A 115,343-nucleotide genomic window follows, 5' to 3' on the forward strand; every position below is an offset into this window, starting at 1 on the left:
TTGGAATATTAATATTTGCAATTATTAATCTTTTGATCATTGGCATTACATTAATTGTTAGAACAATTCATTTTCAGCAATCATATCAAGATGCTTCAGTTTTTTTATTAAAAACTGTTTATTTAGATAACTTTTTAAGACAAAATCCTTTACTGCTTGCCACTCTTACTTTAGTGGGTTATTTAGCTTTATCTCGTGGTTTGCGAGATGCAATATTAGGAGCGATCAAAACTGCCATTGGCGTGTTTTTGCTCACAATTGGCGCTGGAAGCCTGATCGAACTTGCCAAACCTGTTTTTCAAGCCATCAGTGGCATCAAATCAGGGGGTATTGTTCCACTTGATCCTTATTTTGGTTGAACAAGTGCATCCAATTTTTTGCAAAAATCTTTTGGCGCTGGTAACAACTTTTTAACACTTGCATCCTTTGTTTTCCTAGTTGGTTTTGTTATTAATTTAATTATGGTAGCTGCTAAAAAATACACCAATGTAAACTCAATTATGATCACCGCTCATGTGATGCTGCAACAAGCGAGTGTGCTCACAGCGCTATTTTATGTAATTTTGTTTTGACAAACACCACTTGTAAATGGTGAAATTGCTTTGAGTGCCCAAATTGGACTTGTGGCAATTTCGGGTTTATTTTTGGGCCTTTACTGAAGTGTGGGCTCAACCGCCACACTAAAAATTACCAATGAAATTAGTCAAAATGGTAACTTTTCTGTGGGTCACCAACAAATGCTGTCCTTACTTCTTGCCTATAAGTTAGGGAGATTTTTTGGCCAAAAAAATAATAAAGTCGAGAATCGCAAGTTGCCAGCTTATCTCAAAATTTTTGAAGACAATATTTTTACGCAAAGCCTAATTATTTTTATTTTATTTACAATTTTATTTATAATAATTATTACCTATTATGGCCCAAGTCAAAGTTTGGATGCCAATTTTGCAGGTTTTAATGCCAACTCTGAAGTTGCTCACATTAAAGCAATTGCACAAGCTTGAAATAAAACATTTTTAGGAGCTAACTTTGTCTTTGTGATTTTAGGAGGGGCGCTCAAAATAGTGGCAGCCTTACTTGCCATCATCACTGGTGTGCGAATGTTTGTCACTGAATTACAACAATCTTTTCACGGCATTTCAGAAAAAATTATTCCAGGAGCAGTTGTGGCTGTCGATATTGCAGCTGTTTATGGTTTTTCTATCAATGCCGTTACTTATGGTTTTGTCTCTGGAGCCCTTGGCCAATTTTTAGCTGTGTTATTAAGTATCGGTTTGGCTGCTATTCCGGGCAACAACTATTCACTAGTGGCAGTGCCATTATTTATTACCTTGTTTTTCAACTCAGGAGCACAAGGCCTTTATGCCAATGCCACAGGTGGACAAAAAGCAGCCATTTTTGTGCCAATGCTAATAGGTTTTTTTGAAATTATTGTTATTTCTTTTGCACTCAAACTTGTCGAAAACATCCACGGAGTCGGCATTCCTTTGCATCAAAGTCCAGTAGCAACTGGTTTTTTAGGTATGGGTGATTGGAATCTGTTTTTTGGACTTGTTTTAATTATTAGTCAATTCCATCCAAGTGCAGCTTGAGTAGCAATAACTTTTGCTATTTTAGCCCTAATTATTTTAGCTCAAATTATTGATTCAACAACCCAAAACAAGCCAACTTGACTTCAAAAAGTGCTTAAAATAAAGGTTAAAATAATTTAATTACTTTTTTTATAAAAAATTTAAATTTATATTATAATTACAACAACTTTAAATTAGAAAACAATTACAAATTAAAAAAATAAGAAAGGAAATTATGTCATTAAAAATTGTTGCAGCTTGCGGTAATGGTATGGGCACTAGCATGATTATTAAACTCAAGGTTGAAAAATTAATGAAAGAATTAAACATTGATGCTTCTGTTGAAGCGCTCTCAATGGGTCAATCTAAAAGTTTAACTAATTCTGTTGATATAATTATTGCATCTAGTCATCTAACAAGCGAATTTGTCACAAATCAAAAGGCTAAAATTGTGGGCGTCGTTAATTTGATGGATGAAAATGAAATCAAAAGTGCTCTCAACCCTGTTTTAGCCAAGTTAAATGTAAATTAAATTGTGTTTTAGTATGGAAAAAAAGAAAAATTTTTTAGATTATTTAAAAGAATTAGATAGTATATTAGTTCATCAAGAGGCTTCAAATTGAAGAGAAGCTATTCGTATTTCATGCGAACCTCTAATTAAACAAAATATTGTTGAATCCAAGTATTATGATTCAATCATTTCCAATGTTAGAAGAAATGGTCCTTATTTTGTTCTAAAAGATAATTTTGCAATGCCACATGCAAGTTCTAGAAATAGAGTCAAAGCCGTTGGTTTTTCTCTTGTTACTTTCAAATCTCCTGTTTATTTTGAAGGTGATGATAGACCAGTTCGACTATTTTTAACAATTGCATCAACAAGTGCAAAAGAACATGTAACTTTAATGCTTCCGCAAATAGTTGAAGTTTTTAGTAGTCAAGAAAATATTACAAAAATTATTGCTGCTAAAAACAAAGAAGAAATTATTGCTATCATTGAAAGTACAAAATTTGCAACTCAAACATTCAAAGATTATCTTTAAAATTATTAAAAATCATAAGTAAGATTAGTTAAATTACTTTTTTAAACAAAAAAAATATTGCCGAGTGTTTTCTTCCTTCTGATCGGCAATATTTTTTTATTAATTATAATAATTCAATTAAATAAAAAGCAACTATATTAAACAAAATTGCTATATATGTGCTACAATTTTAGTTTATTCTATAAACAAAATTAAAGGAGAATTATGGCAGAAATTATTAAATATAAATACAAAAATTGAGAGTTTTCAAAAATTGATACACCTTTTGAATTGTTAAATGAATTTGTGCGCACTCATACCAATGTCAAAAATCCAAAAGGTGAAATTCTAAACAGAGTTACTGAAAGAATTCCTTTACGTAATTCTGCTTTTGGAGACACTCTTTTTGTTGCCAAAATTATTAAAAACAATCAAAAAACTCAATTAGTGCGGCAAATTTTAGCTTTTGCAAACAAAAATTTGCCTAAAAAAGATATTGCCTTACTCAACCAAATTAGCAAAGGTAATGGAACTCGTGCTTTAGTGCGTAATTTTATGAATATGCTACTAAAGCAATTTATTAAACAAACACCTGACAAAATTCACTCAAGCTACATTTATCAAGATGGCGTTTTAATAACTAATCACGCTGTTTATGACTACATTCTTTTCGAACCTTTTAGCCAAATTCTTAAACCATTTTTTTCAGATTCTCAAATTATTGTTGAACTAGGTAGACTTGTAAAATTAATGAACTACTTGATTGAAACAGGAAAACCAGATGAAGAAGAATATGTGCCAGAACCAGAACCTGAAATTGAAGTTCAACCAACTCCTGAACCAGCACCAGCTCCTAAATTAGAACCTACACGTTCATTTGATCCACTGCCTTTTTCAGGAATTTCAGCTTCAAGCGGAGTTGCAATTTCACATATTTTAAAATTAGATGAAGCTAAAATTGATGTTAAAGACACTAAAATCTCAGATATTGCAGCTGAAATTAAAATTTTTCAAGATGCTGTGAAAAAAACTGTAGTTCAAATCGAACAAATCAAAGATAAAGCTAAACGTTTAAAAGCACAAGAGTTAGAAATTTTAGACGCTCACATTTCAATTGCTACCGATCCAGCGCTTGAAGAAGATACTATCAAAATGATTAAGCAAAATTACAATGCAGCTTATGCTCTAAAAGAAACTGCTAGACAAAACATTGCTGTTTTGCTTGATACTAAAGATGAATATTTAATGGCACGAGCTGTAGATATTCAAGATGTCACTACTCGAATTTTAAAAAATATCTTAAACATTAATATTTTAGATCTTTCAGCCATTGACAAAGATGTTGTACTTGTTGCCCATGACTTAACTCCATCAGATACTGCTCAACTTAATGAGCATGTGCGTGGTTTTGTGACTAAAATTGGTTCAAGAACTTCCCACTCAGCCATTATGGCTCGTAGTTTGGGAATTCCAGCCATAGTTGGAGTTGGTAGTGAAGTTGATGAAATGTACACAGGCGATGAAATTGTTTTCAATGGTGATACAGGTCTAGGAATTGCCCGTCCAACTGAGGCGCAAAAAGCTGATTTTGCAAATCAACTGGCCCAATACGAACAAGAACAAGCTAAATTAGATGAGTTTTTAAATAAACCAGCAATGACTAAAGATGGCCACAAAGTAATAGTGGCTGCCAATGTTGGTTCAGTTGAAGACACTTATGGTGCACTAAAGGCTAATGCTGATGAAATTGGTTTAGTACGTAGTGAGTTTTTATATATGGATGCTTCAAACTGACCAACCGAAGAAGAACAGTTTCAAAATTATAAGAAAATTTTAGAACTAATGAATGGTAAAAAAGTTGTTGTTCGCACTTTAGATATCGGTGGCGACAAAACTTTAAAATACTTTGAATTTCACAAAGAATTAAACCCATTTTTAGGTTACCGGGCAATTAGATTGTCACTTGACAAAACTGATATTTTCCAAACTCAACTCAGAGCACTTATTCGTGCTTCACAATATGGAAACCTAGCAATTATGTTTCCAATGATTGCCACTGTGGATGAGTTTTTAAAAGCTAAAGCAATTTTTAACACTGTTTACAAAGAAGTTAGAGCAGTCAATGACAAAATTGCGCCTCGTGAGGCAATCAAATTAGGAATTATGGTAGAAATTCCAGTAACTGCTATTATGGCATCCCAGTTTGCCCACCATGTTGACTTTTTCTCAATTGGAACCAATGACTTAATCCAATACTCAATGGCTGCAGATCGAATGAATGAAAAAGTTTCTTATCTTTACCAACCACTCAATCCAGGGATTTTAAAACTCATTAAAATGACTATCGACGCTGCTCACAAGCATGGTAAACTAGTTGGAATGTGCGGCGAAATGGCGGGTGATATTCATGCTGTACCAATTTTAATAGGTTTAGGCCTTGATGAATTTTCAATGTCAGCTGGAAGTATCAACAAAGTTAAAAAACTCATTTCAACACTAGAGTACAAACAACTTATTAATATTGCACAAAAAACAACTTTATTTGAAACTGAAGATCAAGTAATAAGTTATTTAGAACACCTAGGTTTGATTTTACCTAACTAAATATATTTATTAAAATAATAGATATTTTTTTTTTTTAAAAAAAAAAAAAAATAGGAAATTTTTCAATTTTTTTTCAAAATAGTTTATAATATTATTTGAATCTATGTTAGTAAACGTGAGAATTCGTTTATTAATTTAACTAAACTAACCAGAGCAATTTGGTTAGTTTTTTTATTATTTATAATGTATCTCAAAACTTGGTCAGATTTAAGGTTTTGGAAAATACTTGCAAAATAAAAATAAAAATAAAATTTATAAATTTTATAAAAAAGTTTATAATAATATAGAATTAAATAATTCATTAAATTCAAAATTATAGTCTTTTAAAACTAATCAAAATTCAATTAGTTTTGTTTGTTGATTGTTCTAAAATAAAAAAATTAAAAAAAAATTATTAAAAAAATAAAAATGTGCTATAATTTGATATTTGCTTTTGTAGAAATAATTAAATTTTAAATACAAAAGTTAAAAAAAACTTTTTTACTCAAAAAATGAAAAAAAGTGTTAAAATATCTTAAATCATAAAAGTAGTATTTATAGCTCGAGTGGCGAAATGGTAGACGCAAGGGACTTAAAATCCCTTGGGAGTATTCCCGTGCTGGTTCAAGTCCAGTCTCGAGCACCAAGTGCGCCCTTAGCTCAGCAGGTAGAGCAAATGACTTTTAATCATTGGGTCAGAGGTTCAAATCCTCTAGGGCGTACCATTTCATTAAGTGACCAACTTTTATGATTTTTTTATTATTTACAGGTTTTGGGAAAGGAAAGTTATGGTTAAAAGAATTGCTGTTTTGACCTCAGGCGGTGACTCACCAGGAATGAACAGTGCTATAGCTGCGATTTTAAAAACAGCAGCTAGATATAATGTTAAAGTTTTGCCTATTGAGCAAGGTTATAGTGGAATTTTTTCAAGTGAATTTGTACGCTATACAACTCATTGGCCTTACAACTTTGATAGTCAAGGTGGAACTATTTTAGGTTCAACTCGATACCCCGAATTTGCAAAAGAAGAAGTTCAGGTAATTGCCAAAGGTATTTTAGAAGAAGAAAATGTTGATGCACTAATTGTTATTGGTGGTGATGGGACATACAAAGGTGGTTATGAACTTCATAGACTAGGTCTAAAAGTAATGGCTCTACCTGGAACTATTGACAACGACATTGCCCACACAGACTATACCATTGGATTTGACACTGCTCTTAACACAATTGTTGAATCAATTGATAAATTAAGAGACACAGCAGCTTCACATAAACGTTGCTTTATAGTGGAGGTTATGGGTCGCCATTGTCAAGATCTAGCTTATTATTCAGCGCTTGCAACAGGTTCTGAAATCATCATTACTAACACATTTGTGCCTACCAAAGAAGAAATAGCATCTGAAGTTGCTAAACAATTTGCCAAAGGTAAAAAAAGTGTTGTTATCACAGTTAGTGAAAATGTTTTAGAAAATCTTAAGGAACTAGCACAATTTATTGAGAAAAAAACTAGAATTACTACTCGCGAAATTGTTTTAGGTCATTTACAACGTGGTGGAAGACCTTCTGCTTTTGATAGAATCCTAGCAGCACAAATGGGTATTAAAGCTGTCGAAGCGCTAATTGATGGGAATTCTGGACTAGCCGTAGGATTCAAAGATGGTAAAATCAACTTTACTCCACTTGAAGATGTTTTTGATACAAAAATCACAGATAATGCTAAAATAATTAAACAGCTTAGCAAAATTAATCAATCATAAAAGGAGACCAATGCGTAAAATTCGTCGTGAACAAATGGCAAAAAGAAGAGAATTACGTCGTTTAAAAACTTCTAAACTTGCCAAAAAATTAAATGCTAAAAAACTAGCAGCTCAATAATTTTAAAAACCACTATTACGAATTAGTGGTTTTTTGTTTACTAATAATAATTTATAATTATCTTAGGCACAAAATTATGAACAAATTTTTTAAATTTTTAATTGTAATATTTTCACTTGCTGGTTTAGGAGTTGCTGGTTATTTTGTTTATGACAAAGTTGTTGTAAAGTATTTTGCAACACCAGAGCAACCAAAAAACTCAAAACCCAAAGTTGAACCAAAACCTGTTGAAGTTGATAAGCCAAAAAGTCAACCACCTACAAAAACTGAAACTAAGCAAGAAGATCAAGAAAACAAAAAGACTTTAAGTAAATTCACACCAATTACAAAATTTGATTTAGATAGAGCAGCATCTATGAAAGCTGATTTACCTAAAAATCATTTAAGTTTTAAACTTGATTTTGGTAATAATTTTGTTGGCAAAGAAAATGATAAGTATTATTTAGGCAAATCTAATGATGGTCTTTATGTTTATAATTTAAATGAGCCTAATATTGAAAATCATATTTTGGCCGATAAACAAACTAAAGATAAAATTCTAAATCAAGAATTTAATATTTTTGACAAAAAGAATCGCCCATTTATTTATAATTTGGATCAAATTGGTGTCTATACTCAAAAAATTAATAGTGTTGATTTAAGAAATGAGAATATTTTTAAAAGAAATATTCGCATAGCAAATGGGACAGCAACTATTTTAGATGCAAGTGCTGAGAAAACTTTACTAATTACTAACAAACATGTTTTAAAAACTGGAATCAAAGATGATAATAAGCAAGTTAATTTTTGAAATATTCCACAAAGTGACATTTTTAAATGATATGACAATGGCAAAATTCATACTATAGAATATGACGATTTAGGAATTTTATTTTATGTCAAACAAACAATTGAAAAAAACTTGTCTGAGATCAAAAATCATGATTTAAAAGCTGAAAACAAAGATGTTCAAACTGAAAATCAGATTAATTTTTTAAAAAATTTTTTAAATCCTTATTTTGAGGTTGAAACAAAATTTGATAACAAAAACGTAGATGTTGCTTTATTTTATTTTAAACATAAAAAATTTATTGAAGATATTAAAAATTTAGCAGATTTTTTTAGCAAGTCACCAGAGATGAACCAAGCTACTATTAAATTTAGCAATCAAGATGTAATTGATAAAATAAAAGATAAATTTTTAAGTAATTATCAAAATTTTATTAGTTTTTGAAAGAGTGTGGCACAAGCCAAATCAGTTGTTATCTCAGATAAGTTATGAAAAATAGGAGATAGTGACTATGACAAAATGGTTTCATTATTTTGACCTAAAGGAACACCCATTAAAAACATTTTTAAAGGAGTCTATGCTTCTACAATTCAAGCTAATACTAAATCGGTTGCTTTATTTTTTTACACAACTAATGGTCCAGGAGCAAGTGGAAGTGGAGTTTTCAATGCCAAAGGTGAATTGCAGTTTTTAAACGCATTTGGACTTTTAGCTGGTAAAAAAACATCCCCACCTGTTAAAGACAATATTGTAAGCAAACCAGGTAAATCTAAAAAAACTGAAGCTGATGATGAAGTTGAATTTTACGATAATTTAAACACTTATATTGCAATTTCTGGTGGGGTTCCTTTTGTAACTGAAAAATATAATTTGAAAAAAGAAATAGAAAAATTTTATCCTAGTAAGCAATTGAAATTAAATCAAAACAATTTAATTTCCAACATCACAACTAACACACCAATTACTGTTCAAACTAATTAGTAAACCAACATTCAAGTGAAAATAAAAACCCCTTTTATATAAAAGGGGTTTAGTTTCATACCGGCGCACCAGTTGCTAGAATTATTATGAGAAAGGGCTATCATATGCCAGGTATTTAAATAATATCATTTATTTAATGATTATTTAAAATCTCATAATATCTTTATGAAATCAAGATTATTATACCTTAAATTTTTGAAAAAGCAAAGCAAAAAATATTATTTTTGTTTTTGTGAATATAAATTAAATTCAAGTTATGTTAATATTTTGTAATCTTTTCAATACTAATTAACTAAATTTATTTGGTTTATAGCCGGTTTATAGTATAATGACTATAGTGAATTCATAATAATATTTGTTTGTTACAAAGTAGTTGTGATAATAATTAAATAATACCTAGGAGTTTTTATGATGGTGCCTAAAACATTTGCCCCTTATATGCCAAAAAATGTTATTACATTTAACATTTATGAACAACCCATAGGTATACATCCTGTTGTTGTTTGATACAATGGTGATGAGGATATGTATTATTATGTCAAAGCAAGAACTAAAAAAGATAATATTGCAGTGTCAAATAAAAACCCAAAATTTAATTCTGAAATTTTAATTCCTGCTGGTGCAACTTTAAAAAACTATTTGTTTAAAAAAGATAGTTACCTAGATTGCTCACAAATTTTTAAAATAGACAAAGATCAATTTTTAGAAGCTTATGGAAGTGATAAATTTCCAAAAGCATGAGAATTGCCTTTTAACTATTCTATGGATATTCTTAACAAAATTGAAGAAAATTTAAAAAGCAACCACATTTCCTTGATGGAAATTAGTGTAGATGGTTATGATAAAAATGATAATCCTATTATCAAACCAGAATTATTATATGCTAGCCAATCAAGTTGAGAGCAAGAAAGCAATTGATACAACAATTTAATTGATAAAGATCAAAAAAGAATGGCTGATAAATCAAAGGATGCTTATTATAAAAAAAACAAACAAATAAATGAGCTTAACATTGTTGAAAGTGCTTTGAAAGAAACTAAAGATAGTTTAGTGCAATATCGAATTTTGGACCATATTTATCAATTTATTCAAGATTATAAATTACTTGATAAAGAACTTACAATGGTAGAAATTAAAAAAGAGGTAGAAAAAAATATCATCAATGATGCACAGTTCAACAATTTTAAACTCAAGGATGCCCATATTTGAGCCAGTTTAGCAACACCTTGAGAGCAACCTGGTAATAATTTAACTTTTGAGCAAGAATATAAAATAAATTCAAGCAAATTAAAAAATAACCAACTAAAATACTTTTTTAAACACGTAACTAATGAGCAACTTGTTGCTTTAAAAGAGGCTTATAAGCAAAATAAGCTTTATGATTGAGTGTTAGCTGGCCACTTTAATCAAGAATATCATCACTATTTTGAGCAATGCCTTGAAAATCTTAATTGAAGTTCAAATGAATGTGCGGCTGAATTTATAAAATATAGATATTGCATTGATGACATTTCCATAATTGACAACGAGATAAAAAATAGAATTTAGTTAGTTGTTTATAAAAATAAACAACTATAAAATTAAAGAGTAAAAATTTGCTTTAATTTTTACTCTTTTTGTTTATTTTTGTAAGTTAATTTTTGGTTTTCTAAATTCTATTTTTGCAATCAATTAATGCTATAATTACATAGACAAATAATAAAATAAAGGAGTCTTATGGAAACTAAAACAATTGCTCGTTTGCGGGCTTTAGCCCTTGATATGATAAATGGTGCTGGAAATGGTCACATCGGGATGGCCCTTGGAGCAACTGAAATTTTTTATACTTTAGTTGCTAAAGAATTGAATTTTTCTCAAATTCAAACAGGTCAACCTAAATGAATCAATCGAGATCGATTTGTGCTTTCAGCAGGCCACGGTTCTGCTGGAATTTATAGTGTTTATCGTTTTTTAGGCTTGCTTTCAGATGATGATATTAGAAAGCACAAACAATTTGGTTCAAAAACACCTTCTCATCCAGAAATTGACAAATTTGACTATGTTGATGCTTCAACAGGCCCACTTGGCCAGGGGCTTGCAATGGCAGTTGGGATGGCTTATGCTGCTAAATTTGTAGCAAACAAATTTAACAAAACTGACTTGCAAATCATTGATCATTACGTTTATGCTCTTTGTGGCGACGGTGATTTTCAAGAAGGTGTTGGTTTGGAGTCACTTGCTTTTGCCGGAACCAACAAGCTTAAAAATTTAATTGTTATCCATGACTACAATGATGTTCAAATTGATTCAAGAAGTTCACTTGTCAACAACGTTGATTTTGCAAAGTATTTTGAATCCATAGGCTTTAAACCCCTTATTTTAAAAGGCAACAATGTTGCCGAAATTTCAAAAGCAATTGCTGAAGCAAAATTGGCAGATTCACCAGTTTATATTCAAGTGCCAACAATAATTGCTTACGGAACTGCAGTGGCCAACAAGCCAGCAGGTCATCATGGATTTTTAAATACCCAGCAAAGTATTGAGTACAAAACTAACTTGGGACTTGAAAATACAACTCCATTTTTTGTAGAGCCAGAATTTTTAGAAGAAGGTCAAAAAATGATGGCTCAAAAACAAGAGAATTACAAAAAATGAGTTGCTAAATTAGAAACTTACAAACAAAATTACCCAGCTGATTTCATTAAATTTGAGCAACTCATTTCTGGCCAAATTAATTATGAAATTGGCGAAATTAATTTCGCCAATTCTAATGTTGCAACCAGAAATTATGTTGGTCAAATTTTCGCCAACCTAGATAAGTATGATTTTTTAGTTGGTGGAAGTGCTGATTTAGTTGCAGCCACTAGAGTGAAATTAGCGCCTGAGAAAAATATTGTCTATGGAATTCGTGAGTTTGCCATGACAGCCATTAATAATGGAATTATGCTTTATAGTAAAGCCTTTCGAGCAGTTAGTTCAACCTTTTTAACTTTTGCAGATTATGCCAAATCTGCTATTAGAATGGCTGCACTTATGAAATTGCCAGCCTTATTTGTTTATAGTCACGATTCTTATCAAGTTGGCGGTGATGGTCCAACTCATCAACCTGTTGACCAGGTTGGGATGCTCCGGCTAGTTCCTAATTTACATGTAATTCGTCCTTGTGACGAGTCTGAAATGCTAGCTGCATTTCAGTTTGCTCTTGCAAAATTAGAAGAGCCAAGTGCCATTATTACAACTCGCCAAGACATTAAGTCATTTAATTTAGCGCCAGCTGATTTTCAGCCAGCTTATTTAATTTCTGAGCACCAAAACTTTGACATTAGTTTGCTAGCTTCTGGTTCAGAAGTGCAATTAGCAGTTGAAATTGCACAAAAACTCTATGAATCACAAGGAGTTTTAGCCAATGTAATTTCAGTACCTTACTTGCAAGGACTTGTAGATAATCACGATTTAATTGCTAAGCTCAAAATTAATCAAAAACCAGCTTTTGCCATTGAAGCCACAAATGATTCACTTTGGTACAAATTAGCTCGCTTCACTCGTTTTGAAGCTCACCTTGCTGCTAATTTTGGTGAAAGTGCTCCAGGAGATGTTGTTTATGAGCACCAAGGCTTTTTAGCAACAAGTCTTATTGTCAAAATAAATGAATTTTTAAAAAAAATGCCTACTAAATAGGTATTTTTTATGTAAAAAAAAAAAAAATTATAATTAAATAGCAATTTTGAAGGTTAGGGTTGTTTTGTATGATTTTAAAATTAACTAAAAAAACTAAAATTATTGTTGGACTAGTGGGTGCCATAGTGGCATTACCTTCTTTTTTTGCTATTTCACAATCATCTAATAATTTTGAAATTGGATCTACCCCTAATGTTTATTATTCATCTTTGGCACCTTCAATTATTTTGAAAAACAAACCAAATGACAATGGTTTTTCAAGTCCAGTTTCTAATTCGAAGTTTATCAAACCACCCGTTGTTAAAAAACCACCAGTGATAATTAAAACTGATCAAACTAAAGAACCGAAAAAGAAAGAAATCAAAAAAGAAGAGCCACCCAAAGTTATCAAACCACCCAAAAAAGAAATTAAAATTATTAAAAATGTGGAGGTAAGCCCACCACCTCCTAAAGCTAAAGTTGAAGATAAACCGATAACTGAACCAGATCCTACAGTTACAGAGGTTAAAAGTCAAATAAAACCCAAAGTTGTTGAAGCACCAGTGATTACACCAACTCCCCAACCGCAAATTAAAGTGATTTCACAACCCAAAGTTAGTACAGCACCTATTGTTGCAGATGTGGTTCCAAAAATTACAACTAGTTTAAGTTTACCATCTTCTGTGGCTAAAGGTGACATTGATAGACTCAAAGATTTGGCAGAGTCTCGTCGAACAAAGGCGGTAGAAGTTGCAACTAGACGAGCTGAAGAGCAATTAAAATATCTAAATGATTATGTTGATGGAATGGAAAAATCTTACAAAGAAACTATTGAAAAGTTGAAAAACCAGCAACAAAGTGAATCTTCTATTGAACAATACAATCAAGCTTATCAAAGCGAGAAAAAACCATGAGAAGATGACATCAAAAAAGAAGAAGACAAACTTGATAAATTAAAAAATTTTGATGTCAATTCGTTTACACCAGAAGAAATTATTTATTTAAAACAAGGCAGACTTCCATCACAAGAATCACCTTTTGATTGAGAATGAACTAACCCATCAAATGATCCTATAGTTAGGCAAGGTATTGCACAAAATGGTGAACGAGTATTAAAAATACCTGGCTATCAAGATAGAACTCCAGATGAAATTAATAGAGGTATTTTTAAAGGTTGAACTAAAAAAGATATTAGTGATGAAGTGAAAACTCAAGGTATTACTGGCATTGATGGGACAAATATATCTGTCCAAGAGTACTCTAAATATATTCTTTTTGACAAAAAAATAGTTCGCCAAATTACTTTGAATGCTAGTGATAAAGCTTCTTTTGATTCTTTTGCCTCACTTCTTAAAACCGAAGGTGACAAACTTAACCTTGGCATAGTGACTATTAAAAACATTGGTGAATCAAATACACAAGACATTAGTGAAATTATAAAAGCCTTACCAAAAAGCATCGAAGGTCTTAATTTGTATGTTGATGATCCAAGCTCACTCAAAGGTCTTAGTGCTTTGCAAAATCATCATCTTAAAGAATTGGTTTTGTACACAAACAATACTAAAATTTATGCTACAGACCCAAAATGAGAAATTAATCCAAATGCTCTTAAAAATGTAGATTCAGTTAGTTTTGATTACTTTGATGCTCAAGATCCTGATTTATATAGACAACCAAATGAAAAAATTCCTTCATCAATAATTTTTAATACATTGCGTTGAGACAAAAGTGATGATATCACAAAAGTTAATGAAGGACTTAAAGTAGTTTTCGATAGCAAAGCTTATCAAAAAATTTTTTGAGGAAAAACATTAAAAAAAGGTGATTATCCTGATAATCTTGATTTTTCAGATTCAACTAGTATAAAAACTCTTAAAGATATTGACTTTGCAAGTTTAGATAAAGATTTTGATGATCGTATCAAAACCTGAAAATATGAAGTTGATCCAAGTATAAGTTATAAAAAACCAAATCCAATTACATTTAATAATGTTACATTTGGAGCTACTGAAAAAAATGGGCATAATGTTTATGAAGCAAAAATTAGTGATTTTCATGAAGCTCAATTTACAACTCGACTAGCTGACAAAGATGATAAAGAACCAACTATAAATATTAAAGATGCAAATGGCCAAGTACTTAAGGATATTTCATTTTATTTAGATGGAAATGCTAGTCAAATTCAAGATGATGTAAAAGATGAGTTAGAAAAATTTGTCTCAGCAGCAAATAATGATGAGACAAAAACTTTTAACAAAATTGTAGTAAGCAGTCAAGAAGTCAAAGAAAAATTAGGTTCTTCTATTTCAGGAGTGCCGATTGAAGTCGCAACTAGCACTGCTTCAAATTAAAAATAAGAAAAATTAATTTGAAAATAATTTCAAGAAAATATCTATTTCTTGTCTAACAATACTTTGAATGTATTGTTCCATAAAATAATTATGAATATTATGCCTTTCTAATTAATTAAATAGATAAAATTTAAAACAATTTTAAATATCAAACTAATACTAGTAAAACTAGACTTAAATCATTTGACTTAAAACTAATAATCTAGGATATTAAATTTTGAAAGAACTATTTGGTTTGGTTGGTTTAATGTTTGTTTTGTTGTTTTGATTTACTTTAAAAACATTTTTTAAAGCAATCATTTGCGTTTGTAGTTAGTTTGACCTACCTTGAAATTTTGCAATTTGAAAGCAGTCATTTTGTGTTTAAAAGTTGTTGGATTTTTAATGATAACACATTTTTATTTTTTGCCAAGAAAAAAACTCTTTTTTTTATTTTTGGTAATTCACGTGTAACTATATTACTTTTTTAATTTTTGAAAGTTGTTATAAAAATTAAAAAAATAATTTAAATATTTTTATTTTTTACTTTTTTATATTATAATTTTGCTTGTTTTAAAAGAATATAGGCTATGAAAAATTATATTTCTAATTTTTTTGCATAGCTTTTTTTATTTTATACTTAATTAAATAAATAGTTTTATAAAAGGAATTTTAATGGCTAAAAATAAACAAAATTCACAAAACAAAAAAATTGACCAAGTAATTAGCAAAAACAACCGTGTTAAAAAAATAATTGCAGCCAGTGGAGCACTAACTGCAGCATCTGTAGCTATTGCCCCTTATTTGATGAAAATTCTTAAAACCCAAGATATTTTTATCAATAATTTTGTGGCAAGTAATGTTACAGGAAACACTGCAAATTTCACCTTTAATTTACAAGGTGAAAATAAAAAAATTGATGCAATAGTTAAAAAAACTGACTTAGAACTATTATTTTTTGACCAAAATAATGTTTTAATTGGCAAAACACCAGTTAGATATGACCAAGATAGTGACAAGTTTCGTGCTTTTTATGATCGCTTTGATGCTGGTTCACTATATAGTATGCAATTGATTGCACCAAATTATGGTCGTTATAACTTTATTTTTAACAATAATTCAGCTAATTACTTTTCAACTACTAGCCAAGTTGAAAACATTGATTATGTAAGTAAGTTAGATAAAAGTGATGTTGTTTTAACAATCAATGACAGCCAAGACTTACTTGCTAATAACACTAATGTCTTTGTTAAGTATAACTTAGAAGGTAGTTCACAAATGCTTGAAGCTCAAGCTAAGGTTGAGTCAAAAATGGTTAATGGACTGCCAGATCCTAAAATCAAATATGCTACTTTTGCACTTTCTAACTTGCATCGTGGTGTACGTTACCAAATTAATCAAATTTATTACCAAGATGGTAATAAAGACTTTAATTTAACTAGTTCACCTAGTGTAATTAAAGAATTTAGTACTCAAGTGCCAACTGGATCACTTGCCAACCTTGTGCAAAAAACCATTGGTCGTCGTCAAGCAGGACTTGATTTAGCATTTACTAGTGAAGATCCTGACTTAGCTGGTAAAAATGTGGTTGTTGAATATTACTACCAAAACAATGCAGGAAGCTATAGTTTTGGACGCAGTCAAAGTCTTACCATTGGTGGTAAAGCTGGTGATTACCACATTGATGGATTACAATTATCTAAATTAGCGGGTGGACAAAAGTTCTTTGTTTCTCGTATTATCGGTAGTGATGATAGTGTTGACATTAATGTCAAACCTAACTTTAGTTTTGCCTCAGCACCCGAGATTTCCAAAATTAGAACAGCCACCCAAAACGATGGTTATACTCGTTTTGATGTAACTTTCCAAGATAATGGGCTATTGCTCAATGGTCAAAATGTTCAAATTGACTTTAAGTCATTAAGAGACCAAAGTAACCACAGTGTTACAGGAACTGTTGTTGGTAACAAATTTGTCGGTTTTGCTGACAACTTACCTCGTTTTAGCAAATTTTTAATTACAAATGCTCGTGCTGTTAGCAAAGCACAACTATTTAGTGAAGATGGACAAGACACACTTGTAAGTTTAGATGACAAACCAATCTTTTTCGGTGATAATGTTACCGAGCAACAACGTGAGTTTACCACTAGTGTCGGTTATGCTGAAGCTGATAAAGTTTCAATTGATCAAATAAGTGAAACTAGTGCTCAAGTAACTGTTGAATATGACAGTGTTGATAATTATTTACTCAATCAACAAGCAACCTTGTTCTATACTGTGCAAGGGGCATCTAATGTTTTAAAATCAAACATTGCCTCTATTGTTGCAGCTGACAATGGAAGAGTTAAAGTTACTTGAAATTTAGTCAACTTACAATCTGGAGCAAAATATAACCTAAGTTCCATCACTTTTTCAAAAGTAGATGGCAGTGGTTATGGTGATTTTGCTTCAGTGTTTGCCAAAAACATTACTGGTCAAGATCTTGAGTTTGCTACCAAACCAGCCCTTTCTAACATCTTCTCTGCCGAACAAGCTGGCAGCAAAGTGAGTCTGACTATGTTGCTTCAAAATGCAACCAATCACTTCACTAGTGCTAATATTTACTACCGTGAATACAATCCTAATGGACAAGATACTAAAGTAGGTGAGTGACAAAGTAGTGACGAAAAAATTGAAGCTCAAGTCTTTAATGACATTAGTATCAAAGGTCTTACAAAAGATGCTTTAGCCAAAGGTAAAAACTACATTATCACCAAAGTAGAAATGATTGGTGATGATGGTTATAAATCATCACTTGGTTCAAATGATATTTTGCCAGTATCTCGTAACATTGACTTGCCAGATAGAATCTTTAGTGTCTCAGCACCAATTACTGTTACTTCTGTGCAACAAGTTAGTGACACTGTTAATTCAGCAAAAATTAGAGTTAATTTTGATATTCCATCAGTTAATATCATTGGCAATGATCCAATTACCATCACTTATTATCGGGCAGGGACAAACGAGATTTTAACAAAAACAGGCGCAATAACTAGTGGTAACTATGCTGATTTTCAATTAGATGATTTAGCAATAGGTTCTAAATACTATTTAAACTCAGTTAAAATTAAAAAGACTTTAGTTAATGATCGTGTTGTTGGAACTATTTATAAAAATGTTGCAGCATTGTATGCTGATGCAGTCAATGTTGAACAAAGATCATTTTATACAACAAGTGGAGTTTCCAAAGTTGTTTATGACAACAGTCGTGAAGGAGCAGTTTATGCTGACTTTTATCTAGCAGATGCTCGTGGTGACTATAAAGGGGCAACAGCTAAGCTTAAGTATGATTTGATTAAAAAAGACCAAGCATTATACCAAGAACAAGAAGCCAATAAAGCAAAAGCAACCACAATGGCAGATACAGCTGTTAATGGAGTTTCACAAAGTAGTGGCGCAAAAAGACGTACTAGAAGGGCAACATCTCCTATTCAAGCAAATATTGAATCTGGAACATTCAAAGTCCTTGGAAGCCGTATTCGTGTTGATTTGACAAATCTTGTTAAAAAAGGTGAGTATGAGATTAACACAAACTCACTTGAGTTAATATCTGCTCCAGATGCTAGAGAGAAAGATAATTCAACCAAACATGGACAACAACGTCTACAAGGCAATGATTTAAAAATCCCTTTCAAACCACAATTATTAGATAGTGCTGAAAACAACACTTTTGACACAGTTCCAAAAACTGCAACTATAACTTCAATTTCTCAAAGTCAAGTTAAAGACAAAGGTGCTACATTTAGCATTGACTTTGCTGCTCCTGATTCATATCTCTATGATGGAACTCGTATTAAAGCTAAACTTCAAAAAGTTGGCGAAGATACTCCTCCAGTTGAAGTTGAAGGAACTGTTACAACTAAAAATGGTAAACAACAAGTTGACTTTGATGCAAACCAATTACTTCAAGGTTCTCGTTATCAACTTGCATCTTTCCATCGTGTAGATCATCCTAAAGAAGAAATTGAAATAGTAAATGGTGACTCAGTAACCTTTACTTCTCAGTTTGTTGATACTCAAGCTGCTGTTAAAGCTATTAATTATACAAATGTTGGTGAAACCAAAGCTAGAATTAATCTTGAGCTTGCAGACCAAGGTCAACAAGTTGGAGATAATGCTGTAGTTAAAATTAAATTAAAATATCAACACTATGATCCACAAACTAATCAACAACATTTTGTAGACAAAGAATTAACCACTCAAACTTCATCTATTAGCAACATCTATAGTTTTAATTTAGATGGGCTTGATAAGGCAACTAACTATCAAATTGAATCTATTAGTTTTGAAAAACCAGCAGCTCAAGGGCAACAAGCGGCAAATCCAATTGATCTTCATGACTTAGAAGCAACCAAAACACAATTAACAAGTGAAAAACATTTTGAAACTCAAGGTAAAAATGTTACAGTTAATGCAATTGCTGTAACAGGTATTCAACCTAATTCAGCTCAACTTGCACTAACTTTTGCTGATTCAGATCGTATTTTATTGCGTGAAAAACAAAATACACAACAAAAAGTACAAATTACATATAAAAACTTAAACTTAGATGAAGTTCGTACAGAAACTGTTGATATGACTGTTGATAATGTTGGTAAAACAGGTAATGTAGCATTAAGTAATCTTGTTGACGGATCTCAATACCAAATTACTAAAGTATCATTAGTTGGTAATGATGATATTAAATTTGGATTTGATGATTCAACTGGTTCACAAGCTGGTATTGACAAACAGTTTTTCAAAACTACTCCAACATATAAAATTGCACATGCCAAATCATTAACAGAACGTAGTGGTCAAATTGATATTGAACTCAATGACAAAGCAGGACAATTGGATGGATTACCATTAGAAGTTTCTTATCAAAAATTAGATGATAATGGTCGTTTAGAAGGGGCAACACAAAAAACAACCGTTACAGTTAATGGTGCAAAAGCTGTTGTTGATTTATCTAATTTAGATCGGGCAGCAACATATGTTGTTACAGGAATTAAATACAAAGAATCTGCTACAGGTGCTGCAAACTTTATTGATTTACAAAAATATCCTGCAACCGCTGGTGATAACAATAAAGTAAAACTTCATTTAATTGCTCAATCAACAACTATTGAAAATGTTTCTTATACAAGTGGTAATACAAATGCATCTGCAACCATTAATTTTGCAGCTAGTGATGCCAAATTCTTAGAAGGTCGTAAGTTTGAAGTTGAATTAGAATCATTAAATAGTGGAAATAGTGAAAAAGTCAAAGTAGAAGGAACTGTGACTCGTGGACAACACAGTATAACAATTAATGTACCTACTTTAAAAAATGCAACCTACTACAACATTGTCAAAGTTACAGATATTACAGATATTCCAGAAAATGAAAAATCTACTAAACAAAAGCTAACTACAATTAACTTTACTGTAGCTGCAAGAAAAAAAGCATATTTAGCAACCAAACCAGAAATCACTAACATTAGTGTTAGTTCAATTTCTGAGAGAAAATATGCTATTAGCATGCTAGTTAGCGATCCGCTTCGTTCAAATACACAACCAATTGATGGTACAAAATTTGAGTCACTTAATGGACGTCAAGTTGTAATTAAATATAAAGAAACAAGTGGAGCAGGTGTTGCTACTGGACAACAAGACCAAACCATTGAAGGAACCATTCAAAATGGGCAGATTTATGTTGAAATTGACAACTTAACCAAAGGTGCAACTTATAAAATTGAATCAGTTGAGTTTAAAACTGGTGAAAATGCTAAGATTGCAAATGCAGATAATTTATGATCAACTTTAAACCAACTTTGAATTGAAGACAATGTTAATTTTGCAACTCCAAAACAATCAAGTTCACAAGTTGCTAAAACCAATTTAAACTTCACAGTTACACCAATTAGTGCAACTGTTACTGAAATAGAGCAAGAAACTTATAGTCCAACAGATGTAAAAGTTAAAATTAAATTTGCAAATGCTGAAGATAAATTTTTAACAAGTGAAAATAAAACCTTCCAACTTTCATACCAAGGAATTGGTGGTGCAACTCAAACAACAAGTCTTACAAAAGGTGCCGATGGTTCATATGAAGCAACAATTACTGGTGGACTATCATATGGTTCTCTATATAACATTGTTGGTATAACAGATAACACCGGTTCTACTAGGGATGGTAGATTACAAACTATTAATTATGATACACAAGCACTTGTAAATCGTAAATTTGCAACTCAACCAGAAATTTCATCTTTTTCTGCTTTTCCTGTTCAAGGAGAGGATACAAAACAAAAAATTAGAATTGATTTTAAAGATCAAGGTGGTTTATTAACTGATGGTCAATATATATTACACTTTATAGATACTAATAATATTGATCAAGTGGATCAAAGCAATTCTATTAATCAAAAAATAGGTAATGTAACTGTATCTAATGGAGTTGCTACAGGTGAATTGAGTGATCTTGCAAGATATGGTATTTATAAAATTGTTAAGATAACTCCGGTTCCTCCAACTAGACGAGCCAGAAGCACAACATCACCAAAATTCACTGAAATTCCTTTAGCAGCAACATTCACCACTGATCAACAAAAACAATTTACTAACTGACCACAAAGTCTTGAAATTACAAATATTGTTGCAGATCCTAATAAAACAAATAATAAAAGTAGTTTAGACATCACTGTATCAATGGATAAATCATATAGAAGATACTTAAAAGCATTCGGAACATCACAACAAGTTAATCTTGTTTTAGAAACACCTAATGGTAGAACTATTCAACAAGGTTTGCCTAGTTTCAAAAGTCTTAATACTGCAAATGTAAACACTGCAACTGCAAATCAAGACCCTACTATATCTTATCACTGAGGTGATTTTAATGGACAAATAGGTGATAGAACTAAATTCCAAATTAAAAATCTTGATTTCTTACAAGATACACATAAATTACCAGTTGTGTTCAAATATGACACTTCAAAACCAGATGGTTTTAAATATAGTGATTTATTCTTTACTAGTGCGCCTCTTATTGATTCAATTACAGCAAAACCACTTGGTGAAACTCAAGGACAATTTATTGTTAATATCCAAGATGAATTTGGAAGTTTTTCTGGTAAAACCTTACAAATTACTTATGGAACACTAGGTGCAGATGGACAAATTACTAATGAACATGCATCCAAATCTACACTATTTGTTTCAACTCAAACATCATCAGAAAATTCTAAATTATCAACAGGTAAAAGAAAATTATCCCAAGCTATTTTTACTATTGATGGCTTAACTAAATTTACAGATTATAAAATTAAATCTATAAAAGTTGTTGATGAAAAAACTCATAATGAAACTCTTGGAAATAAAAATGATGCAACAACTGGAGCTGCTGAGTTAGCATTGCAAAGTGGTAATCAAAACCGAAGTTTAACAAACCCAACTTTAAAAACATTAGCTTCTTCTTTTGCAGTAACAAACATTGAACAAGTTAATAGTGCAAGTTTAAGTAAGGATAGTGCTACTGTTAAAGTTTTCTTTGATAATAATGTTGATGGTTGATTAAATGCACAACACCAAGCTCTTTACTTACGTTATAAATCACGCAAAGATGGACAAGTTAGTGTATCCAGAGCAGTAGCAACTCCAACTCAAACCGGAAATTATTTTGAATATAGTTTAAATAATTTAGAAGCTGGTACTAAATATGAAATATTAAGTTTGTCTAAAACTAATAATATTAATGACAATGATATAACTGTAACACTACCAACAGGTAGTGGTGATAACAAAACCTTTGAAACTTTACCAACTATTAAAGGTGTTTCATACACAACACATCCAGATCAAAATAAAGTTAATATTAAACTTCAGTTAGAAAATACTGCTGGAATTGATTTGCTTGCAAATACTGGTTCACATAATTTAAACATTAGAGTTGCTGAAATTGATAATGCTGGGCATGCAACTAATGTTCAAGTACCTTTAAATGGTTTAACTGTGATAGGAGAAAATAACCACAAAACTATTAGTTTTGATTTAGCAACAGGAACTAATATTTATGCTGGTAACTTTTATAAAATTGAATCAGTTACTTTAAATAGTACTAATTTAGAGTTTTCTCAAGGTGTGACTGACGATGATAAAACCTTTGATACTGGAATTAGTCAAACTACTGTTTCAAACATAACTTCAAGTAGTCCAACTCATAATTCTGGAGTATTTAAAATTAAATTTAATGATAAAGATAAGTTTTTAGTAGGAAATTATCAAGCTAAAATTAAATATGGAACTCCAGATAATTCACCTATTAGTGATTTAGCAACACAAACTATAGACATTAATCAAAATAACTTCACTAGTGGTGTTGATTTTACTCTCAATAACCTAGTTGCGGGACAAAAATATGAAGTTAAAGAAGTATATGTTGAACGTATTGCTAACAAAAATTATTTACATGGTATTTTCTTACCAGAAAAATTAAATGTTAATCAGTTTAGCACTTCTGACAACATCGCAAAAGGTAATATTCCTATTGCAGCTCAACTTTTAACTGATGTTGATATTGAGTCAATTACTACAGTTTCACTTACTGAACAAACAGCTAAAATAGCAGTTAATTTTAGAAATGATGATCAAACATTACAAAATATGTTAAAAACTCATAAGCTAAAATTAACTTACAAGCTTTGAGATGCTGGTAATGCTAATTTTGTATCTTATAAAGGATATCAAGATTTTAAAACAATTCATGATACACAGGTTGTTGAGGTTGATGATTTAGCAATTGCTCAAAGTGGTAAAAAATCTAATAATATTGCAGAATTTACTATTCAACAAGCATTTAAAGGTGCAAAATATTATGTAGACAAAGTAGAATTTATACCAAAACAAGGTAGTGGTGCTCCAAAAACTATTGCTTTTGAATCCCCATTATCAGCGATAGAAGCTCGTTCATTTGGAATTAAAGCAAGCACTGCTGAAATTGCAAATGTTACATCACATTTTACTGAATCAACTAATACATCAGCTAGAGTAACAATAGATTTTGCTCAAAATGATGTTTTCCTAGTGGGTAAAAAAGTAGCACTTGAGTATTATGATGAACAACATCCGGGAACTAAATATTATAGTCAATCTATATTAACTAGTCAATCAGCTTCTTCAACTGGTAATTTACACAATAATGTTTCTGCAAATTTTTTAATTGAAGGTCTTAATCCAGGTTCATCATATAAAGTTGTTACAGCTGTTGTTGGTGATGAATCTATTCAAATTAATTTAAATAATAGTTTAAATGCTAATGGTGGAAATTCAATTAAATTCCAAACCGCTACTCAAATTAACACTATTTCTGTTACTAGTATAAATGACACATCAGCAAATATTACTTTGAATGTTGCCAATACTTTAACTAATCCTAATTTACAATATACAGATACAGATGAGGTTCAAGTAACATTTCAACCAATAAAAATTATTACTGAACAAACCCCTGGTTCTGCCGGAGAAGTTACAGTAAATGGTCAATTCCAAGGTAATGGAACTAGAATTGTTATTAATAATAGTCAATTCACGACTCATCAATTACAACAATACACAGAGTACTACATTAAAGCTGTTAGAATTACACCAAGAGGTGCGCATGCTCAGGAGAAAAATTCTAATATTTATTTTAACAAGAGTCTTGAGACTACTGGTCTTTTAAATACCACTCGTTATTTCTCAACAACAGGTACTAATATTTATTTAGATACAACTTATAATACCAGTGGCTTTACTGCAGGTTATAAAGCTGAAGCTGTTACAACAACATCAGCAAAAGTTACTTTTAGAGTTAATGAAGTAGGAAAAGCAATTGCGAAAGGTAAAACTTTTGTCTTAAAGATAAAAAATGGAGATGACAGTGGTGCTGAAGAACAAACCAATTATTCAGCTTCTGTTGATCCGCATGGTGATTTAAGCTTTTTAGTAGATACTAATAATTCAAATGGATTATTAGATGTTGGTAAAAAGTATAAAGTTATGGAAGTAACCGAACTTCAAAGTAGTAGTAGTAGTAGTAGTAGTGTATCTGGGGTTGCAAACAAACTTTTTGCAACAAAATATAAAGATGAAACTGTTGATAGTGTAACAATCGATTCACCAAATGGAAATGGTCAATGGAATAGAAACCCTTATAGTTATGAAATACCATTTAAACTTAATTTAGTAGATCCAAACATTGTCGGAACTGCTACAGAGAGACAAGGACAACAATTAACAATTCGTTATAATGATGGTGGAACAACCAAACAAGAGCACACTCTTACAGCTAATTGAGATGAAGCGAGTCAAAGTTATAAATTGCCTGTTACTGATGTAAGAGATTTAATTGGAAAAGAATTAACATTATCTGTTGCTAATTTCAAACAAAAAGAAAATCCATTATCTCAAACACTTGATAAAACAGAAACACTAGATAAATTAACTAGTGGTTATGAAATTAAAACTTCATTGGATTCTAACTTTCTAATAGAAGGTGCTGTAAGCACTGATGTTTCTATACCAGATTTAATTGGACTTACATTAGCGGTTTATGATCCAACACATGCTATTAGACAAACGCCTCTAATTTCATCGGCAACTTCATTAAATAACAATAGATTCCTTATGATTCCTTATGATGAAAATATTGTTAAAGTACCTACTGATTTAAATGTTATATCAACTACTAACAGTCAAAATGGTCGTACTGTAAATTCTTGAGAATACTTTTTCAACCCACCTGGAGGTGGAGGATCACTACAAAATGGCGCTTCAGGTTGAGCGCATAGTCAGCAAAATAATAATTGACAAAATTCAATAGACCAAGGTGAAGGTAGAGCTAATTCATCAAGAGGTGCAGGAAATGTTTTTGACATGAGAGGGCCTATTGCTAATAATTTTTATTTTTTCCATCTTATGACTAATTTTGGTAGTAGATTTGGTGATATAACAAATCAAACTATACAGAAAAAACAAGGAATAACACCTAAATTTTTACGTTTTGATCCTATACCCCAAACTCAATATACACCTTATAAAAAAGATACTTCATTGATTACTATTTATTATGACTATCAACAATTTTTTGATACATTTCCAAGTTCATCATTTGTTGAAATGGACTTAACTAAATTTAAAATTTTTGGTCAAACACCTTTTGTTAAAAAGTCATACACTATACCAACGGGTAACAAATATGATACACAAGTTTCTAACAATAAATGATTCACTTTCCCACAAAAAACAAAAGATAGATTTGTCGTTAGACAATTGGAGAATGTTGCTCTTAGTGATGCTAATTTTAATAAACTTTTAAGTGGCCAAAGAAATGTAGTTAAAATATGAAAAAATGGTAGTGAGAAAACTTATAATGTTGGATATGAGTCTGATAATGGTACTTTATTTGCTTATGCCAATTTAAAAGTTCAAAATATTTTTGGAGATATTTTAGCTCCATTATATTTACCAAACCCTGAATTTTATAATAATCCTAATTTCGCTCTTTTAGAATCTAAATATGAATTAAAAAGAGATTCTAGTAATAATGATGACCCAGTATTTAGTGTAAGAATATCTGATACTCCATGATATTCATTGCAACAAAAAATTCAAACATACTACCAAGGTCAATCCAAACAAGGTAGTACATATTTTAGCCTTTTTGCTGTATTTTTGGATTATAATGGAAGGATGTATTTTGCAGGGGATAGTAATGGTGGAGCGGTCTATCCATTATCCAATTTTGATAATGATCAAGGAAAATGAATTAATTTTCACCTAAAACCAGCTTTAGATAAATTAGGATATTATAAGGGTAGTCAATATGATAGCAAAAATAATCCTTTAATATTTTTAGGAGTTTGAGGTCGTTTCTCAGATAGTCCAAATACAGATGCTAAACTTAGAACTATTTATTATCGTCCTGATTACTATGCACGAAATAAGGCATTTTTAATCACTCCTTATAAACAATAAAAACATAAATTATTTAAAACTTTAACCATGAAAGCACGAGATTAACTATGAAAAAAAAGATGTCAAAAACTAAAAAACAAATACTAGCTCTTGGAATGTTAGCCCTTGGAGGGTTGAGTCTTGGTAGTTTAACCTTTATTCCTTATTTACTTCGTCATTGATCTACAATTCAGTATGAAATTGTAAATTTTAAATCTGAATTTAACCAAAATGAGAAAAAATTTACATTGGATTTTGAACTTAGTGACTTAGATGCTTATAAGCTTAAATATCAACCACTTGAAGTTAAGCTCTATAGTGATAGTAATGGTAAATCAATGGTTAGTGAGCATCTTGCTCACTACGATGACTTTAGTCGTTCTTGAAAATTAGATGTTGATGCATCTAAATTAACTCCTGGGTCTCGTTATTATATTGGTATTGACTACAAAGAAGGTAAAACCCGTTTTGGGGCTAAAAAAATAGTTGGTTTTTCCAAAAATGTTGCTGACTTTATTAATGTACCAGCAGCAGTTAAATCTATCAATTTTGGTAAAATTGACACTGGAAGCGCTGCTGTTAAAGTTGATTTTTCAGATGATATTAAATCTCTTGAAGGTAAAAAAGTTGCCCTTGAGTACTACTATTTACCTAAGGGACAAAAAGTTGCTGCCAAAGACCAAGTGGTAACCACTTATGTGGATTTAACTACAGTTAAAGAAGGGGCCGCTGACTTTCAATTAAATAATTTGTTGCCAGATGCAGATTATTATGTCTCTGGAGTTAAATTAATTAGTGATGGCCAAACTCCACGTGAGCTCACCAGTGCTGAACAAGAAAATATTCAACTAAGTGAAGGTTCATTTTTTAACACTCAAATTATTAACTTAAAAGTTAATAAAATGAAGGCTAGTGACGAACTTGATTTGGGCAAATTTGTCTTATTAACTTTTGATAAAAGCACCAATCCACAGTTGACAAAAGTTAATAATATGCCAGTGGAAATTAGTTATGTAAATAGAACTAGCAAAGAACATGAAATTAAAGTTATTAGAACCACATTAGTTGATAATGTCATTAGTTTTCACTTAAATAGAGCTAATAATCACTTATTACCTTTGGGTTCTAGTTTTGAGATAGCTCAAATTAAAATTGCTGGAGCAAATGTTGAATTTGACAAAGGTGTAAGCAATGTTTTCTACTCACAAAATGGTATTGTCGCACTTAAAAGTAAAACTAGTGGGACAACTGCAAATGTAGAGACAACCTTTGCCAGTCAAGATGACATTAGTGGTTTGACAGCAAATGTTGATTTATCACCACTTGCTGAACATAAAGTTACAGCCACCATTGTACCACTTGAGAACAATTTATATAAAGCTACTTTTAACATTAGTGGTCTTACCAATAAAACTGTTTATAATATCAATAGTATTTCTCTTGATAAATTACCTGAAAACACTGTTTTTGCAGGTGGTGATTTTGATTACCGGAAATTTAATTTCGAAGAAGGAGTGCAGCGTTCCTTTTTAACTGGAATCAATGATTTATCTGTCTTTATTAAAGCAGCTCCACAAATTGAGACTAACTTAGTAACCTACAGTTTTGGTTTTGGTTCTCAATCTAACTATTTAAATTCTAAACAATTAAGACTAGCATATCACTTAGATGGTGATGGCCACACTTATTATAGCCAAGTAGCAACAGCTGCTGGAAATGCTGTTAATTTTAAATTAAATGAGTTTTTAGCAGGGCGTAAATATCATCTTGACAACATTGAAATTATTGGTGAGCCAAATATTAATGTTGTCATCGATGGTGATCAAACTGATAGAGACTTTTACACTCGAGCAATAGTTAGTGATATTAAGTTTGAAAACATTAGTGAAACAAGTGCTAAAGCCAAAGTATTTATTAAATCTGATTTGGAACAATGAAAGAAAATTGCCGACAAAGATGCTGGTAAAGTAACTTTAGTCTATAGTGCCGGAGCTCACAATACCTTGGTGGCTTCAACTGATATTCAATTTGAGCCTAGCAAATTAGTTGAAAAAGATGGTGGATTTGAACTTGAGTTTGATCTTACTGGTTTAAATCGTAAAACCAATTATTATATTGATAATTTAATTTTTGACAGTCCAAATACAACTACCTTATTTTCAGGTGCTAACATTGTAGCTTTAGATAAATTCTTTACCACCAAATTTGAAAATGCCTCAGCACTTTCAGTTAATACTTACAATGTTAGTCAAGATAAAGCCACAGTTGAAATCCAGTTTAACCCAGATACTGACTCATTTTTAGATGGTCACAAATTTAGATTAGTACTTAAGAAAAATGATCAAGTAATTAACTCTGGGCCAGGTAGTGCTCAAGGCTCAACTGAAAGTGATTCTACAAAAGATGTATACGTAGCAGAAGTAAAATCATCAACTATTCGTTTTGATCTTACAGGATTAGATGCAGGTTCTAAATACACTGTTGCTAATTTAGTTTCAGTTGGTGAAACAGGACAAGATGCAACTCAATTCTCAAACTTGAATTTTAACTTTACAGATCCAAGCCTAAGTAGTCAAACTAGTTTTTATACAAGTCCTGATATTACAAGTATTGACACTACATTTCCTGAAGAACAACAAGCTAAAGTTGTTGTTCATGTAGAATCACAAAAACCTGGTCTTAGTTATGCAAATGGAATTAGTTTGGCTTACTTAAACAAAACTACTAAAGTTTTAGAATTTGCCACAGGAAGTTTTGATAAAGCTAAAAAAGAATTTACTTTTGAATTAGGAAAAACTAATCCATTACAAAAAGTAACTGATTATGAAATTCAACGTATTGTTGCTGAACAACACGAAATACCTTTTGCAAAAAATTTTAATGAACAAAATAAACAATTTTCTACTAGTGCGAAAACTGCACAAATTATTGCAGTTCAACAAGTTGGACACTCTGTTAATGAAATTAAAGCAGTGCTTAACTTTTCTAACAATGACACTTATTTAAATGGTGAGACTTTACAAGTTCAATTAAATAAACAAACTGGTGGTCAACCAGTAGCAACAGCTACTGCAGTTGTTAAAAACAATAGTGCAGAATTTGATTTCAAAAATTTAACAGATGCTGGAGTTCAATATTCAATTGGGCAAATTACTCATACAAGCACTAATGGTGGTAGAGTTACCGAATCTATTAATTTCAAATATGATTCTAATGCTAGTGCCCAAAAAGACAAACTTTATACTTTAGGTGAAATTAAAAGTATTACTTATAATAGTGCTAAACAGTCAGATAGTGCCACTGTAACCATTTCATTCACTGATGCTGAGAATTTCTTCAACCAAAATCCATCAACAAAAATTGCACGTAATGCAATACTTAAATATAAAGATGATAACAACAATCACTTTAGTGCAAATGCTCAAATTGGTAGTGGTTCTGTAAGATTTGACCTTAACAACTTAAAAGAATTTACTCAATATACTGTTGAATCATTAGAAATTAGTCAAATTAATGGACCAATTAAATTTAGCACATTGGCAAACACTCAAAAGAACTTCTATACAAAAGTTGCAACTATTAGTTTAAATGATGTTATTTATACTAATAAAACTCCAACTGAAAGTGAAGTTACTTTAGTATTTGACTCTGGTGATCAAAAAGTTATTAATGGTAAACAAGTAAATGTTACTTTGCAACGAAATGGTCAAATTAACACTAACACTGACAAACAAGCTCATGCAATTATTTCATTTAATAGTCAAACCAACCGTTATGAAGCTAAATTAGATTTTAATAATTTAACTTCTGGTGTTCGTTATGATTTGAAAATCTTGAGAATTAGTCAAACTAAAGATGATCCATCTGCACAAGCAACTTCAACAATTAATGTTGATACTCGCAAAATAATCCAAGAACGCAAAAATAGTTTTGCAACAACAGGAGTTGTTGAAGAAATTAGATTAGATGGGAACCCATCTGATAGACAAGCTAGAATTCACATCCAATTCCAAGGAGATACAATTGATCAAGTTGCTGGTTTTGAAAATAGAAGCGCTACTCTAGTGTATAAAAATAGAGAAACTAACCAATTAGTTTCAGATACTCAAACTATTCATAACAATAGTGCTACCTTTACTTTGTCTAACCTTGCAAAACAACAAATATATGACTTTGTTTCACTTAAATTAGATGGAATCACTGAGATTCAAGATGATAGTTCTAAATCTAAAGATGATGTTAATAAAGTACAAGAATTTACAACTTCATTTGCAAATGTTGAAATTATCGATATTCAACAAAAAGTTGAAAATGACAAAACTGTAGTTACAGTCTTTTTCAATCCAGATATTGATGAAGTTGCTATTAATAAATATCAAGCAGCTCTTGAGTATACTCCACAAGGAGAAGGTCAAAAACGAGTATCACAACAAGTTGACATTGATAACTTTAGAGCAGTGTTTAACTTAGAAGATGCTACTTTAAAAGAAGTTTCGGCTTTTGATATCAATGCTGTAACTCTTAGTCCAAAATCAAGTGGTGCAAGACGTGTGACAAAAGCAGTACCAGTGGTTCCACCAACAGCTAACTTCTCAACTTTATTAAATGGGACTCTTAAAAATAAAAAAATCTTCTACTCAGCTCCTAAAATTACAGATGTTCAAGCAACAACAACCGATAACACCGCTAACTTAACAATTAAAGTCAATCAACCTGAAAACACTTACACCGGAAATAATGTAGATGCTTTATTAGTGTTTAAATCCATCAGAACAGGAACAACTGATGTTAAATTAATTAAAGCTACCTCAGCACAAATTAGTGGTGTTGAAAAAACCTTTAATTTCAATTTAACAGATCTTGATAAGTTTACTGATTATGAAATTGAAGAACTTCGTCTCAATGGTAATATCATTAAATTTAATGATGATATTCGTAGAGTTCACACAGATAGAAAACAATTTAAAACTAAAGTAACTAATGTTGAAACTCCTTCTTTTGTGCAAACTGTCAAAAATAAAAATGAAGTTGGAGCAAACATTTTATTTGATCCAGTTAAAGATTGATATTTAATTGGAAATAAAGTTAGTTTTGATGCTAATATAGATGGACAAACAAAAGCATTTGAAGCTATTGTTGGAAGTGATGGGCTAGCAAAATTAGATATTACTTCAGATGCACAAGGTGGCCACTTTAATGTTGAACCTGGTAAAAATATTACTTTCAACACAATTTCAGTTGTTGATCAAAAAGGATTGGGGCTCACTAACTTAGGAACGCTAATTAGTCCAGCTACTTTCAAAAATGATGATACTACATCAGCTGCACCTTCTCCTTTAACTCTTAAGTCAAAAGATTTAATTACAAGTGTTGTTCAGAAAACCTTAGGCACAAATAATGCTCAAATTGAATTAAAACTTGCTACAAGTGATAGATTAAATGGTGATTTAACCTTAAACTATTTAAATAAACAAGATGGAACTGTTAAACAAGTTCGTACATCAGCTCCGTTGCCAACTGCTAATGGAAATGTAACATTCACCATTAATGGACAATCAGAGATTAAAAACCTTGTAGATTATCAATTACAAAGTGTTCAAGCAAATGGTGAGACAATTAACTTTGACCCAGATGTAACAATTTCAGATCGTCAGTTTAGAACACTACCTAATACAATTAATGTTAAAAATATTATTACAACATATAATCCACAAACTAAAACAGCAGTTGCAAGGGTAGAATTTGATGATACAGCCAGTCAATTCCTTGTAGGTAAAAAAGTTAGTCTTTCATATCAACCGCTATATCAATCTTTAGCTGCTAAAAAATCAGTCGCTACTATGGCCGCTGATGGTAGAACAGAAGCTACTATTAAACCAGATGGAACTGTTGAATTTAAACTAGATGGATCTTTAGATCCTAGTGTAGGTAATGGTGATATTACTATTGCAGATGTTCCAGGACGTGCTCCAGGTGGAAGTGCTACAACTAACACCTATAGCACAAGTCCACAAGGTAATTCACAACTTAGTTTAGTCAATACACATGGCACACTAATTGATGGTATTAAATATCATTTTACAGAAGTTCGTGTTTTAGATGCTGATGTAACAAGCTTTAATACAACATTAAATTTAGTTCAACCAACTAATACAATTTTTTCAACATTACCAATTTCAACTTATGCATATCAAGTTAAAACCACTGAAAACGTTTCTAATGTTAATGCAACCATTGAAGCTTTTTATTTAACAAACCAACCATTAGAAGCCAATGCGCAAACTGCTCAAAAATTTTCTATTAGTTTGTATAATGAAACTAATAAGACAATTGTTAAAGCCAATGCTAAATCTTTTTCATCAGGGTCACCTTCAGTAGAAAATCTTACAGCTGGAGGACTAAACAATGCACAAAAATACTTTTGAAAAATAACATATCAAGTAGAGCTTGAAAAAGCTAGTTTGTACAAGATTGTTTCAACAAGTTATGATGGTAAAGATGTAGAACTTTCCAGATATACCGATGAACATTCAAGCCAAAGTTCTGACAATCAACTTAAACAATTATTTACTACACCAGGAACTAAAACTAAAGTTATTGGAATTCAGTATGATGCAATTCCTTTTGATGATAAGGCAACTATTAAAGTTCAATTAGATGATGTAGATAGCTTTGTAAGTAAAAATAACCTAGAACTTAAATTAAGTTATCAACAAGTAGCTGGAGCAGGAATGGCAACTGGTGGAGCAGCACAACCAATTAAAACAGTTGATTCATCAAGTATTTCACCAGATGGATTTGCAACCTTTAACCTTACCAATCTTTCAAGAGCATCACAATATCGAATTGAAAAAGTTGAACTAATAGGTCATGATGCTATTAATACAGGACAAGGTCTTGAAATTCAAACTGTTACTAAAGGAACACAAGAAAGATCTGATTTTGGTTTTAGTGCTGCAACTACTAACCAAGAAAATCAAACACTTTTTGCAACTCGTAATCAAGCTATTAGCTCTACTTTTATACAAACTAATGGACCAACTGGAAATGGAAAAGGAACATTAACTATTCAATTTGGAAACACAGGTAACCAAATTGCCAACACTACAGGAATTGTAACATTTGTTGAAGAACACACAGGTTCAACAGTAGAACAAGAAATTTTAGCTAACTCAAGTTCTAATTTTAATAGCGATAGAATTAGTTTTAATTTAATTAACCTTAAAAAAATGGCAACCTATAAAATTAAAAAAGTATCTATTGGTGGACTTGATTACTTTATGCTTCCAGGTCATGATGAGTTTGAAACTAAACCACAAACTGCCAAAATTGTTGATATCCAATATAGTGATCTTGAATCAGTTCTATCTACAGATGATAAATTAGCAGCTACTGGTAAAATTAAAGTTATTTTTGATGGTTTAGAAAGTTATTTGATAGGTAAAACTTTAAGATTTAATTTAGCAACAAGTCAACCTGGACTACAAAGAACTATTGAAGGTCAAGTACAAAGCACACAAGGTTCTGATCCTTATGTTGAGATAACACTAGATCAAAATAATTTTAAATCTACTGATTCGACAAGTGATAGTAATATTGTTGTTGGTAAGACTTGAAGGATTGATTCAATTCAAGTAGAAGGCGCACCAGATCTTGCAAATTTACAAATTCCCGTTGATCGAGGTGGCACACGTTCTCAAAGAGCTGATGGTAAACGTGGTTTAGCATTCTTGAGACAATTCGACATACCTGGTTATTTTTCAAATATCACTCTTCAAAATGCAAGAGTTAATTCTAGTTCAACTATTAATTTACAATCTGTGCAATTTTCTGGACAAGTTGCTCAATTTAATGGCAAACAAGTTGTTGTCGAGTTAAATTCAAATCCAAATCACCAATACTTTGCAACAGCAAGTGTTACAGGTAATAGATTATCATTTACAGGTTTAAACTTAGATGGACTTCCAGGATTGACTGCTCACCATATAACTAGCATTAAAATTGATGGTGTATCTTATCCTATTTCACCTGCAACGACAACAACAAATACAGCTTATACTAATGTTGAACATTTTACAGTAACTAGATTTGAGTGAGATGATGAACACTCTACCAAGACTGACACAAAATTAAAAGTTATCTTTGATCCAAAGGATAAGTGATTACCAGGCAAAAAGGTTATATTAAAATACAAAGCTTTAATAGGTGGAGATAAAACTGAAAAAATGCTTTCCTCTTTTAAACAAACAATTAATAGTAGTGGTGAATTAGAAGCTGATTTTAATGTTCCTGTTAATGATAATGCAAATAGTTCTAATAATTCATTTGATTTTGCACAACATTATGAGTTCACAGGTGTACAATTGGCCGATTTCGATCCAAGAGCTCCAGAGTTTCGAGGATACAATCAAACCAAAGTACCAACAGCTATTTATGCCCCATCATTGGGATTACAAACAGATTCTGTTAGATTTTTCACAGCTTATCATGAACCAAAGATTCAAGATACATCTATAAGTAACATTACAAATGTAGAAGGAAAACTTAACACATTTAAAGCGACAGTTTCTATAGGTTTTACTAACCAAGATGCAATTGCAGGTCAAACAGCAACAACATGAGATATAAAATTTTTCAAACACATTAGAAGTAATGCTATTTTAGATGAACCAATTTCTACTACTGGTTTCCAAGTTGTTAATAAACATTGAGATGCTAATGATAAGAAATTTAAATTTGATATTTTTGGAGATTTAAGAGATCTTATTGATAATTTTAATGCTATAAATGTTGCTGGATATGATCCAAATAGAGCCAACAATTTTTATATGGAGGTTTCATATCAATATTTCCAAAATCCATCCAAAAATGCATTAGAAAATGTCACTTTAACTGATAAAACAAGTGCTGGTACATTTTTAGATGTTGCATTCCCTAAAAAGTATGTTGAAATAACAAAGATTGAAGGAAAACAAACCACAGCATATGATTATGGAATTGAAATAGAACTTTATGATCCTTTCCATATTATTGGTACCACAAATAAACAACCTTCTGTTATTTATGATGAGCTTTACAAAACTATTTTCAATAATGGAAATATATCAGATGGAACAAATGGTATAAAATGAGATTATTTCAGTGCAGCACGTAATTGACTTGATAAAAATAAAGCAAGATTATCAAGTATAAAAATATCAGATCTTATAAAAAATAATAATTATTGACAAATGACTGAAGGGTCAACGAAGTTAAATATTGGACTAAGATTAGCTACTATAGATAAATCTAAACAATCTATTCTTGATTTATCCAGAGTAGGTATACATGATGATTCTAGAACAGTTGGTACTTATGTAACAAAAATTCCATCACCACTATATAGTGATAGTAATTTTAAACCTAAGGTTTCTATTGCTGATATATCAACTGAAAACAAAATTAATCAAATTCCTGAAATTTCTGATACTGATAATTATGTTAGTCTTTTTAGTATCTCATATTGGGATAAAGAACGAAAACAATACACTACAAGTCAAACTAATTACAAACGAATTTGATTAAATATTTCTCCAGGAGCAAATAATTCTTTAGCAGGGAAAGCTGTAATATTGGATTTGGATAAGTTTTCTTTTGGAAATATAGGAGTTGATTATGAATTAATTATTCCTAAAAAAGATGATGAATTACAAAGAGTTTTTGTAATGCCAAGTTCAGGAAACCACTTAAATGCTTTTTGAGGAACATATACTAATAATTGAGCAGCTGATAGAAGTACAGATGGAACCGGTCCATTAAGATTAACAATTGAAAGTAGAGGTTTTTTTGTTGATAGGACTGTAAACGGCTTTGATTATAAATTGCGTTCTCAATATAAAGAACTTCAAAGCACTTTGGATAATAGTACTATTTTAGGTCCTTCTCCATTTTTAGCTCCTTTTAAAAATCAAGTTGAAACAATTAGCTATTTTAATGTTCAACAAGCAACACCAGGACATCCTATTGATAATAAGTTGACTATTTATAATTATGGTGATACTTTAAACGCTGATAGAAAGTCATGAATGGAGAATCGTGCTTTTCAATATATTCAAAATAACTATCAATCACCATTTGGTATATCTGGTATACAATATGATGATGAAACGGGAAACTTGACTGTAACTTTTGATTGAGCTAAGGACACAAATCAAAAACACAAAAAAATTAGCGCAATTATGCAACATAAAGCTTATGCAGCTTATGTAGATAATGATGGTAATATGTATTATTTTGGTAAATTAGATGGTGATGGAGCTTCATTTGATAAAGATCTTGGGCCAGAACGTAATAGTATTGTTTTTAGTACCAGGCAAGCAATATATAGCGCAGCTCAACAACCTAAAGAAAATAGTAGATTATTTTTTGTTGGCATTGTAGTACAGCCATACTCTAATGAAAATCCAAATAATGTTAATGTTGATATTCATATTAATGGTGATGTGCCTACAGGTAGATGAACAAATCATGTTAGAAGATTTAATGTTGATGCTCATAAAAAAGTTATTGTTGTTCCAGGGGTGCTTGATTTTTATAAATCAGTTGAAGTATCTAGAACATATTTAGTGCCAATTTTAACTAAATCAGTTCAAGACTCTATTACACCTATTACTTATCGTTAATTAGATTTATTTTTTAAATAATAAAATTCTTATTAATATGTAAGTTAGCAAAAGATTTAATAAGAACTTTTTCAAATTAATAAAAAATCTTAATTTTTAATTCTTTTCTCATAAATTAATTTAAAATTAGTAATATTACTATTGTTTAAACTTTGTAATTGATTTTCTAATCATTAAAAATAGGAGATAAAAAAATGAATTATCAAAAAGAATTAGAAGCTCAAGTTTTAGCTGCTCAACAGCAAGGTGGCATCAAAAGCATCTTAATCATTGATGGTGAAGATGCTCGTGCTATTGAAGCAGCTAGAAGATTAGCAGCAAGTAAATTAGTGCGTCCAATCTTACTTGTAAGTAAAGCATTAGAAGGTGTTGACATCGAGCAACATGTTGTCAATGAATTACAAACCAAGGCGTTTGTGGAACAATTTATTGAAATTAGAAAAGGTAAAGAAAACCTTGAAAGTGCTCAAAAACAAATTGCTACTTTACCATTTTATGGAACTATGCTTTTAAAAACTGGTAAAGTTGATGGAGTTATTGGTGGTCTTGCTTATCCAACTGCTGACATTTTAAGAGCAGCTTTTAAAATTGTGGGTCCAAAACCTGGAATTCAAACCATCTCATCTGTGATGATTGTTCACAAAGATGAACAAAAACTCTTATTTAGTGACATCTCAGTAAATATTGCACCAAATGTGGAGCAGTTAGTTGATATTGCCAAAAATGCAGTGGATTTTGGTCTGCAATTAGGTTTTGTACCAAATCCTGCTTTTCTATCATTTTCAACTACTGGTTCAGCAAAAAGTCCTCAATCAGATGCTGTAGCCCAAGCTACCCAAATTTATAATGAAACTGCTAGCTACAAAGCAAGTGGGGAGATCCAATTTGATGCAGCCCTTGACTATGGTGTGCGCAAGCAAAAATATAAAGGTGAAGTAAGTCAAGAAAATGCCAATGTCTTAATCTTTCCATCACTTGATGCTGGAAATATTGGTTACAAAATTGCGCAGCGTTTAGGTAACTATGGGGCAATTGGGCCAATCATTGTTGGAATTGCCCAACCAATTAATGACCTATCACGCGGAGCAACTGTTGAAGATATTTACAACACAGCTTTAATTACTGCTTTACAAATTAAAGGAGATAAATAATGAATACTAAAGTACTTGTTATCAACGCTGGTTCATCATCAATTAAATGACAGATTTTTAGTAAAAATCAGTTACAACTAATTGCTTCAGGTTTAGTTGAACGTATTGGGATTACAGGTGGTCTTTTTAAAGTTGTAGGACCAACTGGATCAACTCAAATTAACTTTGAAGTTGCAAATCACAAAGCAGCTGTGGAAAAACTTATTGAGCTTTGAAGTGAGCACCAAATTGTTGGCTCAATCGATGAAATTGAAATTGCCGGATTTAGGGTAGTTCACGGTGGCAGCATCTTCCGTGGTCCTGTCAAACTCGATGAGTCAGCTATTGGTCACATTCAAGCGCTTGCTAAATTTGCGCCACTACACAACCCATCAGCTATTGAGAGCATCAGAGCAATCCAAGCAGTGCTACCAAATGTGAAATTAGCAGCAAGCTTTGATACTGCCTTTCATGCTGACATTCCCAAAATTAACTACACTTATCCAATTAGTTCAGAACTAAGTGAAAAATACCAAATCCGTAAATACGGATTTCACGGAATTAGTCACAAATATATAACCAACACTTTAGAGCAAACCCTTGGTGTTGCAACTGTTGACTATGTTAATATGCACATTGGTAATGGTGCTTCACTAGCTGCTATCAAAGATTCTAAATCAATTGATACTAGCATGGGACTTACTCCACTAGCTGGTCTGATGATGGGAACCCGTAGTGGTGACATCGATCCATCAATCCACCACTTTGTTTACCACCAAGCTGGACTATCAATTGATGAATTCACTGATATACTCAATAAAAAATCAGGAGTACTTGGAGTCTCTGGTATCTCTTCAGATATGCGTGATTTATCACAAGCTGCCAAAGACGGTAATGCTCAAGCTGAATTTACTCTTGAACTCTATGCCCAAAAAATTGCTGACTACTTAGTTAATTATATTAACAAAGTAGGTAAATCAATTCAAGCTCTTGTTTTCACTGGGGGAGTTGGTGAAAACTCAGCTTCAATGCGTCAACGCATTATTGATAAAATTAATTTACCTAAATTAAATTTAGTGTTAAATCAAACTAAAAACACTGCTCCATTAAAAGAGTTTGGCCCAGTGGAATTGGTTTCAGATGCAAGCTCTGACTTGCCAATTTATGTCATAAAAACCAATGAAGAGTTATTAATTGCACAAAATGCTATTAAATCTTGAAAATAATTTTATTTTAGTGTATAATATATTTTGGTTTAATTAAATGTGAAAATTTATTAAATCAGCCGCGAGCAAAAATAGTTGATATCAAACAAGTTTGGAGCAATTTGCATTCATTGGCCGATCAAATGTCGGTAAGTCATCATTAATTAATGCATTAGCAAATTGCAAGATTGCCCGGGTTTCAAAACAACCAGGGCGAACCCAACTTATCAATTATTTTCAAGTTAAGGACAAAATTGTCATTGACTTGCCAGGTTATGGTTATGCTAGATTAAGCATCGCTCAGAAAAGTCGCATTTCTCTGATGCTCGCGGACTTTTTTCGAAATGCGCAACTTAGTGGTATCTTTTTAATTATAGATGCTACAATAGGTTTTCAAGAGCTTGACTATCAAATGCTTGAATACCTAATTGGCCTTGGTCACAAAGTAATAGTTATTGCCAACAAAGTTGACAAAACTAACCAAAGCCAAAAGGCTAAAATAGCCAATCAGGCTAAAAAACTTAATTTAGCAATTGTATTTGTCTCAGCTAAAAACAAAGTTCAGCTTGATGCTATTAGATCCATTATTAATTATTAATTTCAATAAAATTTTTAATTAAAAGTATTTATAATTCAGTTTTTATTGAATAATAAATCAAATTGGTAAAAAAATCTTTTTATATAACAAATCATCTTTATTTATATCTATGTTGTAGAATTTAATTTTTTAAAAAGTATGAATTTTAAATCATAAATCCTTCAAGTCTTATATTTTGTTTAAAATAATCTACAATCATTGATTTAACAAACCTTCATTTTTTTGTTTCAATTATATATAATATATAAGTCTATATAATTGAAACAAACTTTGTTTAATTAATTTTTTAAAAACATGAATTTTTATAGTTCATGTTTTTTATTTTCTATAAATATAAAAAATACCAACTAAAGTTGTTACTTTATATTAAAAATAATCAAGATTGGCAAACCTAATTTAATTATAAATTCGGATTTTAAAGCAGCTAATTACCTAGATAAATCTAAGTAATTAGCCGATTTTTTTTAGCAATTAAAAAAAAAAAAAAAGTGGCATAAAAAATATGATTTTTATTTTTTTCATATAAAATATATAACAAATTTTTAATTTTAAAAAAGGATTTTAATGAAAAAAAATTTAAAATATCTAATTATAGGAGGGACTGCAGTAGCATCAGTAGTTATTGTTGCGGCACCTATTGCAGCCACTTCTAAATACACTTATCCAAGTGACCCACTTGAGGCGGTTACAAAAGATCTTAGCCAAATTACAAATGCCGCATTTACTCAAGGAACTTATGATTATAAAACCACATATGCTGACTTAAAATCTAAAGTTTTAAGTAAAAAACAAAAAGATGGAAGTTGAAATGTTGATGGACTTATCGACTTTTTCAAAGGTCAACAAGCTACAAAAAAAGATGAAAAAGGCTATGAAAAAGTTAGTTTTTCAGATGCTCAAATCAAAGTTGTTGATATCAAACCAAATGATGAAAAACAAAATTTTGATGTATACTTCTATGTTCAATCAACAAAGGCAAATGATCGTGGAGACTTTGTTAAATCATCAGTTTCTAAAGCGACTATCTCATTTGGTTACAAACCAGAATTTAACCTTGCAGCATTTGCTCACGATGTAACTAGAAAAAGCTTTACAGGTGCTGCTAGTGGACAAAATTCAAATGGACAAAATCCAAATGTAACTAACTCACTAAAAGCTTACACTCTTGCTGATGTCACTACAGATAGAGCTATTTTAGAACTTACACCAGTTCAAGACTTTGTAACTGATGTAAATAGTGCTACTTCTTCAGAAGATGCAATTACTAAATTAGGGAAATATTTTAATGTTTCATCAATTTTAAGCGAAATTAATAGTAACAGTGAAAATGTAATTACCACTAATACAACAACTCCTGTTGCAAGTCAAACTACTAATCAACCTGGACCTAAAGCAACACAAGATGCAACTACTACAACAACAAATAACAAACTTCGTTACAAAGTATCTTTAATTAAAAATCCAAATAACAATACTGAATACATTACACTAGAAAATGGTGGTAAATCAGCTAAAATTTTCTTACAAACAGAATTTAGTGATTCATTTAAAGCTAAACACCAAGGGCTTAAAGGTATTGATGCAAAACACATTGATATTTTAGAAATTCCTTTAACAGCATTTGCAGATTCATCAACACCTGCAAGTCAATTTGCTGTAGCACCAACACTACAAGAAAGTGATTATTACACAACACCTGCAGCAGATTCATCAACACCTTCTGCAAGTGGAGTAGCAACTCAAGCAAGTACTTCAACAACTTCAACTTCAGAAACAGTTAAAATTGATTTGAAAAAACAAGATCCACTTGATTGAATTTTTGCATATAATTCATTTTTCTTCCCAAGTAAAGCATATAAAGATGCATATGCTAAACTTTACATTGAATCTTCACTTAACAAACCATTAAGTATTTCAGATTTTACTTTAAATGGTGAAAATGATACAAACAAAGCAATAATTGATAACAAAATTGGTGAATTAAAATCAACTGTTAAATTTGATGGTGATTCTTTAGGTCTTGAAAACAAAGATGGTAAAGTTGTTGCAACTATAGCAGGAACAATTTCTGTTTCTTCAGCACAAAATACATCATTATTTACTAAAGACTTTACTTTAACACTAGACAACTTTAAAGAAGCTGGTGGTTCTTATTTGAAAACCTTATTTGATGAAGAAAATAAAGAGAAACCAATAGTTATACCAGGAGCACAGCAACCACAACAAGGACAACAACAAGCAGGACAACAAACATCACAAACAACACCTGTTTTTGAAGGTAGATTGATTTTCCAAAAAGACAAAAAATTTGGAACAAATGCATTAGATTATAGTGCAATTTCAGCTGCTCTTCAATCACAAAATCCTGATGCTGCTAAAAATGTTCTTGCAGATCCTACAACAACTGATGTTAGATTTTACACCGGTGAACGTTTGGAAGCATTAACATCTAAATTTGTATTGCCAACAGATGCACAAATTGCAAGTGATTTTAGTCTTGATACATCAAAATTAAACAAAAAAAATGGTATTTTCAATATTAAATCTAAATTCCTACCAACTGATTTAAGTGTATCTCGTTACTACTTTGCATTGGCAAACGAAGGATTAGATAAAGCTGCTCCACAATTTTTAAAAATGTTAGAAGCAGCTGGACTTGTTGAAAAAGGTAAAACAATAGATGTTACAAAACCTATTTTTAATCAACTAAAAGATATTGCTATTAAAAATGTTGATGGTGATGCTGCACAACAAACTCAAGGTAATGTTATGCAAACTCAAGCTGTTACTACAAATCAAGGTAGCACAAATAATCCAATGAGATTCTTTGTTATTAACAATGAAAACCAAGAAAAAGGTACTTTATTACACCAATCTGTTTTAGTAAATTGAAGTAAAATAAGTGATATCACAGCTAATACCACAACTCCATATTCAAAAATTCAAAATACAGAAAATAGTGACTATGATGTTCTAAAAAGTATTATTGATTTAAAACAAGCAGATATTTTTAGTAATAGAATTGATAAAATTAATGAATTACCTTCATTTACAAATGCAGCTGAACTTTTAATTGCAATGTATACTAAAGTTCGTTTATTATCTGCTCCTGGTGTTGGATTCCCACTTCTTCCAATTGGTAAAGGTGCTCAATTAAGTTATGGAATTGGAATTCAAAGTGATGGAACACTTGCAAATTCCAAAGCAAACAACTTTAAGTATCAATACACTTTAAAATTAGTTGGTGACAATAATAGCGAACAACAATTATACCAATCTAGTGAAGATACTACTACTATAGGTTCAGTTCAAGTTCAAGGGCAAGAAGTTTCATCTGAAGTTCAATCATTAAACCAAATTGTTGCAAACATTCCATCTATTTATAATAATGTTTGAGTTAGTGCTGATGAATATGATAAATTAAAAGCAACAGTAGATTCTGGCACACCAGCTACTACAATTACAAACGATACTCTTTCAAGTATTGGACTTCAAGGATTAAGTGACTACTTATCATCTGTTGCTCCAGGATTTACAATAAGTGGTGATACAACAAAAGCTATTGTTGATCCAGAAGGACTTCGTTCATATAAAACTTTAAACCTAATTTTAGGAAAAGGAGCTGACAAAGCAACCACTCCTATTAGAATATTTGTTTACAAAGCAACACCTAAAACTGTAAATAGTACAGCACAACAATCTGGAAGTTCAGTTGCTACAACAAGCTCTACAACAAGTGGTACTCCAAGCACTACTATGACCACTACAACAAGCGCTACTACAAAATAATCAAACTTAAGGACATATAATAATGATTAAAAAATTTTTAAATTGAAAAGGCGGACTAATTGTTGGGGCAACCACAGCAATTTTGATAGCTGCTATTGCTTCTCCAATAGTTGGTAAAAATGCAATTGACGCTAGTTATAATGAAAAAATAAATCAAAGAACTGGTGTTGAAGCAGCAACACAATCAGTTCAAAAATTTACCATTACTGAGGAAAATTTTAAAACTGGTGTTGCTAAATTACAATTAAATGATAAATACAAAGACAGATTAACTGCTTCAACAGCTCTTGAACTACACAATGACAAATCATATAGTTTTGAACTAATCGATGCAGTTGATTTAAAAGCCTTGAAAGACAAAGATCCAGATATGGAATTTGAATTACGTACCATTAGTAAAACTGAAAATAGTTCAAACCCTTCAGTTGCAACTAAAGATGGTGTAATTAACAATATTTATGTAATTGGTACTGATACTAAAAACAATATTTTCTATCAGGCAACTGGATCAATTTCAGGATTTTTACCTGATGCTCAAGTAAATGCAAGTAACAACTTCTTTATTAAAAGTACTGAATCAAGTATTAAAGTTAAAGATGAAGTTCAAGACAAAACTGCAACAGCAGTTGCTCTTAAGTTGCAAGAACTATTTAGTCAAAACTTAACTCCTAAATCAGGAAACACAACAGCTCCAGTTGCTCCAAAAACTCCTGCAAATCCAGCAACTCCTGCAAATCCAGGAACTCCTGGACAATCAGCAGGAACTCCTGGACAATCAGCAGGAACTCCTGGACAATCAGCAGGAACTTCTACTGCTCCAGTAGATAATCCTAAAGCTCCATCAACAACTTCTGCTGAAGGGCGTCGTCCAAAACAAGCAGATGGACAAACTGTTGCAAGCCAAACTTCAACAACAAGTACTACTTCTTCAAGAGAATTAGCACATGCATTCAAAGTCGCTTTAGCTGAAGTTGGTGGCTTCAATCTTAAAGATACAAATGGTGATTTTACATTCTTACCTGATTCATACTACATTGCACCAGTTGTTGATGCAAACAACAAATTGAAATTTAGTAATGTAAATAACATTAATCAAACATTATCAATTGATGTTGAAATTGTTGGACCAGATGGTACAAAATTACCAACTACATTAAATTTCACTAATTTAGGTAATACTAGTCAAGACACACAAGACAAATTAATTCAGTCATTTGCTAATTCATACAAATTAAAACCAGGAATTGCAAAAGCACTTGCAACTGCTCACTTAGGAATTGCAGATGTTGTTTATGCACCTTCATTACCAACAGAATTAGCAAATGTAGCACCATTTAATACACAAGATGCAAATGTTAAAGATTTTGGATTTTGATTTGAAAAAGTTTCAGGTCAACAATTTGGTTCTAGTTCAAATTCTGATTTAAGTGGATTCGCAATTAATATTGCTCAAGGTGATGCTGCACCAAGTGCAGAAGAAATTGAATCATTAAAAGCAACTGATTCACTTAAATTATCAATTCAATACCAACAAAAAGAAGGTAGTTCATCAATTCCACAAGGAATTAATGTAGATACTGCAAAAACATTCCAAGCAGGAACTAACTTAATTTTAGACACTCGTGGTGAAACTGTTAACCAATTAGTAGCTGATAGTCTTCCTTCACAACAAGGAACTGTACAATCTTCACAACCTCAAAATGCTTCTAAATTTAGTTTTGATATTGATTCAAAAGCTCCAATTCTATTTGCTAACCACTTAGATAATGCAATTGCTGCATTTAATGCATCATCTGCATCAAATATTAATTTAGCTGTTAGTCAATTAGCATTCTTATTAGATCGAAGTGGAAATGATGCAAAATTAGATGAGAAAACATATGGTCAATATATTAAAGATACATTAACATCATTTAATGATGCATTGCCAAAAGGTGTAACCCTTGCTTTAAAAGGTCAATTTGACAAACAAACAAGCAAATACACTATTTACGTTAAAGCTATGGCAGGTTCTAAAGAACTTAAAGCGTACTCATTTGATATTTCGAATGTAAGTGCACCAAATTATGCTTATGATGCAGCATCTAAATTTGGAGCAGATGTATTTGTTGATGCAACTTTCGATAGATTGGTTGAACAAAAAGAAACAACAAAACCTGGAACAACAGGTGGTATGCAATCTACAACAGGAACTGAAGCATTAAAATTACAAAATTATGATAGTTCTAAACAAATATTTACATTATCTGATAAAACAAAATTTGAATTTAGTTCACAAGGTTTAGCATTAAAAAATAAAGATGAAGTTTTAAAATTTTCAGATAGTGCAAACAAATCTACTAGTGGTAATAATACAGAAGAAACTACTTTAAAAAATGGAACTTTATGATTAGCTTTTAAAGCAAGTCAATTAAAAACAGGTATTAGAACTTACTTTTTAGCATCTAAAACAAGTTCATCTAATGAGAATGAAGTTGGATTATTTATTGAAAAAGTTCCTAATATTGCAAGTACAATTAATACAGAAGCTGGTGTTGGAAAAATTAATAAAGAAGGGTATATTATTGGAATTACTTATAATAATGTTCAAGGAAGCAATGGAGGTGATAAAGCCTCTGGAGATATTGTTGCATTATTTACATCCACATCTAAAGGTGTTATAGAAAAAACTGATCACAAAGTATTTCAATTATTAAAATCCACTGAGGTTTCTAGTGGTGCTAATAAAACTGGAGTTGAGTACAAAGATAGTTCATTCAAAAATACATTTAATGGAGATTTGGATTATGGTGATTTTATTTCTAAAACAAATAATGATGATCCTACTCTATTACTAGAAATAAATATTAAGAATTTACCAGATCCAAGTAAATCTAAAGATATTAAAAACTCTATTAATTTTACTCTTTATTCATCAGCTATTAAGAATCCATTAAACAATCCAATTAAATCAGAGTTTAGTCAACCTGTTTATGTTGATAGTACACCATATAGTGCTGATAAAAAAGCAACATCATTTATTAATCGTGGAATTGATTTTTATAGTATTGGTGATCCTGCTTTTGGATCAGAACAAAACCACATTACCTTCAAAGCTATGGCTGTTTTCAAAGATAAAGATGAACATGGTGTAACCCAAAACTCTGAAGTTCGTCGTCAAATTGCTAAAGCATTTATAAAACAATACTTCACTGAAGATCAAGAAGCTGAAGGTGCTCAAAACCAAGGTAAACAAACCCAAAGTAGTAATACTTCAAACTCAACAAACTAACACCAACGGACAAGGCACCAGTAGCTCTACTGTTAGCAGTTAACCCAACCCAAACCCAACTTATTCAAATGTACAACACTTTAAATCTTTTTTAGAAGTAAAATCTTAAGTAGTTTATCTACTAAAAAAAAGTGTTAGTGCAAAAATAAATTTCACAAACACAACTAACAAACAAAATCCTTATCCTTAAAAATTAAATTAAAAATTTTCATATCAATAACAATCAAACACAAATGAGCAATCATTTGTGTTTTTTATTCTATTAATATATATTGTTTTTAAAAGTATAAGTAAGTAAATTAATCTATAAAAATGCTTTTAATTATTTTTATAAATATTTATGCTTTTAAAATGCTATAATTAAAAATATTTAATTTTAGTTAAATTATTATTTAAAAGGAGTACCACAAATGTCTAATAAAGATAAAGAATTTGATGTAGTTAAAGATTTTACAAACAAATTGGGTTTGAAAAATCGTACTGATGGTACTATCCCTTTTTATAAAAAAATAACAAATGGTAAACAGGCCACCAAACCTGATGGCTATTTTTATTATGAAGGTATTACCTTTATTTTAGATGCAAAAGCAGAAGGTAAAAAATTTACAGGTCAACTTAAAGACTATATGACCAATGAGCCCAACCCTAACTTTATTGGCTTTGAATACAACAAAAGTGAATTAAGAGTTTATCTCAAAGGTGAATTAGTTGCAAGTGAAACAACTGTGCAAAATAAGGAATATTATAAAAATACTTATTTTCCTAATTTAAAAGTTAATAATGCTCAAAAAGTTGCAGAAGAAACTAAGAACTTAGTTGATTTGTTTTGAAACGCCAATATCGACAAACAATTAAATGTTCACTTTATTGGCGCTATCTTTGTCATCAAAACTTTGCACAAAGACTTCGATAAGCTAATGCAAAATATCTTTAGTGACAATAATACTATTTCCATATTACAAAGATTAATACAAGCACTAAATAAAGAAATCGATAATAATGACAACATTAATAAAGTTCGTACTAAAAATTATTTAATCAGATGTCTTGAAGAGTCAACTATTCAAAATGCCAGTGTCAATGATATTCATAATATCTTAGAAACTATAGTAAGAATTTATAATAATATTCATCTTGATTCAGATTTTGAAGGTTTTGATATTATGAATCGCTTTTTGCAAGTATTTCGCAAATGAAATAGTGCAAATGCTAATGAAAAAGGTGAAGTGTTTACTCCAGACCATATTGCTCAATTAATGGCTGAATTAATTGATCTTAGCTATCAAGATCATATATTAGATCCAACTTGCGGAAGTGGAACATTTTTAACCAACGCTCTTGCCCTTATGGTTAAAGATGTTGAAAGCAAACTTGGAAGCAATAAGAAAAAAATAACAGAAGAAATTAGCACTATTAAGCAAAGTAGACTAATTGGGATTGAAGTCAATGAATTTAATGCAACACTTGCATCTGTTAATATGATGATGCACAATGATGGTAGTTCTATGATTATTTTTGACAATTGTTTCAATGCACTATCCGGTCTCACTTATAACAAAGTGTTAATGAATCCACCCTTTAATCAGAAAGATCATGAACTTAAATTCGTTTTAGAAACACTTAAATTTTTAAAAATTGGTGGCCTTTTAGCCACTATTGTGCCCAAAACGGTTTTAAAAGGTAAAAGTAGCAAAAATTTTTTTAATCAAGATTATTTAAAACAAATATTTAGTTTTTGTAAACTCGAAGCTGTAATTTCCTTACCTGATGACTTGTTTGCACCAAATGCAGGTGTGGCCACTGCAATTGCTATTTTTAAAAAAAATAGAGAATATGATCTTAATTTACTAAATCAGTCCACAACTAATTTTGAGCAACAAAGTCTTTTTATCAATATGAAAGATGATGGTTTTTATCATCCCAAAGATAACTTTCGATATCCAACAAGTAAATGAAATGAGATTAGGACTCAAGTCATAAATGCTTACAAGCATAAAATATATGATGAATTTTTAGCTTTTGAAAAAACAGTTAATTATAATGATCAACTCTTATTTGAGAACTTTAACTCCCATCGACCATATGAAGTGGTCCAAAGCACTTTTGTCAAAACCATTCGTGAAAATCTGGCAGCTAAAATTCTTTCTGGCATCAAAATTAAATACAATAAATACAATTTTAAAGATGACCCAGATTTTTATAACCATCAAGTTGAATTTAAAAAGTTTAAAATTGTTGAACTAATTGAAAAAATTGCAATTGGTTCAGAGAAAAAGTCTATTGATAGAAAAATTGAAAACAAATTTAAATCTGGCATTCCACTAATTATTGCTAAAAAGGACAACAATGGAGTTGGTGGTTTAGTTGAACAATACAATCAAAGCTGAAAAAACAAAATTGTTATCATCAATGGTGGTGATGGTGGCGGTGGCAAAACCTTTTATTGTGACTTCGAATTTGCAGCCACTAATTTTGTAACCATTTGTGATTTAAAACCAATGTGACAAAATAGATTTGATGACAATGCCTTATTTTATTTAAGCACAGTCATTAGTGAACGACTCCACAAGTATGTTAATCATGGACTTACTCGTAAGGACTTAAATCCTGAAATTATGATTAAATTACCAGTTGATTCACAAGGTGATTTAGATATTAAATATATGTCTGATTATATTGCTAATTTAAAAATTAGAAATAATTAATTTTATCTAGTCGAGTCCAAACATAGGAACAATTGTTTTTTATATGTTTGTCAAATAAATTGCTTTTTTAAAAAACTCAATAATATTTTTATTTACTTTTAAACAATGTCATTATAATATAGTTGAATTATCTAATTGATTTCAATTTTTTGTTTATTTTGTTAAAAATTAAAAAGGAGTTATATGAAAAAGGCATCATTGAAAAATTTTTTTATCTTGTTGTCTACATCTGTGATTGCTACAACTTCGTTACTAGGTTTTAGCCACAATAAAACAACAGTTGATAATTTCACCAATAACCAAAGCACACCTAGTTTTAGTGCCCAATCTTTTGCTTCACAAACTGTGCAATCAACACAAACCAAAGCTACAGCTTATTTTGAAAAAACTGTTTTTCAAAATGCAGATTCATTTAATTATATAAATGTTAGTTTACCACTTCAAAGCAGTGAAATTAGTGATTTAAATTTAGATTCACTTTTTATTAGTTTTACATTGTCGCATCCAAATGCTGAAGATGACAATGTTATGTATCTTGGTTACAAAAATAAAGTGGATGAAATTACCAACAGTATTTTGCCAACCAAAGTTTCATTGGAAAACGGAAAATACAATGAGCAATCTAAAACTTATACTTTAACAGTGAAATTTTCAGGAATGTATGCTTGAGATTTATCAACTTTCAAATTTCAATTAGGACTTGATGGAAGAGCGATTGAAATTAAGCCAACTAATAAACCACAACCAAAACCAATTTATGAATCAAAAGCAGCAAAATCAACACAAACTAAAGTTAAAAGTAGAAAACGTCGTTCAGTCGAATCTATACCAAGCCCACAAAGAGAAGACCAAATGAGTGATGTAGATTTACTCAAACTAGTTCAGTCAACTCCTAAATACACACCGCCAGCAAGGCCACAATGAAAATCATCTTATAAAGACTTTAAAATCACTCCTGTTTTTCAAAGTCGTAGCGCAGAAGTTAGAGCTACTACCAACCATTATAAGCCTAACGGTTATGTAACTCTTAATGCTCCAGATGATTATTTAGGTGTTTTAGATCATAGCCAATGAACTGGGTTTGTACCTGACTTGAGATGATATCAAGTATCTATTCCTAATGAATATAGATTTTTTGAAAATGATGAGAGAAAATTCTACATAAATATGAATATTCAAGAAGGTAACAAATCATCTAGTGTTTCATATATAGTAGATGGTCACAAAGCTACATTAATTACTAACTATGGGTCTAATAAAAATGATATTAGTATGTTTGAAAAAACATATAAGGCAGATGATAACAAAGGGGTGATTACTTTTCAAATCCGTTTAGGTCAACGTTTTGACCCAGCTAAATCTAGATTAACAATGTCATTTACTGGATTTAGAAATGGAACATACTTTCAAGTAACAGGGTCTAAAACACCACCTAAAGTTACAAAATTAAGTGATTGACAACAACGTGAAGTTTGAAATAGAGGTACCTGAAATAAATATGTTACTATTGAAAATAGTGACCAAGCAAAAGAAAATGATAAATTAACAGTTGAATTAAAACACCCAGATGCACCAGATGTTACATTGCATTATAAAGTTGAAGGTCAAAAATTGGTTGATGATGGTAACAATGGCAACTCTATCAAATTTAAGATTTATAATAAATGAGGTAAAAATATAGATGTTAAAAGTGGACATAAATTTGGATTCTATGTTGAATTAAGTAGTTTATTTGATCCAACTAAAACTGAAATAGTTGTCACATTTAAAGGTAAAACACAAACTGTAAACTTACCTAACTTTTGAAATATGTTTCCTGAAAGATACTAATTGAACAAATTTCATATTAAAAAACACCCAAAACGGGTGTTTTTTAATTATTTTATTAATTTTTTAAAATTTTGTTGTATGATTGCAATTCCTTATTTTCTTTTATAATCTCAATTTAAACCTTTATCAAATAGAGCTGTTTTAAAATTCAGATCATCATGATGCATTTGGCGCAATGCTGACAAATAACTTTTGCGTTGGTCTGCAAAACCACCATAAATGACATCATAAGCTGGCAAATTATATTTACCATAATAACCTTTGTAATCAAAACCACTAGAGTATAAATTAGTAATTACACTTGTAGATGATTTTGAATCAGAACCTGCAAAAATACCATAGAGATTATCGCCAATGTAGACTCCAGAGCCACTAGCTCCTGGAGCTGTGACATAATTGTCAATGTGAGTGGTAAGTCCAGTTCATAGATAATGTTTTTTGACTATCTTACCATCTTTGAGATAAGGTACATCAAGGCTTTGTTGACCAAAGATTGGAGCTGTAATCAAAATATCACTCACTCCTGGTCGATTAACAAAATTGCGATATCCTCAACTAGTTGAAAAATCACTACCACCAGCTAGTGATTTTCAATCTACAAATTGATTGGATGCAATTTTAGAATATAAATCTCGATTTTTATTAATTCAAGGTGTCCGCGCTACATCTGAGTCCTTATTTGATTTGGGATATTTATCTTCATCTTTTAATTTTAGAGTAGATTCATACTTAAATTGAGGAAATCCCAAAGAATAAAATGGATTAGGTGGTAATTTATAATAATCATCGCTTAGTATATCTGTTTTATCAAGTTTGTTAGCTAAGTGACCATCATAAAAATCTTGAGTAATAAGACGAGCCTGGGCTTCTGAATCAAAGGTGATTTCAACTATGCCAACATCAAGTGCTAGTCCAAAATCTTGAATTTCCTTTTGCTTACTAATACTTGCCAAATCTAAATTAAAAAAGTCAGTTCCAAGTAAAACTGTCCTAATATTCATCTTACCAACAGGATTGAGACCTGTATAATTACCTTGCTTATCAAGACCATTATTGCTAACTCCATTTTTATCATGAACAGTGAGGGTTACTGTTTTGTAATCACTAGGATTATCTAGTGTTGGGGAAATAATTTTGTCAGTATTTACATCACTGTTGAGTTTGATAATTTCCAAATCTCAAGTATTTGTTTGCAAATCATTTGGATTAAAATTATCCAAAGTTCCTCAAAGTCCATCTTTTTGATAATTATTAGCAATTTTTAAATTTGCAATCACATGAGCAGCAGTGATAAAATATCAAGTTTTTGGATATGAGCCATCTGGCTCAATTTTGTAATCCAAAATTGTGGCACTACCTTCGTGGATGTTGACAAATTTAACCAAAGAAGCAGGATCGCTAGTTGAATTAAATCTGGCACCATCACGATAATAAAATGAAACTGCTCGTTTTGCCAAGTTTTGATAATTTGGATTAGCCAAAACTCTTGGTAATCCACTTCGATCTGGTCCAACATTATTTTGTCCAGCAACCATTACTCCAGGAAATTTTTTATTAGTTGCAACTAAATTAATATCAAGACCATCAATCTTGCCATTGTCCAAATGGGGCAAAGAATAAAATCTTTTTTGAGCATTTTGATAAAGCATTTGCCCAACCTCTTTGGCTTTTTTATCAAGATCTGCAAGAATTGAAGGATCAATTTTAGTATCTTTGTGTTCGCTTTCAAGTTGAAGAAAAGATGGTAAGGTTTTCTTATCATAATAGTATTCAAACTTGTTGCCATAATTATTTTTATAAGTAATTACATCTTTATTTGGATTATCGAATTTATAATAATCCCTTTTTACTCTTTTACCATCTTTGAAAAGTCCAGCAAGTTCTAAATAACTTTTTTGCTCATTAGGATTTACAAGCTCATCATTGTCATCATCACTTTGATCAAAGTTATCTTTGGGAGCGATGGTGCTAGCTATCTTTTGAGTATCTTGAGATTTTTGATTATCTAAAGGTGTAGAAATAGTTGGTGAACTACAAGATATTAATGAAAAAATAGGGATAAATAATCAAATTAATTTTTTTTTATTCATAGTTAGTGATTTATACAATAAAGGTATTTGTTTTTACAAAACTTTATTATATTATAGTTAAATAATGTTAGAAAATGTATAAATTAACTTCTTGTTGTTTAAGTTTTGTCACCTTAATGTTTAAAATTTAATAAATTTGTTAAATGTTTTTAAATTAACTGTGATTTTAATTGAAAACAAATTAATTGGATTTATTGGCTGTTGATTATAGTTTTGCTATAATTTATTTATTTAAAAAATGTTAAAAAATAGAATAGAAAGAGGAGGTTTTTTGTAGAAATATCATTTTACTACAAAAAATAAGCATAAATATGGCTAAATTTTTTAGAAAAAAAGTTCTTATTCCTTTAATGATTTCATTACCAGTTGTTGCAACAAGTATTGGAGTTGGAGTTTATTTTGGTAAAAAAACAACAATGTATGACCTCCCTAGTTTATCTATTGATTCATCTACTAATGAAATTAAAGATATTTTGACCAATTCTAATTCAGATGTGCCCACTGATTTGAAAGAATACTTGCTATCAATTGTAAATGATATTGATAAAAACAAAGAAATTGATGTTCAAAAAGTTGCAGAAACATTAAAAAAATGAGCAAAAATTAATGATTATTTATCTCAAATTAAACAAACTAATTTTAGTGAACATTACACTGATTTTTTACAACAATCTTTGAATTTAAATATTGCTGAAATCGAAAATAAAAAAAATAGTTTAGAAAAAGATATTGATAAAAAAGATGTATCTGGTGTTAAGCAATTAATTGATAAATCAGATGAAATTCAACAAATTGAAAATTCTTTGTCCAACTTTTACACAACTGGGGACAAGTTTAAAGAAGACTACAAACAAATTCAAAATGTTTTTACTAATCTTGATACTGTTTTAACAAAATCTAGTCTCCAAGAATTAAAAATGAATCTAGTTGATAACTTTACTAAACATCAAGATCTAAAAGGCTTTTTAAACAAAATTCAAAAAATTCAATCAAATGTTGAAAAAATTGCTTCTAAATCTAATGAGGATAGTGAAGTTGAAAAAAATGGTAAGATTGATATTAGTGATTTAGGAACTATAAAATCAAATGATAAAGATCTTAATGAATTAAAAGATTCAGTAGCTGATCTTCATTTAACACCAACTAAGCAACTAGATCAAATAGAAAATAATAAAAACAGTGCTGAATCACAAATAGATAATTTACAATCACTATCACTTGAGTTACAAACAGCTTTTAAAGATAAAATTAGTTCTACAGATGATGAAAAAATTATAACTGGCTTAGTTAATCAAGCTAGTGCATACAACACCACAGCAAGTGATCTCATTCACACTGTTGAAATGGCTAAAAATGTTAAACAAAGCTCAAGCTATACATCAGCTACCAATCAAAACATATTTGATAGTGCTTTTGAAAAAGCGCAAGAAGTATTAAATTCTAATTCAAAACTTATTTCAAATAATAACTATCTTGATTCAGATAGTTCTATTTCAACTTTAGGAACTCTAACAACAAATTTAAAAGCAGCAATTGCAGCCTTAAATGGAAAAACAAATGAAAAGGAAATTGTTGACTTTAAAGCTGATGTTGAAAAGAAACTAGAAGTTGGTTTTTACAAAGGAGTTGATAAATATAATCTTAAAAATCTAATTTATAGTGTAAGTATCGATAATGATACTAAACCGCTTTTACTTACAGAAAACACTATTGATGATGTTGAACTAACTTATTTAGGTTCACAATTAAATAATGATGATATCAATAAATTAGACCTAACTTATCAAGCAACTAAAATTTCTGATCCTAAAGTTACAGCAACAATTCACAAAACAATGACTTTTACTAATGATTTCAAAACAATTATAAATAAAATTCATTTTGGTAATTTAGATGATTTATTTGATTTTGATTATGGTAGATTAGCAAATTATTTCGAATCTGATGTCCAAAGTAAAAAAACAGAAATTGAATCTAAATTTACTAACAAACTAACAAATGTAAATGGATTTTTTACTTACAAAATTAAAGAGGGATCATTAGCATATGAAGCTGATAAAACGATAAGTTTAAGTGTTGATTTTTTTGTTAATAAAAGGCTTGTAAAAGAAGAAAAATTAAAGACAAAACAACCAATTACTTTTTGAAATAATGGATCCACTGGAGATCAAAGGTTTGGTTTTGACTATGATCTCAAAAAAGCGGTTAGCTTTATTGAACACAAGCATATGGACAATAATAAACCAGTTCCTAATCTAGATGCAGAATTAATTTGGGAAAATACAACTATAAAACCAGGTGCAACTAAAACACATAGTGATTATAAGCCAGATGATGCTATTAAGGCTTTAGATGAATCTTATGATTTTCCTAAAATTGGAGAGTATCAAATTTATCCTAAAAAAATAATCTGACCAAAATATACTAATGATAAAGACTACATGACAACGGCAAATGTATTTTTTTGAATTAAAAAAGATGGTGTAGATTTGCCATTTAGTGAAATTAAAAGTAATATTTCAGATTCTGAAGAGTATGAAAATAACTTTGCAAAAAACATAAACTATTTCAAACCATTTTATTTCACTGATATTCAACCAAAAAATGGTCATGAGTGATTTGAGTCATCAGATTTTGTTCCGGAGGATAAAACAAAACATAGCATTTTTTCCACAGATAAAGCAATAATTGATCAAATTAATAGCAAAAATTTTGAGATCCGCAAGGCAGATGGTGCAATCATCAATAAACAACCTATTAAATATTCTGTTTTAGATCCCCAAGATATCATTCAACAAAAAGCGTATTCTGCTCTAAATTATTTACTTAAATTAAAATCTACAAATGGAGCAAATCAAGCAAATAATTCTACAAACACAACCTCAAAAGAAGAGCAAGAAGCAAAGCAAGCCGCTAAAAATAACATGGAAAATAATGAGTTTAAGGACAATAAAGAGGTTGAAGATGGACTCAAAGATGCATTGGGTAAAATAATTAAGCCAAAAAACACACCACCAGCAGCGAAAGATTCAGATTTTTATTCATCCAAAGATGACATTAGTAGTTCTGAAGATAGAGCTAATAATTTAAATATAAGTAGCATATCACAAAAATATTTTATTTATTTTTATGATGTCAAAGCAGTAACAGATCATCCAGATTACTTATCTTTTAAATTAGGATTTATTTTTAAAAATGATACAAGAAGAAGATACTCTCCAAATAAAACATTTATTTTAACTCATTTAAGAAATGACTTTAAATATAATTTATATCCAGAAGTTATCCTAAATCGTCTAAAACTCAGTGATTTTAGATTTGATAATTCAAACAATTTAACTTCCTCAACTTCCCTTGAACAAATTCAAAGTCAAATTCATTGAAATGAAAGTAAAATAACTTACAATCACTTTGATTTTCTTACCAATCATATTAAAGTTGCAGAAGTTGTTGCTAAAAATGGTGGTATTTATGTTAAATTTAAATATACTGATCCAACAACACAAAAGACAACTATAGGGAATAACTATTATAAAATTTCAAATTTTACAGTTTCAAATTCTGCTTTTAAAACAGATTTTAATTTTACCAACCCAAATCTAAAAACTGTTTTTGAATCAGCGAATTCTGTAGAGCGAACAAGAAAAATAGAGTTTTATTTTAAAGATCAAAGTTGAAATTATAATGATAAAGATGGAAGTGCTAATTGAACCCTAAAGAAAAAATATCTTGATAAAACATTTTTTCAAAATAATCCATCTAAACGTAAAATTAAACTCACAATTTTAGGAGATACATTGGTTCAAGATGACTTTAGGCTATCAAGATTCATTGATAGAAGTCAAATTCATGGAAATTATAGCTCTCCTTATACAGTTACAATTGATTTTGAAAAATTGATGAGTGAAAAAACTGAAACTGTAAGTTTTAAGACCTATCAATATTCAATTGATGGTCACAGACATGCTCCAGAGTTGCAATTAAATTTAACAGCAACACTACTTGACAATCATGATATAAATTTCAAATTATCTCTTGCTGATCCAACTTATAAATTAGTTGTTGGTAATCCTTATTTCTATATGTTATCACCTTCTGAAGTTTTCGGTTCCCGCTTTGGTGAATTTAAAAATGACCAAGCCTTTTTATTAAATTATTATGGTGCTTCTGTAGAAATTAGTTACACAAATGCTGAACAACATGAAGAATTTACAACTGAAGATACCCAAACCAATCAATTTAATTACAAAGAACTTGACTTTAGTCAAGAAAATCAACCAATTACTTTCTACAATCCAGAATCAACACTTAATTCTGATGAGTATAATCCAAACCAAAATGTTAATTATGAACTTCATAATGGTTATTTAATGGATCAAGAATATATTCACAGTGGTTGAAAAAATAATGAATTAGTTAAACAAGCACGTGCTCGTGAATTTGCTTTTAGTTTTGGAACTGGGACAGAACTCGCTAAAGTAAGTAATGATCCAAAAGATTTGACATTCTATGGTATTTCAAACCGTCATATTGTCAAAGTTAATAGTTGGAAGGATTTAAGAACTCCCGCTGGTTATCAAGGTCGAAGTTACTTTACCAAACCATCAGATAAATTCCAAAATGATGTAAATACTGGTTATTCATATTGAGGTGGTGGTCAAGTTGGTAGAAATATGAAATTACAGGTAATTTGAACTGGAATTGAGCAAACTAATAAAAATGGAGTACCTACTGGTTCTGGAAAAGAAAATATCGATGCTACTGTATTTTCATTTAATGTTAAACCAATGATTGATGATGCTCGTAAATGAGGTCGAATGGAACTTGTTAAATGATTTGAAGATTTAGCAAAATTACCAGATGTTAAGTTTAATACTAGTTGGAAAAAACAAGGTATAAGTCTAAATCCTGATGTACGAAGATATGCCATTATCGGTTTCCCATATGGAAAACAAGCGGGATACTATATTAATAGAGTTAAAAATGCACAAGATACAATTAGTTTAGCTCACGCTAACAATTATGTACAAACCTTTTACAATGCTGGAAACTCTGGAACTGGAATTTTAGGTTCAGGTGATGAATATGTTGCAACAATCAACTCTGGAGTGCCACTTACTGGCTTACAAGGTTGAAAATATGATACTCCTAATTTCAATTATTTTGGAATTAACTTTGATGGAGAACATCCACTTGATCTTAAAAACACCAATTCATTAGCAGCAGAAATCATTCGTCGTCATTTAGAAAAACCACTAGATTATAAATTACCATGATTCTTTCATAACTTCAAAGGTTATACAAAACAAAATAAATAAAATAATTTTTAAAACAAAACCTGGAAATTCTCTAGGTTTTGTTTTTTTAAAATGTTGAAGTTACAAAATTTTAATTAAAAAATTAAATTTAATATTTTTTTTGGTATAATTTTGGAGATAAAGGCAAATTATGCAAAAAAAATTTATGGAGTTTTGAAAGGACTTAAAATCACTTATTGATAATATAAGTGAAAAAATTAAGCAATTGTGTGTAGACACAATTGAGTTTTTTAAGCATACTTTTGAAGTCAAAGTCTCCAAAATTTTTAAATACCCAATTCACAAATTTTGCATCTTTGCAAATAAAAAAATCAAAGAAACAAAAGATATATTGTTTTTTTACTTCTTTTTATTTAATAAAAACTTGTATTTTCAATTTCGCCACAGCATAACTGAATAATTATTTTTAAATAATTATTATATATAAATATTATTTCAACTTATTTTTGCAATTAGTTGAACTTTTGCCTTTATTTATATAGATGTTTTTAAACATTATTTAGTTATAGGAGCTAATTATGAAAAAAAGCTTTATTTTAAATAAATCAGTTAAAGGTTTGATTGGAGCAGCACTACTCAGCTCAACTGTACTTGTTATTGCAGCTTGCAATATTAATCAAAATAATGATAACAAATCAACACAATTTAACTCAAGTCACAAAATTCAAAAAACTTTAATTAAAAAAGTTAAATATTTAGCAATTGGTGATTCAGTAACTGCTGGATTCAACTTAGACAACAGAATTGATTCACGTGGAAATATGGAAAATGGCCAAGTTAGTGGTCTTTCTTATCCAGCCTTTTTTGCACACTATTTGCAACAAATCAACCACGATTCACTAGTTAGTTTTGATAATTTAGCTCTTTCTGGAACCACTGTTAAAAATTGATTATATTTGCTTGATCCTGAAAACTCTGAATATAAAAAATTTGATAAAACATTTTTAAAATATGCAAATAACATTGATAAATTAACTAACTCACCTTATGGCAAACAAATTAGTGATGTTTTTGGTAATTTTAACTCAGAAAAATACCCGGTTTTTATTCAAAAAATTAAAGAGGCTAACTTATTAACATTTACTTTAGGAGCAAATGATTTATTTCAATCCTTGAATTTATCATATTTAACTTCTTTGACTGATAATCCAGGTTCTAAAGCTGTTATTGCAGAGCAAATTCAACGTGATGTAGCCAAAGCTCTTGCAGATATTAAAGCCAACTTGACCAAATTTATTGCCAAGTTAAAAGAAATTAATCCAGATCTTAGCATTAATATTTTAGGTTACCAAGATCTTAGCAGTAGTGCTATTAAATTTGTTAGTTCCTTGCTCAAAAATGAATTTGGTTTTACCCAAGATTTTGGTCATACCATTATTTCATCACTAAATAAAAACATCAAAGAAGTTGCTTCTCATGAAGAAATTAACTACATCGATCCTTATGACCAAAATGATTGACAAAACAACAAAATTTTTGGTGTTGATCTTGACATCCACCCCTCTGTCAAAGGTTATAAAAAAATGGCTCAAGCACTACTTTATAAGTTAGCGCTTGACCAAAGCAATCTTATTAATCTCAAAGGTGTAGACATTGATTTTCTAGAAAAAAGCAAAGGTGATTATGCACGTGTTTTAGATATTGCTTCAAATCAAGATATTGTTAGCAAAGTTAGTGATGCATCTGTGCTTGAAACTTCAGAATTTGAGACTCAAAATGAGCAAAAATTAACATCTTATCAAGCTAGCGCACAAAACATGTTTGTGGCCTTTTTAGACACAAATAGTGTGATTGAAAAATGAATGATTAACATACTTTCTAAAAGTGGTGATTTCCAATCAATTGCAAAAGTATTTTTAAAACAAAATACAGCAGATGCTCGTAACAAAACTAGAGAGTTTTTAAAAGAATTAGTTCAAAGTCCAATTTTGAGTCAAATTCTTGAAGCACTGAGATCTTATATTGAAGAAGTTAAAGAGAAAAATTTGTGAGATAAAATTACTTTTGATTCCATCATTGATGGTGTCAGTCGGAAATTTTTATTAGAAGGTGGACTACCTGCACTTATTAATTTTGTGCTTAGCAACAAATGAGTTTCACAACAGCCACAAGTTTTAAAAGATGCATTATTTAAAACAGTTTTTGGCAGCACATCAATTCAAAATCGGGTATTATCACTTTTTGGTGATGATAACATTGATAGTAATGATTGAAGAGTTATTTTTGAATTTGACTCTACAAAAGCTTTATTTAGTAAAGTTTTAGATGAGCTTTTAGACAATGGTGCAACTTATAAAAACTCAACTAATTTTGCTGATTTGGTGACCAATTTTGTCAAAAACGATGCTAATCAAAGTGTAATTATCGACTTTGTGCAAAACTTTACAACAGAAGCTCTCAAACAACCTGTTTTCACCACTTTGCTAGTTGATTTAATTGATAAACAAGTCAACATAAAACTTAGTGAAGAAGAAAAAAATGGCATTAGTTCAGCACTACTAGGTATTTCTGAAAACATTACTTCAACAAGAACCTTTAAAAATCTTGCTAAAACCATTGCCATTAGTTTGACAAATGGTTTAAAAAATATTAATTCCAATTTTGACAAAACTGAGCTAACTGATTTATTTGTTGGCACAATGGCCACCAGTTTTAAAAACTTTTTTAGCGACAAGTCCAACTTACTTATATTAGTTCAAGACTTATTGCAAAGTAAATTAAATGAAAAACAAGTAGAATTTTTATCTAAATTATTACAAAAATTATCTTCTATAATTCCTAGTTTAGAACTTTCTACTTTTTATAGCACTAGTGCTAAAAACTATAGTGTTGTAAAAATTATCTTTGACAGTGCTAAAGAATTTTTACAAGAAGATAGTTTCAAACAAATCAATAAACTTTTTGAAACAGCACTCAAAGACTTTTTTATCACCCATCGTGATAAATACAGCAGCTCTATCGACTTTGATAGTTTTGTGTTTCAATTAGTTGCTAACAATGCTGATGAACTTAAAGAAATTATTTATAATTTCTTACTTAGTCAAGGCAAAAAAGATAATTTTAGTTCTGCAGTTGGAACTTTATTGTCTGGACTTTTGGATAAATATAATTACAAATCTGAAACCAAGAGTACTATTGCCAAAATTATTACAGGAATTTTAGAAGATTTTGCAAAACATGACAAAGAAGCTAATAAAGATAACATTATAACTTTATTATTAGACAAATTTGTCAAAGAAATGAAGGACTATGTTACCAAAAATAACGCAGGACAAGACTTAGCAAAAGATGGCTACAATAAAAGTTCAGATACAAACGGTCAAACTAAATATGCAGATCAATATTTAACATTACGTCGTAAACTAAACTTTAATGACTTTTTAGCTCAATTTGGCCAAAATACATTAAAAGATTCATCCTTTTTATATAGCACTTTAAAATCATTTGCTCGTGTTTTTGAAACAGGTCAAAACAAATTAACTACTGATGAATTAGCAAATGCTATTTTTGATATCCTACATTCCAAACCAGTGCTAGAATATTTCAAAAATATTATTCCAGCTGGTAATGATGAACAGCTAAGACAAGAACTTGCAAATATTATTGAGAAGTTTTTAAATTCTAATGCCTTTCTTGAACTCTTAAAAGGTGGGATGGAGTTTATTTTTAACACAAAGAATCTTGAACAACACAAAACCTTATCAGATCTTTTACTTGCATTTTTAAAAGAAAAACATGACTTGGTTGAAAAAGCTATAGCTATCTTTATTACAAGTGATGATGGTTCTAGTTCTCTTAACAATATTTTAGATAGATTACTTAAAGCAAATGATATTAGTTTAGAAAGCTCTAATTTAGAAACTTTACAACAAATTATTAAAGATTTTGCACACCAAACAAGTTTGGCAATTCAAAATAAAACTCAGGACAATTATAAACCACTAACAATTAATGCAGCAATTAGTTTTGTTATTACAAAATTATTTAGTAGTAATCAACAAGAGTTTAATAATAGTTTAACAGACTTAGTTTCTAGTTTTGTTTATGATATTAGTCATATTTATTTTAAAAATCCGACAGATTCACAACATACTAAAATTAATGCAGGAAAACTTTTAACTTTAGTAAAAGGATTTTTAAATACTCAATTTGCAACTAAAGCATTTAACGAAAAATTTGGCACAGAAACAGGTCCGCAAATTAAGGCACTCATTTCATCATTCCTTGATATTCCTGGTACACAAACATTTTTAACTAAAATTTTTGAATTGATTGCAAAACAACAAGTTGAGCAAAATAAATCATTATTTGAAGTTTTGAAAGAAGTTGTAAATGATCAAGAATTCAAAAAGATTTTTGTTGACTTTATCAAATCAATTAATAATAATGAACTTGCAAGCAAACTTAAACCAGTTTTAGGTAAATTATTAGGCGTTGAGCTAGATGATCAACAAATTGCTTCATTTTTAAAATGAGTTAAATTAATTTTAACTGATAATATTGATGCTAAAACTCATAACTATAAAGATGGGAATGATTTAATTAATACAATTATAAAAGTTTTAAATGGTTTATTTGAAGCAAGAAAGAATAATAACAATTTTGATTTTGCAGAATTACAAAAACATTTTGGAACAGAAGAATTTATAGTTAATTTTATTAAACAATTAGCTGCAACTTTTGGTAGTGGTGAAAAAGAAGAAGATAAAGTTAATGATGAAGATAGAAAACATATTGGACAATTAGTTATATCTATTTTAAAATCTTCATTTATTGCAAAGACAATTGATAGTATGGATTTATCTAGTCTACGCACATATTTGGGTGAAGAATATGACACAGATGTGAATCATATAAAAGGATTTATTAAAAAATTAATTTCACAAGAAGGAAATGTAGATTTTATAGTAAATCTTTTGAATGAAGTTGGTAAAAATATTGATAAATATAAAGATGCCACAAGTATTGTTGACCTTTTACGAAAAATTATTCAAAATAACAAACAACTAATTGAAGAATATTTATGACAACTAATTGATTTTGCTGTTAATGATGCTGATATGGGCAAAATTTTTGCAAAAATTATTGCAAAACAACTTAAATTAGATACAGCTGAAATGCAAGAAGCAGATTATAATTTTATTAGTGGTTTTTTAAAAGGTTTAATTGATCGTGGTAAACAATCACAAATTGTTACAACAATTTTAGATGAAGTAGTAGATCAAATAGGCAAAAGTACAGAAACACAATTTGATTCTAATTTTTTCACCAACATATTTAATTCAATTTCAGGTGCAAAATTATTTAATTTTGATTTTGTTATTAAAATTGACAATGAGCTTAAACAACAAGCAACACCCGTTTCATCTGATGAGCAATGAAAAAAATTAGATGGGAAAACTGATAAATCTCCATTTACTGCAAAAGAATTTGCGGAGTTTTTTGACACTATTTTAGTTAAGGCGCCACAATGAAATAAAAATAAACAAGATAGTGGTTCAGTGATTTTGAAAGGATTAAACAATATACCATATACAGGATTTAATTTTATTGATGTAATTTTTAGTGGCGGAAGTTCTGCTAAGGGTGCAAAAACACAATTGTCATCAATAGCAGATATATTTAAACAAGTTTATTTAAGTGTAAAAGACAAAGTTAATTATAGTAATTTTAAAGATACTGCAGAAGGTAGAACATTATATCGTTTAATGTTTTTAACACTATTTTATGCTTGAGAATCTCAATTTAAAAATGCAAGTTATTTTATTTATTCTGTTGGATTTTATGGAGGCTTTGGAGAAACATCAACAGCAAGTGGTCAAATTATAAAAGCATTTAAAGATGCACTTCCTAATGGTAGTGATAAGAGTGAATATGACAAGTTTATTGATGCTTTAAAAGGTGACCCTTGAAAGAAACCTAATCATTGATGAGAAATTGGTAGTTGATATAAAGCGTATAATGTAAAACCAAGTGATATGCTAACAATGATTTATTACAACACAAGTAGTAATCCTTTTACTAACACAAAAACAAAGCAAGCAGCCAAGACAGAAGAACCCACACTAAAAGACCAAATTCTCGAACAAATTCGCCAAGGTTCTTTTGATGGTTGGGAAAATCCAAAATCTTAATAACCCCAACTAATAATAAAGTCAAATTTATTATTAGTTTTTTAAAAGTAATAGAAAATAAGTAAGATAAATAATACAAATAAAAAAAATAATTGGCAAGTTTTAAAGGAAAATATGAAAATTTTTAATACTTTAAAATCACTTACAAATTATATTAAAGAACAAAGTATGCAATTGTATACAAAAGCAATTGAGTTTTTCAAATCAATGTTTAAAGTTAAAAAAAGAGCACAACCAAAATTGTGTAAGTGCAAATTTTTTCTAATATTAACTATTATTGCTTCAAAGGTAAAAATGCTCAAAGTTTTTTCTATCTTTGAACTTTTAAACCACTTTTACTTTCAATTTAATCCTATTATATAAGTTTGAAAAGTTATTTTAAAACTATATGTTTATTTAGTATTTTTTAAACTTAGTTAGGAGCATTATGAACAAAGACAAAAAGTTTATTTTACACAAACCTATTAAGGTATTGCTTGGAACTGCGGCTATAGGTGTTGCTACATGTGTGGTGGCGGCTTGCAATGTTCGCAAAAGTGAAGAACATGTTGGAGCTAAAGAATTAGAAGCAGTCAAGTATGAAAACACTTTAGTAAAACAAGTTAAGTATTTAGCGATCGGAGACTCGCTAACAGCTGGTTTTAATTTAGATAGTGGAGTTGACTCACGTGGTAATTTAGTTAATAAAACAGTTAGTGGACTGTCATATCCAGCCTTTTTTGCGCACTATTTGCAAAAAATTAACCCTGACTCTCTAGTTACTTTTGATAATTTAGCTCTTTCTGGAACCACTGTTAAAAATTGACTTTATTTGCTTGAGCCTCAAAATAGTACTTATGCCAAGTTTGATAAAACATTTTTAAAATATGCAAATAACATTGATAAATTAACTAACTCACCTTATGGCAAACAAATTAGTGATATTTTTGGCAACTTTGACTTGCCAGATTATCCCAAATTTGTCCAAAAAATTAAAGATGCTAACTTATTAACATTTACTTTAGGGGCAAATGATTTATTTCAATCACTTAATTTATCATATTTAACATCTTTGTCAGATAATCAAAGTTTTAAAACTGTTTTGGCTAACAAAGTCAAACAAGATATTGCAAGAGCGCTAGTTGAAATTAAAGCTAATTTAACTAAATTAGTTGAAAAATTAAAAGAGATTAATCCTAAACTTAAAATTAGTGTTTTAGGTTATAAAGATTTAAATAACACTGCCATTAAATTTATCAGCTACTTGCTCAAAAATGAGTTTGGTTTTGAACTTGAATATGGACATTCAGTAATTGCTGAACTAAACAAAAATACTCAAGAGATGGCTTTAGAAAAAGGAATTAATTATATTGATCCTTATGATCCAGATGATTGAAATAAAAATCCAATTTATGGTGTTGACTTTGATATCCACCCTTCTGCCAAGGGATATAAAAAAATGGCACAAGCTTTACTCTATAAATTAGCTTTAGATCAAAGTGAAGATGCTGATTTAAATAATGTAGATATTGCTTTTTTACAAAAAGACAAAAATGATTACAGACGTGTTTTAGATATTGCAACAAATCAGGAAATTATTAGCAAAGTTAATGACAAATCTGTGCTTGAAACTTCAGATTTTGAAACTCAAAATGAGAAACAGTTAGCCAATTATCAAGGTAATGCCCAAAACATGTTTGTGGCTTTTTTAGACACTGATAGTGTCATTGAAAAATGAATTATTGGTTTAATATCAAAAAGTGATGATTTTCAATCAATTGCAAATGTATTTTTAAAACAAAATACCAGTGATGATCGTAGTCAAACAAAAGAGTTTTTAAGACAACTTGCTCAAAGTCCTATTTTAAATCAAATCCTTGCAGCTCTAAAATCATACATTCAAGAAGTTAAAGATAAAAACTTATGGGATAAAGTTACCTTCGAATCTCTCATTGATGGAATTAGTCGGAAATTTTTATTAGAAGGTGGACTGCCTGCGCTTATTAATTTTGTACTTAGCAATGAATGACTTTCCAAGCAACGCGGACCCTTAAAAGATGCACTATACAAAACTGTTTTTAGTAGTGTATCAATCCAAAATCGAGTTTTATCACTTTTTGATGATAGCTCAGATAGTGGAAATTGAAGGGTAATTTTTGAATTTGACTCTGTTAAAACTTTATTTAGTAAAGTTTTAGATGAACTTTTAGACAAAGGTGAAGAATATAAAAACTCTACCAATTTTGCTGGTTTGGTAACAAATTTTGTTAAAAATGAGGCCAACCAAAGTGCAATTATTGATTTTGTTCAAAATTTTAGTACCGATGCGCTTAAACAACCTATATTTACCACTTTATTAGTTAATTTAGTTGATAAAAAGGCTAATTTAGGTCTTACTGAACAAGAAAAAGTTGGCATTAGTTCGGCACTTTTAGGACTTGCTGAAAACATCACTGCTACTAAAACCTTTAAAAATTTAGCAAGAACTGTTACCATTACTTTGATAAACAATTTAAAAAGTATTGATTCAACTTTTGATAGACAAAAGTTGACACAAATGTTTTTAACAACTTTGGGAACAAGTTTTAAAAATTTTTTCACCAATAAAGATAATTTATATACATTAGTACAAGACTTATTGCAAACCAAGTTAAGAGATAAACAAGTTGAAATTCTTTCAAAACTATTACAACGTACTAGTTGGCTTATTTCGACTTTAGATCTTTCAACTTTTTATAATCCAGATGCTCAAAACTATGCTGTTGTAAAAGTTGTCTTTGATAGTGCCAAAGAATTTTTACAAGAAAACAGTTTTGCCCAAATTAATAATCTTTTTGCTATTGCACTTAAAGACTTTTTTATCACTAACCGAGATAAATATGTCAAAGCTGTTGATTTTGATAGTTTTGTGTTTCAATTGGTGGCCCACAATTCTGAGCAGCTCAAAAAAATTATTTATGATTTTTTAGCTGCTCAAGGTAGCAAAGATAATTTTAACAATGCTGTTGCAACACTATTATCTGGATTGCTAGATAAATATAATTATAAACCTGAAACCAAAACTACAATTTCTAAAATTATTAAGGCAATTTTGCAAGATTTTTCAAGACATGGCAAAGATAATGATGATAACATTATAAATTTATTACTAAATAGATTTGCTACAGAAATGAGAATTTATGTCGCTAATAACAATGGCAAGCAAGATGTTATAGAAAATGATTATAACAAAAGTGACAACCAAAGTAAAAGAACAACTTTTGCAAGCAAATATGATACTTTGCGTCGCAAATTAAATTTTAATGATTTTTTAACCAGCTTTGCTCAGAGCACTTTAAAAGATTCAACTTTTTTAAGAAAAACTCTCAAATCATTTGCTCAAATTTTTAATAACAAAGATGTTAAACAAGCAATAACCTCAGCTGAGTTAGCAGATGCTATTTTTGATATTTTGCAATCTCAACAAGTAACAGATTTTTTCAAAAATAGCATTCATATAGGTAAAATTGATATAAATTTAAACCAAGAACTTGCAGATATTATAGGAAAGTTTTTAAAATCTGAAGAACTTCACAAACTACTAAAAGCTGGGATAGATTTTATTTTTAATGTTGAAAATCTTGATAAATATACAACATTATCTCAATTATTACTTGAATTTTTAAAGGAAAACCGTTCTCTAGTTGATGATGCTATTGCAGTTTTTGTTGATAAAAGTGATGTCTTTAATTCAATTAATTCAATTTTAGACAAACTACTAAAAGCCAATAATATTAATTTAGCAAATTCTCAATTAGAAACATTAAAAACCATTATTAAGGATTTAGCTCATGAAACTAGATTGGCAATTGAGTCCAAAAGTAAACAAGAAGCTCCAAAAAGATATAGCCCTCAAACTATAAGTGCCATAATTGGTGTGGTCACAACTACTTTGTTAAGCAATGATGGTCAAGATTTTAATAATAGTTTAATTGATTTAACATCCAGTCTTATTTATGATATTAGTAATATTTACTTTAAAAAAGATGGAAGTCAAAGTTCATCAGAGCACCAAAAACTTAGTGCACAAAATCTTTTAGATTTAGTTAAAGGATTTTTAAAGAGTGATTTTGCAACGAATTTATTTAAACAAAAATTCGGTGATGCAAGAGGGCAAAATCTTAAAGAATTAATTTTATTTTTCCTTGAAACAAATGGTGCAAGTCAGTTTGTGCAATCAGTTTTTGAATTAATTGCAGAGCAAACAATTAGCAAAGATGAATCACTTTTTAGTGTCTTGAAAAAAGTTGTTGAAAATGAAAAATTTACATCTGCCTTTGTAGATTTTGTTAAACAAATTGATGATAATCAACTTGCGCAAAAAACCAAGTCACTTTTAGATGAAATGCTAGGTGTTACTTTAGATCAATCTCAAATTACTTCATTTTTTAAATGAACTAAATTAATTTTAACTGATAATTTAAAAAATGAAGATCATAATTATAGTAATGCAAATGATTTAGTTAAAATTTTGAGCAAAATTTTAGCTAAATTATTCGAACAAAGAGCACAAAATCGAAGTTTTGATCTTAGTGAGTTAGCAAATGAGTTTGCAAATGAAGATTTTATAGTTAATTTTATTAAGCAATTAGCAGCAACATTGAGTAATGTTGATGAAGAAGACAAGACAAATATTGGTAAGTTAATTATTTCTATTTTAGGTTCACAAACTGTTCAAAATAGTATTAAAAATAGTATTAATTCATCTTCTGTTTTTGCAAATTTAAGTGATGAAGCAAAAGATAGTCTTTTAACTTTTATAAAAGACATGATAACTAATGAAAAGAATGTGGACCTTATCGTTGGATTAATAAGTACAGTAGGTGAAAATTCTGCTCAATATAAAAATGAAAATAAATTATCTTCATTCTTAAAACTTATAATTAAAAATCCTAAATTTAAAGAGAAATTAGTTACATACATAAATTCAATAGATATTAGCAAACATAAAAAATATTTGGCAACTATTTTAAATAGTTTGCTAGGTTCTAGTGTCATTAAAGATGAGCAAGTAGGATCATTTTTAAAGTGAATCAAATTGATTTTGACTAACAACATTGATGGTAAACAACATATTTATGCTGATGGAAACTCTTTAATTAATAAAATTATTGATACATTAGATAAATTACTAGATACAACTGGCCCATTTAATATTGATAGTGTAAAAGCATCATTTACTTCTGAAGAATTTTTAGTAGACTTGTTGAAACAATTAGCTACAACATTTATTGATAGTAATGATTCAAATAATATCAATAGAATAGATACAAACGATAGACGAAATATTGCTCAAATGATTGTATCTATTTTAGATTCGAGTTTTATTAGCAAAACTATTGATAGCCTTGATTTATCAAGTCTTCAAACATATTTGGGAAATAATAGTCAAGAAGATGTTCAAGCGATAAAGAATTTTATTAAAGAATTAATTAAGCAACCAGGTAATGTAGATTTTATTGAATCTATTTTAAGTCAAGTTGCCCAAAATATCAATGAATACAATAATGTTCATAATATTGTTGATGTTTTAAAACATGTAATAAGTCACAATAAAGATCTTATTACCAAATATTTATGACAAGTCATAGATTTTGCCGTCAATAACAAAGGAATGTCAAAAGTTTTTGCTAAAATAATTGCAAAACAACTTAAGTTAGATACTCAAAAAATGACAGATAGCGATTATGAACCTATTAGTAATTTCTTAAAAGGTCTAGTTGATCGTGCAGATAAATCAGATATTGTTGTTGATATTTTAAATGGAATGGTAAATCAAATAAACAGTATCAATAAATTTGATGCTAGTTTTTTTGCAAAATTATTTAGCTCTATTTCTGGTGGGCAACTCTTTGATTTTGATTTTGTGATAAAAATCAATGGAGAATTAAACAAAGCAGCCAACTCTGATGTTACAAGTTGAAAAAAACTTGATAACACTAGTCCAAACTCACCTTTTAATGCAAAAACATTTGCTGGTTTTTTTGATACTATCTTAGCAAAAGCACCAAAATGAGACAGGGCTAATGAAAATGATGGTTCTATAATTTTAAAAGCATTGAATAACATAAAATATACAGGAATAGATTATAGTGCTCTAATTTTTGGCGGTTCAAAAGCCAAGGCACAAGCAACACAATTATCATCGATAGCTGATATATTTAAACAAATTTATGTAAGTGTAAAAGATAGCATTACAATTGATAATTTTAGAGACACACCAGAAGGTAGATCTCTATATCGCTTAATGTTTTTAACATTATTTTATGCATATGAAAGTCAATTTAAGGGTGCAAGTCATGCAGTTAGGGAATATGGTTTTTATAGTGCTACTTTGGGCAAATCTACAGCTACTGTTAAAATTTTTAATGCATTTAAAAGTGCTGTATCTTCTAGAGAATCATACAAAGGTAAATATGATGAGTTTATAGATAAAATACATGGTGAAGCAATTAAAGGACGTGCTTGATGAGGCAAAATATATTGATATGATAATACTAATGTCAAATCTAGTGATATGGTAACTATGATTTTTTATAATCAAAGTGAGAATAGATTCAAAAATACAACTCATGAACCAAAATTAAAAGATCAAATTATTGAACAAATACGTCAAGGTTATTTTGATACAAATCTTAACTAATAATTTTACTAGCAAATAAAATAACTACAAAATAAACCATTAAAAGTTATAATTTATACAAAAAAACAATTGAGATTGTTTAATCTTAGTTGCTTTTTGTTAATTGGTCTATAATTTAAGGCAATATTATGAAAACAAATTTTTTTAAAACCTCCTCAGAGATGCGCCTAGCATACCGTCTTTTAAAACAAATCAATGCTAAACGCTCAGTTTATGCAGCAATGAGTGATTCCGAACTTGCCAATCAAACCTACCAATTTAAATTAAAATTGGCTCAAGGCGCAAAACTCGAAGACATTAGAGTTGATGCCTTTGCAGTTGCACGTGAAGCAACTAAAAGGGTTTTAGGAAAAAATCCTTATGATGTCCAAATTTTAGGTGGACTCATTTTAGATATGGGTTCAGTTGCTGAAATGAAAACAGGGGAAGGAAAAACTATTGCTTCAATTGCACCAATTTACTTAAATGCACTCAAAGGCGAAGGTGTGATTGTCTCAACTGTTAATGAATATTTGTCTGAACGTGATGGACTTGACAATGGTAAAGTTTTTAATTTTTTAGGTTTAACTGTTGGAATCAACAAAGCTGGCCTTGATAACAACACAAAAAGATTGATGTATGCCGCTGATATTACTTATTCCATCCACTCTGAACTTGGTTTTGATTATTTACGTGATAACATGGTCTTTAGTAAAGCTGAAAAAGTTCAGCGTTCACTCAATTTCTGTTTAATTGACGAAATTGACTCAATTTTAATTGATGAAGCCAAAACCCCTCTAATTATTTCAGGTGGAAAAAATTTAAATCCAGGGGACTACATTTCTGCTAACAATTTTGTAAAAACCTTGGTAAATGAAGATTTTTACATTGATGAAGAAACCAAAGGAATCAAACTCAATGACCAAGGGATTGACAAAGCTAATCATTTTTTCCACACTCGTAATCTTTATGAAATTAGCAACTCTGAACTAGTACACCGGATTCAAAACGCTTTGCGTGCCAACAAGGTTATGAAAAAAGATGTTGAATACATCGTCAGAGATGGCAAAATAGAGTTAGTTGATCAATTTACAGGCCGGATTATGGCTGGTCGTTCATATTCTGAAGGTCTTCAACAAGCTTTACAAGCCAAAGAAGACATTGAAATTGAACCAGAGACCAAAACACTGGCCACCATCACTTACCAAAATTTTTTCCGTTTATTTAAAAAACTTTGTGGAATGACAGGAACTGCCAAAACTGAAGAACAAGAATTTATCGATGTTTATAATATGCGTGTTAATCCAATTCCACCTAATAAACCTGTCATCCGTAAAGATGACAAAGACTTGATCTTCGCTTCAATGCATGCTAAAAATCAAGCTATTATTGCCGAAGTTGAAAAAATTCATGCCACTGGCCAACCAATTTTGATTGGAACAGCTCAAGTTGCTGAATCTGAAACTTTATCTGAAATGCTTGGTCGCAAAGGGCTTGTACACACTGTTTTAAATGCAAAACAAAATGAATCAGAAGCTGAAATTATTGCTCTTGCAGGACAAAAAAACGCAATCACTATTGCCACTAATATGGCCGGTCGTGGAACTGATATTAAATTAGGAACTGGTGCTTTAGAACTTGGTGGACTCTATATTTTAGGAACTGATAAAGCTGAATCGCGTCGAATTGACAACCAGCTGCGAGGTCGTGCTGGTCGTCAAGGAGATGTTGGTTATTCAAAGTTTTTTATTTCCATTGAAGACCAATTGCTTCGTCGTTTTTCAAACTTTGAAGCAATTTATCAAGCTTACCATAGTGATTCACTTGAACCAATTAAAGGTAAATATATTCACTCAGCACTGCTTAGTGCACAAAAGAAAATTGAAGGATTCAACTTTGATATGCGTAAAAGTGTGCTCAGTTATGACGATGTTATTCGTCAACAAAGGGATTTAATTTACACTCAACGTAATATTTTGCTTGAAGTCACCAACTTTGACCATTTTATTAAACGAATGATAGTGCGAGCTGTTGATATTATTTTAGGTTATGACTTTATTTTGCTTGCTAACAATGAAATTCATTATCCAAACTTAATTGCTTATTTAAATGATAATTTGAGTCGAATTAGTCATTACGACTTTAGTGAACTTAACTTGCAAAAATATCCTTATGGTGAAATTCAAAAAGTTTTGATTGCTCAAATGGAAAAGTTATATTTTGAGCAACTTCAAGTTGAACTTAAACAAAATTTAGGTGAGTCCTATTATGAAAATGAACGCTATATTATTTTAAGTTCACTTGATAATCACTGACAAAACCACATCGATACCATTGATAAGTTGCGTTCATCTGCAAATTTGGTGCAGTACTCACAAAAAAATCCTTACCAGATTTTTACTGAAGAATCAACTAAAAAGTTCAACATTTTAATTGCCGAAAGTGCTTATCAAGCTGTTGTTTCACTTTTTAACAACACCAATGCTCGCAAAATCGTTTACAATGAATATGTGCTCTCAAATGGTGAAGTTGTTTCCTTTGCAGATGATACTCCAGCTGAAGCAATTGCACAAATGCTTCAAGAATATGAGGCTCAAATTGAGACTCAACGTCAAGTTGATTTGTATAACTCTGAAGACTTTATTTACCAGCAACTTGAACAATTGCAAATTAAACTTATTCAAGATGATGTTAGTTCAGACTATCAAATTTGACAACTAGTAAGTGGTCGTCAAGTGCAAGTTAAAAGAGAATTTAGTTTACAAGACAAACGTAGTATTTTAGTTTCAATTTATGAAGAAGAGCTAGCAAAAATTGAAGCTGCCAAATTAGAAGAGCCAGAAAATAGTGATTCAGTTCCGACTCAAGCCTAAATATTTATTTATTCTCACAAGTGTTTTGTTCTTAGTTGCCATTGTTGAAGCTTGTTTGTATTTTTATTATTTTAAAGAAAATAACTTGCCAACTTTTGTGACTCAAATCACTTCAAATGTACTAATTTTGCTAGTGATCATAACTGTGCCATTGGTGCCCAAATTTGCCAAGTTATGATATCAAAATAGCTTTTGAACAGATTGGAAGTTTACTCGTGATATCTGCGGAGTTAAAGCTAAAATCAACAAAATTAATTTGATACTAGCTTTAACAATTTACTTACTGATTTTAGGCTTTAGTGTCTATTTTATCTTTATTTTAAAACACCATTATTTTTTATTTAGCCAACTTGTAGCTTTTGGTTTGCTTGTAATTAGTCTTTATTACAAGTGGACTTATGTGTGTGCAAAATTTGGAAAATAAATTAAAAAAAAGCAAACAAAAAGTGTTTGTTTTTTTATTTTTATTGTATAATTAATTATTTTCCAGTTGGTACAAAATATTAATTAGAAAGGAGATGAAATGACAAGAAGAAGAATGTTGCTTTTAATTATTGGCTCATTAATTACTGTTTCAACAGCAGTAGGAGTTGGTGTGAATTATGCAATTGGTAGTGGGTCTTCGCAAGAATCATCATCTTTAATCAAAAGAATTGATATTTCATCTCCTATAACTAGAGATGGCGAAGAGATAGATGTTATTGACAAAAAAGAGGACAAGAGTCCTTCGAGTCCACCAGCCAAAATTGAAATTAATGATAAGCGAAAAGTAAGCACACCTACTAAAGTTGATGAAAAAGAAAATAAAGACAAACAAGATTTAACCAATAAACAAATAACTCCACCAACTAATTCTCCAGTTGTTGTTCGAAAAGACGGTGGAACATCTGATACCAACAACAAAGGCACTCAACTAATAATTGGTGATGTCTCAAAGCTAAACTTGCCTCAAAAAGAAAATAAAGAAGAAGGTAAAGATAGCAAACCAAAACCTGCAGTTGTGATAATAAAGGACACACCAACTCGACCACAAACTAAAGAAGTTGAGAAAAATGAAGAACAAAGTAATCCAGGTGAGCAAAAACCAACTGGTGCACCAGTTGTGGTTGTAGGTAAACCACAACCACAACAAACTTCTCCACAAGAAAAACAAGAAGAGAAAGCAATTGCTAACAAATCAAATGAGCAACAAACTCAAGGAGAAAGTTCACAACAAGGTAGTGAAATTCAAGTTCAAGTTCCACAAGAAAAACAAACTGAAGAACCAATATCTCCTGAATCTCAACCAAGTCAACCAAGTCAACCTAGTGATATTGATGGTAGTGAATCTGACTCAACTTCTCCTACACAAATTGAGCTAACAGATAATAATGAACAAGAACAAAATCAAGAAAACTCAATTGATACAGAACCAACTTTTACAGAATCACAAATTACAGTTTTAAATGCTATTAATGATTTTAAAAAGGTCCAGAATAGTTATGATCTTGATGAATTTATTAAGAATCACACTATTAGACCTGATCAAGCGCACTTGTTTTTTGCAAATATTCCGAATGATTGGATTAGAAATGATGAGAAACAAAATTGATTAAGAAGGTTTTGACGAGAAAATATATATAAAGTAAGCAATGATGAGGCAAAAAGAGCGGTTGAAACTCCTTGATATAGACAAGGTGAACAATATGATCAAAGTCCAGATAATTGATTTAATAGAGAATTGGGCTTACGTGATCGGGGTGAACTTAATGGACAAATTATTAGTGGGGCTGATAGTTTTTTAGTTAAGGGTGTTCCACCTAAACTTAAACAACCAAATGATGGTACTCCATAATAGTTTATGTTATTTTTGCTAAATTAGTGACTTCAAAATTTGCAATTTTTTTAAAAAAGCAAAAAAATTATTTTTTTGCTTTTTAATTTCATAAAAAAAATATAATTAACTTACTAGCGGCATTACAACAATGTCTCTAGTATTTTTTAAAATTTTTAAAAATTTATAGATTTAAGAGGCAAATATTTAATGAAAACGAAGCACATACTACTTTTAGGATTAGGCTCCCTTACAGCCACAGCTGCTATTGCAACACCAATAGCTTTAGTTAATTATGATTTTGGTGGAGGAGGTAAACAAACTAGAATTGTTGTAGGAAATGTTAATAGTGATTCTGCAACGTTAGAAATTCCTTTTTCTGAAAAAATTAGTTCAACAAAAGCTACTGTAACTTTAGTGTATGAAAACAAAGAAGAGCAAGTTGAAGCAGAGATTGTTAATGAAAATGATGTAACTAAAGTGATTTTAACAAATCTCAAACCAAATACAAATTACCAAATCAAACAAATGGAGATTGATGACAAAATCATTAACTTCAAAGATTCTCAATTCGCAACTAAAGACAACACTTTAGAACAAGATGTTGTTGTAAAACCAAATGATTCACAGTTACCAAAAACAGTTCAAAAAACTGATGAAAACAAAGAAGAATCTAAAAAGAATGAAGAAAAACAAGAAGATAAGCAAGAACAAGGCCAAAGCACTAAAGTTGAAGAGCCTATAGTTACTCCTGGAGTGGGCGCTCAAGAACCTGCTATGTCTTTACCACAAAAAGCTGAAAATAAAGAAGTGGATAATAGTGTAGAAAAACAAAAAGAAGAAGAAAAACCGAAGGATCAACCTGATAACAGTGGTCCTTCTTCTAATATTTCTGCACAAAATGAAGTAACACAACCAGAGCCAGAAGTTAAAAAAGAAGCAGAAAAACCTACAATTGAAGAAAAAACTCAACCAAAAACAGAAAATAATAGCGTACAAACTAATGTTCAAGATTCTCAAAAATCAAATGAAACAAGTGAGTCAGATTCTACTTCTTCACAAGTTAGTTCTCCATCAGAAGTACAAACACAAGAAAATCAAATAAGTGGCAATGGTTCAACATCTGAAGCTGCACCTAAAGATCCAGAGTCTGCCAGCCAACCTTCTACAACAATATCAACTCCAAGTGATACTTCAAGTGTTGAAAATACTCAAACAACAGAAGAAACTCCTGCACAAACACCTTCTCAAGGCAATTCACAAGATAGTAGTAATGCTTCGCAATCAACAAGCAATACAGAAGCTACAATAAATCAAGGAACTTCTAGTCATACTAATAATTTACAAGTTGATACTAGTACAATAATTAGAGTTGGATATTGAAGAACTGATAATTACTCACCAACTAACAGAAATGATAGAACAACATTATTTACCAAAGTTATTAAAAATATAAATTTAAGTTTAATTGTAATTTCTGATATCGCATCCAGTGCAAGTAATAATGGAGAAAAAATAGTTGAACAACTAAATGAAGAAAACAATCCAAATGGACATTGAAAACAACTCACAACACAAACAGATAATAAAAAGCCAAAAATATCATTCATTTATAATTCTGATGTTTTAAACCCAACCCCTGAAGATACTGAAATTAAATTAAGTACAAATTCAGATTCTAGTTATGTTACCAAACCTGTTTCACTAACATTTGAAACTAAAAAAGGTAGAAAGATTTTTAGTTTTGTAAGTTCAATTTTTAATGCTACAGGAGCTAAAGGGAAGAGTGAAGAAAGAGATACTGAATTTAAAGGCCAAGGTAAAAACGAGATTAAACAAGCTAAAGAATTAGAAGAAGAAATCTCTAAACTCACTTCCAATACTAACAACATCATTTTTATGGGGAATACTAATATTTTAGACAAATATCAAGATAAAGTTTTCGAAGAATTGCTTAAAAAATACACATCTTTAATTAATGAATCAACAAAAATTAATACTAAAAAATCAACTTATACTGAAAAAGATGTAACAGTCTTTGCTAAAAAAGATGCTGATTTTACTATTGAACATCCAACTAGATTTGATTTATTAGACTTTATGTCAAAAAATCATTTAACAGATAAAGACACAAGACACGCCCCTGTCTATGTTGATTTAAAATTCAACTAAAGTCTTAAATTTTTAAGAACAACTACAAATAAAAAGGTTGTAAGACAAGAAAATTGACTTACAACCTTTTTTCATTTTGTAAAAAAAGAAAAATGTCTTTTAAAAAAGAGTAAACAAATAATTTTTGTGCTATACTTTTAATTATATTATTAGTAACAGGGGTGCCCATAGCTGAGAAATACTCTTATTAGTTGAACTAGATAATACTAGCGTAACGAGTTTGCTAACAATTTAAAGGAGACCCATGACCAAATTAAGATTTGTAAAACCAGAAACTCTAATGTCAAATCCAAATGAAATGATTCGTTTTTTAGACATTAATGGTGATTTACTTAAAACAACAGTTGTAGGTAAACTTGATGAGAAAAAGGACATAACTTTATCAAAAGAGCAAATTAAAAAAGCTTATGAATTTATGGTGCTTTCACGTCAACAAGATACTTACATGACTCAATTACAACGTCAAGGAAGAATGCTAACTTTTGCACCTAACTTTGGTGAAGAAGCTCTTCAAGTTGGTGCTGCAATGGCAATGACCAAAGAAGACTGATTTGTACCAGCGTTTCGTTCAAATGCAGCAATGCTTTATCTTGGTGTACCAATTTTAAACCAATTGGTTTATTGAAATGGTAGTGAGCGTGGAAATGTGATGCCAGAAGGTGTTAATGTTTTACCTATTAACATTCCAATTGCAACACAAATTTCACATGCAGCAGGAATTGCTTATGCTCAAAAATTAACTGGTAAAAAAGCAATTGCTGTTACCTTTATTGGAAACGGTGGAACTGCTGAAGGTGAATTCTACGAAGCAATGAACTTTGCATCTGTTTGAAAATGACCAGTTGTTATTTGCGTTAATAACAACCAATGAGCTATTTCAACCCGTAATGAACAAGAAAATGCTGCACCAACAATTGCAGCTAAAGCACTTGCTGCTGGAATTCCAGGAATTCGTGTTGACGGGAATGACTTATTAGCTTCTTATGAGGTTATGAAAGAAGCTGCTGAATATGCTCGTAGTGGAAATGGACCAGTTTTAGTAGAATTTGTAACTTGACGTCAAGGTGTTCACACTTCATCTGACAACCCAAGAGTTTATCGTACAGAAGAAGAAGAAAAAGAGCATGAAAAATGAGAACCAATGCACCGGATTGAAAAATACATGCTTGACCGTAAAATTATTACTGAAAAAGAAAAAGAAAAACTTTGAGAAGATTCACTTGAAATTGTTAAAAAGGCTTATGAGCAATCACTTGTGGGAATTGAATCAACAATTGATGAGGTTTTTGACCACACCTATGCTGAATTAACTCCTGAACTAGTTGAACAAAAAGCTGAAGCTATCAAATTCTTTGGAAAGGGGAATAAATAATGGCTGACGACAAAAAAATCGCTCTTAACAATATTGGAGCTGTAACAAACGCACTTGAATTAATGATGGCAAAAGATAGCCGTGTTGTGCTATGAGGTGAAGATGCCGGATTCGAAGGTGGAGTTTTTAGAGCAACTGAAGGTTTACAGAAAAAATTTGGAGTAGAACGTGTTTTCGATGCTCCTATTGCTGAAGCTGCTATTGCTGGAGTAGCAATTGGAGCTGCTATTGCAGGACTTCGTCCAGTTATTGAAATGCAATTCCAAGGATTCTCATATCCAGCATTTCAACAAATGTTTACTCATGCAGCACGTTACCGTAACCGTTCACGTTCAAGATTTACTGTGCCAATGGTTATGAGAATGCCAATGGCTGGTGGAGTTCGTGCTTTAGAGCACCACTCAGAAGCAATTGAAGCACTTTTTGCTCATATTCCAGGACTAAAAGTAGTTATGCCATCAACTCCTTATGACACTAAAGGACTTTTGATTGCTGCAATTAATGATCCAGATCCAGTTATTTTCTTAGAACCTAAAAAAATCTACCGTGCCTTCAAACAAGAAGTGCCAGAAGGTATTTATGAAGTTCCAATTGGTAAAGCAGCAGTTGTTAAACCAGGTAAAGACCTTACCATTGTAACCTACGGAGCACAAGTTCACGAAAGTATTGCAGCTATCAAAGATGAAGCGCTTGCTAAATACGATATTGAATTAATTGACTTACGTACCATCAAACCTCTCGATGCTGAAACCATCATCGAATCTGTGAAAAAAACAGGAAAAATCTTGGTTGTTCACGAAGCTGTTAAATCATTTTCAGTTTCAGCTGAAATCATTACTTTAGTAAATGAAAAAGCTTTTGACTACTTAGATGCTCCTCCTGCTCGTTTAACCGGATATGACATCACTGTACCACTTGCAAAAGGTGAAAATTTCCACGCTATTAGCAAAGAAAAAATTATTGCTAAAGTTAAAGAGATTTTAGGTTAATAATAATTAAAGATAGGATTATATATGGCTAAAATTTTTGCATCACCAAAAGCCAAAGCAATGGCTAAAGCACATAATTTAGAACTAGCTAGCATTCCTTTTAGTGGTATTAGAATGACTAGTGTTGATGTTCAAAACTTCTTAAATTCAGGAGCAAAACCAGCACTTGCTGCGCAACCTCAAGTTGCTGCTCCAGCAGCTGCGCCCGCTGCTGCAACTCCAAAACCAGTTTTATTTGGAACACGTGAAAAAATTGCACCTATTCGTAAAGCGATTGCTAAAGCAATGCGTAATTCATGAAGCTCAGTGGCTTATGTTAATTTAGTAAATGAAATTGATGTTACTGCTTTATGAAAACTCCGTTCAACTATTGTTGAAGATGTAGCAAAAGCTAGTGGAGTTAAAATTACCTTCTTAGCTTTTATTGCTAAAGCAATTACTATTGCTCTTCACGAATACCCAGTTCTTGCAGCTAAATATGATGAAGCAACTCAAGAAATTGTTTATCCAAATGGAATTAATTTAGGATTTGCTGTTGACACTGAAGCTGGACTTATGGTGCCAGTTATTAAAAATGCTGACAAACTTTCAATTGTAGAGTTAGCTAGTGAAATTTTAAGACTTGCTAAAGCAGCTCGTGACCGTAAAATTAAACCAACTGAAATGCAAGGAGCTGACTTTACCATTACAAACTATGGTTCAGTTGGTTCACTTTATGGAGTGCCAGTTATCAACTATCCAGAACTAGCAATTGCTGGAGTTGGAGCTATCGTTGATAAAGCTCTTATTCAAAATGGTCAAATAGTTGCTGGAAAAGCAATGCACTTAACAGTTGCTGCTGACCACCGTTGAATCGATGGAGCGACTATTGGACGTTTTGCATCACGTGTTAAAGAATTACTTGAAAAACCTCAAATTTTAGGAGTTCTCTAATGTATAAGTTTAAATTCGCTGATATTGGAGAAGGACTTCACGAAGGAGTTGTTGGGGAAATCTATCACAAAGAAGGTGATATGGTTAAAGAAGGTGATTCGCTTTTCTCAGTTGAAACTGATAAAATCACCACAGACATTCCTTCACCTAAAACAGGTAAAATTGTTAAAATTTTAATGGCTGCTGGAGATACCATCCATGTTGGTCAAGAAATTTACCACATTGATGATGGTAGTGGTGACTCAGCTGAAGCTGAATCTGCTCCAGCACCTGCAGCTACTGAGCAAAAAGCTGAAGCTCCTGCTGAAGCTGGAGCTAGTGTTGTTGGTGAAGTTAAAGTAAGTAATGACTTACTCGACTTTAGTAGTTGAGCAACTACTCCATCAACTCCTAAAGCTGAAGCAGCACCTGCTGCCAAAGTAGAAACTGCTCCTGCAAAAACTAGTCAAATTCAAGATAGTTATAGTGGGAAAGTTGACGAAGAATTTGATGCTATTGTTATTGGATCAGGGCCAGGTGGTTACCTAGCAGCTTCCGAAATTGGTGCTCAAGGTCTTAAAGTTCTGATTGTTGAAAAAGAATACTGAGGTGGTGTGTGTCTCAATGTTGGCTGCATTCCAACCAAAGCTCTTTTAAAAACTAGTGAAGTTGCTCACTACGTAGCCTATGCTGAAGAATACGGGCTTGAAGGTAAATCTTCACTAAAACCTAATTGAAAAAAAATGCACGAGCGTAAAGCTCAAGTTGTTGGCAAACTTGTCGAAGGTGTTAAAGCCATCGTTCGTGGAGCCAAAGCTAAATCTGTTGAAGGAACAGCTAAATTTTTAAGTGCTAAAACCATCGAAGTTGACGGTAAAGTTTACCGTGGTAAATACATGGTTTTAGCAAATGGTTCAACTGACCGTAAATTAGACTTGCCAGGATTTGCAGATGGATATGCATCTGGAGCTGTGCTCACTTCTAAAGAAGCTATTAACTTAGCCGACAAACCAAAATCACTTGTGATTGTCGGTGGTGGAGTTATCGGAGTTGAATTTGCGCAAGTATTTGCTAGTGCTGGAGTTCAAGTTACTATCTTACAAAATCTTGACCGGGTACTTGCCAACTTAGATGCTGATATTTCTAAAGAAATTACTGCTAAATTAAAAGAGTTAGGTGTTGAAATCATCACTAACTCACAAGTTGTGGCTTATGAAAAAGGGCAAGTTGTTTACCAAGTTGGTTCAGAGCAACACAAAATTAAAGCTGAAAAAACTTTAGTAAGTGTTGGACGTATTCCAAATTCACAAGGACTTGCTGAAGTTGGTCTTAAACTAGGACAACGTCAAGAAGTTGTAGTTGATGAGTATTGCCAAACAAATGTTGAAGGTGTCTACGCTATTGGAGACATCGTTGGTCAAGCAATGCTAGCTCACGTAGCTTACCGTCACGCAGTGATTACTGCAAGTCATATTGCAGGTAAAGCAGATAAATACATTGACAAAACTGTGCCATCATGTATTTACACCAGTCCAGAAATTGCCTCAGTTGGTTTAACTGAAGCACAAGCTAAAGAAAAAGGCTTTGACTTTGTTGTTGGTAAAATGGCTTTTGCTCACATTGGTAAAGCAATTGCTGGTGGAAACACAACAGGATTTGCTAAACTAATTGTTGACAAACAATATGGTGAAATTATTGGAGCTCACATTGTTGGAGCAAATGCAACTGATATGATTAGTGAAATTATCGTAGCTATGGATGTTGAGACCACTGTTTACGAAATTGCTGCTGCAATTCACCCACACCCAACTTATAGTGAAATTATTTGAGAAGCAGCACGTAATGCTGTAGTTAAGTTAGAAAAACTTAAAAAATAATCAAACTAACAATATAACAAAAAATCCACTTGTAAAATAAGTGGATTTTTTTATTTTATTAAATTTATTTTGCTAAAATAATAAATCAAATGGTTTGAGAGTAACAAAAGTAGTTAATAGTCTTATTTATAGGCAAATTGAGATTAAAAAGTGTACAACTAGTTTTGAATAATTTATTTTTTATATAGAAAAATGTTTGATGCAGTATTTTGAATATTTTATAAATTTAGTTACATCAAATAATAAGTTATTTAAAAATGAGTCATTAATTTGGTAAAAGATAAATTAGTTTTATATAATTTGATTTAACAATTTTAAGTAGTTTAAGAAGATAATTATAAATATTTTATATTGGGAATATAAATATTGTATAAACAAAATATTAAAACAATGTTGTTTTGTATTTAACTTGTCACCTAAATTATTTAGGCATTAAAAATATTAAAAAAATAAATAATTTCAATAAATAAAGTGAGGTAAATTTTGTGAATAGTAAATATTTAGATTTGAATAAACAAATAAAAAATATTTCTAAAAAATTTTTTGTTAACAATCCATTAGAAAGAAAAAAAATAGAAGAATTTTTGAGTATTTTTGGATACCATAACTATATATTCCCCATTAAACATTTGTTTACAAATTATAATGAAATTCTTGTAGCTAAAGAACTTGATAAGCAAATAAAAAAATATTTTTCTGCAAACCATATAGAACAAATGGAAAATAAGGAACAACAAGAATTTTGAAAAAATTATGCTAAATGATGAAAGTCTTTTTCAAAAGATAGTAAATTTATTTATAAAAAATCTAATTTTTTCGATATGAGTCGAGATTTTATCAGCATTAACAACTTAATAAAAAATGATTTAGAGATAAGTAAGTCTTTATTTTTTAAACTTTATTTTTTTGAAAAAAATCTCAAAACTTCAATAGGAGAAATTATTGGTTACGAAATGTCTTGTCAAGATAAAATATCAGATTCTAATTGAGCTTATTTTCTTTATAAGTCAATTAAAAGTGATAAATGATGAGAAGCAAATATAAATAATAAGCTTAATAAAGAAACAATAAGTAACTCTAACCAAGAAAACACAGAACAAAATTCTTTGGAATCTTTATCAAAAAACTACTTAAAGCTTATATTGGGTGAAAAAAATTTTGAAAAAATAGAAAAAGTACAAAATGATAATGTTGATAAAACAATTATGAAAGAAATACAAAAATACCTTAATATTAATGCAGTAGACAAGGGATATATTTGAAATAATGCTTCTGATTTAAATTTTGGTAAATTAAAATTTATATTTCTTTTTGTTATTTTAAATTTTTATAAGTCAGATTGTTTGAAAAAATTTTTTCAAATTTACTTGATTTCAAATACTTTTCTAATCTTGTAAAGTATTTGAAATCAAGTAATAAAAATCAAAATGAAATAGGACAAAAACTTAAAAAACTTGAAAGTTTTTTAAACTTTACTATAGACTTGAGAAACTCAATTGCCCACAATAATTCTATTTTATTATTTTTATTCAAATACAGAGATAAAAGAATAACAAATAAAATTATTTTAGAACACAAAAATAATAAATCATTAGAATCATTTAAGATTGTAAAATTTAAAAAAGATGAACCTGGCAGCTTTATTGAAATAAATGGCACAAAGTTATATTATTTTAGATTTAAAATTATTTTAAAATTTTCAGATTCGCAATTTGAACTATATAAAGATATAGCAAATTATCTAGATGAGTTGAAAAAAGCATCTTCACTAGACAACGTTATAGTAAACTAATCTCACAGAGCATTAATATCTTTAATTGTTCTTACAAAATTGTCATAATTTTAATTTATTATGTTATAATAATAACATATATGCTCGGATGAGTTTCTATCATGTGTTATCCTTAAGATGTGATAGGCAAATTAGTTTAGTGATGTTTATCAAAAACTCGTTTGTGATACCACTCTATAAATATAGAGTGGTTTTTTTATACTTATTTTTATTACATTTCAATTAAATTTATATCATAAAGTTGTTCTGCTATTTGTGTTTTTAGACAATGCTTAAAATATATTTGTAACAAACATCATCATAATTTGAGAGTGTTTGTTAAAGTATAAAAATAAGAATCTTTTACTAAACCAATTAATCCATATTGATAATAGCAATTACCAAAATACTAAAAAACACAATTTTAATAAATTGTGTTTTTTTTATTAATTTATGCAAAATAACTAGTAAATTATTGCTTATTTCTTTTTGAAAATTTTATTTCCAACTTCGATGTATTGCTTGATATGTGAGTCTAAGTTGTCAAAAGCTTGCTTGTAAATTGCTAGATCTCCAAGGTCAATTCCTGCATCTTTCAAAAGCTCAACTGGTCATTTTAACATCCTTTTGATAAAAACTTTTTAATATAGTTATCAAGTAGAAATTTACCTTCTTTTTGTATTTTTGGTCTAAAATATATTTTAAAAATTACCCATTTTTATTTTGACTATAATACCTTGTAGTGCTGTTAATCAAAAAAAAAAAAATTATAATTAAAAATATTTTTTAATAACAATTTTGTTTAGCTTTTTTTATTTTGGTTTTGTAAATAATATTGTTTCTATGTTTTCAAAACATTCTATAATATATTCATAATTTAAGCTCTTAATGAACTTGGTAAATTCCTTATAAAAATCTTCATTAATATAAAAGAATTCCTTTGAAATTTTTCCTTATCACCATCATTTATATTGCTTTCATTTCATCTAATTTGTTTTATAAAAGGTCTATGAATAAAAGTACTTAATTTGTTATAAAACTTTGAAAATGATTCAAAAGAATAATCATTTTTAAAAAATAAGTTATATTGATTTTTAACAAATTCTTTTTCAAATATTTTTTCTGCATTACCTAAATTAGCTAATTTTAAAATAGAACTAATATTATCACACTTTGTTGTTTCTTGTTCAATAAAGAATAGTTTCTTTAAGTTGTCCTGTATACTTTCAAGATTATCATAAATGGTACATTCTTTTTCTTTTTCTTGTTCAATAAAGGAGGGTATTATTTTTTTTGATAAGGTGTTTCTTATATTCTTAAGATTATTAATGATATTATTTTTTTCTTGTTCTTTTTCTTTTGATAAGGAGGATAGCTTTTGTAATTCATCTCTTACACGATTAAGATTATTAATGATATCATTTTTTTCTTGTTTAATAAAGGGTAGGTTTTTTAAATATTCTTTTATTTCTGATTTATAATTTTCATTATTTTCATAATTTTTTTTATCAAAAATTTGTATAACAAATAATTTCAATATACACTCAACAAATGTTCTGACACCAACACTAAATGCATTAACAAATAGATTTACATTACGTAAACTATTATCATTTATTTGTCAATTATAATATATTTGTTTACAAAGTTCAATTAATATACTATTTTTGCCTTTTTTTGCTTTTTTAATGAAAGAATCTATTTCATCCAACATTGTTTTTCAGTAACTAAACATATTTTTAATATTGGATCATTGAATATTATCAAAACTACCACTGAATCGTTTCTTATTATTTTCATAATATTTTTTTATATAATCTATTTCATTTTGATTATCTCTATATTTATACAAATAAAATAAAAGACTATTATCATTATTGATGGTGTAATCTTCAAAATAATCTTTATTATCAACGAAATTATCGTAAAATGTGTTAATTATATTTTCCTTATTTTTTTTATTTAAGGGTTTCTCCATTGATCAATCTTTATTTTTATCTTTTAAATCTTTAATAAATTTGATAATATCTTCTATTTTAAAATATTTACCATTATCATCTTTATTATTTAAATTTGTAAAAGCATTTTGTTTTGAGGAAAATTGAAGATCTAAGTATTTATCTATTTTTTTACTTATTTTTCTTCCCTTTTTTTCTGATTCAAAAAAAATTTTTTTCGATTGTTTTATTGTTTCATTAATACATTGTAAAAAAGTTCCTAACTTTTTTATCCCTGTGTTTTTTATATCCTTTTTTATCTCTTCACTACTTTTTGAATTATCACTAAAAATTTGAATAATGAACATAAAATTTTTATAATAGTCATATAAATCAGAATTAGTATAAATCTTAATCTTTTTTTTAATTTTATCCCTATCTTTTTCTAATTCACTTATTTTTTTCTTAATCGCCTCTCCACTTTCAAATTCATTCATTTCACCATTTTTATCTTTCATTATTGGTAAGAATGTAAATGAAAATTTATTAATTTCATATTCATCTTTTTCTTCCTCTGGTGCAAACTTTGTTTCATAATAGTCTTTTATTCACTTATTGGTATTAATAAGCTCATTCTCATCAATATCTTTTTTATCATCTTTATCATCAAAAATAGTTTTAGATTCTACTTCAAAAGAATCTTCATATTTTTCATTATTTTTGCATTTTATTAAAAATTCATAAAAATTATATTCATAATTATTTTTATTATGTATTTTTTTTGTGTCATTTTTTCCTTCTTCTTTATTATTTATATCTAATATTTTTAAATATTTTAAAATATTTTCTTTTTTTAAAATTTTAAGACAAGAAATTTCTAAATTTCCATCAAAAACAATTCATTTTTTTGCCCCATTATTATTAGTAGTAATTGATCGAACTGGTATTTTTTTTAAATTTTGTTCAAGAATTGTATTAAATTTTCTTTCAAACTTCTCCTTATCTATAGAATAGAGTCCCTTTATAATACGAAACTCCATTTCATCATTGTAATTTGAATTCAATCCTATGATATCATTAATAAAATTATGATATGAAATTGATCAATCTACTATATGTTTATTTTGATATTCAAATTCACTTAATTGAATTTCATCTAATTTTACTATTTCTAATTTTGTTTTATTATTATTTTGTTGTACCATAATTCAATTATACTATTATTATTGTAAAAAAACACAATTTATTAAAAATTGTGTTTTTATTAATTTATGTAAAATAACCAATAAATTCTTGCTTATTTCTTTTTGAAAATTTTATTACCAATTTCAATGTATTGTTTGATGTATGAGTCTAAATTATCAAAAGCTTGTTTGTAAATCGCTGGATCTCCAAGGTCGATTCCCGCATCTTTTAAAAGCTCAACTGGTCATTTTGAGCATCCTTTTGATAAAAAGTTTTTAATGTAGTTATCAAGTGCGGATTTACCTTCTTTTTCGTATTTTTGGAAAAATACATTGGCAACAATGTAGCCAATGGCATATTTGTAAACATAGTAGCCATAGTAAAAGTGAGGCACAATCACACTAAAAATATTAGATAATTTTTGATCACGAATATTTTTAGGTTTAGCACTTGTGCGATAACGAGCACTAACTTGCTCGTAAATCTCTTCAAAACCTTTATAGGAAGCAATTGGTTGACCAGCATCAATTGTGTTGTAAACATCATATTCATACTCAGCTCAAAGAGTTTGACGATGAACAGTTCCTTGGAAATTATTAATCATTTCAGTTAAAATTTGGAATTTAAATTTGTCATCTTTGCTAGTTGAAAGTAAATAATCATTTAACATCAACTCATTAAAAATTGAAGCTATTTCAGCTAAAAAGATAGGATATTGTGAGTTAAAAACATCTTGGTGTTTGTCAGAATAGTATGAATGCATTGAGTGACCAAGTTCGTGAGCTAAAGTATCAACAGCATTGATTGTATAATCAAAATTCATTAAAATATACTTGCGTTCAATTCCATATGAGTTGCCAATTGAATAAGCTCCAGAACGCTTGTTTGGAACATTATGGTAGTCTACTCAACGGTTAGCAAAAGCTTTTTTAATTTCACTAACATATTCTTTACCAAGAGGTTTGATAGCTTCTAAAACAAGTTCTTGTGCTTCTTCTACAGTGTAGCGATTTTTCACTTGTACAAGTGGTAATGATTTATCTCAAACTTTAGGAGCATAACCTTGACTAATTTCAAAAAATTTAGCATGTGCATTTTTGTATTTAGTCAACAAAGGTGCACTTTCTTGTACAGATTTGAATAAATTTTGAAGCATTTCTTTTGGAAAGCGATCAGGAAATAGACATGCTTCAATAAGTGAGTTGTAACCTCTAACTCTTGCTTGAGTTGAATTGTAACGAACATGTTGATATCATAAATTAGCAAAAGTTTCTTTGTGTTTTAAATATCCAGCATAATAACTTGAATATGCATTTTTACGAAGTGTTGCATCTTGACTTTTTAGCAATAAACGGTATGAAGTATCATTAACTTGGTGTTTGAAACCTTTTGAGTCTTCTGCATCTGCAAATTTTGTTTCAGAATCACTTAAAATTGCAAAGCTTTGGTCCAAACTTATTGATCCATAACCTGCACTAACTAAGTATTCTTCTACTTTGTCATGCAGTTTATATTTTTTAGATTCGATTAGGTCTTCGATTTCTTTTGAAAAACCTGCAACGCTTGGATCATTTTTCCATTTTTTAATTGTTGCTAGTTTGTCATAAAATAAGTTTTGGACTGGTCCAAGTTGTTCATAAAATTGGCTAATTTGGAATTCAAATTTTTGCTCTAAAGATTTATTTTTCTCATCAACTAAGTTAGTACTTAATCTATTGTAGATATAGTTTTGTACTAAATTGAATTCAAGCATAAATTTTTCTTCATGTTTTTTGTAGTTTAAAAAATTAGCAGCACTATCAAATTGCTCATCACGCAATTCAATAAGTTTGTTGCCAAATTGTTTTAGTTTGTCTAGGTGATCTTCAATAGTTTTGCCACCTAGCAATGCTTCAAGGTCAAAACGATATTGTTCTGGAATTTCTTCATATTTTTTATAAGCCATGTTTTATCCTTTCATTTTTTACATAAAACAAATAAAACAAATTTTAGCACAAAAAAAATTGAAGCAATTATATAAGCAATAAAAAAATATGTAGGATATCATAGACATTTGAAAAAAACTTTTTGTAAATTAATTTTTTTTGCTTACAATATAAAAATGATTTGAAAAAATCAAACGAAAGGAAACTCATGAATATTATCGATTTAATTGAAAAAAAAGTTGCAAAACAGGAGCTAAGCAAAGAAGAAATTTACTTTGTTGTAAATGGTTTTGTATCTGGAAAAATTAAAGACTATCAAATGGCATCTTTTTTAATGGCCACAAGAATTCAAGATTTTACAGATCAAGAAACCTTTTATTTAACAGAAGCATTCATTGACTCTGGAGCCACTGTCAATTTAGATCACATTAACAAAATCAAACTTGACAAACACTCAACAGGTGGAGTTGGTGACAAAATTTCTATGATAATTTTGCCAATTTTGTCAGCTCTTGATATTGTAATTCCTAAGATTTCAGGTAGAGGTCTACAACACACTGGTGGAACTGTTGACAAGTTAGAATCAGTTAATAACCTCAATTGTGAAATTGATGAAAACACTTTTAAGAAACAAGTTGAAGAAACTGGAATTGCAATTATTGCTCAAAGTAGCAAAATTGTGCCAGCTGACCAAAAAATTTATGCACTACGTGATGTAACTGCAACAGTTAGTTCTGTACCACTGATTGCAGCATCAATTATGTCTAAAAAGCTAGTAACAGGAGCTGACTACATTTTAATTGATGTAAAATGTGGGAATGGTGCTTTTATGCAAACTCTTGAGCAAGCACAATTGCTTTCTGAAAAATTAGTGGCAATTGGTAACCACTTTGGCAAAAAAACTTTTGCTCAAATCACCAATATGTCTAGCCCACTTGGGAAAATGGTTGGAAACAAAAATGAAGTGCTTGAAGCAATTTCAATTCACCAAGGCAAAGGTCCTAAATTATTAACTGAATTTGCATTTGATTTAGTGGCTTTAGTTCTAAAAATGACAAAAGGCATTGAAAAAGAAGAAGCTCTAAAAATGATTGCTGAAGTAATTGAAACAAGAAAATCACTAAACAAATTCTACCAATTACTAGAAGCTCAAGGCGGAGATATTAGTCCAATTAAATCAGATAGTTTTTGAAATCCAAAATATAAATATGAACACAAAGCTGAAAAAGATGGATTTATCAAATGAAAATCAGCAATGAATTTTGGAAAAATTAGTGTCTTTTTAGGAGCTGGACGCCTTACCAAAGAAGACAAAATTGACTCAGAAGCTGGTATTGAGCTAAAATTTGAAAACTCCGAATCTGTAAAAGCTGGTGAAACCATATTTGTGCTTTATTCATCTAATCCAATTGATGTTAATAAATTTAACGATTTAATTAAAGATGCTTATAGCATTGAAGAAAGTGCTTTTGAGCACAAAATGTTTTTAGATTTGATTAGTTAATTAAATCTAAACTATCAAAAAAACAACACAATTTGTGTTGTTTTTTTGTATTTAATATAGTAGTTTTATAAAAAAAGTTTAATTTAGTTAATAACCTAAACGAGATTGATAATTGTGTCTATAATTCAAATAATTGATAAGTGGTATTGTAGAAACTAGACAAAAAGTATAAATTGGAAGCGAAAATGCTGATTTTAAAATAATAGGACTTAAATAGTAAAAGAAAAAATTATTAATTAATCTATCATTACCACTTCGATTAATATAGCGATTATAATATTTGATAAAAGCAATTGGATGTCAAAATCAACGAAAAATTATAAATAAAATGGCTAAAATCATTAAAGATAAAAAAGCTATTTTTCATTTTTGTTCTTTAGTTTTATAATACAAAATAAAAAGAATAATTGCAGCAATTGAAATAAACAAACTTATCGAACCTATTAATGATAAAATGGTAATTTTATCGAAAGTTGAACGTCAAGCAACAGGCACACGACTAATTTGTTGAGAATTTAGGCTAAAATAATAGAAAAAAATAAAAATTATTGCTAAAATAAAGATAACAGTTGGAATTAGTAGTCACAGATCCTTCTGATAAACTAGTTTAAAAAATAAAGCTGCTAAAATTGCAATCACTGGAGGAACTAGTCCATATTCAGGAGTTCAAATAAATAGATTACTAGTGAGTGCTGTTTTTGTGATATCGAAAATTAGAGCAACAAAAGACCCTTTAAATCAATTTAAAGTAATGCCTAAAAATATATAAAAAGGAAGCTCAAAAGCGATATTAAATCTTGCTGGCATTGCCATTTTAACAAGATATGCTATTATTAAAAAAAGTCCCAAGTAAATTCCCGAAATAACAATATCGAAAATTGAAAAAGCAAAAATATTGGACAATTTTTTTTTATTTTGTATTATTTTTTTAAAAGTATAAGATTTATTGAATAAGTAAAACATTTAATACATTATATAAAAAAATAAATAAAATTATATCAAAGGTTTAAAAATGAAAATTAACTCAACTAAACAACCACAAAAATCACAAAAAAAAATTAATATTCAAGCCTATAAAATCTCGGGCGAATTGTATCGCCAATGAAATGAAGCATCTATTATTGGTAATTTCGGCAATTATTTAGTAATATCACTAAAAGGAGCTAGAGTCAAAAAAGAGAACGAAAAACCTTGGACAGTTCGTGAAAATTCTGTTTGAATTTTCCGGCCAAAAACTTTTTATAATGCTATTTTGACACTTAGAGGTCATAGTATTCACTACTATATAAATTTAGCATCTGATTTTATTTATGAGGATAACACAATTAAGTTCATTGACTATGATTTGGACTTAAAGTTGATGTTACCAAGAAAAAAAATTGAAATTGTAGACATAGATGAATTTTTAAATAATTTAAATAAAAAACTTTACACTCCAGATATGCAACTAGAAAAAATAATGTCAAAGCAAATTCAAATACTTTTTTATAACTTGCTAAATCAAAAAGATATATTTGATAAAAAATTTTGAACATTTTTTAAAACAAACTTAAAACAAAAACCAACTGTTAAGGTTAATGATTAATTCATTTCAATCAACAAATCAAGAGCTTGTTGAGCTGCAGCAAATTCAGCTTCTTTAATGCTTTTGCCCTTACCTGTTCCATATTTTTTATTTTCCCAATATAAATGGACTAAAAAAGTTCCATCTTTTAGTTGGGTTTTACGATATTCAATTTGAGATGTTGAAGAATAAAATTGAATTTTTTCTTGAAATTCGGTTTTTGGGTCTTTGGCATTTGACTTTGCAATGTCAATGACAATTGGCATAAGTTTTTTGGTCAAAAACTTATCCAAAAAATCACTACCTAAATCTAAAAAAATAGCTGCACAAAAAGACTCAAAAATATCAGATTTGATCTTTTGGTTTTGAACAATTTCTTTAGCACCTTTGCCGACACGAACAAATTTATTTAATCCAATTTCATCGCATAACATAGCAAAAGTAGAAGCTGAGACTGATTTTGCCTTCACAATTGAGGCTACACCTTCTTTTCTTAAACTAATTTTTTTGTAAATAAATTCACTAACCTTAAAGTTTAAAATAGCATCGCCTAAAAATTCAAGCATTTCATAATGGCTTTGACTTGGATTTTCGTGATGAAAAGACTTGTGAGTAAGTGCTTGCATAAAAATAGCAATTGAATTTGGTTTTATTCCTATGCTTGCAAGCCAATTAATAAATTCTTTGCTATAATGCATCTGAAAATAATTTTTCCTTAATTTTTTGTAAAATTTGACTTTCTAAAGCTATTTTAACTTGATTGAGTGCTCCTAAAAAAGCTTGCTCATCACTTGAGCCATGTGCTTTTAAGGCAATCCCATCCAGACCAACTATTCAAGCTGCCCCAACATTTCGATAATCAAATTTTTCTTTAATTTTATACAAACTTGGTTTGGCCAATATACCTGCAACCTTACCTCTAGTTGAAGACATTAGTGTTTGTTTTAAAAGTTTAAAAACTGAAAGCATAGCACCTTCTAGTGTTTTTAAAATTAAATTACCAGCATATCCATCGCAAACAAAAACTTGCACATCAGCGTCCAATAAATATTTGGGCTCTACAAAACCAACAAAGTTTAAATCTGATTGCTGAGATAAAATTTGATAAGCCTCGCCATGAAATTGAAGGCCTTTGTTTTGTTCAACACCAATGTTGACAATGGCAACTTTTGGTTTTTTAAAATTGTATAAATTTTCAAAAAATAGTGATGCTATTTGTGCTCATTGTGCTAAATATTGTGGTTTAACAACAACATTTGCACCAACATCAACCATTAAAAAGGGTAAATCTGAAATGGTTGGAATCATTGGCATAAAAGCTGGACGCTCAATATTTGGTAATTTTGGCAACTTAAAAAAACTGCTAGCTAAAATTAAAGATGATTCAGCCGGACTTAGCAAAGCATCAACTTGCTTGTTGGCAAGCAAGTCAATTGCAACATTCATTGAATTTTGTTCCTTGTGGGCATGTCGAATTGATTTGTCCTGTTTTACTGCAATACTTTTTTCATCCAAAATACTAATGTTGTCTAGTTTTTCAACATAGGTTTTGATTTTGGTTTCATCTCCAACTAAAACCAAATGATAATTTGGATTGTTTTTGGCAAAAAGATTGGCCGCTTTAACAGCGTGCACCAAACTATTTTCATTATTTTGAACATCAAAGGCGATTTTAAACTTATTCATTGATAATTCCAATTAAAAGTGGGTAAACTTCTTGATCTGTTTTATTAAATACAAAATCTATATTTTCATAGTTATTTGTAATTTTTTCAATCTCAACAATTTGCTCTTCAATCAAATCTACTCCATAATTTAAATAGACGCTAATTGTATGCTCATTAGTATGAGTTTCCAAGATTGATTTAACAAGATTTAAAAAATTAGCATCAACAAGTGAGACTTTTCCTTGTTGAAGTGCAATGAATTGCTCATTTTTAATTTCAAAACCATCTAATTTAGCATCTTTGACTGCTTGAAAAAGTGAAAAAACATTTATGTTTTCATTGGCTTGTAACATTAGAGATTTATTGTCTTTTCAAGCTGTGTCAGGATGGAAATTTTCAGCCAAAAATTGACCTTGCAATTGATTAGTTGTTGGAATGATAATAATTTTTTTAGTTTTATCTTTTTTAAATCAACTAACAACTTGCTCAGCAACTAAAAGAAAATTTTTGTCATTTGGTAAAATGAAAAAAGATTTTGCATTAATTTGCTCAATGGCATTGACAAGGTCTAAAAAAGAAGGTTTGTTAGTTTGATCAAATGCAACAACTTTGCTAGCATTACGTTCTTTCATCAAATTAATAAAACCTTTACCATTATTGCAACTAATTAGTGCTGACATTTTTGGTGCAATAGTTTTTTTGATGATATGCTTACTAGCTTGTTGATCCATGCTTTCAATTTTAATTTTATCAAATTCACCATATCTTTGTAAGTAATTGAGTAAATTACCTGGTTTTAAACAATGACCATGAATTTTTAGCAATCCATCTTGTTCAACAACAACTAATGATTCAATTCTTTTAGACAATTTTGACTCTAATTTTTTACGATTAAAATCAGCCAAAGCACCAATATTTACTATCGCTTCTGTGCAATATCCAAAATCACTATGATCCTCTTGACCACTAAAGTGAAAATTCACTTCTTGGCTTGAGTTGACAAAACTAATAGGATTATTATTTAAAAAGTGATAAATACCTTCTAAAATAATCAACATCCCTTCTGAACCCGAATCAGTAACACCTGCGTTTTCAAGTTGTTTTAATTCTTTAGTAGTTTCATCACAAATACGGCGACCTTCTTGAACCATTAATTGAAACAAATCTAGAAAAGATAACTTTTGAATGCGCGCATTTTTAATGACTTCACTAATTTTGCGAATAAAAGTTAAAATGGTTCCTTCAACAGGTTTAACCACCGAATCATAAGCACGTTTTACAGCATTTTCAAAACCACTAATAATATCTGCAATGCTTAATTTATTTTTGTTTTGTCAACTATCTTTAAATCCGCGAATAATTTGAGACAAAATAACTCCAGAATTACCACGAGCTCCAAACAAGGAACCACGAGCAAAAGAAGTTATTATTGTTCCACTATCAACATTTTCTAAAGCTTTAATAGCTTCGAAACCAGAATTAAAGGTCGCAAACATATTGCTACCAGTATCTCCATCTGGAACTGGAAAAACATTAAGTGAATTAATTCACTCCATTTTGTTTTGCAAGTGATTTTTAGCAGATTCAAGAGCTAGACGTAAATCTTGTCCTGTTAGATTTTTGTTTATCATTTTTCCCTTTTAATTTCAAGTTTATCTATGAAATTATAACAAAAAGTCTATAAAATTATAGTTATTTGTCAAATTTAATACTAAATTCTTGGTCACCTGCAGCGTGTTTTGCAGCACTATGGTAGTGACCAAATTCTAGTCTACCTGATAAAGTTTTTTGTTCATCATTTCAATTTAAAATCCAATCAAAATAAGTATTGCTTGGATTTTCTCATGGAATTGGCAAACCAGTTTTAGAAATAAATTCAAGTGTTTTATCATTAATGAATTGCAAAATAACAAAATGATTAATAGCATTTTCATTTAAGCATTTTGAAAGCACACCTTGATCACAAGCATTTGGAAAATCTCTATTATTTTGATTTTTTTTCTCTTCATAAAATTGCTTAAATTTATTTTTAAACTGTTCATAAGACATTTTTTTGCCTTTGTGTGTTAAACGCAAAGCATAGTCATTATGTGATTGATTAATTACATCAGTAAAAATATTACCACTTGCATTTGATGAATTTTTACCATTATCAAATATTAAGTTAGGCCCACAACTAACAAATGCGATAGTTGAACTTGCTAACAAAAATAATAGTGGCTTCAATGTAACTTTCATATCAATTAATAAATTATACACTTTTAGTCAAAATATTGATTAATAAAACCTTGAATCACTTTCAATCTATTACTTAAACTTTCAAAGTTATTTTTTTCCATTGAATTATTGTTAAAAATAGCCAAGCCTTTTAAATTGATAAATGATTTTACTTTATTTTGTAAATTATTTTGATAAGCCAATGTGCCAACATCAATACCATGATTGAATGAATCTTTTGATTGGTGTTCATCTTCTTTTGCTTTTACTTCTTTGTTTGGTTCTTGAGTTGAATCTCAATTTATTGTGCTAGAAATATAATTGTTTAAAGAATTTTTTGAATTAGATGTTCACAAATTAAATTGTCAATCTTTTTTAGTCAAAACTATTTCAAGCAACAAAGTTGCACTAGGATCTTTTAGAAAATCTGTCAAAACTTCTGTTCCTTTATATTTGTATTGAATATTTGTTTTTGGTAAGCCTATTTCATTCATTTTCTTATCTAAAACAATATTTGGCAGAGTATAAATTGCTTTAATAATTTTTTTAGTTGTTGAAGAAGTGTCTTTTTTATCCAAGTATTCTAAACCAATATAATAGGGATTTTCTAAGTTTATTTTCTTATTAGCAATTGATTCGCTAGCTGGTGTTTTTTGAATAAAAACACTTATAGAATTTTCTTTTAAATTTTTATCAGAACCAAATAAGTAAAGTTTCTGATTTGCATCTGTTGGTAACTCTGTTGGTTTAAAAGCTAAATAAATTGCACCATTTTGAATAATTTGGTCATTTTTTTGCTCATTTATATTTGTCAAACTAGTAGTGAGTGCCGATTTAAGACTAACACCATCTTTAGTTTGGGCGATTGGATTATCTAATGCATTACTAAAATAAATTTGCTTTAAACTTGCTAAATTGTCAAAAGATACAACTCTATCATTAGAAATATTGACTGCACTTCGATCTATAAAAACATTAGGTGCTAAAGTAATTGCTGCATCAAAAGCTTGGTTTGTAGGTAGTACATTATTAATCTGTAATTCAATTGTGTCGACTAATTGACCTTCGTTGATAATTTCTAAATCAATATAATATTTATTATTTGTAAATTTATTTTGTATTTTAACTTGAATTTTTCCAATTAGCAAGTTAGCTACTTTATCAAAAATAGATTTTAAATAATCACCTACTAGTTGGCCATTAATTTTTGATTTTTGACTTGCTTGATTTAATAAAAAAATTAGGGATAATGTTGAATTATCTATATTTTTTCAAAACCTTTGTGATTTAATAGATTTAAAAGCACTGTCAACTTGATTAGCAAAAACACGAGAATTTTTATCTAAATTAATGGGTAAAATTTCTTTTTTAATTTGTTGAATTTGATTCATCAACTCAGTATTTTGTTGATCTAATGAAGTTGTTGAAGTGCCTTTATAATTGCTAAAATCAAAATTAGTTATAGCTTGAGTGGTAATTGTTTGATTTGAACCAGCATCAAAGGAAATTCCTTCTGGAATTTTAATATTTTTACCCTCAACACTAAAGTCAAAAACTGCATTTAGTAAAATATTATTTTTTGCAACTCCGATTGGATTTGCAAAAAAATAGCTAATTTTTAAAGGATTTTGCATTTTTTGCGAATCATTCACACGAGTGTTTTTGAATCAAAAATTAAATGATTTAATTTCATTTATATTTTTGTTTTCAAACAAAGGTTTTTCTTTTAATAATATAGGAATAGCATTTGCATTAATTATTTCAGATAAATTAGTAAAACCTAAGCTTTGAGCGATTTTAACTAGTTGAGAATTAATTTTATAGTCTTTTAAATTAGCCTTAACTACTTGCAAATTATTGGCAACAAGTGATTCTGAAAATATTAATGGTAAATCTAATTCAAAAAGAAGTTGATTAGTTTTTTTATCAATAATTTGACTTGTCAAGGCGAGTTTGTTATCTTTTAATGTTTTAAAAATTAAACGACCATCATCATCTAATTTTGGAATCATTAACTTATTACCATCTAGATTAAAAAAATTACCTTTTTCATCGAATAACATAATTGCCCCAATGTCGGTAATCGCTTTTTTAAAAGCCATAGATTGATTTTCATTATTTTTGTTAATTACATTTAAATTAGTATCACTTGAGTCTTGAGTTTGTGTGATATTATTTTGTGGTTGTTTTTTATTATTGGCTTTATTGTAAGAATCAAATAAATATTGCAAAGTAATGGCTGCAATTTTAGGATTTAATGAAGGTAATTTTGATTTTCCAGTCACATAAATTAGTGATTTTTTTTCACTAGGTATTTTAGTAACAGTTGTATTCTCTAGTGTTTTATCTCCAGAAAATCCCTTTATTTTTGTAGGTGTTTCTAAAATAATTTCACCATTTATGTTTGAAGCCACCAAAGATAAACCTTTAATTTCATAACCTGTTTTAGATATAACCAACTGGTCATCGATTTTTAAATAAAAATAAAAATTTGGTCATCGATTTTGAAAAGCTGACAAATCTGTTAGCTCATTTAACAAATCTAATGTAGTTTCATCTGTGTAGTATAGAATTTGATGAGCAGAAATTGAGTTCAAAAAAAATTTTTTTACAAATAAATTTTGTGCCAAATTATCAAATTCATTTTTGTTTATGTTGTACTTTTGTTTTTGTAATTTTAGATCACTTTCACTAATAAAATCAACTTTAGATTTGATATTCGACCTTTCCACTGTGTTTTTAGAAGCTGTTATTGCAAAAGACAAAATAACACTAGTGGCACTTGCCAAACCCAAGCCTATAAATGATCAATATTTATAATTTAATTTTTTTATTTTCTTGATTATCATTTTAACTCAATTCTAAATTATACACACCAATAGTCAATGGGATAGAAGAAGTTTTTCCATCACGTTCTAAAAAAAATTGTAAAATAGCTACATTTTGATTGCTAAATTTTGATAAATTAGTTATAGTATTGTTGGAATTTGTATCATTTGTTAATTCTTTTGAAACTAAAGAAAGTGTAGGGTTGATAGTTTTATAGTAATCTATCAACTTAGTTAAGCCTATTTTTTGTAAAGCTTCATCAGTTGGCAAACTAGTTACAAAATGATTTAAATTATTAAAATCATTTTGTGCAAGATACACTTTTTTAAAGGCTTCCGGAGTTTCTAAAACAATCTTATCTAAATTTAAAATATTTTGCTCTTTTTTATCAGATAATTCTTCAACTTGATCTTGATAAAAATTAATATCATTTAGACTACGATAAGCTGTTCTAAAAAGCTCAAAAGATATTTTGCCATTTTTTAAAAAACCAAAGCGGTATTGGTAAGATATTTTTAGTTTTTTAGATATCGCACTTTTGTCACTAGCACTTGCTTGATTTGAATTATTTTCACTTTTAAAAACAACTTGATAACCAAGATGATTTCCAAGTTTAAGTAATGGAAAACCAAAATTTGAGTTTGCTAAAAATCTCAATTTAGCATAAAAAGCCAAAAGTAAATCCGCTAAATTGTCAATTGGAACTTGTTTGCTCTTGTCATTTTTGTAATAAGGTTGAACACCACTAAAAAAACCTGATTTTTCACTTAAATTTTGGATACTTTTATTATTAAATGTTGCAATTTTGTGCAAAATTTGATTAGAATCCTCTGTTGCAAAATCATTTTTAATTGATGCTAAATCAAAAGGGATATACAATGTTGATAAATATAGAATCTTATCACTTGAATCATCTTTATTAAACACATATGATGTATCTAAATAATCATGATTGAAACTAAATAATTTAAATTTGAACTTGCTATTAGAATTCTTTTCTTTTGGATTTATAAAGTGGATTTCACTTAACTTTTCAAAGATTTTATTTGGCTCATTGTTAAAAAATATTGTATCTTCGCTAACAAAACCTGCTGATTTTAAAATCTCTAAAAAATAAACTGCAACATTATAGATACCCTGATGTGCAAGATCAAATAGAAAGCGCGGAACATCTAAATTATTCTTGAACAACTTAGATTCTACATTAATAATTTGATTTTGCTCTTCAATTTTATTTTGACCAATTTTTGAATTATCTATAAGCATTTCAGGCGAAATACTTTTAAAATCTCTTGAAATTGCTTGCAGTTTTTGTTCATCATTTAGTTGCAAACCATAAAAATCAGGTTTTTCTAAAATGTCACTTACTTGATTGTATTCTTGATTTTCTATCAGATTTTCCAAGTGATTTATTCCGATAGGATTTGAAGATTTTGAATCAAAAGGTTGGACTTTATCTGAATCATATTGATATTTAGAAGATAATCAATGATAGATGGTATCAGATTCTGTGGAACCATTTTCTTGTTTTGAATTTAAAAAATTTAAATTACTAATTTTAATTTCAATTTTTTTTACAGTTGAAACATCAATGAATTTAGTTTTAATTTCTACCAAACCATCAACCTTTAAATAAGGTGTGTTCTCTTTATTGTCCAAATAAATTTGCAAACTATCAGAATCTAATTTAAAATTAATTTCAAAAAATTTATCCAAATTTTCTTTGGTAATATCGTTCAAATTTGCATCTATAAAATTTAGTTGCTTAATTAATGGTTTTTTCAAACTATTAGATATTATTGATAATAAATAATTGTCTTTATCTTTTTTGCTAACAAAAAAACTACTTTTAAAAATGTGTAAAAAATCAAAAACAGATATTAATGATAAGTCAAATTTTGTATTTTTGGTTCCATTATTTGTCAAGTTATTTTGCCATTGTTGTCACCACAGTTGTCTAATTGAATTAATATTTAAATTTTGTAGGTTTATTGAATCTTTAAAGCTTTGCTTAAAAAAATCAGTTACTTTAAGATCTGAAAAACTAAATGAATTATCAAAATTAGTTTTACCAAACAAGTCAACAATATTGAGTGGCACAGCAATTATTTTAGATTCTTTATCTTTATTATTTGCTCACTTACTTTGATCTTGAATGAAAAAATACAAATTATTATTTTTACTAGTAATTCATTGGTTTTGATTACTAGGATTTTTAACTAGTTGAAAATCAGAATTACCTTCAGTTCTAAATCTACTTTTTGTATTTAGTTCAAAAAGTATTTCATTAAAATTTAAAAAATTTTCCAAATATTTTTTGGTTTCATTAGAAGTGATTTGTTTGTTGACATTGTTTAAAAAATCATTTAAGGAAACAAACTGAAGCGCTGTTGAAACCATTGTGTTTTTCACACTTTTGTCTTGAGTTGCAGTGCTTTCATTACTTTGTTGAAAACTAAATAAAATATTTTTATTAGGTTTTATTTTACTTGCTATATTTTTAATTCGTTCATCTAGTTGACTAGGTTGAATAACTTTTTGTTTTAAAGAACTTGCTATACCAACAGAAGTAGCAAGTACAATAGAACTTGCAATAACACTCAAACCAATTAGGATAAGTTTTTTCTTATCGTTTTTCTTAATTTTGTATATTTTCATATTTTAAATTTTTAAAAATACCTTTTATTTTACAAAAAAGAAAAAATTTATAATGTAATTCTTGGGAAAATAACAGCAGATTTTATTATTTTTTGATTTGCAAACTTATTAAAATTGAGAATTAAATCAAGACTTGTAGCCAAATTAGCTAAAGTCTGTGATACTTTTTGAGCAACTTTTGGCATTGCAACACTAAACATTACATTTGTTGCATAAATACCATTTAAAAGAGCAACTAAAATTGTGTTAAGTCTAACATCATCTTGACAAGCTCAAGGCTTTGCTAAATCAATGTATAAATTTAGTGATTTTCCTAAATTTATAGCAACTTTTAAAGCTTTATCAACTTCTAAATTATCAAAAAGTCTACTATATTCTTTTTGAGATTGTTCAATTTCACTATAAATATCTTTATCTATTTGTTCTAAAACATTGCTATCGAAAACTAAATTGCATTGTTGATTTTTATCAATGAGTGCCACTGTTCTACTAATTAGATTGCCAAAATTATTAGCTAAAGTAGCGTTGTAAAATAAAGTTAAATTAGTTTCATCAAAAATTCCATCTTGACCTAAAGGAATTTGGGTTGCAAAAAATAATTTAATAACTTCTGAGTCATACTTTGCCAAAATATCCAGTGGATCAATTACATTACCTTTAGATTTAGACATTTTTCCTTCATTTGTGACCAATCAACCATGAGTGATTATGTTTGTTGGTAATCTAAAATCAAGTGCTTTTAAAAAAATTGGTCAATAAATACAGTGGAAACGAGTAATCTCCTTACCAACTACATGAACAATTTGTTCACTTTCAAGTCAATAACTATTATTTGGATCACCTTCAACAACATTTAAAGTACTCACATAATTAAATAATGCATCTAGTCAAACATAAATAACATGTTTTGGATCAATTTCAGTTGGAATTCCCCAACTTTGGCGAGTTCTAGTAACTGAAAGATTTTCGAGACCTTTTTCAATAAAATTCTTAATTAATTCATTTTTAATTTTTTCTTCACTAATAAAATTGGGATGTTTGTTTCAAAAATCAACTAGTCAATCTTGCATTTTTTGCATATCAAAAAAGTATGATTCTTCTTCAATTTCTTCAACTTTAGCCCCACTAACTGGGTGATAATATGCACCATCTTTAAAAACAGCTTGCTTTGGAGTTAAAAATTCTTCATCACTAACTGAATAAAGTCCACGATAAAAATCTTTGTAAATATAGCCTTTTTCAACCAATTTGGTAAAAATTTGCTTCACAAATTTTTTATGTGGTTCATTTGTTGTGCGAATAAAAAAGTCATAATCAATGTCAAATTTTTTTCACAAATCAACAAACTTTGCAGCTGTTTGATCTACAAAAGTTTGCGGCTCTAGACCTACTTTAGCAGCGCTTTGAGCAATTTTTTGCCCATGTTCATCTGAACCTGTAAGCATTTTTGCATCAAAACCTTGCAATCTTTTGTAATTTCGGATCACTCATGCAATTGTTGTTGTGTAAAGGTGGCCGATATGTAAATTGCCAGAAGCATAATAAATTGGAGTAGTTATATAAAATTTTTTAGCCATTTTTCACCTTTTTGCAAACATAAAGTTTTTGAATTTCTTTGCGATATACATGTTTAGTTTTGTCTTTGGGATGTAAGTACAAAATTGGAAGATAATGTCCTCCTCAAGAACTTGCAAACTCAGCTTGAACTAACACAAATTTTGGAGCCTCGCCCAATCTGGGAGCTACAAACTGAGTTTTTTTGGGTTCAAATTTGTGTAATCTAAGCAATTCTAGTAAGTCAACATAGCGTTCAATTGGTAATACAAGTGCAAGTTTGCCCTTTTGATCCAAAATTTTTCCAGCACCTACAATAAGCTCTTCTAGTGTCAAATCAACTTCATAAATTGCTCTTTTGATTTCATCACTAACATTTTTAATTATTTTTGTATCCATCTTATAATAAGGTGGATTGGCAAAAACTAAATGATATTTTTGCCCAACACGAGCATTATGCTCTTTTCAAAAATCATTAAAATCAGCTTCAATAACATTAATTTGGCTTTGTTTATCATTCAAAACAACATTTTCTTTGGCCAAATTGATTGCTTTTTTGTTGATTTCAATAGCATCTATTTGTAATTTTGAATCTCTATGAGCTACAAAAATTGATAAGGCTCCATTGTTGGCACCAACTTCACAAGCCCGCTTAATTTTTTTACCAAGATCAATAAAATTTCCAAGCAAGATAGTGTCCACAGAATAGTTAAACATCGACTTGTCTTGTCAAATTTTAAGATCTGGATTATAACCTAAATTATTTAATACTTTCGTCATCTCTTCACTGAATTAAGCGTTTATTTTCTTGATAGTAACGACCAAATTTAGCTATTTTTGTACCATTTAGCATTGTTGCATCTGCGCTAAAATTATAGTTTATTTTTGTCATAAACTCACCGACACCATAGCTATCAACAGGTGCTTGGTTGGCTTCAAAATAAGCTATTTTTTCAGCATCAAATCCAGATGAAACAATAATTTTAACATGTTTACCATTGTGTTCATTTAACGCCAAACGCAAATTTTTAATCAAATTTAAGCTAACTCCAAAATCTTCAGGTTTTGGATTGGTAAATGATTTATCAACTACATTTTGCGATGTATCAACACGCACTCCATAGAGTTTATCGCCAAATTCGGCAAGCACTTTTAGTGAGTCAGTGATAACATCATTATTAAAATCAACAAGAGCTATAAGTTCATCTTCAGGAAACATCCGGTGATAAGCCTTGCAAGCTTCTACTATGTTTCCAGAAAAATTTTGGATTAATGCATGAGGCATTGATCCAAAATTTGACATTTCATACTCGCCATTTTGGGCTATGGAACTAAAGACTTTAACCCCTCCCAAGCGAGCAGCTTTGCCATCAATTTGTTGGAGTAAATAATGATCGCTTCTATCAGCCATATAAATAATTTCTTTGCCTTTTGCAGCTTCAACACATTTATAAGCATTTGTTGCAATAGAAGTTGAACGAGCTAAAATCCCATCTATAATTCCTTCATAAATTCCAAATTCATGTAAGGGACCTTCTAATTCTAAAACCACTTCTCTGCTAGAAATTAAGCTTCCTTCGGGTAAAAATTTAATTTTATACTTGCTAGTATCAGTGTTTTTTTTCAAAAATTCAAGCGCTTCATTAATACCAGCTAAAACAGCTAATTCTTTTCTTTGAAAAAATTGCAAAACAACAATGTTACTTGGGTTATTTTTTGCAACTATTTTTTCTGTTTTAAAAAAATAGTCTGCTACAAATTTATTAATTTTTATCATTTCAAATCACTTATTAAATTATCTTATAAGCCTTTTCTATAATATAAATTATAGTTTATTATTAAAAAACATTTTTAAATTAGTGAACATAATTTAAATTTTAATTGATAAAAATTTTAGAAAAATCAGCAATTTTGGCTGATTTTTTATGTTTTTGCAAAAAAAATTACACAAATCTTAAATCTAAAAAACAATGAAAATCTAGTGCTTTTATATAGTGAAAATAAAAAAAATAATTTTTTTTGACAATTAAAATTAAAAAAATGTATAATTGTGGGTGATAGTGGTAATAAGTGAATATGTTTGGAACTATTTTAAGAGCTTTAGATGAAAAAAATAGAATTGTATTACCCCCTAATTTTCGCGAAGAAATAGGAGAACAATTCTATTTATCTATTAGTTTAGAGCAAATTCTTGAAATACGTAGCAAACATAACTTTGATGCACTTGCTGAAAAACTAAATCAAAGAAATTCTCTAGATAAAAGTTTTAGGGATTTTACAAGATATTTTTTTGGTAATACTGTCAAAGTTAGTCTTGATGGTCAAGGTCGGTTCTTGATTCCCAAGAATCTTCTTGACCTAGCTGCTATCGAAAAACAGCTCTATTTAGTTGGCGTTGGTAAAAAAATTGAAATCTGACCAAAGCATCGTTATGAAGCCTTTAATAGTTTTTTTACAGATAAGGAAAATGTTGCTAAGTTAGAAGAAAAACTAGTTGAATCAGGGGTAGAGTTATAATGCATATTCCTGTTTTGTTAAAAGAACTAGTTGATCAATTAAATATTAACCCAGATGGCATATATGTTGATCTCACCCTTGGTCGAGGTGGACATTCAATTGCCATTTTAAAAAAATTAACAACTGGCAAATTAATTGTTTTTGACAAAGACAAACAAGCAATTGAAGCTAGCAAAAACAAGTTACTTGCAATTTCAAAAAATGTTATTTTTGTTTGATCTGACTTTGCTAATTTTGAAAATCATATGAATGAGTTAGGGATTAGTAAAGTTGATGGTATTGTTGCCGATTTGGGTGTTAGTTCACCACAAATCGATGACCCTGAACGAGGTTTTTCTTATCGCTTTGATGCTCGTGTAGATATGCGAATGGATCAAAGCCAAACTCTTGATGCTCATCAAATTCTCAACAGTTATAGTGAGCAACAATTAATTGAAATCTTAGCAAATTATGGTGAAATTAAACCAGCACGTCAAATTGCCAAAGCTATTATTTCAAACAGACCTGTCAATACCACATTTGAACTTGTAAATATTGTACGCAATTGTTTATCTCCTGCGTTGTTAGCTAAAAAAAATTTAGTGAAAAATGTCTTTCAGGCATTGCGGATTGCAGTTAATGGCGAACTTGATGCTTTGCAATCGTTGTTGTTTTGTTTCCTTTCTTTCTTAAAGCAAGGTGGAAAGTTTGCAGTAATTACATTTCATTCACTAGAAGACAAACTTGTTAAATTTAGCTTTAAAAAATTGCTAGATAAAAATAAAACTCCTTTTTTTGTCAAAGATGAACCTAGTTGTTTTGTAAAAACGATTTGACCGACTTTGCAAGAAATCGAATCAAATCCTAGATCTAAAAGTGCTAAATTGCGAATTTTAACAAAACTAAAGGATGAAAATGAAAGAAAAATTTAGTGAAATTATGCTAATGGGATTAGGTAATTTTGGAGTGCAAAATGTAAAAAAATTGCCTCAAACTAATTTTTCAAAGTTTTACATTAATATCAAAAGTGAAATGATTGGTCAATTTGACTTTGATCAAAGTATCATTTTAGATAGCGATGGTTTTGGCTATGATAGTAATTTGGCACACCAAATGGTACTAGACTACAAAGAAGTGATTAAATCCAAATTAGCAAATGTTAAATTTTTGTTTTTATTTGCTAGTCTTGGAGGTGCAACTGGTTCTGGAGCAATTCGTGCTTTAGCACAAATTGCAAAAGAACTTAACATCATCACTATTGCTGTAGTAGTATTACCAAATGATATTGAATGAAAATTCAAAGAAGAAAATAGTAAGGATACATTGGATTTTATAGTTGATAAAGTTGATTCTCTTGTTGTCATATCTGGTAAAAATTTTTCAGAAACATATGAAAATTTTCAACAGAGTGATTTAGACAAGCTCATTAATAATAAACTTCAAGACATTGTGGAAGTGATAACTGATACAGTAATTCAAGAAAATGAAGTTATTCCAATCAACCTTTCACTTATGAAATCTGCTTTAAAAAGCAACAAACACTTATATGTAAGTCAAGCAATAGCAACTGGTGATAACGATAAAATTTGACGCTCAAAAAGAGTGGCTAATGATTTGTTTGCCAACCCTGCTGAGCAATTTGATTGAAAAAAATTTGATGAATTACTTATTTCAATAAGTGCTTCAGAAACAATTACTCAACTTGAAATTAAAAATATTTTAGATTCAATTAAATCTAAATTTGATAGCAACAAACTAAATTATTCATACTGTCTCTTAAGAAGAAACGAACTAGTTAATGACATCAAAGTTGGTCTAATAGCTAGTGAAAAACGCTATAATTTCAAAGAGAGTAATTATCCAACAAATTCAGATACACTTAATGAATTTGACTTAAATGATTTAGATTTGGATACACTAGTCGATTAAAGATGAGCAATTTACTTTAAGGCAACTAAAAAGCTAGATGATGTATGGCGAAGTTTGGCAATTTAGTTAAATTGAATTAAATTTTAAAAAAACCTCAATTGAGGTTTTTTTTATTTATTTTTTTGAGCATTTTGTGCCAAAATTTGTTCTGCCTTATTAGGAAGTGATTGACCAAAAGAAAAGTAGCTAAAAATTTTTTGAAAAGCTTGCGGGGGAATGCATAAGTCTTTCAATTTGTCATCAGTGATGCTCAAATCAAGTTCTTTAGCACCCTTTTCCAAATCTCAAGCAAATTCTGGATTAGCCACAAAAGCTGATGTAATACCGATTAAGTCTGCATATAAACTAGCTTGATTTATTTTTTGCGCGCTATTTATAGAACCACTAATAATTAATGGAATTCTATGATTTAAATATTGATAAACCACTTTAGAAACTAGTTCATTATAATAAATACCTTTAGAGCGAACTTTATTTAAAAACACACTTCGACCTCAACTCGCAATTGCTAAGTATGATAACTTAATTTTTTTAGCAAAAATAATTTCAAAAAGATCAATAAAATCTTCAATTGTATAACCAAGTTCATCTCCGCGAGTTTCTTCAGGTGTAAAACGAAATCCTAAAATAAAATCTGTAGTTGCAAATTCCTCAATCACTTGACTAACCCCTTCTAAGACTTGCAAAATAAATCGAGAACGATTTTCAATGGTGCTGCAACCATATTCATCATTGCGTTTATTGTAAAAACAAGAAAAAAATTGTTGGGGAAGCAATTTTTGAGCACACGAAATTTCAATACCATCAAAACCAGCTTTAATTGCTCTTTTTGTGGCATTTTTATAGTCTTTTATAATTTCTTCAATTTGCATTTTAGAAAGTTCTAAGACTTTGTGAGGTTGGGGAAATTCCAAAAAATTAGCGCTAACTCCATAAGTGTGACCAACTTCATTGAGTGTTGCAAGCGAATGCGAACCAGCATGAATTAGTTGTGCAACTGCTAATTTGTGCTTTGATTTCATAGCACTTGCTAATTTAGATAAACCATAAATGTACTTATCATCACTAATGCTGATTCCATAATCAAAAAGTTTACCATTTTCACTCACATAAAGTCCACCTGTGATTGTAAGTGGTGCAGAGTGTGCTCGACGAGCCGCAAATTCAATATCTGCTAAATTTACAAAGCCTTTTTGACTTAAATTTAAATTTATTGGACAAGCAACAAACCTATTTTCAAGCAAATAACTGCCTAAATAAAAAGGATGAAAAACTTTTTTGTTCATAATCTTAAGATAAAATTACATCAATAATTTCTTGTGCTGTAATTTTGGTAAAAAATAAATTTTCTAAATCAATGGTTTCTAGTGCTTTTTGCAACTCATTTTGTTCTAACTTGCAACCTTGCAAAGCTTTTTCTAAACTTTCAAGTGATTTTTTAACAAAAAAATCACCACTAATTTTTACTTTAGAAATTCGAAAATTCTCAATTTCAAAGGAGAAATTGATAGTTCCAATGCTCAAACGAGCATCACGATTATATGAATAAGCTGGACTAGTTCCAAATGTTCAATCTCAATTTTTATATTTTTTTTGAATTAAGTCATCAATTTGACTTCAATCTTGGTCACTAAGTTGATATTTTTGAAAACTTTGCAAAGATTTTTTCTCTAATTTATCCAAAATTAAGTCTTTAAATTCAAAAGCATTCAAATTTGCAAATTCAGGTTTGAGATATTCTTTTATTTTTGCAACTCGTTGTCGAACTGATGTAATTCCTTTAGCTTCAATTTTTTTACGATTTGGTCTAAGAATTTTTTCCAAACTATCAAAATCAATGTCATAAAGTAAAGAATAACCGGCATAAATTCTATTACCATTCAATGACATAGCAGCACCTGAAACTTTTTTTCCATCAATAATTAGATCATTTTTACCACTAAAATTGACATTTTTAGCTCCCAAATCTTGTAAAATTTCAACAATTGGTGCATATAGTTCGCCATAATTTGATAACAATGATGGATGTTTACGATAAGGGAATGAAAAACAAAAATTAGCCGCTAAATCATCAATGTAAATAGCACCTCCACCTGTGTCACGTCGCACAATACTCAATTTATTGGCTTCTAAATAATCAAAATTAACTTCTAATTCAGGGTTTTGAAAATAGCCAATTTGGACATGAGCATCACAAATATATGGAAAAACAATTGTGTCTTCAGGATCAAGATTCTCAATGGCTCAGTATTGAATCGCTATTAAATAAGCACCATCTTTAATTCACTTACCATTTCTAATTGGTTCAATTAAAATCATTTTTTACCTTTCTAATTCTCAAATTTGTTCGATTAATTTAGCAATATCTTCATTAAAAATTTTGCTTTGCTTTTTAACATTTTCTTGCAAGTGATAGTTTTTAGAGTTTAATACTAGATATTTAGCTTTTGGATTGTTGATTGTCATCTGCCAAAAAGGTCATTTAATGAGTTGAGGTGTTGTATAACCAACACCAATTTCAAAAAAGACAACTTTTTTGTCTTGATTTTCTTGCAAAAAGGATTCATATTTTTGTTTTTGCAAGAAAAAATCATCATTTTCAACCATACCTTTAAAAGCAATTCTCTTGTTCACTTCTAAAAAAGCATCACAATTTGGACATTTTGGCAACAATTCCAAACTTACTTGCATGTTTTTTTGATTTAAGACCATTTTTTCAATTAATTCATTTTTTTGATAAAGTTTATTCGAACACATTTGCGAACATTGCAACAAATCATATTTACCTTGAATATAAAAAATTTTATTCTCATTAAAACCATTAACTAATAAACTATTATCAGAGTTGGTTGTGATAATAAAATAATTTTTAGTTTCAAGAATATCTTTTAACTTGGAAAATATAGAACTTTTTGGTAAGTCAAAACAATTTAATTTAATGAATCGACTATGAAAAGCTCAATAAGTTTGTCAATTAGGATAATCAAAAAGTGAAGCTTGAAGCATATCAAGGAGACGATATTTTTCAATAAAATCTCCAAAATGTTGTTCAAATCTAGAACCTGAATAACCAATGTTAGCTGCCGCTGTTAATCCAGCACCAATTCCAACAACAATAGTATCAGCGTCACTTAATAAATCCAAAATTTCTTTGGCTGATTTTTTCAAATTAAAAGTTTGGTAAGCTGTTGAATTCATTTTCATCAACTTTAGTTAATTTAATAATTCAATTTTGACGAGCATCGGCTGAGTTTAGAAGTCTTGGAGTTGTAATTGCTTCTTGATTAATTTCTACAATTTCACCAGCTAATGGTGTTTTAATTGATAAAACAGTTTTTGAAGCTTCGATTTTTAATATTTCATCATTTTTAGAAAGACTTTTGGCATTTGTGAAGCGCAAAAAACCAATAGTCCCTACATCATCTTGTAACTCAGCACTCATTGAAATTGTGACAATATTTTCTGTTTTTTCAATAATTAAAAAATTAGCAAATTTTTTCATAGTTTTCCTTATTGTTTTAATTGATAAATTTTAGCAATTTGTTCAAGGGTTTCACTTCTATTTGCATGAGTTTGTCCAAAAGGAACAATCATTATTTCCTCAAGTTGCAATTCATTGCTAAAATAGTCAATTTGTTCTTTGATTTTGACAGCATCCCCTACTATAATTTTACTTTGATGAAAAGCAAAACTTGCAATTTCTTCTTTAGTTAATATCAAGTTTTTAACTTGTTCAAAACTAGGTATTGTGTCAAACTCATTGAAAAAATTACGACCTAAAAGATATGTGCTCATAATTTGAAGATATTGTTGAATTTCCATTTCATTTGTAAGGTAATTTGCAAAAATTGCAAAAGAAACCTTACCAGTTGAATTATGTAGTTTTTTATAGGTTTTTCTATAAATTTCAATGCATTTTTTAGCATTTGTAAGATCTGGAAATAAAAAATAACCATAAATTATGCCATATTTATGTTTTGCTGCATACTTAGCAGTTTTTTCAGAAGTTATAAGTAAAAATAATTCACTTTGTTGGTTATTTTTAGGTACTAATTCAAGATTTGAGCTTTGATTTGTTGTTAATATGGATTGAATTTTGGATGTTTTAGAATAAAAAACTCTTTTACTAAAATTAATTATTTTAAACTCTTTTTGGCCAGGAGGAGTTCCTGGATTAGAGGCAAGCCCATAATAACAACGACCTGGATAAAAATTATTGAATGTCGAAATTATTTCAGCTATAGCAAAAGGTTGGCTATAGTGGACTAAAAAACCTGCAAAACCAACTTTTATTTTGCTAGTGTTTTCTAAAATTTTGGTGCCCAAAATAGTTGGTTGAGAAATACTCAATGATTTAACACTGTGGTGCTGTGTCAACCAAAAGCTATGATAACCTAATTTTTCAGAAAGTTTGGCAAGTTCTATGCTATCCAAATGACTTTGTCTAAAATTAGAATTGTAGTCAACAATACCATAATCTAAGATTGAAATTTTCATATTTAATCAAATTTGGTTCGATTTTTATAAGTTAATTTTATTCTAATCAATTAACGAATAAATTTATCAAAAACTTTGACAAAATCCTTTTTGTTTTCAGTATAAATTAGGTGACCTGTTTTTGGAATAACTTCAATTTGAATATGTGGAATTACACTCTTATAGTAAGCCATATTTTCATCTTTTAAAACAATTCCATCATTCTCACCAAGAACTAGTAACGCTGGACAACTAACTTGTTTAAGACCTTCGTCAATTTTGTCCATAATGTAATCTTGTGGCAAAGTCATCCCTAAGGCCACAATGTTGTCATTATTGTGATATTCATAATCAAAAGTAGCTGTTGCTCATTCAAGTCATTTTGGATCCTTGTATTTTTCTTTGTCATATTCATAAATAGTCATAAAATCCAACATTTGCTGTGGTGTTTTTGGGAAAAAATTGTCTTTAAATAATTGAGCTAATGGCATATTTGCTTTATTCATTGGACCAATAAAGATAATTTTTTTGATTAATTCAGGAATTAATTTATAAACTAAGGCAGCATTACCAGCTCCCATAGAGTGACCAACTAAAATTACGTCTTTAAGATTGAGAGTTTTGATAAAGCGCACCAATTCATGAGCATAATACTCCATATTCAGCTGGTGTGGCATTGCAAGTGTCATATTGCATCCTGGTAAAGTGAATGAAAAATAATTAACATCTTTTAAATCTGCCACAGCAGATCAAAAAACATTGTGATTTGAGTTGAAACCATGACAAAACACAATATTAATTTTATTGTTTTTATCATAATTTATTACATAGGGGTAATCTCAATTAAATTGATTCATATTGTCCTTTATTAATTGTTTTTAAAAAAATAAATTAGTTTATTAATTTAAATTATACTAATTTTAAAATAAAAAGTAAAAGCATTTTGAAGGTTTTTCTTCAAAAACTAGTAATTGAAAATCTAAAAATTTTAAATTACTAGTTTTTATTTTTAACAAATTATTAAAAAATAAAAGAAAAAACCAAAGTAAAACTTTGGTTTTTGTATTATATGATTTTAAAAAAACTACTATTTTAGAATTTCGGTAACAGTTCCAGCACCAACGGTTCTTCCACCTTCACGGATAGAGAATTTAGTTCCTTGCTCAACAGCAATAGGTGCAATAAGTTCAACAGTTAAATCAATATTGTCACCTGGAACAACCATTTCAGCATCAAATTCTAATCCACCAGTTACGTCAGTAGTTCTAAAGTAAAATTGAGGTTTGTAGTTTTTGAAAAATGGAGTGTGACGTCCACCTTCTTCTTTTTTAAGAACATAAACAGCTGCTTTAAAACGAGTGTGAGGAACAATAGTTTTTGGTTTTGCAATAACTTGTCCACGTTCAATGTCTTTACGGTCAATACCACGGAGTAGAACACCAGCGTTGTCCCCTGCCATAGCTGATTGTAAGTTTTTGTTAAACATTTCAATTCCGG

59 protein-coding genes and 2 tRNA genes (2 of these 61 cut by a window edge) are annotated in these 115,343 nt (G+C 29.6%); 40 read left to right on the plus strand and 21 right to left on the minus strand.

From position 1 onward, the window contains the following. The 20 genes from MYB_RS01290 to MYB_RS01385 form a co-directional block, all read left to right on the plus strand. Positions 1-1,709, plus strand: partial view of a PTS ascorbate transporter subunit IIC gene (locus MYB_RS01290; RefSeq protein WP_022934998.1) — the 3' portion only. It extends 37 nt beyond the left edge of the window; the window shows 1,709 of its 1,746 coding nt (coding positions 38-1,746); the start codon falls outside the window, past its left edge; its stop codon occupies positions 1,707-1,709. 94 nt (positions 1,710-1,803) lie between these two features. Continuing rightward, a complete protein-coding gene (locus MYB_RS01295; protein ID WP_022934999.1) occupies positions 1,804-2,100 on the plus strand; it encodes a PTS sugar transporter subunit IIB in 297 nt (98 codons plus the stop codon). A gap of 13 nt (positions 2,101-2,113) precedes the next feature. Further along, entirely contained in the window at positions 2,114-2,608 is a 495-nt protein-coding gene (locus MYB_RS01300) for a PTS sugar transporter subunit IIA (protein WP_022935000.1), read from the plus strand. An 864-nt stretch (positions 2,609-3,472) separates the two neighbouring features. Next, a complete protein-coding gene (gene ptsP / locus MYB_RS01305) occupies positions 3,473-5,191 on the plus strand; it encodes a phosphoenolpyruvate--protein phosphotransferase (protein ID WP_027121663.1) in 1,719 nt (572 codons plus the stop codon). A gap of 539 nt (positions 5,192-5,730) precedes the next feature. Beyond that, a tRNA-Leu gene (locus MYB_RS01310) sits at positions 5,731-5,816 on the plus strand. 3 nt (positions 5,817-5,819) lie between these two features. After that, positions 5,820-5,895, plus strand: a tRNA-Lys gene (locus MYB_RS01315). Positions 5,896-5,958: 63 nt separating this feature from the next. Then, positions 5,959-6,927, plus strand: coding sequence for a 6-phosphofructokinase (gene pfkA / locus MYB_RS01320; protein WP_022935004.1), 969 nt, complete (start codon positions 5,959-5,961; stop codon positions 6,925-6,927). A gap of 194 nt (positions 6,928-7,121) precedes the next feature. After that, positions 7,122-8,795 (plus strand): Mhp366/Mhp367 family surface (lipo)protein, encoded by a 1,674-nt coding sequence (locus MYB_RS01325; protein ID WP_022935006.1) that lies wholly within the window; start codon positions 7,122-7,124, stop codon positions 8,793-8,795. Between the two features lie 408 nt (positions 8,796-9,203). Beyond that, positions 9,204-10,343 carry an Mbov_0400 family ICE element protein gene (locus tag MYB_RS01330; protein WP_022935007.1) on the plus strand — a complete coding sequence of 380 codons (1,140 nt, stop codon included), beginning with the start codon at positions 9,204-9,206 and terminating at the stop codon, positions 10,341-10,343. Positions 10,344-10,511: 168 nt separating this feature from the next. Further along, entirely contained in the window at positions 10,512-12,452 is a 1,941-nt protein-coding gene (locus MYB_RS01335; protein WP_022935008.1) for a transketolase-like TK C-terminal-containing protein, read from the plus strand. A gap of 68 nt (positions 12,453-12,520) precedes the next feature. Next, positions 12,521-14,782 (plus strand): putative immunoglobulin-blocking virulence protein, encoded by a 2,262-nt coding sequence (locus MYB_RS01340; protein ID WP_022935009.1) that lies wholly within the window; start codon positions 12,521-12,523, stop codon positions 14,780-14,782. 654 nt (positions 14,783-15,436) lie between these two features. After that, positions 15,437-26,776: a DUF1410 domain-containing protein gene (locus MYB_RS01345; protein ID WP_022935011.1), complete on the plus strand. Its 11,340-nt coding sequence runs from the start codon at positions 15,437-15,439 to the stop codon at positions 26,774-26,776. A 47-nt stretch (positions 26,777-26,823) separates the two neighbouring features. Next, positions 26,824-37,416 carry a hypothetical protein gene (locus MYB_RS01350; RefSeq protein ID WP_025279612.1) on the plus strand — a complete coding sequence of 3,531 codons (10,593 nt, stop codon included), beginning with the start codon at positions 26,824-26,826 and terminating at the stop codon, positions 37,414-37,416. 194 nt (positions 37,417-37,610) lie between these two features. Continuing rightward, complete coding sequence (locus tag MYB_RS01355; RefSeq protein WP_022935013.1) at positions 37,611-38,567, plus strand: phosphate acetyltransferase; 957 nt, start codon at positions 37,611-37,613, stop codon at positions 38,565-38,567. Next, positions 38,567-39,772, plus strand: a complete 1,206-nt coding sequence (locus tag MYB_RS01360; RefSeq protein ID WP_022935014.1) for an acetate/propionate family kinase — start codon at positions 38,567-38,569, stop codon at positions 39,770-39,772. The genes MYB_RS01355 and MYB_RS01360 overlap by 1 nt, the downstream gene beginning before the upstream one ends. A 37-nt stretch (positions 39,773-39,809) precedes the next feature. Next, positions 39,810-40,349, plus strand: coding sequence for a ribosome biogenesis GTP-binding protein YihA/YsxC (yihA, locus tag MYB_RS01365; RefSeq protein ID WP_022935015.1), 540 nt, complete (start codon positions 39,810-39,812; stop codon positions 40,347-40,349). A gap of 564 nt (positions 40,350-40,913) precedes the next feature. After that, complete coding sequence (locus tag MYB_RS01370) at positions 40,914-44,138, plus strand: P97 family adhesin (protein ID WP_022934804.1); 3,225 nt, start codon at positions 40,914-40,916, stop codon at positions 44,136-44,138. Positions 44,139-44,160: 22 nt separating this feature from the next. Further along, positions 44,161-47,409, plus strand: a complete 3,249-nt coding sequence (locus MYB_RS01375; RefSeq protein WP_022934803.1) for a P110/LppT family adhesin N-terminal domain — start codon at positions 44,161-44,163, stop codon at positions 47,407-47,409. A gap of 410 nt (positions 47,410-47,819) precedes the next feature. Then, positions 47,820-50,114: an HsdM family class I SAM-dependent methyltransferase gene (locus MYB_RS03210; RefSeq protein ID WP_025279613.1), complete on the plus strand. Its 2,295-nt coding sequence runs from the start codon at positions 47,820-47,822 to the stop codon at positions 50,112-50,114. Between the two features lie 183 nt (positions 50,115-50,297). Further along, positions 50,298-51,944, plus strand: coding sequence for a hypothetical protein (locus MYB_RS01385; RefSeq protein ID WP_022934802.1), 1,647 nt, complete (start codon positions 50,298-50,300; stop codon positions 51,942-51,944). A 92-nt stretch (positions 51,945-52,036) separates the two neighbouring features. Here MYB_RS01385 and mip read toward each other — a convergent pair whose 3' ends face one another. Continuing rightward, a complete protein-coding gene (mip, locus tag MYB_RS01390) occupies positions 52,037-54,034 on the minus strand; it encodes an Ig-specific serine endopeptidase MIP (RefSeq protein ID WP_022934801.1) in 1,998 nt (665 codons plus the stop codon). Positions 54,035-54,345: 311 nt separating this feature from the next. Between mip and MYB_RS01395 the strand changes: the two genes are divergently transcribed. From MYB_RS01395 to MYB_RS01465, 15 genes are all read left to right on the plus strand, one after another. Further along, a complete protein-coding gene (locus MYB_RS01395) occupies positions 54,346-59,352 on the plus strand; it encodes an MGA_1079 family surface serine endopeptidase (protein ID WP_022934800.1) in 5,007 nt (1,668 codons plus the stop codon). A 130-nt stretch (positions 59,353-59,482) separates the two neighbouring features. Beyond that, positions 59,483-59,752: a hypothetical protein gene (locus MYB_RS01400; protein ID WP_022934799.1), complete on the plus strand. Its 270-nt coding sequence runs from the start codon at positions 59,483-59,485 to the stop codon at positions 59,750-59,752. A gap of 118 nt (positions 59,753-59,870) precedes the next feature. Further along, a complete protein-coding gene (locus MYB_RS01405; protein ID WP_022934798.1) occupies positions 59,871-65,486 on the plus strand; it encodes an SGNH/GDSL hydrolase family protein in 5,616 nt (1,871 codons plus the stop codon). A gap of 114 nt (positions 65,487-65,600) precedes the next feature. Next, positions 65,601-65,849 (plus strand): hypothetical protein, encoded by a 249-nt coding sequence (locus MYB_RS01410; RefSeq protein ID WP_022934797.1) that lies wholly within the window; start codon positions 65,601-65,603, stop codon positions 65,847-65,849. 64 nt (positions 65,850-65,913) lie between these two features. Continuing rightward, positions 65,914-72,147, plus strand: a complete 6,234-nt coding sequence (locus MYB_RS01415; protein ID WP_022934796.1) for an SGNH/GDSL hydrolase family protein — start codon at positions 65,914-65,916, stop codon at positions 72,145-72,147. 128 nt (positions 72,148-72,275) lie between these two features. Then, complete coding sequence (gene secA, locus MYB_RS01420) at positions 72,276-74,999, plus strand: preprotein translocase subunit SecA (RefSeq protein ID WP_022934795.1); 2,724 nt, start codon at positions 72,276-72,278, stop codon at positions 74,997-74,999. Beyond that, complete coding sequence (locus MYB_RS01425) at positions 74,974-75,423, plus strand: hypothetical protein (RefSeq protein WP_144084175.1); 450 nt, start codon at positions 74,974-74,976, stop codon at positions 75,421-75,423. The genes secA and MYB_RS01425 overlap by 26 nt, the downstream gene beginning before the upstream one ends. Before the next feature lie 99 nt (positions 75,424-75,522). After that, positions 75,523-76,833, plus strand: coding sequence for a hypothetical protein (locus MYB_RS01430; protein ID WP_022934794.1), 1,311 nt, complete (start codon positions 75,523-75,525; stop codon positions 76,831-76,833). A 189-nt stretch (positions 76,834-77,022) separates the two neighbouring features. Continuing rightward, the gene (locus tag MYB_RS01435) at positions 77,023-78,984 is read left to right on the plus strand and encodes a hypothetical protein (protein ID WP_022934793.1); all 1,962 of its coding nucleotides are present in this window, start codon (positions 77,023-77,025) and stop codon (positions 78,982-78,984) included. 244 nt (positions 78,985-79,228) lie between these two features. Further along, positions 79,229-80,356, plus strand: coding sequence for a pyruvate dehydrogenase (acetyl-transferring) E1 component subunit alpha (gene pdhA, locus MYB_RS01440; protein ID WP_022934792.1), 1,128 nt, complete (start codon positions 79,229-79,231; stop codon positions 80,354-80,356). Continuing rightward, entirely contained in the window at positions 80,356-81,345 is a 990-nt protein-coding gene (locus MYB_RS01445; protein ID WP_022934791.1) for an alpha-ketoacid dehydrogenase subunit beta, read from the plus strand. The genes pdhA and MYB_RS01445 overlap by 1 nt, the downstream gene beginning before the upstream one ends. Positions 81,346-81,369: 24 nt before the next feature. Then, positions 81,370-82,278, plus strand: a complete 909-nt coding sequence (locus tag MYB_RS01450) for a 2-oxo acid dehydrogenase subunit E2 (RefSeq protein WP_022934790.1) — start codon at positions 81,370-81,372, stop codon at positions 82,276-82,278. After that, positions 82,278-84,134, plus strand: a complete 1,857-nt coding sequence (gene lpdA / locus MYB_RS01455) for a dihydrolipoyl dehydrogenase (protein ID WP_022934789.1) — start codon at positions 82,278-82,280, stop codon at positions 84,132-84,134. The genes MYB_RS01450 and lpdA overlap by 1 nt, the downstream gene beginning before the upstream one ends. Before the next feature lie 485 nt (positions 84,135-84,619). After that, positions 84,620-85,531 carry a hypothetical protein gene (locus MYB_RS01460; protein ID WP_022934788.1) on the plus strand — a complete coding sequence of 304 codons (912 nt, stop codon included), beginning with the start codon at positions 84,620-84,622 and terminating at the stop codon, positions 85,529-85,531. Positions 85,532-85,536: 5 nt separating this feature from the next. Continuing rightward, positions 85,537-85,926, plus strand: a complete 390-nt coding sequence (locus MYB_RS01465) for a hypothetical protein (RefSeq protein ID WP_236612630.1) — start codon at positions 85,537-85,539, stop codon at positions 85,924-85,926. Positions 85,927-86,384: 458 nt separating this feature from the next. On the opposite strand, the gene MYB_RS03215 is transcribed toward MYB_RS01465, so the two are convergent. From MYB_RS03215 to pepF, 3 genes are all read right to left on the minus strand, one after another. Then, positions 86,385-86,528: a hypothetical protein gene (locus MYB_RS03215; protein ID WP_022934786.1), complete on the minus strand. Its 144-nt coding sequence runs from the start codon at positions 86,526-86,528 to the stop codon at positions 86,385-86,387. A gap of 254 nt (positions 86,529-86,782) precedes the next feature. Further along, the gene (locus MYB_RS01470) at positions 86,783-89,047 is read right to left on the minus strand and encodes a hypothetical protein (protein ID WP_022934785.1); all 2,265 of its coding nucleotides are present in this window, start codon (positions 89,045-89,047) and stop codon (positions 86,783-86,785) included. A gap of 92 nt (positions 89,048-89,139) precedes the next feature. Then, positions 89,140-90,972 carry an oligoendopeptidase F gene (gene pepF, locus MYB_RS01475; RefSeq protein WP_022934784.1) on the minus strand — a complete coding sequence of 611 codons (1,833 nt, stop codon included), beginning with the start codon at positions 90,970-90,972 and terminating at the stop codon, positions 89,140-89,142. A gap of 188 nt (positions 90,973-91,160) precedes the next feature. Here pepF and MYB_RS01480 point away from each other — a divergent pair, with 188 nt between their 5' ends. Next, positions 91,161-92,456 (plus strand): thymidine phosphorylase, encoded by a 1,296-nt coding sequence (locus tag MYB_RS01480; RefSeq protein ID WP_022934783.1) that lies wholly within the window; start codon positions 91,161-91,163, stop codon positions 92,454-92,456. An 87-nt stretch (positions 92,457-92,543) separates the two neighbouring features. Here MYB_RS01480 and MYB_RS01485 read toward each other — a convergent pair whose 3' ends face one another. Continuing rightward, complete coding sequence (locus MYB_RS01485; RefSeq protein ID WP_236612622.1) at positions 92,544-93,305, minus strand: ECF transporter S component; 762 nt, start codon at positions 93,303-93,305, stop codon at positions 92,544-92,546. Between the two features lie 163 nt (positions 93,306-93,468). On the opposite strand from MYB_RS01485, the gene MYB_RS01490 reads away from it, so the two are divergent. Beyond that, positions 93,469-94,041 carry a DUF402 domain-containing protein gene (locus MYB_RS01490; RefSeq protein WP_022934781.1) on the plus strand — a complete coding sequence of 191 codons (573 nt, stop codon included), beginning with the start codon at positions 93,469-93,471 and terminating at the stop codon, positions 94,039-94,041. Here the strand turns inward: MYB_RS01490 and rnc are convergent. From rnc to MYB_RS01535, 9 genes are all read right to left on the minus strand, one after another. After that, entirely contained in the window at positions 94,038-94,718 is a 681-nt protein-coding gene (gene rnc / locus MYB_RS01495) for a ribonuclease III (protein ID WP_022934780.1), read from the minus strand. The genes MYB_RS01490 and rnc overlap by 4 nt on opposite strands. Next, positions 94,708-95,706 carry a phosphate acyltransferase PlsX gene (plsX, locus tag MYB_RS01500; protein WP_022934779.1) on the minus strand — a complete coding sequence of 333 codons (999 nt, stop codon included), beginning with the start codon at positions 95,704-95,706 and terminating at the stop codon, positions 94,708-94,710. Before plsX ends, rnc begins: the two co-directional genes overlap by 11 nt. Continuing rightward, entirely contained in the window at positions 95,699-97,318 is a 1,620-nt protein-coding gene (locus MYB_RS01505; RefSeq protein WP_022934778.1) for a DAK2 domain-containing protein, read from the minus strand. Before MYB_RS01505 ends, plsX begins: the two co-directional genes overlap by 8 nt. A 61-nt stretch (positions 97,319-97,379) precedes the next feature. Next, positions 97,380-97,925: a hypothetical protein gene (locus MYB_RS01510; protein ID WP_144084176.1), complete on the minus strand. Its 546-nt coding sequence runs from the start codon at positions 97,923-97,925 to the stop codon at positions 97,380-97,382. A 23-nt stretch (positions 97,926-97,948) separates the two neighbouring features. Continuing rightward, entirely contained in the window at positions 97,949-100,753 is a 2,805-nt protein-coding gene (locus MYB_RS01515; RefSeq protein WP_022934776.1) for a P110/LppT family adhesin N-terminal domain, read from the minus strand. 1 nt (position 100,754) lies between these two features. Beyond that, positions 100,755-103,391, minus strand: coding sequence for a hypothetical protein (locus MYB_RS01520; protein ID WP_022934775.1), 2,637 nt, complete (start codon positions 103,389-103,391; stop codon positions 100,755-100,757). 47 nt (positions 103,392-103,438) lie between these two features. Beyond that, the gene (gene metG / locus MYB_RS01525) at positions 103,439-104,968 is read right to left on the minus strand and encodes a methionine--tRNA ligase (RefSeq protein ID WP_022934774.1); all 1,530 of its coding nucleotides are present in this window, start codon (positions 104,966-104,968) and stop codon (positions 103,439-103,441) included. Then, positions 104,961-105,725: a tRNA1(Val) (adenine(37)-N6)-methyltransferase gene (locus tag MYB_RS01530; protein ID WP_022934773.1), complete on the minus strand. Its 765-nt coding sequence runs from the start codon at positions 105,723-105,725 to the stop codon at positions 104,961-104,963. The genes metG and MYB_RS01530 overlap by 8 nt, the downstream gene beginning before the upstream one ends. Continuing rightward, on the minus strand, positions 105,706-106,722 hold the full coding sequence (locus MYB_RS01535) for a nicotinate phosphoribosyltransferase (protein ID WP_022934772.1): 1,017 nt from the start codon (positions 106,720-106,722) through the stop codon (positions 105,706-105,708). Before MYB_RS01535 ends, MYB_RS01530 begins: the two co-directional genes overlap by 20 nt. A 299-nt stretch (positions 106,723-107,021) precedes the next feature. Between MYB_RS01535 and mraZ the strand changes: the two genes are divergently transcribed. The 3 genes from mraZ to MYB_RS01550 are packed head-to-tail and all read left to right on the plus strand — an operon-like array spanning position 107,022 to position 109,370. After that, positions 107,022-107,462, plus strand: a complete 441-nt coding sequence (mraZ, locus tag MYB_RS01540) for a division/cell wall cluster transcriptional repressor MraZ (protein WP_022934771.1) — start codon at positions 107,022-107,024, stop codon at positions 107,460-107,462. After that, complete coding sequence (gene rsmH, locus MYB_RS01545) at positions 107,462-108,373, plus strand: 16S rRNA (cytosine(1402)-N(4))-methyltransferase RsmH (RefSeq protein WP_022934770.1); 912 nt, start codon at positions 107,462-107,464, stop codon at positions 108,371-108,373. The genes mraZ and rsmH overlap by 1 nt, the downstream gene beginning before the upstream one ends. Then, a complete protein-coding gene (locus MYB_RS01550) occupies positions 108,357-109,370 on the plus strand; it encodes an FtsZ/tubulin family protein (protein ID WP_022934769.1) in 1,014 nt (337 codons plus the stop codon). Before rsmH ends, MYB_RS01550 begins: the two co-directional genes overlap by 17 nt. A gap of 110 nt (positions 109,371-109,480) precedes the next feature. On the opposite strand, the gene MYB_RS01555 is transcribed toward MYB_RS01550, so the two are convergent. The 7 genes from MYB_RS01555 to tuf form a co-directional block, all read right to left on the minus strand. Beyond that, positions 109,481-110,656 carry an oxidoreductase gene (locus MYB_RS01555; RefSeq protein WP_022934768.1) on the minus strand — a complete coding sequence of 392 codons (1,176 nt, stop codon included), beginning with the start codon at positions 110,654-110,656 and terminating at the stop codon, positions 109,481-109,483. A gap of 4 nt (positions 110,657-110,660) precedes the next feature. Beyond that, on the minus strand, positions 110,661-111,689 hold the full coding sequence (locus MYB_RS01560) for a lipoate--protein ligase (RefSeq protein WP_022934767.1): 1,029 nt from the start codon (positions 111,687-111,689) through the stop codon (positions 110,661-110,663). 3 nt (positions 111,690-111,692) lie between these two features. Beyond that, positions 111,693-112,568, minus strand: a complete 876-nt coding sequence (locus MYB_RS01565; protein WP_022934766.1) for an SIR2 family NAD-dependent protein deacylase — start codon at positions 112,566-112,568, stop codon at positions 111,693-111,695. After that, complete coding sequence (locus MYB_RS01570; RefSeq protein WP_022934765.1) at positions 112,540-112,872, minus strand: glycine cleavage system H family protein; 333 nt, start codon at positions 112,870-112,872, stop codon at positions 112,540-112,542. The genes MYB_RS01565 and MYB_RS01570 overlap by 29 nt, the downstream gene beginning before the upstream one ends. 8 nt (positions 112,873-112,880) lie before the next feature. After that, the gene (locus MYB_RS01575) at positions 112,881-113,867 is read right to left on the minus strand and encodes an MsnO8 family LLM class oxidoreductase (protein ID WP_022934764.1); all 987 of its coding nucleotides are present in this window, start codon (positions 113,865-113,867) and stop codon (positions 112,881-112,883) included. A 50-nt stretch (positions 113,868-113,917) separates the two neighbouring features. Next, entirely contained in the window at positions 113,918-114,703 is a 786-nt protein-coding gene (locus tag MYB_RS01580; RefSeq protein WP_022934763.1) for an alpha/beta fold hydrolase, read from the minus strand. A 230-nt stretch (positions 114,704-114,933) separates the two neighbouring features. Then, a protein-coding gene (gene tuf / locus MYB_RS01585) for an elongation factor Tu (protein ID WP_022934762.1) crosses the window boundary here: on the minus strand, positions 114,934-115,343 show its final stretch. It continues 775 nt past the right edge of the window; 410 of the gene's 1,185 nt are visible here — the last part of the coding sequence; the start codon falls outside the window, past its right edge; the stop codon is at positions 114,934-114,936.

The organism is Mesomycoplasma bovoculi M165/69, assembly GCF_000524555.1.
In the GTDB taxonomy this organism is placed as follows: Bacteria; Bacillota_I; Bacilli_A; order Mycoplasmatales; family Metamycoplasmataceae; genus Mesomycoplasma; species Mesomycoplasma bovoculi.